This window comes from Paenibacillus sp. sg306046, from assembly GCF_059821225.1.
This window is the reverse complement of record NZ_JCAMRT010000021.1, coordinates 1-102,526: the sequence shown is the minus strand read 5'-3', so window position 1 is coordinate 102,526 and position 102,526 is coordinate 1. Positions and strand designations below refer to the sequence as shown.

80 protein-coding genes and 7 pseudogenes are annotated in these 102,526 nt (G+C 54.6%); 18 read left to right on the top strand and 69 right to left on the bottom strand.

Annotated elements, in window-relative coordinates; translation table 11 throughout:
- The 4 genes and pseudogenes from AC6ROY_RS19925 to AC6ROY_RS19910 form a co-directional block, all read right to left on the bottom strand.
- A pseudogene (locus AC6ROY_RS19925) lies at positions 1 to 3,109 on the bottom strand (hypothetical protein); the annotation flags it as partial.
- A gap of 80 nt (positions 3,110 to 3,189) precedes the next feature.
- A complete protein-coding gene (locus tag AC6ROY_RS19920) occupies positions 3,190 to 4,836 on the bottom strand; it encodes a hypothetical protein (RefSeq protein WP_500102345.1) in 1,647 nt (548 codons plus the stop codon).
- Between the two features lie 57 nt (positions 4,837 to 4,893).
- Complete coding sequence (locus AC6ROY_RS19915) at positions 4,894 to 8,091, bottom strand: non-contractile tail sheath protein (RefSeq protein ID WP_500102344.1); 3,198 nt, start codon at positions 8,089 to 8,091, stop codon at positions 4,894 to 4,896.
- The gene (locus AC6ROY_RS19910) at positions 8,088 to 8,657 is read right to left on the bottom strand and encodes a hypothetical protein (RefSeq protein WP_500102343.1); all 570 of its coding nucleotides are present in this window, start codon (positions 8,655 to 8,657) and stop codon (positions 8,088 to 8,090) included. Before AC6ROY_RS19910 ends, AC6ROY_RS19915 begins: the two co-directional genes overlap by 4 nt.
- A 263-nt stretch (positions 8,658 to 8,920) precedes the next feature.
- Here AC6ROY_RS19910 and AC6ROY_RS19905 point away from each other — a divergent pair, with 263 nt between their 5' ends.
- From AC6ROY_RS19905 to trxB, 3 genes are all read left to right on the top strand, one after another.
- Complete coding sequence (locus tag AC6ROY_RS19905) at positions 8,921 to 10,492, top strand: hypothetical protein (RefSeq protein WP_500102342.1); 1,572 nt, start codon at positions 8,921 to 8,923, stop codon at positions 10,490 to 10,492.
- Positions 10,493 to 10,910: 418 nt separating this feature from the next.
- Positions 10,911 to 11,495, top strand: coding sequence for a GNAT family N-acetyltransferase (locus tag AC6ROY_RS19900; protein ID WP_500102341.1), 585 nt, complete (start codon positions 10,911 to 10,913; stop codon positions 11,493 to 11,495).
- A 363-nt stretch (positions 11,496 to 11,858) separates the two neighbouring features.
- Positions 11,859 to 12,806: a thioredoxin-disulfide reductase gene (trxB, locus tag AC6ROY_RS19895; protein ID WP_500102351.1), complete on the top strand. Its 948-nt coding sequence runs from the start codon at positions 11,859 to 11,861 to the stop codon at positions 12,804 to 12,806.
- Between the two features lie 68 nt (positions 12,807 to 12,874).
- On the opposite strand, the gene AC6ROY_RS19890 is transcribed toward trxB, so the two are convergent.
- From AC6ROY_RS19890 to AC6ROY_RS19845, 10 genes and pseudogenes are all read right to left on the bottom strand, one after another.
- On the bottom strand, positions 12,875 to 13,243 hold the full coding sequence (locus AC6ROY_RS19890; RefSeq protein WP_500102340.1) for a hypothetical protein: 369 nt from the start codon (positions 13,241 to 13,243) through the stop codon (positions 12,875 to 12,877).
- A 274-nt stretch (positions 13,244 to 13,517) separates the two neighbouring features.
- Positions 13,518 to 13,670, bottom strand: coding sequence for a hypothetical protein (locus tag AC6ROY_RS19885; RefSeq protein WP_500102350.1), 153 nt, complete (start codon positions 13,668 to 13,670; stop codon positions 13,518 to 13,520).
- Positions 13,671 to 13,718: 48 nt separating this feature from the next.
- Positions 13,719 to 14,116: pseudogene (locus AC6ROY_RS19880) on the bottom strand (TatD family hydrolase); the annotation flags it as partial.
- The gene (locus tag AC6ROY_RS19875; RefSeq protein WP_500102339.1) at positions 14,109 to 14,666 is read right to left on the bottom strand and encodes an RNA 2'-phosphotransferase; all 558 of its coding nucleotides are present in this window, start codon (positions 14,664 to 14,666) and stop codon (positions 14,109 to 14,111) included. The gene AC6ROY_RS19875 and the pseudogene AC6ROY_RS19880, both read right to left, overlap by 8 nt.
- A 229-nt stretch (positions 14,667 to 14,895) precedes the next feature.
- Positions 14,896 to 15,264, bottom strand: a complete 369-nt coding sequence (locus tag AC6ROY_RS19870; protein WP_500102338.1) for a hypothetical protein — start codon at positions 15,262 to 15,264, stop codon at positions 14,896 to 14,898.
- Between the two features lie 3 nt (positions 15,265 to 15,267).
- On the bottom strand, positions 15,268 to 16,752 hold the full coding sequence (locus AC6ROY_RS19865; RefSeq protein ID WP_500102337.1) for an RtcB family protein: 1,485 nt from the start codon (positions 16,750 to 16,752) through the stop codon (positions 15,268 to 15,270).
- Between the two features lie 689 nt (positions 16,753 to 17,441).
- Positions 17,442 to 19,499, bottom strand: a complete 2,058-nt coding sequence (locus AC6ROY_RS19860; RefSeq protein WP_500102336.1) for an iron ABC transporter permease — start codon at positions 19,497 to 19,499, stop codon at positions 17,442 to 17,444.
- The gene (locus tag AC6ROY_RS19855) at positions 19,496 to 20,506 is read right to left on the bottom strand and encodes an ABC transporter substrate-binding protein (RefSeq protein WP_500102335.1); all 1,011 of its coding nucleotides are present in this window, start codon (positions 20,504 to 20,506) and stop codon (positions 19,496 to 19,498) included. Before AC6ROY_RS19855 ends, AC6ROY_RS19860 begins: the two co-directional genes overlap by 4 nt.
- Before the next feature lie 214 nt (positions 20,507 to 20,720).
- A complete protein-coding gene (locus AC6ROY_RS19850) occupies positions 20,721 to 22,346 on the bottom strand; it encodes a M23 family metallopeptidase (RefSeq protein ID WP_500102334.1) in 1,626 nt (541 codons plus the stop codon).
- Complete coding sequence (locus AC6ROY_RS19845; RefSeq protein WP_500102333.1) at positions 22,327 to 22,620, bottom strand: Dabb family protein; 294 nt, start codon at positions 22,618 to 22,620, stop codon at positions 22,327 to 22,329. The genes AC6ROY_RS19850 and AC6ROY_RS19845 overlap by 20 nt, the downstream gene beginning before the upstream one ends.
- A gap of 191 nt (positions 22,621 to 22,811) precedes the next feature.
- Here AC6ROY_RS19845 and AC6ROY_RS19840 point away from each other — a divergent pair, with 191 nt between their 5' ends.
- The gene (locus AC6ROY_RS19840; RefSeq protein WP_500102332.1) at positions 22,812 to 24,266 is read left to right on the top strand and encodes a hypothetical protein; all 1,455 of its coding nucleotides are present in this window, start codon (positions 22,812 to 22,814) and stop codon (positions 24,264 to 24,266) included.
- 128 nt (positions 24,267 to 24,394) lie between these two features.
- Here AC6ROY_RS19840 and AC6ROY_RS19835 read toward each other — a convergent pair whose 3' ends face one another.
- Positions 24,395 to 25,843, bottom strand: coding sequence for a nicotinate phosphoribosyltransferase (locus tag AC6ROY_RS19835; RefSeq protein WP_500102331.1), 1,449 nt, complete (start codon positions 25,841 to 25,843; stop codon positions 24,395 to 24,397).
- 84 nt (positions 25,844 to 25,927) lie between these two features.
- Entirely contained in the window at positions 25,928 to 26,485 is a 558-nt protein-coding gene (locus AC6ROY_RS19830) for a cysteine hydrolase family protein (protein ID WP_500102330.1), read from the bottom strand.
- 407 nt (positions 26,486 to 26,892) lie between these two features.
- Between AC6ROY_RS19830 and AC6ROY_RS19825 the strand changes: the two genes are divergently transcribed.
- The 3 genes from AC6ROY_RS19825 (at position 26,893) to AC6ROY_RS19815 (ending at position 29,535) form a co-directional block, all read left to right on the top strand.
- Positions 26,893 to 27,933, top strand: coding sequence for an SEC-C metal-binding domain-containing protein (locus AC6ROY_RS19825; RefSeq protein WP_500102329.1), 1,041 nt, complete (start codon positions 26,893 to 26,895; stop codon positions 27,931 to 27,933).
- A 568-nt stretch (positions 27,934 to 28,501) separates the two neighbouring features.
- Positions 28,502 to 29,104 (top strand): TetR/AcrR family transcriptional regulator, encoded by a 603-nt coding sequence (locus AC6ROY_RS19820; protein WP_500102328.1) that lies wholly within the window; start codon positions 28,502 to 28,504, stop codon positions 29,102 to 29,104.
- A complete protein-coding gene (locus AC6ROY_RS19815; protein ID WP_500102327.1) occupies positions 29,101 to 29,535 on the top strand; it encodes a DUF3995 domain-containing protein in 435 nt (144 codons plus the stop codon). The genes AC6ROY_RS19820 and AC6ROY_RS19815 overlap by 4 nt, the downstream gene beginning before the upstream one ends.
- Positions 29,536 to 29,778: 243 nt before the next feature.
- Here AC6ROY_RS19815 and AC6ROY_RS19810 read toward each other — a convergent pair whose 3' ends face one another.
- Positions 29,779 to 30,036, bottom strand: coding sequence for a MerR family transcriptional regulator (locus tag AC6ROY_RS19810; protein WP_500102326.1), 258 nt, complete (start codon positions 30,034 to 30,036; stop codon positions 29,779 to 29,781).
- 258 nt (positions 30,037 to 30,294) lie between these two features.
- Here AC6ROY_RS19810 and AC6ROY_RS19805 point away from each other — a divergent pair, with 258 nt between their 5' ends.
- From AC6ROY_RS19805 to AC6ROY_RS19790, 4 genes are all read left to right on the top strand, one after another.
- A complete protein-coding gene (locus tag AC6ROY_RS19805; RefSeq protein ID WP_500102325.1) occupies positions 30,295 to 31,905 on the top strand; it encodes a flavin monoamine oxidase family protein in 1,611 nt (536 codons plus the stop codon).
- Between the two features lie 27 nt (positions 31,906 to 31,932).
- On the top strand, positions 31,933 to 32,490 hold the full coding sequence (locus tag AC6ROY_RS19800) for a RidA family protein (protein ID WP_500102324.1): 558 nt from the start codon (positions 31,933 to 31,935) through the stop codon (positions 32,488 to 32,490).
- A gap of 88 nt (positions 32,491 to 32,578) precedes the next feature.
- Positions 32,579 to 32,770, top strand: coding sequence for a twin-arginine translocase TatA/TatE family subunit (locus AC6ROY_RS19795; RefSeq protein WP_500102323.1), 192 nt, complete (start codon positions 32,579 to 32,581; stop codon positions 32,768 to 32,770).
- Positions 32,771 to 33,222: 452 nt separating this feature from the next.
- Entirely contained in the window at positions 33,223 to 33,567 is a 345-nt protein-coding gene (locus tag AC6ROY_RS19790) for a hypothetical protein (protein WP_500102322.1), read from the top strand.
- 150 nt (positions 33,568 to 33,717) lie between these two features.
- On the opposite strand, the gene AC6ROY_RS19785 is transcribed toward AC6ROY_RS19790, so the two are convergent.
- From AC6ROY_RS19785 to AC6ROY_RS19720, 14 genes and pseudogenes are all read right to left on the bottom strand, one after another.
- The gene (locus AC6ROY_RS19785) at positions 33,718 to 34,014 is read right to left on the bottom strand and encodes a hypothetical protein (protein WP_500102321.1); all 297 of its coding nucleotides are present in this window, start codon (positions 34,012 to 34,014) and stop codon (positions 33,718 to 33,720) included.
- A gap of 134 nt (positions 34,015 to 34,148) precedes the next feature.
- Complete coding sequence (gene rocF, locus AC6ROY_RS19780) at positions 34,149 to 35,108, bottom strand: arginase (RefSeq protein ID WP_500102320.1); 960 nt, start codon at positions 35,106 to 35,108, stop codon at positions 34,149 to 34,151.
- Positions 35,109 to 35,123: 15 nt separating this feature from the next.
- Positions 35,124 to 36,053, bottom strand: a complete 930-nt coding sequence (locus AC6ROY_RS19775; protein ID WP_500102319.1) for a proline dehydrogenase family protein — start codon at positions 36,051 to 36,053, stop codon at positions 35,124 to 35,126.
- A 186-nt stretch (positions 36,054 to 36,239) separates the two neighbouring features.
- Positions 36,240 to 37,790 (bottom strand): L-glutamate gamma-semialdehyde dehydrogenase, encoded by a 1,551-nt coding sequence (gene pruA, locus AC6ROY_RS19770; protein ID WP_500102318.1) that lies wholly within the window; start codon positions 37,788 to 37,790, stop codon positions 36,240 to 36,242.
- Positions 37,791 to 37,876: 86 nt separating this feature from the next.
- Positions 37,877 to 39,085 carry an ornithine--oxo-acid transaminase gene (rocD, locus tag AC6ROY_RS19765; RefSeq protein WP_500102317.1) on the bottom strand — a complete coding sequence of 403 codons (1,209 nt, stop codon included), beginning with the start codon at positions 39,083 to 39,085 and terminating at the stop codon, positions 37,877 to 37,879.
- 303 nt (positions 39,086 to 39,388) lie between these two features.
- Complete coding sequence (locus AC6ROY_RS19760; protein ID WP_500102316.1) at positions 39,389 to 39,559, bottom strand: hypothetical protein; 171 nt, start codon at positions 39,557 to 39,559, stop codon at positions 39,389 to 39,391.
- Complete coding sequence (locus AC6ROY_RS19755; RefSeq protein ID WP_500102315.1) at positions 39,549 to 40,880, bottom strand: MFS transporter; 1,332 nt, start codon at positions 40,878 to 40,880, stop codon at positions 39,549 to 39,551. Before AC6ROY_RS19755 ends, AC6ROY_RS19760 begins: the two co-directional genes overlap by 11 nt.
- Entirely contained in the window at positions 40,861 to 41,520 is a 660-nt protein-coding gene (locus AC6ROY_RS19750; protein WP_500102314.1) for a TetR/AcrR family transcriptional regulator, read from the bottom strand. Before AC6ROY_RS19750 ends, AC6ROY_RS19755 begins: the two co-directional genes overlap by 20 nt.
- Positions 41,521 to 41,732: 212 nt before the next feature.
- Positions 41,733 to 42,617 carry a carbohydrate ABC transporter permease gene (locus AC6ROY_RS19745; RefSeq protein WP_500102313.1) on the bottom strand — a complete coding sequence of 295 codons (885 nt, stop codon included), beginning with the start codon at positions 42,615 to 42,617 and terminating at the stop codon, positions 41,733 to 41,735.
- Between the two features lie 16 nt (positions 42,618 to 42,633).
- Entirely contained in the window at positions 42,634 to 43,524 is an 891-nt protein-coding gene (locus AC6ROY_RS19740) for an ABC transporter permease (RefSeq protein WP_500102312.1), read from the bottom strand.
- Between the two features lie 92 nt (positions 43,525 to 43,616).
- A complete protein-coding gene (locus AC6ROY_RS19735; protein WP_500102311.1) occupies positions 43,617 to 45,314 on the bottom strand; it encodes an extracellular solute-binding protein in 1,698 nt (565 codons plus the stop codon).
- A gap of 261 nt (positions 45,315 to 45,575) precedes the next feature.
- Positions 45,576 to 45,887: a helix-turn-helix transcriptional regulator gene (locus AC6ROY_RS19730; protein WP_500102349.1), complete on the bottom strand. Its 312-nt coding sequence runs from the start codon at positions 45,885 to 45,887 to the stop codon at positions 45,576 to 45,578.
- Positions 45,888 to 47,123: 1,236 nt separating this feature from the next.
- Positions 47,124 to 47,501 (bottom strand): annotated as a pseudogene (locus AC6ROY_RS19725) (response regulator); the annotation flags it as partial.
- Positions 47,498 to 49,210 (bottom strand): sensor histidine kinase, encoded by a 1,713-nt coding sequence (locus AC6ROY_RS19720; RefSeq protein WP_500102348.1) that lies wholly within the window; start codon positions 49,208 to 49,210, stop codon positions 47,498 to 47,500. The gene AC6ROY_RS19720 and the pseudogene AC6ROY_RS19725, both read right to left, overlap by 4 nt.
- Before the next feature lie 349 nt (positions 49,211 to 49,559).
- On the opposite strand from AC6ROY_RS19720, the gene AC6ROY_RS19715 reads away from it, so the two are divergent.
- The 5 genes and pseudogenes from AC6ROY_RS19715 to AC6ROY_RS19695 all read left to right on the top strand — a co-directional run.
- On the top strand, positions 49,560 to 49,895 hold the full coding sequence (locus tag AC6ROY_RS19715) for an ArsR/SmtB family transcription factor (protein ID WP_500102347.1): 336 nt from the start codon (positions 49,560 to 49,562) through the stop codon (positions 49,893 to 49,895).
- A gap of 20 nt (positions 49,896 to 49,915) precedes the next feature.
- Positions 49,916 to 50,428, top strand: a complete 513-nt coding sequence (locus AC6ROY_RS19710) for an SRPBCC domain-containing protein (RefSeq protein WP_500102310.1) — start codon at positions 49,916 to 49,918, stop codon at positions 50,426 to 50,428.
- A gap of 215 nt (positions 50,429 to 50,643) precedes the next feature.
- Positions 50,644 to 50,985 carry a zinc ribbon domain-containing protein YjdM gene (locus AC6ROY_RS19705; protein WP_500102309.1) on the top strand — a complete coding sequence of 114 codons (342 nt, stop codon included), beginning with the start codon at positions 50,644 to 50,646 and terminating at the stop codon, positions 50,983 to 50,985.
- Positions 50,986 to 51,099: 114 nt separating this feature from the next.
- Positions 51,100 to 52,020, top strand: a pseudogene (locus tag AC6ROY_RS19700) (IS256 family transposase); the annotation flags it as partial.
- 261 nt (positions 52,021 to 52,281) lie between these two features.
- A pseudogene (locus tag AC6ROY_RS19695) lies at positions 52,282 to 52,365 on the top strand (IS3 family transposase); the annotation flags it as partial.
- Positions 52,366 to 52,495: 130 nt separating this feature from the next.
- Here AC6ROY_RS19695 and AC6ROY_RS19690 read toward each other — a convergent pair.
- From AC6ROY_RS19690 to AC6ROY_RS19530, 33 genes and pseudogenes are all read right to left on the bottom strand, one after another.
- Positions 52,496 to 53,188 carry a TetR/AcrR family transcriptional regulator gene (locus tag AC6ROY_RS19690; protein WP_500102308.1) on the bottom strand — a complete coding sequence of 231 codons (693 nt, stop codon included), beginning with the start codon at positions 53,186 to 53,188 and terminating at the stop codon, positions 52,496 to 52,498.
- A 53-nt stretch (positions 53,189 to 53,241) separates the two neighbouring features.
- Positions 53,242 to 54,414, bottom strand: a complete 1,173-nt coding sequence (locus tag AC6ROY_RS19685; RefSeq protein WP_500102307.1) for an FAD-dependent oxidoreductase — start codon at positions 54,412 to 54,414, stop codon at positions 53,242 to 53,244.
- Positions 54,415 to 54,498: 84 nt separating this feature from the next.
- On the bottom strand, positions 54,499 to 55,941 hold the full coding sequence (locus AC6ROY_RS19680) for an MDR family MFS transporter (RefSeq protein WP_500102306.1): 1,443 nt from the start codon (positions 55,939 to 55,941) through the stop codon (positions 54,499 to 54,501).
- A 35-nt stretch (positions 55,942 to 55,976) separates the two neighbouring features.
- A complete protein-coding gene (locus AC6ROY_RS19675) occupies positions 55,977 to 57,260 on the bottom strand; it encodes a metal-dependent hydrolase family protein (protein WP_500102305.1) in 1,284 nt (427 codons plus the stop codon).
- Positions 57,261 to 57,552: 292 nt separating this feature from the next.
- A complete protein-coding gene (locus AC6ROY_RS19670) occupies positions 57,553 to 58,737 on the bottom strand; it encodes a Gfo/Idh/MocA family protein (RefSeq protein ID WP_500102304.1) in 1,185 nt (394 codons plus the stop codon).
- 3 nt (positions 58,738 to 58,740) lie between these two features.
- Positions 58,741 to 59,820, bottom strand: coding sequence for a Gfo/Idh/MocA family protein (locus tag AC6ROY_RS19665; protein ID WP_500102303.1), 1,080 nt, complete (start codon positions 59,818 to 59,820; stop codon positions 58,741 to 58,743).
- A gap of 15 nt (positions 59,821 to 59,835) precedes the next feature.
- A complete protein-coding gene (locus AC6ROY_RS19660; RefSeq protein ID WP_500102302.1) occupies positions 59,836 to 60,669 on the bottom strand; it encodes a carbohydrate ABC transporter permease in 834 nt (277 codons plus the stop codon).
- A gap of 11 nt (positions 60,670 to 60,680) precedes the next feature.
- The gene (locus AC6ROY_RS19655; RefSeq protein WP_500102301.1) at positions 60,681 to 61,547 is read right to left on the bottom strand and encodes a carbohydrate ABC transporter permease; all 867 of its coding nucleotides are present in this window, start codon (positions 61,545 to 61,547) and stop codon (positions 60,681 to 60,683) included.
- A 70-nt stretch (positions 61,548 to 61,617) separates the two neighbouring features.
- Positions 61,618 to 62,946 (bottom strand): ABC transporter substrate-binding protein, encoded by a 1,329-nt coding sequence (locus AC6ROY_RS19650; protein ID WP_500102300.1) that lies wholly within the window; start codon positions 62,944 to 62,946, stop codon positions 61,618 to 61,620.
- A 322-nt stretch (positions 62,947 to 63,268) separates the two neighbouring features.
- Positions 63,269 to 64,300: a LacI family DNA-binding transcriptional regulator gene (locus tag AC6ROY_RS19645; RefSeq protein ID WP_500102299.1), complete on the bottom strand. Its 1,032-nt coding sequence runs from the start codon at positions 64,298 to 64,300 to the stop codon at positions 63,269 to 63,271.
- 456 nt (positions 64,301 to 64,756) lie between these two features.
- The gene (locus tag AC6ROY_RS19640; protein WP_500102298.1) at positions 64,757 to 64,951 is read right to left on the bottom strand and encodes a hypothetical protein; all 195 of its coding nucleotides are present in this window, start codon (positions 64,949 to 64,951) and stop codon (positions 64,757 to 64,759) included.
- A 463-nt stretch (positions 64,952 to 65,414) separates the two neighbouring features.
- Positions 65,415 to 66,953, bottom strand: a complete 1,539-nt coding sequence (locus AC6ROY_RS19635) for an ABC transporter substrate-binding protein (protein ID WP_500102297.1) — start codon at positions 66,951 to 66,953, stop codon at positions 65,415 to 65,417.
- A 236-nt stretch (positions 66,954 to 67,189) separates the two neighbouring features.
- Positions 67,190 to 68,818 (bottom strand): extracellular solute-binding protein, encoded by a 1,629-nt coding sequence (locus AC6ROY_RS19630; protein WP_500102296.1) that lies wholly within the window; start codon positions 68,816 to 68,818, stop codon positions 67,190 to 67,192.
- A gap of 58 nt (positions 68,819 to 68,876) precedes the next feature.
- Positions 68,877 to 69,755 (bottom strand): carbohydrate ABC transporter permease, encoded by an 879-nt coding sequence (locus tag AC6ROY_RS19625; RefSeq protein ID WP_500102295.1) that lies wholly within the window; start codon positions 69,753 to 69,755, stop codon positions 68,877 to 68,879.
- 28 nt (positions 69,756 to 69,783) lie between these two features.
- Positions 69,784 to 70,701: an ABC transporter permease gene (locus AC6ROY_RS19620; RefSeq protein WP_500102294.1), complete on the bottom strand. Its 918-nt coding sequence runs from the start codon at positions 70,699 to 70,701 to the stop codon at positions 69,784 to 69,786.
- A 152-nt stretch (positions 70,702 to 70,853) separates the two neighbouring features.
- A pseudogene (locus tag AC6ROY_RS19615) lies at positions 70,854 to 71,231 on the bottom strand (DUF2935 domain-containing protein); the annotation flags it as partial.
- A 96-nt stretch (positions 71,232 to 71,327) separates the two neighbouring features.
- Positions 71,328 to 73,085, bottom strand: a complete 1,758-nt coding sequence (locus AC6ROY_RS19610; RefSeq protein WP_500102293.1) for a sensor histidine kinase — start codon at positions 73,083 to 73,085, stop codon at positions 71,328 to 71,330.
- Entirely contained in the window at positions 73,082 to 74,590 is a 1,509-nt protein-coding gene (locus AC6ROY_RS19605) for a response regulator transcription factor (protein WP_500102292.1), read from the bottom strand. The genes AC6ROY_RS19610 and AC6ROY_RS19605 overlap by 4 nt, the downstream gene beginning before the upstream one ends.
- A 227-nt stretch (positions 74,591 to 74,817) precedes the next feature.
- On the bottom strand, positions 74,818 to 76,566 hold the full coding sequence (locus tag AC6ROY_RS19600) for a hypothetical protein (protein ID WP_500102291.1): 1,749 nt from the start codon (positions 76,564 to 76,566) through the stop codon (positions 74,818 to 74,820).
- A gap of 118 nt (positions 76,567 to 76,684) precedes the next feature.
- Positions 76,685 to 77,944 carry an efflux RND transporter periplasmic adaptor subunit gene (locus AC6ROY_RS19595; RefSeq protein WP_500102290.1) on the bottom strand — a complete coding sequence of 420 codons (1,260 nt, stop codon included), beginning with the start codon at positions 77,942 to 77,944 and terminating at the stop codon, positions 76,685 to 76,687.
- 40 nt (positions 77,945 to 77,984) lie between these two features.
- Positions 77,985 to 79,688, bottom strand: coding sequence for a DHA2 family efflux MFS transporter permease subunit (locus tag AC6ROY_RS19590; protein ID WP_500102289.1), 1,704 nt, complete (start codon positions 79,686 to 79,688; stop codon positions 77,985 to 77,987).
- Positions 79,689 to 79,724: 36 nt separating this feature from the next.
- Positions 79,725 to 80,378 (bottom strand): biotin/lipoyl-containing protein, encoded by a 654-nt coding sequence (locus AC6ROY_RS19585; protein ID WP_500102288.1) that lies wholly within the window; start codon positions 80,376 to 80,378, stop codon positions 79,725 to 79,727.
- Positions 80,379 to 80,404: 26 nt separating this feature from the next.
- Complete coding sequence (locus AC6ROY_RS19580) at positions 80,405 to 80,845, bottom strand: MarR family winged helix-turn-helix transcriptional regulator (RefSeq protein ID WP_500102287.1); 441 nt, start codon at positions 80,843 to 80,845, stop codon at positions 80,405 to 80,407.
- Positions 80,846 to 81,570: 725 nt separating this feature from the next.
- Entirely contained in the window at positions 81,571 to 82,164 is a 594-nt protein-coding gene (locus AC6ROY_RS19575) for a methylated-DNA--[protein]-cysteine S-methyltransferase (RefSeq protein ID WP_500102286.1), read from the bottom strand.
- Positions 82,157 to 83,083: a DNA-3-methyladenine glycosylase family protein gene (locus tag AC6ROY_RS19570; protein WP_500102285.1), complete on the bottom strand. Its 927-nt coding sequence runs from the start codon at positions 83,081 to 83,083 to the stop codon at positions 82,157 to 82,159. Before AC6ROY_RS19570 ends, AC6ROY_RS19575 begins: the two co-directional genes overlap by 8 nt.
- Positions 83,084 to 83,087: 4 nt before the next feature.
- Positions 83,088 to 83,672 carry a bifunctional transcriptional activator/DNA repair enzyme AdaA gene (locus AC6ROY_RS19565; RefSeq protein ID WP_500102284.1) on the bottom strand — a complete coding sequence of 195 codons (585 nt, stop codon included), beginning with the start codon at positions 83,670 to 83,672 and terminating at the stop codon, positions 83,088 to 83,090.
- A 348-nt stretch (positions 83,673 to 84,020) separates the two neighbouring features.
- Positions 84,021 to 87,146 carry a glycosyl hydrolase gene (locus AC6ROY_RS19560; protein ID WP_500102283.1) on the bottom strand — a complete coding sequence of 1,042 codons (3,126 nt, stop codon included), beginning with the start codon at positions 87,144 to 87,146 and terminating at the stop codon, positions 84,021 to 84,023.
- Between the two features lie 164 nt (positions 87,147 to 87,310).
- Positions 87,311 to 88,183: a carbohydrate ABC transporter permease gene (locus tag AC6ROY_RS19555; protein WP_500102282.1), complete on the bottom strand. Its 873-nt coding sequence runs from the start codon at positions 88,181 to 88,183 to the stop codon at positions 87,311 to 87,313.
- A gap of 12 nt (positions 88,184 to 88,195) precedes the next feature.
- Positions 88,196 to 89,152 carry an ABC transporter permease gene (locus AC6ROY_RS19550; RefSeq protein WP_500102281.1) on the bottom strand — a complete coding sequence of 319 codons (957 nt, stop codon included), beginning with the start codon at positions 89,150 to 89,152 and terminating at the stop codon, positions 88,196 to 88,198.
- A gap of 63 nt (positions 89,153 to 89,215) precedes the next feature.
- Positions 89,216 to 90,820, bottom strand: coding sequence for an extracellular solute-binding protein (locus tag AC6ROY_RS19545; protein WP_500102280.1), 1,605 nt, complete (start codon positions 90,818 to 90,820; stop codon positions 89,216 to 89,218).
- Positions 90,821 to 90,978: 158 nt separating this feature from the next.
- Positions 90,979 to 93,306, bottom strand: a complete 2,328-nt coding sequence (locus AC6ROY_RS19540; RefSeq protein ID WP_500102279.1) for a helix-turn-helix domain-containing protein — start codon at positions 93,304 to 93,306, stop codon at positions 90,979 to 90,981.
- A gap of 330 nt (positions 93,307 to 93,636) precedes the next feature.
- Positions 93,637 to 95,559 (bottom strand): 3'-5' exonuclease, encoded by a 1,923-nt coding sequence (locus AC6ROY_RS19535; protein WP_500102278.1) that lies wholly within the window; start codon positions 95,557 to 95,559, stop codon positions 93,637 to 93,639.
- A 67-nt stretch (positions 95,560 to 95,626) separates the two neighbouring features.
- Positions 95,627 to 95,782 carry a hypothetical protein gene (locus tag AC6ROY_RS19530; RefSeq protein WP_500102277.1) on the bottom strand — a complete coding sequence of 52 codons (156 nt, stop codon included), beginning with the start codon at positions 95,780 to 95,782 and terminating at the stop codon, positions 95,627 to 95,629.
- Positions 95,783 to 95,830: 48 nt separating this feature from the next.
- On the opposite strand from AC6ROY_RS19530, the pseudogene AC6ROY_RS19525 reads away from it, so the two are divergent.
- Positions 95,831 to 95,953: pseudogene (locus AC6ROY_RS19525) on the top strand (helix-turn-helix domain-containing protein); the annotation flags it as partial.
- A gap of 5 nt (positions 95,954 to 95,958) precedes the next feature.
- Here AC6ROY_RS19525 and AC6ROY_RS19520 read toward each other — a convergent pair.
- A complete protein-coding gene (locus tag AC6ROY_RS19520; RefSeq protein WP_500102276.1) occupies positions 95,959 to 96,576 on the bottom strand; it encodes a hypothetical protein in 618 nt (205 codons plus the stop codon).
- A 295-nt stretch (positions 96,577 to 96,871) separates the two neighbouring features.
- On the opposite strand from AC6ROY_RS19520, the gene AC6ROY_RS19515 reads away from it, so the two are divergent.
- Complete coding sequence (locus AC6ROY_RS19515) at positions 96,872 to 98,170, top strand: IS4 family transposase (protein ID WP_500102346.1); 1,299 nt, start codon at positions 96,872 to 96,874, stop codon at positions 98,168 to 98,170.
- Positions 98,171 to 98,648: 478 nt separating this feature from the next.
- Here AC6ROY_RS19515 and AC6ROY_RS19510 read toward each other — a convergent pair whose 3' ends face one another.
- From AC6ROY_RS19510 to AC6ROY_RS19495, 4 genes are all read right to left on the bottom strand, one after another.
- Positions 98,649 to 99,704: a hypothetical protein gene (locus tag AC6ROY_RS19510; protein WP_500102275.1), complete on the bottom strand. Its 1,056-nt coding sequence runs from the start codon at positions 99,702 to 99,704 to the stop codon at positions 98,649 to 98,651.
- A 341-nt stretch (positions 99,705 to 100,045) separates the two neighbouring features.
- Positions 100,046 to 100,417, bottom strand: coding sequence for a hypothetical protein (locus AC6ROY_RS19505; protein WP_500102274.1), 372 nt, complete (start codon positions 100,415 to 100,417; stop codon positions 100,046 to 100,048).
- Between the two features lie 304 nt (positions 100,418 to 100,721).
- Positions 100,722 to 101,510 carry a hypothetical protein gene (locus AC6ROY_RS19500; RefSeq protein WP_500102273.1) on the bottom strand — a complete coding sequence of 263 codons (789 nt, stop codon included), beginning with the start codon at positions 101,508 to 101,510 and terminating at the stop codon, positions 100,722 to 100,724.
- Entirely contained in the window at positions 101,485 to 102,048 is a 564-nt protein-coding gene (locus AC6ROY_RS19495; RefSeq protein ID WP_500102272.1) for an RNA polymerase sigma factor, read from the bottom strand. The genes AC6ROY_RS19500 and AC6ROY_RS19495 overlap by 26 nt, the downstream gene beginning before the upstream one ends.
- Between the last annotated feature and the right edge of the window lie 478 nt (positions 102,049 to 102,526).

Below are 102,526 nucleotides of genomic sequence, written 5' to 3'. Positions count from 1 at the left end.
TTTCAGATAACAAATGCCCGTTACTATTGTAAGCCTGCTTCTTCACAAGCTGGCCGATGAAATTGTACTCGTTCCTGACTTTATTGCTCTCTCCATCCGTCTGAACCACAACATGATGAATGTCATCATAAGCCGTCGAAGTATTTGAGTTATCAGGATATTGTGTGCTCAACAACCGGTCCCACTGGTCGTAATTATACTTTGTTCGATTCGCTGCGCCGTCCTCACTCCAGTCCATACGCCCATAGGAATTATAATGGTACACTTGCTTAGGCTTCCCTTGGATACCCTCCGACACTTTCCAGCCTAGCGGGTTCCACATCGTTACAGTGACAACATTCGTTTCATCCACTGCCGTTACAGAATTGTCTGAGTCCCCATAGGTTACTGTCTTAGAGCTGCCATCAGGGTTTTGAACCCGTGTCATCCTTCCTAACTTGTCATAGCTATATTCTGATACGAATTCTCTGCCGTTGGTGTGCTTGGTCATTGCTCCTGTCCACACATTGTATTCATATTTCTGGACTACTGCACTTTCCACACCATCAGCATTTGTAACCGTCACAGACTGCTTGGTTGGAGCACCGTATGACGCTGCACTGTATTCATTGGTCACTATCGTGTCCTTAGGCGAGCCTGTTAACTTAATTGTAATTGGGCGTGTCTGACCATCATACGAATAATTGGTTTTCGCCAGAACATCTCCCAAAGCATCATTTGCTTTAACACGTACCTCTTGGATGGCATGCTTGCCAGGAACCCAATCTATTTCTGTAAAAGAATACAGCCCACCGTCTACAGGTTTATGTACAGTAGTTAGTTGTTTGGATAGAGGCTTATACGTGAAGGTCGTTTTTGCTCCTAACGGGTCCGTTTCCGACAGCAGGTTGCCATAGCTATCGTAGTCTCGTTCCACCAGTAGTTCATTTGAATTTTCAGCGCCTTTCGTTGTTTTCGATCTCGTTTTAATCGGAACAGGCCATCGCTTTTCTCGGTTATATTCCATAAACTCTTGTTGAATCGTTGCTCCGTCGGTTCTTTCAATTTGCGTATTGTACAGCACTTCGGGCGTATTCGCATCAATATACACTTTATCAAAGCTATGTGTAGTAACGGTTCTTCCATTATTCACCTTTGTGGAAAAAGAAATCGATTGCTGGGCTCCAGCAGCCCCGTCCCCGTCGTACGTGTAGTCTACGTGAGAATAAGTGTTTGTATGACCATCCGCATTGGTTACAACCTCTTCCCTCGACGCAATACGATGGGCGGTTTCTGTCGCTTTCTCCCCTAGGGCACGCGTAAAGGTGGAATACTTATAATCCGTTCTCGCCTTCGTCGGATGATAGACCTGCTTCAGAAGAGCCATATAATTATCAATACTGCGACCGCCGCCTACCAGATCAAACGGAGTCTCCTTAATTTCATACGTATATTGAGTTTTTCTGCCCATAGGATCAGTAACTTGAGCGAGCAGCTCTTTATTGTTTTGTGGATCGCGGACTTTGTCGTAGGTAATTACCTGATCTCCGTACGTCAGCGTGGCTTTTAGAGTATTATAGACTATTTTTGCTTCAAGCCCCCGCGGGCTTACAATTTTAGAGAGGGCTAGCCCCGCATATTCAAACTTAAAGGCACTACTTGGGTTATCCTGGGAGTACATTTGCAGTAATTGCCCGGAATTAGAGAATTGGAGTACACGACCGTCTAAAAAAGTTAGCGACCGCGGAATGCCATCTTCATCTGTCGCAATCTTTATATCCTCCCACGGGTATCCTTTAAGCTTGTTATTTGTATCAATCTCGTATGATGCGCCATCAAACAAATGAAGGACTCGCTTGTTCGCTTTGTACTCAATATACGGAATATCCCAGCTCCAGCCCTTACCAATTGCAGATCTAAACTCGTTAGGTATGACCTGCGTTCTATTCGCATACCCGAATATGATTGGCTCATCTTTCGGCGCCTTCTTCGAAATCCCATCAAATTGAGGATTCATACGTATATTACCTGTTGGGAATGCCCGAAGAAGCATATTTATTCCTGCTAAACTAATCTCTCTTTCCCATAAACGCTGTGAAGCCGATGTCGGGGCATCCGGATCCACGTAACTCCATTTTTTTCTGAAGCGATCAGTCAGCTCCTGACCGAATTCCTGTTCTTCCACAGCTTCGCCAGGGTAGTATACATCTTGTGTTCTTCTAGGATTGCCCGCCTGTACTTGCGATAAATAATAGGCTCCCCAAGGATCTTGATAGTAGAAAAAATCAGTTGCATGACCTACCCTCGGATCAACAGGCTCTAAAGAAGGCGTAAGCAATAACCTTGTGGCCAATTCAGGTTGAAATTGGACCCATTTTAAACGTTCGTATGAAACGTAGCGGTCATAGTATTGAGAATCGTTGCTATCATAACGTCGCTTCAGAGAAAAGGACATATTCCCATCCCCTGGAATAACAAGATCCGTGTATGCCAATTGAAGAGCTCCGTTGGTCAACGAAACATTTTCTGCGCCACTGCCAACCGAATAAGGAGCCGAATTTGTGTTTAACGAAGCTTTGGCAACCGCAACCTGATCATAACTGGTCGGGTATTCCTCCTGACTAGCGGCAAGCATACCCCTTAATAAGGAACTTTTATATACATTTCCATACACACTTTGATTTACACTTTGGTTGATACTTGTCGTTAGAGAATCGGCATGCTGCGTAACTAAGCTATCCCGGTAAACGCCATCTATTACATTGGATACTTGTTCGACTTCTCTATGCGAAAAATTTATTGCCATCAAATTTTCCAAAATAGATGGGTTAATTTGATGCAAAGCCCCGCTTAATGTCTGACCCGAACGCTGATGCATATTCAATGCCTGAATCAGCTCCTGCATGGAATAGCCTTTGTTTAGCTCCTGCACAAGCTCAAGCTGCGGTACCTGATAAGCATCGCTCAAGGAATCTAAGGTTATTGCTTCTGCTGACGGCTGGCTTTGGATGGGTGCATCAACCTTAAATTTTTCTGAAGCGAGTGTCTCTACAGGAGTCATAAATTGGGACAACAGCAAATTACACAATACCAGTAGCGCCACATATCTTTTTAACTGCCTTCTTATCACAGCTGCATTCTCTCCTTTAGGCAATGCCCTGAATAAATAACATCTCGTTTTTCACATTCATAACTGAACTTGACCAAGACCTACCTCGCCAAAACAAAGCTAGCCTGATCGGCATAAAACTCTCCCGATGCTCCCGGGGCTTCCGCCTCCAAATAAATATGTACGCGTACCCTTGCTGTGTTGGCTGGCGTTACTCCTTGTACGACTTGCTCCTTATAGCCTTCAGCGGATCGAATGAGCTCGCTAGCGGTTCCCGTCACCGTACCGTTTTCATCAAAGAAGCCCAAGGCTATCACCACCTTGCTGTGCGTCAGCTGAGCGATATTCAGCATCGTTCGAAAGGTATAGTCACGGCCGCCTTCCACTACGGCATCTTGATAAAGGTAGACTCGATTTCCCGTTGACATGGCATCGGCTGATATCTTTTGCTGATTCGTCCCCCAGTCGCTGTTCCCAACCACCCGAGCGTCAACTTCCATGGAACCCTCGCGTGCTACATTCCATCCATCTGCGGTTTCCGCTGAAGCACGGCTCACTTGCTCAAACGAGCCATTCGCCAACAAGTTTTCGTCGCTTGCATAGCGCAGGCTTGTCTGGTCGATGTAAAATGCTCCGCTCGCTCCATCCGCGTTCGCTTCCAAGAACACGTGAATACGCGCCCCGACAGCAGCTGGAGGAGTGATGCCTTGGATCGTTTGGGCTGTATACCCGGAGGTCGTTTTCATTTGCTTCACCGCTGCGCTGACATAATTGCCGTTCGCATCGAAGAAATCAAGAGAAAACAAAATGCTGCTCTTCACCAATTGCGCAGAATTGACCATGGCTTGGAACACATAGGGCTTGTTTGCTTCAACAGCAATATCCTGATAAAGATAAGAACGACTTCCGCTTTTCATCTCAGCTGCGGCCACTTTTTGTACAGAGCGTCCGGACGTCCCCCCGCGCACCACTTCTGTTTCATCCCGCAGCAAGCCGCTTATTGCTTTATTCCATCCATCAGCGACTCCGCCTCTGTCAGCGGTGTAGGCTTCAAACGAACCATTGGCCAACAGGTTATCCTCGCTTGTGTAACGAAGGCTTGTCTGGTCGATATAAAACGTTCCGCTTGCCCCGGCTGCTCGTGCTTCCAGATAAACGTGAATACGCACCTGTATGGCGGTGGCAGGCGTGACGCCTTGGATCGTGTGCGTGGTATACCCCGATGCGGCAGGCACATCCTTCATGATCGCACCTACGTACTGACCTTGGGCATTCATGAAGTTTAAGGATACGACCAGCTTGCTGCCTGTTAACTGTGCCGGGTTTAATAAGGTCTGAAACACAAAGGTTTGGTTCGCTCCCACCGCAACATCCTGATACAAGTAAGATCTTGTGCCTGTCGGCATAGCTTCGGCAGCTATTTTTTGGACTTGTCCCCCCGACATTCCGCCTGCTACAACCTCATTCCGTACCGTAACGCCCGGATCATGAGCCGATTTCCAATGATCAGCGACTTCAACCGTTTTACCTGCTTGGTTATCAAAGTTACCGTTGACGATCATATTGCCAGTTGCGACTTTTTCAAGCGTATTGCCATTACGATCATACTTGTAAGTAATGGCTCCTTCTGGAGTCATGATCTCCTTAAGCTTTCCTGCTGGATCGTAATAGTAGGTAGCCGCATTTGCCGGATATGAAGGAATAAACAGTGCAATCATCATAACGATAAGCAGTATCTTGTATTTCACGAATCAGCTATCCCCTTCCGTTTTTCCACTTTACGTCAAGCTCCATGTAGAGCTCGCTCACTGCATCATCTCAAGCTCCCCGACGCTCGTCCACCAATGTCCGTTATTGTCCGTAATATTCAGCCGGTACTTGCTGAACACACCCGGACTTTGCACGGTGAACGACAGCGGCTCGCCCACCTGCCAGCCCGTCACACCGGTTTCGGTGGACAGCACCCGCCAGCTGCGGCCGTTGAAGCCTTCCAGCGTCCAGCTTTTAGGCGCAGATGCCAAGGTAGACGGATCATGTCTTGGCGTAATTTTATAGGAGCGCACCAGCTTGGGCAGCGGGAATTGATAGTCCAGCCAGCCCTGCACGGAACCGTTGGTGATCCAGCTTTGCTCGGAATCGAGATGATCAAATGCCTTATAAGCCGCATAGCTGGGTCCAAACTCGCTGTCCGCGCTGGCCGTGCCGTAAGCACTCGTATTGCCGGTCATCGCCGGGATGATGTTCTGCTCAATCATTCCAACTTCGTCGTCCCCGTCGCGCATTTCAATTTCACCGATACTGGTGTACCAAAATCCGTTATTTTCCGTAATCTGAATCCGGTACTCCGAATAGCTGCCCGCCGTTTGAACGTTAAATACTTTGGGCTCGCGGATGCTCCAGTCGGTCACTCCGGTTTCCGTAGACAGCACGTTCCACCTTGTTCCGTCGAAGCCCTCGAACGTCCATGCCTTCGGAGATGCGGCAATTGCCGTTATTTCATTGCGCGGCAGAAGGCTGTAGGAAATTACGCGCTTCGGCGCCGGAAATTTGAACGCAATCCAGCCTGTCGGGACGCCGTTGCTTATCCAGGCCTGCTCCAGGTCCAGATGGTCGAATGCCTTGTAGGGGGCATATTGCTCCCCGAAGTAGCTGCTGGCGCTGGCCGTGCCGTCGGGCGACGCATTTTCCGACATGACCGGAATGATATTTTGTTTGCCCCACAGGTTGAACACTTTGTTCGTCGTCTGCTTAAGAGCATTGCCGTTGGAATCATAGGTGTACGTAATCCGGTATTTCTGATCATCCTGAAAATACGTTTCCCATTGCAGCTTGCCTGCTGCGTCGTATTTGTACTGCGCACGATTGAGCAGATAATCAAAGTACACCGGCGGGCTGACCGCCCCCTCCTTCACGGTGACGGCCTTGATCCGCGTATCGTCAGCCACCCGAATCGGCGTTCCGTCATACAGCTCGCCAGACGACAGGGAAGGCTCCCGGCCATCCGTCGTATAAATAATGGATGCGGCGGCATCCGCCGTACTCAGTTGAACCGAAGCTTCTGCCGGCTGCAGGCCGGGAGGCACGCTGGACCCGATCAGCACCGGCTGCCTCCAGCCTCTGTGCTTCACTTGGGGATACGCCCACAGGTACACCTCGGCAAACCTCATGTTGAAGCCGTCGTTGATCGCCTGGTCGATATTTTTCCAGATCGTATCGTTGTTGGTGGAATCCGCCCCGGATAAATAATGAATTTTGTCAGCCGGATAATTCAGCTTGCGCTGCGCCACGGTCAACGCTTGCCGATGCTTCTCCATATTGTTGGCGATCAGGTAGTCGTAATCTTCGATCATGAAGAAATCGAGGTTAGGCGACTTCCACTGCTCCACCGGGAAGTTGACAATGCTCATCATCGGCGGAGCCAGATCGGGGTCGACGACGGTCGGGATAAAAAGGAGCACGGTAAATTGCCCGGCCGGATGAGCCGCCTTTAACGTGTCGCGCAGCATCAGCGAAAAGCTGCCGTTTTGCGCGCTTAACCAGCCGAGCAATTGTTCATGGCCGGCTTTTGCTTCATAAGCGGACTTGAACTCATGCATCGGCTGACCGAACTGCTGCTGGTACAAGCTGCGCGTCGCCTGATCGTAGAAGGTCGGCGGACTGCCTGGCAAGCTATCCATATACCACCACCAAGGCTCGCCCAATTGGATAATCGGCGTCTGCCCATGCTGCTCATGCAGCTCGGCCAGGCCCAGCACATAGCTGCGGTAATACGCCTGCACGTCCGGGTTCGTGAAGCTGAGCAGCTTGGGCGCAGGCGTCCAGAACGTTTCCGCGGCGCGGCCGTCCCACGTTCGCTGCCACCAGGACGGAGGCGCATCGACATTTTCCATGGAAATCGAAGCGACAACCTTCGTATCCCGCGCGGCCAGCAGCTTGAGATAACTGCTGTACCATGCTCGAAAAGCTTGATTAAACGGCTGCTCCTGCACCAGCTCCATGCCGTCCTGACCATTGTAGGTTTTATCGTAGTAATGGGACGCGCCGATATAGAAATCGACAATGCCGCCGAAGCCCAGCCGACTGTAGTCGCTGACGATCCGCTCCGGCGTCAAGTTGTACGAGTCGTCATAGCCGTCGCTGATCCGGACTTTGCCCGCCGGGGGGATCGGCTGCTCCTGCATCAGGAAAGAATCTCCGTACACCTGCCAGTTCAGAAACTGGACGGAAAAAGGCTTGGATTCAGTGAAATAAACGGCTTCCGTCTCCTTGTAGTCGTACTCCCGCGGCACAAAAGCCCACTCCAGCCGCTTGATCTCGTTTACCGGCACCTTAACCCACTCGGGATTCGGCAGCCATACCGCCGGCCCGCCCTCCTCGCCTGTAGGCTGCTGTAAAGTAAACGGCTCCCAACCGGCATAGAGGTTGTTAAAATCAAGGCGGATTTTGCCCGATTCCCCGGTAGCAGCGCCCGGCGCGCGCCCGACAGGGAAGGAATAGCTCAGCCCCAGCTCCTCGCTAAGCGCCTGCTCCCACGCCTGCTGCGGGCGGTCCACCACATAATTCCACAACCGGATAAAATACGACCGATTGTCTGTTGTAACTACCGTAAGCGTCGGCGACGGCGTCTGATCCATCGGCACCGCATCGCCGGTGATCCGGTAATCGTATTCCAGTAGGAGATCGGAATAGTCGGGATCAGTCGGATATTTCAAGTCCGGATGGCTGTGCAAATCCTCAGCCTCCCAGTACATCACATCGAAATCCTTGCTTGTCCGAAAATTGCCCGTCGTCTCAAAGTTATGCTCATCGTGAGTAACTGTGGCGGACATCATATCGAAGTTAAAATTGTTGACCATATATTTCGGCTTCAGCTTATAGGCTGTTTCTTCCGTAGCGGCGGCAGGCTCGGCGGTCGCCGCGTCCTGGCTGAATGCCAGCAGCGCCAGCACGACCAGAAGGAACGACATGCCTGCCGCGGTCAGGCTAGGGACTCGTCTGCTCATCGGTTGCCTCCTGCCATGACCTCGCTCTGTTTCTTCAACACTTCCGCAGTATGAAGCTTATACACGCGTGCGTACTCCGCCTTGGCTTCCGGATGCTTCGGATGCTCGCTTAGCAGACTTGTCGCCAGCTCGAAGGCTCTGGCATGATCCTGCTGCTCAAGCGCCTGCCGGATGCTGCGCTTGTAGTCCTCGACGCTCACACCGCCTGCCTGCTCCGCAGGCTGGTTCGTGAGCTGCTGTGCAAGCTGCTCCGCAGGCTGCTTGCTTGAGCGGGCCGCGGCCGACCGGCCTCGCGCAACGGTCGGCTCCTCAGTCGCTTCGCCAGCATGCTTGTGCTGCCACTGCGCCATCGTATCCGCATACTGCTTGTTTGTCTCCTGAATCGCGGCTTCCGCTTCCTTGGCCTTGAGCTGCGGCGGAGCCTGCTGCAGACCGCGGGCGACGACGTAAGGCGAGGCCTCCGCGGCTTGCTCCTTTTCCTCCGCAAAGCTCAAGTTGGTGTAGGCCAGCAGTGTGCCGGATACGACCAGTCCTGCGGACAAGAGATAAGTGACTGATTTTTTCATGTGCGTCCACTCCGTTCGACTAAGATATTTATGTAGTTGGGAAATTGGCTATATCCTGCTTCACCAATTTTCGAAGGCTTTATTTGGTAAAACATAGCAAGCCCATTATAAACCGAATAATCGACAATCACATTAGCTAATTTTGTCGAATGTCGAATATTATCATCCCAAAATTCGCAATTGACAGCTTTCGCCAGACACGTTATGATTCAGCTAATAACCCGACTCATTTCATCGGAATTAACTTGTACAGGAGGAAAATCATGACATTCATATCCCGCTCCCAAAAACCAGCCGGCTGGAAGGTGCTCACACTGACCGCGCTGCTGCTCGCTTCCGGCGGACCCGGCTTCGCCGCCTACGCGCAGGAGGACGCTCCTGCTGCCGTGGCCGCGCCGACGGCAAGCCCGACTGCTTCGACTTCCACTGCGGCACAAACCGAAGCTGCTGCAGCAGCCTCGACTTCCATTGCGGCACAAACCGGAGCTTCGGCAGCAGCCTCGACTTCCGCCGCTCCCCAAGCCTGGGCTGCGCCGGCCGCCTCCAACACTCAAGCGGGCAGCGCGCTGACGACGTCCGACGCTTCCAGCGCCGGCGCTTACCTGCTGGACCGCTTCGGCCTGCGCCTGACTGCTTCGCCGTCGAAGGGCGAATTCGTCCGTGCAGTAGCCGCGCTGCTGCAAGCCGCTCCCGCGAAAAGCGGCGCCACGGCCGCCGACAATCCTTTTACAGACGTAGCGACGGACAGCGAGGTGTATACGGCGGCAGTCGCGCTGCATGAGCAGGGCATTCTCAGCAACGGAGCGCTGAACGGGGACAGCACGCTGACGCAAGGCGCTGCCGTCTACATCGCGATCAAAGCCGCAGGGCTGAAGGAGCTCGCCTATACATACCCGGATGCAAAAGTTAAGGCTGCGCTCAGCAAGCTCGGCCTTGCGGACAGCAGCGGACTGACGCTGCAGGCGGCGCAGGAGCTCGCAGCGGCGGCTGACGCGGGGCTGCTGTCCACAGCGGAGCAGAACCGCTTCCAGCCTCATGCGGCGGCTTCCCAAGCCTTCGCCGAAGGCTTGCTGGAGCGCGTGCTGTCGATTCGCGGCGAAGCAAAGCGGTACATCGGAACGGTCAGCGACGCCGATATTTTCTCCAAAATACATGCGGCCTTCGACACGCATAATCTGATCCAAGTGCCGGAGCTGCAAACGATTGTCGATGAAGCGCTCAAGCAGGGGCTGGTCACTGGCTACAACTTGAAGAACGACCGTTACACCGCACATTTCGACAAAAGCCGCGCGCTGACCTACGGCCACAGCGACCTGGCTCACGCGATCCAATTGATCGGCCTGCTGCGCAGCGAGCAGCTTCAGGCGAAGGTGCAGCTGGAGCCGAAAACGTCGGCCTTCATTTATCTGAAGGAATGGGGCGAGCCGCAGCAGTCTGACGACTACAAGGTCGTGCAGATTGAAAACGGCAACTTCATCGCTTATGCGAAGGAGTACGATCTTTCCTTTGAATTTGACACGGTGGAGCAAAAGGACAAATTCAACAGCATCATCGAAGCTTACGCCAAAAAAGACAGCGAGAATGAGCCGGGATTGATCACAGCCTCCTGGTGGCAGCCGCTGTATTACTCACTGCTCAAGCAGCCTGCCTTCATTGAAATCGCCAATAACCGGATTGATCAAGGTCATTATTATGCGCAATCGTTCTCCCTGCCTGAGAAAACAAAGCAAATTGCTGAAGGGCTGGAAAAAATCAAGCCGGGCATTAAAGTGAATTCGTACCACTTCTGGGTGGACGAGCCGTTTTATAACTATTTGCTCGGCGAGCACAAATAAACCGATCGATCGTTCGGCCGTCCGACGACTGGCAGCTGCGCAAGCAGGCTGCGGCGTTTGGCGGCTTTTTGCTGCTCTGGCGAGGTGCGCTCCGGGCTTCGCTGCTTTTCGACGTTCTGGCGAGGTGCGCTCCGGGCTTCGCTGCTTTCGACGTTCTGGCGAGGTGCGCTCCGGGCTTCGCTGCTTTAACTGCGCCCTAGCGAGTGCAGCGCGGGTGCGACAGCACACTTCATTTCCGGCAGGGCAGGTTGCGAAGGCAAAACCAGACTCCCCTAACCGGAAGGGACAACTGTCGGGTAAGCGCCGCACAAGAGACAGTTTTAGGAACAGGCTTGCTCCTTGCGCTCCTTGAGCCGAGTCCGCCGTCTGTGGTACGCTGATGCCAGCCTTTTATTTCTTACATACAGGGGTGGGACGGATGACGCACTTAACTCCAGCTCCGATTATGCTGGACATCCCGGAAAGCTTCGACAGCGAGCGGCTGCACATTCGCGCACCGCTTTGGGGGGACGGCAAGCTTGTCAACGCCGCTATCGCGGAAAGCCTCGAAGAGCTGCGTCCGTGGATGCCGTGGGCGCAATATGCGCCAACACTCGCTGCCTCCGAGGAAAATGTGCGGCGGGCGCGGCTGGCCTTCCTCGAACGCTCCGACCTCCGTTTGATGCTGCTGGCGAAGGCAACAGGGACGCTGATCGGCTGCAGCGGATTGCATCGCATCGACTGGGCGGCCCGCAAGTTCGAGATCGGCTACTGGCTCCGCACCTCACAGGTCGGGCACGGCTATATGACGGAAGCAGTAGCGGCCATCGAACGCTTCGCCGTCCAGGAGCTGACCGCGAACCGGATTGAGATTCGCTGTGACAGCCGCAACAGTCGCAGCGCTGCGGTTGCCGAACGTTCGGGCTTCACGCTCGAAGCGACTTTACGCCGCGACTGCGCGGCTGGAGACGGCTCGCTGCGGGATACGCGGATTTATGCCAAGGTGCGCGGATTTGAATTTTGACGCTCAGCATTATGCCTCCCCCTCCACCCCCGCGCTTGCAAGGACATGTCAACCAACCGAACAGGCAGCAAGTGACAATTGCCCTGCCCTTGTCTCGCGGCACATACTTGGTCATCGCCGCCGCTTCCTGTATACTGGTAGAGACAAGCCGCTTCGCCGGCGAGAGCCTGGCGATCGTCCGGTTTAGCGAAGACGGATGACCCGGTTATGGCCCGGACCGCCGATTAGCCGCGGACGCCAACGGTTCTTCATCCGATCTTCATCAAATGATCATGTACCGTTCATGATCTGCGCCGCAAGCGCTGGTATACTACGGAATACAAGCTTTACAGAATGAACGAAGCGGAGGCTGACACTATGACTATGCACAAATCAATTATTATCGGAACTGGACCTGCCGGTTTGACAGCTGCCATTTACCTGGCGCGCGCCAACCTGAATCCCCTCGTCATCGAAGGACCAGAGCCGGGCGGACAATTGACAACCACAACAGAGGTTGAAAATTTCCCGGGCTTTCCGGAGGGCATCATGGGCCCTGAGCTGATGGCCAATATGCGCAAGCAAGCGGAACGCTTCGGCGCTACCTTTAAAACCGGCTGGGTCAACAGCGTGGACATGTCCCAACGTCCTTTCAAGCTGAATGTCGAAGGCATGGGCGAGCTGATCGCTGAAAGCATCGTCATTTCCACCGGCGCTTCCGCCAAGCTGCTCGGCATTACCAATGAGAAGGAAAGCATCGGACGCGGCGTCAGCACCTGTGCGACCTGCGACGGGTTTTTCTTCCGCGGCAAAAAAATTCTCGTCATCGGCGGCGGCGACTCGGCGATGGAGGAAGCTAACTTCCTGACTCGTTTCGCTTCGGAAGTGACCGTCGTAAACCGCCGCAACGAGCTGCGCGCTTCGAAGATCATGCAGGACCGCGCCAGAGAAAACGAGAAGGTCAAATGGAGCCTCAACCGGACGCCGCTTGAAGTATTGTCCGGCGATAGAGGCGTTACCGGTCTGAAGGTGCGCAACAACGAAACCGGTGAAGAAGAAGTCATCGAAACAGACGGAATTTTCGTCGCTATCGGCCATAAGCCAAACACAGGCTTCCTGAACGGCCAGGTGAAAACGGATGAGGTTGGCTACATCCTCGTTCAGCCGGGCACCACACAAACGAACATCGAAGGCGTTTTCGCCTGCGGCGACGTACAGGACAGCAAATACCGTCAGGCGATCACCGCTGCGGGAAGCGGCTGCATGGCGGCGCTTGAGGTCGAGAAATTCCTTGACGGTCATATGGTGCATGAGTGGAGCCTTAGCCTGTAAGCAGCCCGCACGATAGGAGGCTGTCCCAAAAGTAGGAATTAATGAAGCGAGGGACATGCCTGATCGTATCAAAAAAATGGATGTTTAAAAGCAACAAAGGAGTTAAGCGATTTGCAACTGCTTAACTCCTTTGTTTTTTGCATTGCGGCCGCTTTCTTCAGCAGGTTATGGGCGAGCGAAAGCACCCGACCTCTAGGCTTACTTTGGGATAGCCTCAAGCAATTTGTTACTCGGTAAACCGCTATCATTAAGCAAACAGCATCGACACGCAACCAGAACACACAGAACTCCGGCATCTGAAGCTGCGCAGCTAGAATACGCACTAATCCAGCAGAATGCTCTAATCCAGCAAAATGCTCTAATCCAGCAAAATGCTCTAATCCAGCAAAACGCTTTAATCCAGCATACGCTCTAATCCAGCAAATCCCCAGCTCCATCGCTCGCCGAAACTCGCTGAAGCTATTCCTTTGCGCAAAATATGTCCGTATCCAGTAGACAGCTGTCTTTTAAAAGGTGGACATTCCCCATCTATCCTCCGGATATTCGTCACGTCCATATGTAGAGCTATCCAAGGGATTACTCTACTAGATGTAGCCCGCAGCCAGCACCCAGCGGTTAACATCATGATCTATCAGCTGTCCACGCAGCAAAAGACAAAACCTCCACAAATGTCCTTATCCACAGGACACTCCATTCGCAGCGGCGGTCTGCCTAACTAACTCGCTCGCCCACAACTGACAAATGACTACACCTTGCAGCGCTACGCGCGTATCTGCCGCTGCGGCTGCGCAAATAATGCATCGCCAGACGCGCATCCTCAATCGCGCCCGGGTATGTCGTATGATCGCTGAATCGGTATTTCATCGACGCGCAAACAAATCCCCGGCGGCAAAAACATTCCGCCTCCTCGCCGTGAGCCTCACGCTCGTGCAGAAACAAAGGCAGCTTTAATTCGCAAGCCAGCTCGACCTGCGCTTCAAACCAGTGGCGCTGCACATTGCGCGGCGAGAAGTCGCGATTGTAGTCCAGCCCGCATTCGCCAATCGCAACGACATGCGGCTGTCCAGCCAGCTTCTGCAGCCGTTCGATTGTGCCTGCGCCGCAGCTTTTCGCATCATGCGGATGCACGCCTGCTGTCGCCAGCAGCTGCCCCGGGTACTGGGCGGCATAACGGGCCGCCTCCTCGCTGCCGCGCAAGCAACAACCGCCTCCCGGTCCGCCTGGAACGAGCGGTGCATCAGATTGACCCCGATATCCACCAGCAGCGGAACAGAGCTGCGGCTGACGCTGGCGCCAGACGTCTCATGCATCCCGGCCACCTCCAGCTGCCGCTTCCACCGGAACTTGCCGCAAGCAAGCCGGCGGAATATGAGCTGCCAGCCATACGCCGTGTCCTGCCTCGTAGAAAGAAATCCCTTGCCGCCGCGCCGCCGCCGCATCGACAGCCAGCATCACCAGCCGCCCTCTACGCCGACCGGCCAAAGCAGCGAAATGCTGTCCAGCGGACAGATGAACGTAACGCCGTCCCATCGGGCGCAGCCCTTCGCGCAAAATAACGGCCAGCACGCCCTCGTTCGTTCCGTGGTACAGCAGCGGCGGCGGCTCAGCCTCCGTGTACGCAACCTGCAGCCTGCTATGCCCGTACCTCGCCCGAATGCGGCCGTCCGCCAGCTCGAAGCGCTGCTTATCCGACTCGCGTACAACCTGCTCGACGTCGGCCAGAAAGCCTACCGTCGGCTCTGCCGGCTTATCCCGCAGCCACGTTTGCCTGCGGCTTTTGTCCAGCTCCTGCCTCATCGCGCGGACGAGCGCCCGCAGTTCGGCGCGTCCCTCGGTATGCCATTGCAGCGCGGCGGACACATACAGTTCGTTCAGCTGCGCGCAGCTGAACTGGTCGGTCAGACGTGCGGCCTCCGGCAGCGTCTCTTCTCCGATCAGGAAATAGGCTTCATTTGCCGCTCCATCCCGTCTCTCGTATCCGTAAATACCGTGATCTGGCGGCTGTGCTGCTCCTTGCGCCGTTCAGCCGTACGGACGAGGAACGCTGGCAGCGCCGCATCGCTGCGGGCCCATACAAAATCCTCACAACCTAGCCCATTCGGACGCTGTGTCGGTACACGAGCCAGCGCCACCACCATAACCGGATAAGCAAATACATGATTGCGAATTGAGCTGTAGATGCGGTAACGTTCATCCCCGATGTCCTCGCGGCTCTCCGTATCCAGTGCAAACGCACGCGCTTCGACAAAATGAGAAAAGCTTCGGATCGAAGCAACTTCGATGAAGATACATCCGTGTTTTGCTCCAGCAGCTGCCAGTAATCCTCCCCGCCGTCATCGCACACATACATATCATAAGCCTCTCCGTACAGCATCGACAGCTGCTGCCGGAGACCGTGCAATACGGCAACATAAGGCTCAAATGTGCTGAACAGCGCCTCATCACGCCGGCCATTCATAAGCTACACCCCCTTGATCGTCGCCAGCGGACGGCATACGGCTACCGGTACAGCCAGCCCGGCTCCGGCGACACTTGCAATAATTTGATCCACATCCTTATAGGCTTGCGGCGACTCGTCGACCAGGCCGTCCAGGGAACGGTGGTTCACCACAACCTCATCCTCCGTCCCGACTCGCAGCGCCCCCGCAAACTCCTGCACCGACACCAGCTTTTTCGTCGCGGTCCGCGAGCGGACACGTCCCGCGCCATGGCAAATGGAATAATAGTTGGCTTGCCCGCCTGGCTGGCCGACCATAATGTAGGAAGCCGTCCCCATCGAGCCGGGAATGAGCGCGGGATGACCCGTTTCCCGGTAAGGCTCCGGGTTATCCGGATGGTGCGCTGGCAGCGCCCGCGTTGCCCCTTTGCGGTGGACAAACCGCGCTTCGCCGTCATGCTGCTCCTCCCACGCATAGTTATGCATCAGGTCGTACAGCGTCCGCATCTCAAAGGCGTTCCCCAGCACATCGCGGCACGCTTCACGAATCGCATAAGCGATCAGGTGACGGTTGGTCACCGCGTAATTTAATGCGGAATACAGCAGCTGCACATAGCTATGGGCAAACGGATTGTCCAGCGGCGCATAAACGAGTCTCGGATCGGCGGTGCCGAGCTCCAGCCGGCGCATCACTTTTTGCAGCTCGGCAGCGCCGTATTGGCTGACTGCACCGCCCCAGGCACGCGAGCCGGAGTGAATCATGACGACGACCTGCCCGTCAAACAACCCCCAGCGCTCGGCCACCTCCCGGCTGCGCTCATCAATTTCAATCGCCTGCAGCTCCGCAAAATGATTGCCCCCGCCCAGCGTCCCCAGCTGCCGGTGCGCGCGGTGCAAAGCCCGTTCAGGCAGCAGTTCCAGTTGCCGCTCATCGAAGGCATAGCGGGCGCATTCCACATGGGTCAGCGACGTCGCTTTTTTCGGCGTGTAATGGTCGGGCACGTATTTGTGCGGCAAGCCATGCAGCCCTTTGCGCAGCACATGCTCCAGCCGGATGTCCGAATAATGCCCCCTCTGGTGCTGCTCGGCAGGCAAATACCGGTCAATCGCCCGGACCAGCTTGCGCCGCAGCTTGAGATCCTTCAGCTCATCGCGATGCAAATTTGTCAGCTGCACCCGCATGCCGCAGCCGATGTCGCTGCCGACGATCGACGGGGATACGAAGCCTCCGTCAACCGGCCAGACCGCTGTCGTGCCGATGCAGGTGCCCACACCCACATGTACATCCGGGGTATAGCTCATATAGGCTACATTTGGAATTTGCAAATTATTGTTCGCCATCGCAAATACCTGATAATCCAGGGAACGGAACAGCTCCTCGTTCGCATACACGTGGAGCTCGCCCGCAGGCAGCTCCAGCTTGCGGTAGTATGCGGCTGCTTCTGTTGTTGCTTCTGTTGCTGTTTCCGTCGCAGCGATATTTGGATAACCTTTATTCGGTTGTATCATTCAGTTAACATTCCTCTCTAATTTCGGATAACACAAATAACCGTAAGCCTCGTCGCCTACGATTATAAAAACAAGCGGCTATTCAGGCCAAAAATGGGCGGCGACAGCATCGCGCTTCGCACTGCAAACAATCTCGCACTGCGAATGCTTCGTGCTCGCAAGCTGCATCGCATGGCAAGCGCCTCGCCCGCCTGCGGCCTCTGGAATCCGCACAGCGGCTCCAGGCCGTACGCGCTCGATTATGTGGTCCGGCGAGGCCGATGCGCTCCGCCCCTGTATGCAATTAAAGGAAAACTCGTCCATTTCATGTATAAAACCCCATAAAGGTCAATCAAGGGAATCGGCCTCCTTTCAATTAGAATGTAGTCTCAGTATACAAGGCTGTACCGGGAATGTCCGGGGAAAAAATCATTCTTACAAAAGCTTTCCCTCCTGCCTACAGCCGCTATCGGCGCTTGACGGCTCGACCTTGAAGACACTTCGGACAAGTGTGAGCCGTCAAGAACACGTTAGCACACGTTGTAACTACAGCCTAAAAAACGCCGCCTGGCACGCAGTTTCCTGTGTGTCAAGCGGCGTTTTCTATGACAAGCCCGGCTTTCCGGCTTCGAATAAAGGTCCCGACTTTCCGGCTTCGACTACCGATCTCGGTCTCCGTTGCAAGCGCGCTTCACAGCCGGACCGTCCCTCTACCTTCGCACCGCGCTGCGGTACATCAGCAGCAGCAAATACGGCGTGCCGAGCAGCGCGACGACGATGCCGGAAGGAATTTCCTTGGGCGCCATCACCGTCTTGCCGATCAGATCGGCGGCCACGAGCAGCACCGCCCCAGTCAACGCCGACAGCAGCAGCGCCCGGCGGTGATGGTGGCCGACGAGCAGCCGGACGGCATGTGGGGCCAGCAAGCCGATAAAGCCGACCGAACCGACGCTGGATGCGGCGGTGGCCGCCAGCGCAACGCCGATTACCGTGGCGATCAGCCTCGTCTGCTGCAGCTTCAGCCCCAGTCCAAGCGACACTTGATCGCCGAACGCCAGCAGGTCCATGTTACGGCCCAGCCACCAGGCGTACGGTCCAAGCAATCCGAGCGCCACAACGAGCCGCAGCAGCTCGCCGTAGCCTCGCGCATACGTGCTGCCTGCAAGCCAAGCCAGCGCCGGAGCGGCGGCAATCCCCGACTTGATGACCAGAAATTGAATGCCCGCCGTGCCGATCGCCGATACGCCGATCCCGACAAGAATCAGCGACACCGGCTGTAATCCTTTGCGCCACGAAAACAGATATACGCATAGCGCGGCCAGCGCTGCGCCAAGGATCGCGCCTGCGGGCAGCATTCCGGCGGACGCGCTCGGCCACAGCACCATCACGGCCAGCGCTCCGCAGCCTGCCCCGGCGGTTACGCCAAGCACCGAGGGATCGGCAATCGGGTTGCGCAGCGAGCCCTGCATCATCGAGCCGGCAATCGCCAGCGCCGCTCCGGCAAAGGCAGCGACCAAAATCCGCGGCAGCCGCAGGTCCATCACAATGCCTTGAGCGAACGGCTCGCCGCCTCCGCCGAGCGCCAGCAGCACCTCGCCCGCCGACAGCCGCAGCGTACCTGCCATCAGCCCGGTCACGAGCAGCACGGCCAAACTGACGGTAAGCCCGGCGGCCAGCAGCGGGTAAGGAATACGTTTGCCCAAAGCGCCGATGCTCATCGAGGAGCCGCTATCCTGACCCGCCTGTCCCCGCCGGGCGCGGATGACCAGCCAGATGAGCCACGGCGCGCCGATCATCGCCGTTACCGCTCCCGCAGGCAGCTCGCCCGTCAGGCTGCGGAACATACGCGCGATCGTGTCCGCGCCGACGAGAATAATCGCGCCCCACAGCGCGCTGGCAGGCAGCAGAGCCAGATGGCGGCGAAAACCGAGCATACGGACCAGATGCGGAGCAATCAGACCGACGAAGCCGATCGGCCCGACGACGCTGACGGTGACGCCCGCCAGCAGCACAGCCGCCGCCAAGCCTGCAAACCGCGCGGCATCGACGCGTTGTCCGAGCGCCCGGGCCGCCTCGTCCCCAAGCTCCAGCAAATCAAAGCCGCGCGCATACGCGAGCGTAAACAGCAGCCCTCCCGTCATCCACGGCCAAGCGTAATTTACGCCGCTCCAGTCGTTTTGCACGAGCGTACCTGCCCCCCAGGCGAGCAGCTGGGACGCCTCGGTTTCAAACAGCAGCTGTAGCGCGCTCGTAAACGCCGCAAGCACAAGGCCGACGATCATGCCGGATACGGCCATCCGTACCGGCGTGCTTCGTTTGCCTCCGGCGATCCCATACGTCATCGCGGCTGCGCCGAGCGCCCCAAGCAAAGCAAGCAGCAGCGGCGCACTCGCCTTCAGACCGGGCATAAACACGGTAGCCGCCACGATAACGAAATACGCGCCCGCGTTTAGACCGAAGGTCGAAGCCGAAGCGAGCGGATTGCGCGTAATCGTTTGCAGCAGCGCGCCGCACACCGCAAGCGCAGCTCCGGCGAGCACGCCCATCAACGCCCGCGGCAGGCGGACGCTGCGCACCATGTGATGGGCCGCATCATTTTGCGGCTGCAGCAGCGCGTCCACCACCTGATTTACCGTAATCGGCGCTTCACCGTAAATCAAACTTACAAAAAGGAGAGCGGCCAGTAAAACCGGTCCGCCCCCGAATACGAATGCCGTCTTCCATCCGGAAAACCGGACTGCACCACCCGCTGTTATGGTTGTCTTCATTTGTTCAAGGCGTTCGTCACAAGATCGGCAATCGCCTTGGCCGACAGCACGCCGCCATAGGTCCATGTGTTGCCCGGCAGCTTGTAGGTGCGGTTTTCCTTGACGAACGACAACCCTTTCCACACCTCATTGTCCTTCAGCTGCTTGTCAAAAATATTATCATCGTCCTGGACGATGTAGAAGAAATGGGCATTCTGCACGGCTGGCAGCGACTCAACCGTCGTCGCGGAGAAGCCGACCGGCTCATACTTCGCCGATTTGTACACGTTGTTCAGGCCGATTTCCTTCATAATCTGAACGATCATCGAATTGTCCGTGAACATGCGGAGCACGGCCGCATTTTGCTGCGAATACGCCTGGGTGACCGCAACCTCCGCGCCTTCCTTGCCCTTTGCCTTCAGCTTGGCCTTCGAATCGGCGAACGAAGCATGCACCTCGCTCAGCACCTTCTCGGCTTCCGCTTTTTTACCGACCAGCTCGGCTACCGTTTTGAACGTATATTCCATTCGCTCAAGCTGGGTCGCGTTTTCACCTTCAGCCGGATACGGGTTGAAAGCAACCGTCGGCGCGATTTTGCTCAGCGCTTCGTAAGTGGCTTTGATCCGGAAATCAGGCGCAACGATCAGGTCCGGCTTCAGTGCGGCAATCGCCTCCAGATTCGGCTCCGTGCGCACGCCGACGTCGACGACGCTTGCATCCAGCTGCGGCGCAATATTGACCCATTTATGATACCCCTTAATATCCGCTACGCCGACAGGCTGAACGCCCACAGCCAGAAAATGCTCTACATAAGACCACTCCAGCGCAACGACCCGCTTGGCGACGCCTTTAATTTCCGTTGTGCCGAGCGCATGCTCAATCTTGCGCGGACCCTCTGCTGCAGCTTGCCCCGCACCCTCTGCCGGCTTCACCGACGGCTGGGCTGGCTCACTTTTCGCTCCGCAAGCGGTCAGAAGCAAGAGCAGCAACGATACGATGACGAAAATTGACTTGTTCCACTTGTACATGATGGTTGGAATCCCCCTCGATGTGATAATGCCTGACATCAGATCATGTCCGGCCCCCTCGATTGAAAATGATAATTGTTATCAATAATTTTGTCAATACGTGACTCTCTTGCAGCGAAGACAATACCGGCAACAACGCCCCGCGTCTACAGAAAAAAGAGGACTGCGCCCGGCAGTCCCCTGATCGTTCAAACCATTTTGTTGGAGCTAATCATCAAGGCAGGTCGACCCACTGGAACGGGGATTTGTCCATAAATAAATTCGGATTCGCCTGTACCTGATGCACCCAGAACGTAAAATGCAAATGCGGTCCGGTCGAAAAGCCCGTCGAGCCGACGAGACCGATCACTTCGCCCCGCTTCACCCGGTCTCCGGTCTTGACGTTCAGCTTGGACAAGTGCGCATATTGCGAAAACAAGCCCATCCCGTGATCGAGATAGATCGAATTTCCAGTTAAATACAAGCTGTCTGCCAGCACAACGACGCCGTCACTGGTCGCCTTGACAGGCGTGCCTTCCTTGGCCGCCAAATCAATCGCCATATGCGAGCCGCTCAGCTTGCCGTTGACATAGCGGGTATATCCGTAAGGAGTCGTCAGCCTGCCTTCAACCGGCACCATAAACGGCTCCCGTGACAAAAATTGCGGCTCCGACTTGCTGCGTGCAGCGTTGATCTTCTGCTGATCGGCGTCGATGCGCTTCGTATCCTGCCGCATGCTGTTCATTTCTTCCGTCACCTGCAAGTATTGCTTTTCGAACGATTTGGCGACGATGTGCAGCTGCTGATCGCCAACCGGGTAGTTCCCCGGCTTAACGTCCATCCCGATCGGCAAATACGTAAAATACCCCGCCCCGTACGGCTGCAGCGGGTAGGCCTTGCCCTGCCACTGCACCTCGCCAGGCTGGCTGCGCCGGACGAGTACGGCGTCGCCGGGACTTGCCGTACCCGGCAGCAGCAGCCAATCGGAGCCAAACGCCCGCTTCGCTTGCGCGACACCTGCATATACGGCTGCTTCCTCCTGCCGCTTGCGCAGCAGCTCCTTTTCCTCACGGATCGCCGCCTGCACAGCTTCCGTCACCTCAGCCTGCCAGGTCGCGCCGCCGTCCAACGTAACCAGCAGCTTGCCGCCCAGCTCGCCGTCAGCTTGAACCAGCGCCCAGCCGATGCGGTCGGTCAGCAGTTGAACCTGCCTAGCAGCATAACTCGTACCGCTGTAAGGCACCGTCGTCGCCGAGGCGGCTTCCGGCTTCAGCCGCAGCAAGTCGTACGCGTCCGTGACAGGCTGCGCCGCACCCGTTTTCGCGGCGGGTGTGGCGGCAGCGGCTTGGGCATCTGGAGTTGTACCGAGCGTGCCGACAGCGCCGATTGTTGCAGGCGGACTCGTCGCTGCTGGTTCAGACGCTGACGTATCGCCCGACGCTGCAGCCGCTCCGGTCACCGGCAGAGACGCTGCACGCGTGGCCAGCTCTTCGGGAAGCTTGTCCACGGCATTCCAGGTCAAGCCGCTGTCAGCCGTCACCTGGAAGCCGTCGGCATAGCGGACCCAGCCTTGATCCAGATTGATCATGCGAAATTCCACAGCTACCCTTGGGCTGGGTGTAGCTTGCGGCAACCGCGCCGCGTCAGCCTCCGCACGCGGCTGCTGCCCGGCGCCCGCTTCCGGGTCCGGCCAAGTGACGTATACGGCCAATGCCGCTCCAAGCAAGACGGCGGCTACACTGACCGGCAGCCAGCCAGACCTTTTCCGCCTGCGTCGTTCACGCGGAGACAGCTGTGATGACGGCTGCTCAGAACCCTGCGTCTGCGAGCGGCCCATACCGTTAAATTTCGATATCAACAACGATGCTGTCTACACGGCCAACCTCGCGGATATAGGCGGCGACGGCCTGATGATCCGTGTTCGGACCGTAAGCAGCAAGGGCAGCCTTGTCTTCGAACCGTACGGACAACACAAGCTGGTAGCCCTGATTTTTCTCGGAAAAGTTAAGTCCAGCCTGCAGATCCAACACGCCCTGCAGCTTGCCGCGCAGCGCCTTGAAGCGGTCAACGACCTCCTGAAGCTGCTCTTGGGTCGTGGATTCGCCAAATTTTACAAGTACAATATGATCAATCATGTCGGTGGATGCTCCTTTTGGGTTCAGGCATATCAAGGCCTGCAAAATCAATATCTCTCACACTTTACTATAGGAGCACAAGTTTCTGCAAGCCAAGCTGCACGCCAAACGCAACTTATCGCGGACGGTTTCCGTCTAACGACGTATGCAGCAGACCTTGATCTACATTTCCTTTGGAGGAGGCTCACGCCATGAATAAAGTGATCAAACGCAACGCCAGGCAACGCTGCTGGAGCATGCTGCTCCTGCTGCCGCTGCTGTGGAGTGTCGCCCCGGCGCAGCAAGCCGAAGCGAACGACACAGCCGCCGTCGCCATTCCGTCGTTTCAGATTAACATCAACGGCTCTCTGATCGACAATACGCATCAGCGCTACCCGTTTCTCGTCTATCGGGATATTACCTACATGCCGCTTACGTGGGACAATACGCAGGCGCTTGGCCTGCAGGCTGACTGGCTCGGCTCGGACGCCGGGCTGTCCGTGTCGGTCATGCCGCAGATCGGCGACGGGACGGATTGGAAGCCCGCGCCGCTGAAGCAGGATTTGACCGTAACAAACACACTTCATCGGACAGAACGCGCTTCCGTAGCTGCTTATCCGATTCAGCTGCAGGGCGAACGACAGGAGAATAGCCCCAGTGCGCCGTATCCGTTTCTGGAGTTCCGGGATATCACGTACATGCCCTTGACGTGGCACTACACCCGCGAGCTGCTGCGGCTCGGTATCGAGTGGGATGAGCGGCAAGGGCTTAGCGTAACCGGTGGACAGTACATGCTTGGGAGCATTTTTTATGAGGATCAAGACTATTTGTACGCGCATACGCGCACATTCGTCGACAGTCAGCGCCGGGCGCTCAAAATTCCGAAATCATTCGCAGGCAAACCGGCCTGGATCGGAGAAGCTGAGCTTGATCGGCTGCAGTTGCAAGCCTACAATACGGCTGAGCATCTAATCGGCTCGGAGACGGTCGAATTGACGCGCAAGGGCAACGAGCTGTACATCGGGGACACTCTGCTTGGTACATTGAGCGATCAAGACATTGAACTTATGAAAAATACTCAGCGTACAGAAACTATCAAGGATCAAACGACCTATCAGGCGTTCAGGTTTCCAATTAACCAAAATCGGTCGATTATTTCCATGAATGCGCTCCTGTTTCTGGAGGACAAAGGAACGCTGACGAAGCTGCCCTTGTTGGGCTACGGAACGGAGCGTATCATCTCTAATACGGATGGCACCGTCTGGATTGCCAAAACATACGATTCATTGCGCTTCGGGCCAGCCGTGTTGTTTTTGCTGGATCAGAACGGAAAGCTCCACGATGCAGGCAAACAGCTCAGTGCCCCCATGTTGGACACGCTCGGCTTGCTGAATCCTTCGCTCGCCAATCCGGCCGCTCCTGACGGCAGTCTGCTCGTGCACATATCGGGTTCCTCCGTATACTATCCGGATCGCAAGCCTGCCGAAGGCGCAGGCATTTATATACTGGATACGAAGCTGCAAGCAACGAAGCTGACTTACCCCGTCGACGGCCAGCTGTATATGGACAGCGACCGCCGCTTGCTGCTGCTTCGCCCGGGGACGAATACGATTGTCGATTTGCAGGGCAATCAGTCCTATGCGTGGCTGGATGTGGATTTGTATTAACAAATTTCAGCAAACGAAGAAAATCGCAGCATGCTAACAACGGAGCTTGAGCTGCAGATCAACTAGCTGATCCCCTCATAACCAAGGACCTTATCCTCACCGGCCCGTGAGGTAAGGTCCTTTTGGCTTTACTTTTTCTCCTTATGCGCGGCAATCATGCCCATTTTCAGCTCCCAGGCCGCTGTGCTGAGATCGACCGGGTACACCTCCGGATGCAGCTTGCGCAAATATTCCGGCCAGAACAGCTCCAGCTGGCTGCGATGATAGCGGCGGATGTCGTCCAGCGCGGGCAGCCCGGCAACCTGCTCGCCGCCCTCAAACACCGGCTGCAGCAGCGGTACCGCCTCGTAATCGTCGATATACTTGTAAATGTACGGATGGATCGGGTCAAACAGCTTGATTCGTTCGCCGCGCCGCACATCCTGCTCCTCCGCCAGCGCGATGTAATCCGCTTCGGCTTTGCCGGTCTGCTTGTTCATAATCCGGTACGCTTCCTTCAGACCGGGATTTGTGACCTTTTCCGGATTACCGGATATTTTGATGACCGGCACATAGCTGCCCTCGCGCTCGCGGGCCACCAGCTTGTAGACGCCGCCCAGCGCAGGCTGATCGCCGCCCGTAATCAGCTGCGTGCCGACGCCCCAGCTATCGACGCGTGCGCCCTGTGCCTTCAGGTTGAAAATAATGTTTTCGTCCAGATCGTTCGAAGCGACGATTTTCACGTAATCCAGCCCGGCCTCATCCAGCAGCTTGCGCGCCTGCTTGGACAAATACGCCGTGTCGCCGCTGTCCAGCCGGATCGCCTGCATGCGCTTGCCCTGCGCCTCGAGCTGTTTGGCCGTCGCGATCGCATGCGGCACCCCGCTGCGCAGCGTGTCATACGTATCGACGAGCAGCGTGACCTGATCGGGCAGCGCCTCGGCGAATAGCCGGAACGCCTCCGCCTCCGAGTCATGTCCCTGCACCCAGGCATGGGCGTGCGTGCCTTTGGCCGGAATGCCGAAGCGCATGCCTGCGCGCATGTTGCTGGTGGCGTCGAATCCGGCGATATAGGCGGCGCGCGCGCCCCAAATGGCTGCGTCCGCCTCCTGGGCGCGGCGCGTGCCGAATTCCAGCAGCGTATCGTCGCCTGCCGCCTGCTTGATTCGTGCCGCCTTGGTTGCGATCAGCGTCTGGTAATTCAAGAAATTCAGCAGCGCCGTCTCGATCAGCTGGGATTCAAATACGCGCGCCTCTACCCGGAATAGCGGCACGTTAGGAAACACAAGCGTTCCTTCCGGCACTGCAAACAGATTGCCGGTAAACCGGAGCTCACGCAGCGCCTCCAGAAAGCCTTCCTCGTACGCCTCCTCCTGCGTGCGCAGGTAGGCGATTTCCTCCTCGCTGAACCGCAGCGACCGGATATACTGGACAATCCTTTCCAATCCGGCCGCGACAGCGAAGCCGTTGCCGAACGGCAGCTTGCGGAAATACGCCTCGAACACCGCGCGTTCATCCTGCGAGCCGTGCTTCCAATGCGCGTACATCATATTGATCTGGTATTTATCCGTGTGCAGGGCAAGTGCTGCATCATCCATGTTGTTCGCCTCCTGAGTCTGGGTGCAAGTTGCGGCCGCCTGCGAGCAAGGCCTGCCGCCGAGTCGCTAGCAATCACTTATTCACTATTCCGCCGCAGACGCTCCGCCCTGGACGACCGATGCGCCCAGCGTTTGCCGGAAATGACCAAGCGCCCACTGGTGTCCGGCTTCATTAAAGGATGCAACCGCGTCTTCATGAATGACGAGACCGAAGCTGCGGTTATAGGCGTCAACGGCTGTATGCAGCACGCAAATATCCGTGCATACACCCGCCAGATGCACCTCGGTAATGCCCCGGCTGCGCAGCTGCAGCTCCAGATCAGTGCCGCAAAAAGCGCTGTACCGCGTCTTATCCATCCAGACGATCGCATCCTGCCGCTCGCGGTAAGCCTCCTCCAGCGTGCCGTACAGCCTCCGCCCGTCCGTCCCCCGCAGGTTATGCGACGGGAACAGCTTATGCTCCGGATGGTAGAGATCCGCCTCATCATGCAGATCGACCGCCATCACAACGAGATCGCCGGCAGCGGCATATTGGCGCGTCAGCTCCGTCAATCTACCTTCAATATCCAGGCCCGGCTGGCCGCAGGGCAGCTTCCCGACCACAAAATCGACCGTATAATCAATGACAATTAACGCTCTCATCGTCAGAACCTCCATTTTTGAAATAAACAGTTAGATAATAACAATTTGTTATTATCATTATGACAGATGCTGTCGATTTGTCAACCCATCCCCTGCCCCGATTTTCATTCGCAAATTCTTGAACCGGTTGCTTTCCCACTTATTCATCCATTTTCGTTCCCATTATTGTATCACGTCTTTAGCCGGGTTCCGAAACCATCCAAAACCGTTTTAGAACCGTTCAAGCGCATTTTGGAGAGGTGCGTCGTGAGGCTGGCGGTCAATTTTGCTTCGTTCTACATCGTTTTGTCCATTTTTTCGCACAAAACCGACAAAAATGGCAGTGAACATTATGAATATTAGCCAAAATCGGTTATGCTAGTACTATTGGCACTGATCGTGTTTTATGTTGAGGAGGAGCATTCTTGTTGAAGATTGGCAGAAATGAACCATGTTACTGCGGCAGCGGCGTAAAATACAAGCGCTGCTGTCTGCACAAAAACCAAGGGACGGCGCCTGTTGCCTTGCCTGAACAGAGAGAGCTGCCGTACGCTGCGGCGCCGCAGGCGGAGTCCGCCGCGAATACGAGCGCCACGCCGACAATCGGCGAAATTCGCCGGATCGCGGCTGAGGACATTTCATGGGGGCAGGATACGTACGCTGCGTTAGCCGATGAGCTGGTCACCCGAATGGAGGACAGCTATGAGCCGCGCCATATCAGCGAAGCGTTGTCCATCTGGGAAAACTTTTCGCGCGAGCAGCAGCCGTCGTTTAAAAAATCCGGAGCGTTTTGCGCCGCTCTGGAATATATGATTGTTCAGGCGTACGAGCTGCCGGTAACCAAGCAGGAGCTTGCGCTCCGCTACGAGGTATCGCCCTCCACGCTGTCCAAACGGTACCAGGAGCTGCTGCAGTTTGCCGACGGGTACTTTGACGGCGCTGACGGCACAGCCGGAGCGACGACCGTTTCAGCTCAACCAAGCTCGGCTGCCTCTTCCGTGGAAGCACCGCAGTCGCTGCTTGTTCAAGCGCAAGCCCACTGGGAGTTGAAGCAGCCGGACGCGGCGGCCGAGCTGCTGGAAACGCTGCTGCAAGGCGATCCCGACGACACGCTGCGTGCACGCGAGCTGCTGCTGGCCGCTTATCTGGAGCAGGACCGACTGGAAGAAGCTGAGCAGCTGCTGGAGCGGTTCGCCAACGACTCGTCCGTTGCCTTCATCTACGGTCGGCTGATCTATGCCTACAAGCAGCACGGCACCGAAGGGCTGCAAGCTCCTTTCCAGCAGGCGCAGCGGCGGAATCCGTATGTACTGGACTATTTGTTCGGTGGCAAGCCGCTGCCGAAGCCCGGCTCCGGACTTACGTCGAGTCAAGCGGACGAGGAAGCCGTCGTTTACGTCAATATCCATATCCGGCTTTGGGTGAAGCTGCCCGAACTGCTCGTCTGGGTATACAGGCAGCTCCGCTGATCCGTAGCGCCGCGCGTTTGCGCACGGACTGATGCTTCGCAAATGATGGAATGACACAAAAACCTTCACCTCCANCTCGTCTGGGTATACAGGCAGCTCCGCTGATCCGTAGCGCCGCGCGTTTGCGCACGGACTGATGCTTCGCAAATGATGGAATGACACAAAAACCTTCACCTCCAACTAGGGTGTGTCTTAAAACTCCGCAGGGAGCAGATGTTGCCGAATTTTCGTTCCATGCAAGGCGCTTTTTCGCAGGCTTACCGGGGGTAAGTCAAGGAAAAGTAACGCAGCAGGGGGCGAAAAGGCGGTGAAAGATGCCCTTGAGCAAGTTTTAAGACACGCCCTAATCTGGAGATGAAGGTTTTTGGCCGTGTGCGGCAGACCAAGCTAAAATACACGTCTCCCTGACATAAAAGCGATCTTTCCCGCAATGCCACAACGCTTCGCAGCTATCCAAGCCCCTCGTCTTACATCTGCCACTTGACATTACTTGGCACCCCATAGATAATGATGACCGCAGTCGACAATTGACTTCGGTCATCATTATCTCAAACAGGCGGTGGCGATTATGCTCAGAGAAGCCCGAAAACAGGAATTGAAGGAGCACATTTATACCCATGCTTTGCGATTGTTTGAACGCGATGGCTTCGAGCAGGTTACGGTCGAGGACATCACGAAGGCTTGCGGCATCTCCAAGGGCAGCTTCTATACTTACTTCGCCAAAAAGGAAGATATTTTGCTGCACCTTGGCCGGACACAGCTCCAGGCGGCGAGCGATCTGGCGCTGCGCTGCGCCGGGCAGCCTGATCTGCGAAGCCGGCTGCTGCTGCTGTTTGCCGAGCTGCTCGGACATTACCGGGATCCATCTCCGCTCATCCGGCTGACGATTGTCGAGCTGATGCGCTCAGCGCTGCATATGCAGGAAGAGCTGCGCATCATCCAGCAGTTTCGCGAGCTGCTTGCTGGCATCCTGGAGCAGGCGAGGCAAGACGGACTGCTGAATGAGCGTGCGGTCAGTGCAGATATCGCCGCTGTGCTGGTTGGCATTTATTTCAACACGGTGCTGACCTGGGCAGCCTCCGGGCAAACGGCAGAGTCGATGCAGGCTGATTTTAGGCGACAATTCGACGTCATCTGGGCAGGTCTCGGCGGTCAGGAGGCCCGGCGATGATGAGCGCCTTTCTGACCGTCTCGGTCCTTGTGCTGCTTGGCTTGGGCGGTATTCACGTATACTGGGCATCGGGCGGACGCTGGGGCGCAACCGCCGTATTACCCGCTACCGCGCAGGAAAAACCTACGTTCCAGCCGGGCATGGCGGCCACGCTTGTCGTTGCCTTGCTCCTGTTCGGAGCCGCAGCGCTGCTGGCGCTTCAGAGCGGGCTGCTGCCCGTCTTCCCCGCTTACGGCTTGGTCCGGCCAGGCTGCTGGGTATGCGCCGTTGCTTTTGGCTTGCGGGTTATGGGGGAGTTCAAGTATGTCGGTCTGTTCAAGCGGGTAACCGGCACGCGGTTTGCTTATTACGACACCCGCATTTTTACGCCGCTTTGCCTGTGGTTAGGCTTGAGCTTTGTATGGGCCTTGCTTGAGGGCGTCCCAGCTTGAGAAGCTTCGATCAACGGAACGTTAGGTGCATCGGCGGGGGAATAGCGAGCTTGAAGGCCGCAATCGCTTTACAGCAGCGAGGGCCAGCGCATGGAGCAAGAATAAGGGGCAAGCCATCGCATGAACGGCGGGAAGGCCCGTTGCTTCTGACGAACCGCCATTGCCTGCGCGGACAATGATCATCCCTGTCATCGCCCCCTTCCTCCTGCCCCGCTCAGCCTCGCCGACTTTCGCTTGTCAAAGCTATTCAACCTCCCGCAGCTTGGGCATTCGCCCCCGCTTGCCATTCAACAGCTGCCTGAGATCAAACGTAGTCTGCCCTTCCTTGAGTTGGCGGTAAATCAGCTTGATCAGCTCCACATCCTCGAACGAATATTTACGGGTGCCTCCCTTCGTCCGCTCCGGAAAAATAAGCTTTCGTTCCTCATAATAACGGATCTGTCTCTCCGTCAAGCCTGTCATTTCACACACACTGCCGATACTGATGACTTTTTTGTCCATCTCCATCACCCTCTCAGCGCGACATAAATATGTCATTTAAATTAACACATATAACACATCAACAACCTTTCCAATAGCCATTCATCGACCATATACGTCTGATTTTAACCATGAAAACCTCTAACAAGCAAGACCCACGCGTAAAATTAGGACCTAATGAAATTTTATGTAAGATTTTCTTACTTGTTTTTACCGTGGATTTTCCTTGTCTGCTATAGTGTGGGGGAGTCGTCATCCATTCACAGAGGAGTGTAGCCGATGGAAACACCGCATTCACCAAAAGAAATGACACGCCGGCAATTTTTGACCACCGTCGGAAAAATCGGAGGCTCCGCCGCCGTGTTCAGCCTGATGGGCACACTCGGCCTGCTATCCCCCGCAGCACTCAAGGCGGCCGACTACACGCCGCCGAATCAGGGCGATCTGCGCGCAGCACACCGCAATGGGAAAAAAATTATCATCCTGGGCGGAGGCATCGCCGGGATGACGGCTGCTTATGAGCTGGGTAAGGCGGGGTACGACTGCACCATTCTGGAGGCCCGCGCACGCGCCGGGGGCCGCATCTGGTCCGTCCGGCGCGGCACGACGGTAGCAGAGGTCGGAGGCGTCAAGCAGGTCGCGCGCTTCGATGAAGCCGGGCACCTGTATCTGAATGCCGGACCGATGCGGATTCCGCAATTTCACGTGACGATGGACTATTGCCGTGAATTTGGCATCGAGCTGGAGCCATTCAACAATGTCAACGAAAGCGGCTACTATTATCACGAAAATGTCGGCGCGCTGTCCGGCCAAAAAATCCGCAAGCGGGCGGCCAAGGCCGATCTGCGCGGCTATGTGTCCGAGCTGATGGCGAAAGCCGTCAACAGCGGCTCGCTGGACCTCCCGCTTACGGCGGAGGAAAAGGCGAAGCTTGTCGATTATCTCAAGCGTGAAGGCGATCTGAATGCGGATCTGTTCTACAAAGGCTCATCGCGAGGCGGCTACAAGGAAGAGCCGGGCGGCAAATTTGATGCGGGCGTTGTCCGTGATCCATTTGACATGAAGGCGATCCTGAGCTCGGGCTTCGGGAACCATTTCAGCGGCGAATACGGCTATGACCAGCAGATGATGATGTTTCACCCGGTCGGCGGGATGGATCGAATCAGTCAGGCGTTCGAGAAACGGGTCGGCAGCCAGCTCATTTATCAGGCGGAGGTCAAAGAAATTCGGCAGGGCGATACGGCCGTCCGTGTCGTGTACACGGATACGATGACCGGCGCGGTGAAGGAAATCAGCGGCGACTACTGTATTTGCACACTGCCCTTATCGGTATTGAAGGATATCCCCGCCGACTTCTCCGCCGAAATGGCCAAAGCCATCGCAAGCATCAACTACGCCTCCGCCGGCAAAATGGGCATGCAGTTCAAACGCCGCTTCTGGGAGGAAGACGAGCAAATTTACGGCGGCAGCACGACGACCAACACCGACCTCGCCTCCATGTATTATCCGCCCACCCACTACTTCGGCAAAAAAGGCATTCTGCTCACCTACTACAACTTCGGGGTCACCGCGGATAAGCTGGGCATCATGTCCATCGCCGAACGCGAGAAGCACTCACTCGCCCTGGCCGCCAAAATCCATCCGCAGGTATACCAGGAATTCGAAACGTCATTCTCCATCAACTGGAAGACGATCAAATACAATCTGGGCGGCTGGGCCTCTTACACGGCCGATGACCGCAAGACGCATTATCCGATTTTGTGCAAGCCGGACCGACGCATTTATTTGGCAGGCGAGCATATGAGCTACATCACCGCCTGGATGGCCGGGGGCATCGAGTCTGCCCGCAAGGTCGTTACCGAACTGCACGAACGCGTGTTGAAGGAATAGTCTATTTTCGGGAGGAGAGACTTGATCATGTTCACACGAAAAATGAAAGCCGTTGCCGCCACCGCCCTGCTGGCCAGCTCTGTCGGAGCTTATGTGTATGCCGCCGATCCCGCCACCCCTAGCCAATATCCGGCCGAGCCGATTCATGAGGTCGAATTTTACGGCAGTCCGACCTCGTCCATCTCCAGCGGCGTGTCCGTGCCTGCGGGCGCTTCGTATGTATTCACCAGCGGCACCGTCCCTCCGATGCTCAACAAGGACGGCAAAACCGTCTACGAGCGTTACGGCGATACGAAAACACAAGCCGTCGGCGTCCTGACGACGATCGAGAAGCAGCTTGCCGACAAGGGCTTGTCGATGAAGGACGTTATTTATTTACGCGTCTACGTGACGCCGGATGCGGCGAAGGAAAACAAGTTTGACTTTGCCGGGTGGAATGAAGCTTACGGCCTGTTTTTCAACACGAAGGATAATCCGGTCAAAACCGCCCGTTCCACCGTCGGCGTACCTGCGCTCGTCAGCCCGGACTGGCTGATCGAAATCGAAGCCGTCGCCGTCTATCCAAAGCCGCACAAGCAAAATTAATCGCGCCCCCTGTTTCGCCGAGTTTGCTGTGTGCTGAGTGTGCTGAGTCTGCCGTGTGCTGAATCTACCCTAAGGAGCTGAGGAGCCTATGCTGCAAAATATCGGCGTATCCGGTATATTGATGATCGGGTTGCTTGTTCTCATTTTATTCGGTCCCTCCAAGCTGCCGGAGCTGGGCCGGGCCGTCGGCCGTACGCTGCATGAATTCAAGGCGTCGGCCCGCGACCTCGTGGGCAGCGACAGCAAGGAAGAAGCCGGCTCCAATCTGGAGAAAAGGTAAGCGCCACTGAGCCGCGCTGCACAGGCTGCTCCTGTCATGACGATGGCGGGGCAGCCTGTGGGGAAAGTGGAGGTCTACGGCATGTCCACCCTCAGTAGACAAATGTCTTTTAATAGGTGGACATCCCCCCTTCCACTCTTCCAACAGCCGTATGTCCAGATGTAGTCCCTCGCTCGTCTCCAGTATCTAAATCTGGACATCAAGCTCATTCACACCGAGTAAGCCTACAACTTATGGATGTCCACCCTTCGAAAGACAATTTGCTGCCAATGTCCTTTTCCAGCGGACACTCCTACCGGTCAGCCACTTGGTAAGCCCTGCAAACCTCCAGCCGCGCGACCGACCGTTCTGCATCAGGGCACACCAAGCAACGATCACGTCTATCCGTCCCCCTTGCGGCATAAGCTGTACCAAGCACCGGCATACATGTCCGTGAAATAGGGGGATTGACGATGAACCTAAACACATTAGCCCGCTATTGCGAGCTGAAGGAGCAGCACAAACGTCTGGAAGACGAGCTGGAGGCGCTTCGCAAGGAGGTGCTTTCCATGGTTCCCGAGACGGCCGAGCTGAAGCTCAACCATTATACGCTCAAGGTCATTTACCAAGAAAAAAAGCAATTCAACGAACAGCTGCTGTTTGAGGCGCTTCCCGACCCTGAGCTTTGGCGCAGCATATCCAAGGTTGACTCTGCAAAAATTAACGCGCTGCTGAAGGCCGATATTATCAGCCTTGATCAGCTTTCCGGCACGTACAGCACGATTCGCAGTCCTTATGTGTATGTCAGCAAGCTGTAGCCGTCCTGCAGACGCCGCGCCTTCGAATCCCTAATCGCTGAATTGCTGAATCGCCGTTCCGCAGCCTCCGAGCCGCCGCTTGGCGGCTCGCTCTTGCGCAAAAATATGCTGATGACAGTCGCCGCCTCTAACGCGGGTTAGCGATCGTAATCAGCCATAAAGCTGCGGCTGCACCGCCTGGGACGGCTGGCAGGACGGATACGGAAGCAGCTCCTGAATATGCGCGAATGGATAATGGAAGGTGGCAAACTGCTTGCCATATAAATATTGAAGTACATAGACCTCCCCCGCCTGCACGCCGCAAATGATCCCCGATACCCCTTGCCCGTTCGCAAGCGAAATGCCGACCGGATAGCCGATAAGGCGAGCCGCTTGCTCCGCAACAAAGGCACGCTTGTAGCCTCCCCACGGCCTATAACCGTTTTGAAAACCTGAATGCTGCTGCATAGGCGGCTGCTCCTCTCTACTTGATTGATTACAGGTATTGTTCGTATGCTAGCTCACTTGTTTGTCCGCACGTCGTAAACACATGCTTTGCTTACTGTTTCTCCTGCATAGCCGAACGGCCGTACCCGCTTCGATCAGTCCAGCCGCTCGCCCAGCAAGGCGCTGATCAGCTCGACGGCAATCTGAGCCGTTGCATTACGCACGTCCAGCGTAGGGTTTACCTCGACGAACTCAGCGCTGACGATCGCACCGGATGCCCCGAGCAGCTCCATGGCCAAGCGGCTTTCGCGGTAGCTAAGCCCGCCAGGCACGGGCGTGCCAACGCCCGGCGCTGCAGTTGGGTCAAGCGCATCGAGATCGACACTCAGATGCACCCCCTCCGTCCCCTGTGCTGCAATCGCGAGCGCCCGCTCCAGCACCGTTCCGATACCGAGCTGGTCAATGTCGTGCATCGTGAACACCCGGATACCCCGCTCCTGCAGAAACTGCTTTTCTCCCGCATCCAGCGAACGCGCGCCGATCAGAACCGTATGCTCGGGCCGGATGACATGAACCGGCTCCGTCGTGCCGCTTGCGGAAGCCCCTCCTCCGATCGCTGTCAGCAGCGGATCGCCGCAGCCAAGCGCCACGGCAAGCGGCATGCCGTGAATATTGCCGGATGGCGACGTGTCGGCCGTGTTCACATCACCGTGAGCATCATACCAGATGACGCCAAGGCTGCGGTAATGGCTGGCGACGCCCGCGAGCGTGCCGATCGCTAAACTATGATCCCCGCCCAGCACCAGCGGAAACCGCCCGGAGGACACAACAGCGGCGACATGCTCTCGCAGCTGAGTAGTGACGCGCACAATGTCATGGACATGCTTGAGCTGTGCCAAATCAGGAAGCGGCTGCTGGCCCAAGGGCAGCAGCCGGCCGGACCGGGCAGCAGGAAGATCACCCAGATCCTCCACCTGCAAGCCAAGCGCTTCCAGCCGTTCCAGCAATCCGGCGCAGCGGATCGCTTCCGGTCCAAGACGCGAGCCGCAACGAGCCGCGCCCCGGTCGAACGGCACCCCGATCACAGCAACTTGCCGTTTGCCGTTCGGTTGCATGGGATCTCCTCCTTTTCACTCGCGCAGCAAGCTGCAGATGACAAACCACAGATTGGCGGGCCGTTCCGCAATCCGGCGGCTAAAATACGGATACCACTGCTCGCCATAAGGCGTGTAAATCCGAACGCGATAGCCTTCCTCCGCAAGCTGGCGCTGCAGTCCGCCGGCGATGCCGTACAGCATTTGAAACTCGAACCGATCCAGCTCTATGCCTCGCTCCCGGATAAACGACTTCAGCTCCTCGATCAGCCTTCGATCATGAGTCGCAATCGCCGTGTAGGCTCCGCGTTCCAGTCCGCAGCGCGCCAGCTCCAGGTAACAGGCATCCACCTCCCGCTTATCCGGGTAAGCGATGTCCGGCGGCTCCCGGTAGGCGCCCTTGACAATGCGGAGATTGGCGCCAAGCTGCGTCAGCCGCTCCACGTCGTCCCGCGACCGGCGCAAATAAGCTTGAATAACAACGCCGACTGACTCCGGCCCGTACTGACGCAGCAGATGCTCGAAAATTCGCAGCGTCGGCGCGGTCAGCGTCGAATCCTCCATATCAATCCGGATAAACTGTCCGTAGCTTTTCGCTCGCTCGACAAGCACCTCCAGTTGATCCCGGCACAAGGCTTCGTCTACCAGCAAGCCAAGCTGCGACAGCTTGAGCGAAACGTAAGCCTGCAAGCGCTGCTCATGAATCGTATCCAGCAGCTGCGTCAGGCTGCGGCGAACTTCTTTCACCTGCTCGCGATCCGTCACGCTTTCGCCAAGCAGATCAAGCGTTGCATACAAGCCTTGCTCATGTAAGCCGCGAACCTGCTCGGCTGCCTCGGACAACGAATGTCCGGCGACAAACCGCCGAACGCCCCAGTCCATCCCCCGCTTCTCCAGCAGCCGCCGGACGGCGGGCTGCCCGGCCGCCTTCAGCAGCGCCCGGCGATACATCAGATGCACATCCATCCCGCACGCCTCCTTCCATCGCTCCTTCTGGCGGGCAAGCTGCTATACAGGCTGAATCCGCAATGCTTGCCAGCCAGCATCCCTATGAAGGAGCTGCCTTGCCGACTTCCTTTCACTCCCTCGCCGCAGCTTGCCGCTTTATAGTTGGGTTGCACCCGTGCACATCACGCCCATGCATCCCGCTCGCTACAGCCGCTCCGCAATCAGCTTCGGCTGCGTAAACAGCAGCAAATAATCCGGGCCGCCCGCCTTCGAGTCGGTGCCCGACAGCTGGAACCCGCCGAACGGATGGACGCCGACCGTCGCGCCGGTGCATTTGCGGTTCACGTATAGATTGCCGACATGGAAATCCTGCTTGGCCCGCTCAATCCATGTGCGGTTATTCGTATAAATCGCGCCCGTCAAGCCGTAATCGGACAGGTTGGCGATAGCGATCGCTTCCTCCAGCGAAGCCGCCGGGGCAACTGCCAGCAGCGGCCCGAACCATTCCTCCTGCATCAGCCGGGCGGCCGGCGCCACATCCGCATAAATGGTCGGCGTAATAAAATAACCGGTGGAGTCGTCATAGCTCCCCCCTGTCACCAGCCTGCCCTCCTGCTGCCCGTGACGAATCGCTGACGTAATACTCGCGTACGCGGAGCTGTCGATCACCGGCCCGAGGTCGCTGGACAGGTCGAGCGGATCGCCGAGCTTCAGCCCCTCCGTCAGCTCCCGGGAGCGCTCCAGCACCTCATCGTAGACGTCCTGATGCACGATAGCCCGCGAGCAGGCCGAGCATTTTTGCCCGGAATAGCCGAACGCCGAGGCTACGATGCCCGCAGCGGCAGCGGCCAGATCGGCATCCGCATCCACAAGAATCGCGTCCTTGCCGCCAAGCTCGCCGACAAACCGTTTCAGCCACAGCTGGCCGGGCGGCGTGCGGGCTGACAGCTCATGCAGGTGAAGCCCGACCTCCCGCGAGCCGGTGAAAGAGACGAAGCGGGTCAGCTTATGCCCGACCAAATAATCTCCGATCTCGCTGCCGCTGCCCGGCACATACTGCACCACGCCTTCCGGCAGTCCCGCTTCGCGCAGCAGCTCCATAAAACGGTGGGCGATAACCGGCGTCTGGCTGGACGGCTTGACAATAACCGTATTCCCTGCAACAAGCGCAGCAGTCGTCATGCCCACAAGAATCGCCAGCGGAAAATTCCAGGGCGGGATAATGACCCCTACACCCAGCGGCATATAAACAAGCTCGTTATGCTCGCCGGGAATGCGAACGAGCTGCGCCGCCCCGCGCCCGGTCAGCTCCAGCATTTGCCTCGCGTAATATTCCATAAAGTCAATCGCCTCGGCCGTATCGGCATCGGCCTCTGCGCATGTCTTGCCCGCCTCCACCATCATCCAGGCGGAAAATTCATGCTTGCTGCGGCGCAACAGCGCGGCCGCCTTGAACAAATACGCGGCGCGTGTCTCAGGCTTCACCCGCGACCATGCCGGAAACTGCGCCGCAGCCGCAGCTACCGCCTGCTCCGCAAGCGCCACATCCGCCTTGGCGACGGCGCCGATGATCTCGGCTTTGTTCGCCGGATTGATCGACATGATGCGCTGCGACGTCGTATGCGGCAAGCCCCCGATCAGCGCCGGATAATCCCGGCCCAGTCTGGATCGTACAAGTCCGAGCGCCTGCGTCAGCTTCTGCCGTTCAGACGGATTCGTATAATCCGTCAACGGCTCAGGTGCGTATGGAATCATAGCCGTCCCCCTCCTTCCGTACATTATATTCCCGTATGCGGCACTTCTTGTGGCCTTTTTCGTCTAAGCTGCGCTGCCGGTCACGGTCACGGTCTGCGTTCGACTGCCAGCGACGCCAGCAGCTGTTCCACCGCGATATCCAGCTCCTGACGGCTGACCGTCAGCGGCGGGGCGAGTCGGATCGTCGTCTCATGCGTTTCCTTGCACAGCAGCCCCCGGCGCATCAAATCCTCGCAATACGGACGGGCCGGACCGTGCAGCTCGATCCCGATAAATAACCCGCGCCCGCGCAGCTCCTTGACCCACGGCCGTTTCTCCAGCACCCGCAGCCGGGCAAGCAAATAGTCTCCCTGCTCAAGCGCCCGCTCGGCCAGCTTCTCCTCCTCCAGCACCTGCAGCGCCTCGGCCGCAACAGCGCAAGCGAGCGGGTTGCCGCCGAAGGTCGAGCCGTGCGAGCCCGGATCAAATACCTGCATCACCTCGTCGTCCGCCGCGATCGCCGACACAGGCAGTACACCGCCGCCGAGCGACTTGCCCAGCACGTAAATGTCCGGCTTCACCGCCTCCCAGTCGCAGGCGAAGGTTCGTCCGGTCCGCCCGAGGCCCGTTTGAATTTCATCGGCGATCAGCAAAATGCCTTGCTCCCGGCAAATGTCGGCCGCTTCGCGCAAATAGCCGTCCGGCGGAAGGACGATCCCCGCCTCCCCCTGAATCGGCTCCACCAGAAATGCAGCCGTATGCGGAGTGATCGCCTGCCGCAGCGCCGGGGCATCGCCGAAGGGAATAACCGTGAAGCCCGGTGTAAACGGGCCGAAGCCGTCCTTATACGCGTCACTTGTCGAGAAGGAAGTGACCGTCAGCGTCCGCCCGTGAAAATTACCGGCGCACACCATGATGTCCGCCTGTTCCGGCGGCACTCCCTTGACCCGATACGCCCAGCGTCTGGCGGCTTTAATCGCCGTTTCGACGGCCTCTGCGCCTGTATTCATCGGCAGAAACCGCGCCTTGCCCGTCATCCGGTGCAGCCGTTCATACAACAGGCCGAGCTGCTCATGGTGGAAGGCTCGCGACGTCAGAGCCACCTTGCTTGCCTGATCAAGCAGCGCTCGGATCACTCGCGGATGCCGATGGCCCAAATTCAGCGCGGAATACGCGCTGAGCATATCCAGATAGCGGTTGCCTGCCGCATCCTCCATCCACACCCCCTCCGCCCGGACAATCACCACCGGCAGCGGGTTGTAATTGCGAGCGCCGTAACGCTCGGCGCCGCGGATCGCGTCATCGGATTTGCTCATCGAAGCCGCCCCCTTGTGCGGAAGTTTATTTCGGAATATTCCGACATTTAATCCAATGCTTATGTACGATAGCTTATTCCGCAGCCCGCAGGAAGGTTCGATGGCGGTATATAGGTACTCGTTACTCCATCTTCGCCTCCGATGCTGCTTTTTCATCCCCGTTCCTATGCTCATTGGATTCGCCAACCGCTTATTTCGGTTTTGGGCCACTTAAAAAAAAGAAAGACGGACGCGCACAAGCTGCGTCCGTCTTCCTGTCTACGGTGAAACGCCGAACCCTCTCAGCCTCATTTCGCCATCCTGTTAGCCAGCGTATACGTCCGCCCATACCCGGCCACACCCCAAGCCGGCCAGGCGAGTAATCATCTGCATGCCGCTGGCGGCGAGCAACGCGGACAGCATCACGAACACGAACAGTACGGTCGTGATCATTTTATTGCGCTGCAGATCCCGCATGATCCCTTTACGTAACATGTGCCCTGCTCCCTTCCGACGGGTCGGAAAAGAGCGGACTCTCCAGAGCAGCAACGGATTTCATCCGGGCCACAGCCAGCCCCAGCACAATGACTGACAGCCCGGATACGATGAATAATAGTCCGATGCCCCGTCCCGTGCCGACGCCGATCCACGCGCCAACCGTTGATGCGAGGCTCCCGCCCTCCTCCAGCAGCGGATTAAACAGGCGGTCCGCCAACGGTCCCGCGGATGCATAAGCGACGATGTACCCTAATTGGGAGATGACGCCGATAATCCCCCATGCCCTGCCCTGCGCTTCATTCGGAATGTTGGTGCGTATCAGTACGTCAGCGCCCGTATTGACAAACGGCATCGCTGCAAAAAACAGAAAGCCAGCCGCCGCAATCACCGCAACATGAGGGGAAACCCCGATCAAAGCAAAAAACAGCCCCGCGATCAGCAAGCCGACGGACAACATCCGCGTATATTTCCGATATTTGCTAAATATCCCGATACACAAGCTGCCCAGCAGTAAGCCCGTCGCGCTGACCGACTGCATGATCCCCAAGGTTTGAGAGTCGGCCAGCGGCAGCACCAGCGGCGTATACAATGTCTCCAGAAACCCCATGTAGAAGGTGACGGCCGTCAGCAGCAAGGTCAAGCAGAAGACGCCCCGGCTTGAAACGATCAGCTGCCAGCCCTCCCGCAAATCCTCCATCATCCGCACCGGCTGTTGACGGCTGCTGTCCGGCTTGGCGGCGAAGCTTCTGCGGACAGCCGTAATCGTGAGGAAGGTTATGAGGACGGTGGACATATCCAGCGCAAGCAGCAGCTCCACCTGTACGACCTGAAGCAGCAAGCCTGCCACCACCGGCGAAATCAGAAATTTCGCGGCCCCTGCAAGCTGGACCATGCCGCTCGCGCGGGCAAAATGCTCCTCGGTAAGCAGATCGCTAATGCTCGCCCGATAGGCCGGCTCTGTCAAGGAAGCGAAGACGGAGCTAAGCGCAACGGCTGTGCAAATTTCCCATAACGCGGCCTCGCCCGTCAGCATTACCACCAGCAGATAAGCAAGACCGAGCGCAGAGCCGCCGTCGCCCAGCAGCATCATCAGCCTGCGGTCAAAGCGGTCAGCCAGCACGCCGCCGACCGGAGCCAGCACGATAATAGGTAAAAAGGCGCTAAGCGTAACGAGAGAGACAGCCGTCGCCGACTGCGTCTCCTGAAAGACGTAGACGCCAAGTCCAAATGCCGTCAAGCCGCTGCCGATGCTGGAAAACAGCTCACCCAGCCATAGAATGAGAAAATTGCGGAATGGCTTATTGTTCGTCGCGTTCACGTTCACTCACCTCCACCGGACGAAGCAAGCCCGCTATAGAAGCCAGGCTGCCCGCCTTCGCTCCCAGCAGCGTCTCCATCGCGTAGATGAAGCCGTTGATTTTGACCTCCAGCTCATCGGGCCGCCAGCGGAAAATCCCTTCGTCGAACAGCGTCACCGCAGCCACCAGCAGCAGCTCGATCGACTCCCTTGGGTAAGGCGTGGCGAATACCTTCTCCCGAACGCCCTGCTCAATCACCTCCTGCAACACGGGCGTAAGCCGCACCACCGTCTCCGACAAGCTCTTCTGATGCATCTGCGCGTGATTGATATCATGCAATCCCTCGGCCAAATACGGCTTGTCTTCCGTCGAATGCTTTTGCGCCAGCATGATGTGCAGCAGCTTCTCATACACAGTGAAGCGGTCATCCGCCGCAATCGCCCTCGCCGCCCGAACTCCCTTCTCTACATATCGGTCCACAATCGCGTCCAGCACATCCTCTTTGGATTTGAAATAATAATAAAACGTGCCTTTGGCAATACCGATTTCATTCAAAATATCATTTATTGTTGCTTTTCCGTAGCCTTTCGACTGAAACATGCGCTCTGCCGCATCCAGGATTTCCGTTCTCCGCTCCTCGGGCTCCTTGATTATTCGCATTGTCACCGCTCCATTCTATAGACTGACCGTCGGTCTATATATTATAGTAGTGGATCTTGGCTCGTCTTGTCAAGAATCTGCTTGCCCGATTGGATGCCCTATTGTCGATCTAACCCCCGTATTTGCCTCAAACAAAAATAGACCGCCCTTCATCCCAGGACACGGTCTATGCATGAACTGCCATCTGTTATACGCCAATTGCCGTCTCTCGCTTACTCCTTCACCGATCCCAGCGTAATGCCGTGAATAAAAAACCGCTGCAAAAACGGATAAATGATCAGCACCGGGATCATCGCGATAAATATTTTCGCCGCGTTCAGCGTCCGGTTGGATAGCTCGCTCAGCCGCTTGAGCTGCTCCGTGTCCATCGTGGACGCGTCGATCACGACGACAAGCTGCTGGATGTACGTTTGCAGCGGATATTTATCCGCCTTGGACATCAGCACCAGCCCGTTGAAAAATTCGTTCCAGTGATACACGATACTGAACAGCGTGACCGTCGCCAGCACCGGCACAGCCAGCGGGATAAACACCTTGACCAGCATGTACCACGGACCCGCGCCGTCCACCAGGGCCGCTTCCTCCAGCTCCTTGGGCAGGTTGCGGAAGTAGTTGACGACGAGAATCACATTAAACATCGGCACGCTATGGCCGAGCACCAGTCCCCAGATGCTGTTAATCAGCCCCAGCGCCTTCACCGTCTGGTACCACGGGATCAGCCCGCCGTTAAACAGCATCGTGAACACCAGTACCCACATCAGCACATTGCGAAGCGGCAGCTCCTTGTTGGATTTGGACAGCGGGTACGCCATCAGCACCGTGACGACAAAGCTGACGCCTGCGCCCAGCACAACCCGCTGGATGGAAATCCAGAACGAGTTGAAAAACTTGGCGTCGCCCATAATTTCATTGTACGAGTTCAGATTGAAGCCGACCGGCCACAGCTTCACAAGTCCGGCCTCCGCAGCGGAATTCGTGCTAAGCGAAATCGCCAGCGTATACCAAAGCGGCAGCAGGCACAGCAGCGCGATTCCCGTCAGCACAACGACCAGCAGCGCGTCGAATACTTTGGAGCCGATTGTCATTTCTCTGACCATAACGATGCTCCTTTGTTTAGAAAATACGATAATTGGCGAACTTCGACGCCAGCATATAGGACACGGTAATCAGGATGAAGCTGATGACCGATTTGAACAGCCCCATTGCCGTCGCCAGTCCGTACTGCAAATTAACAAGACCGGTACGGTATACCCACGTATCAATAATATCTCCGGTCGAATAGACGAGTGGATTGTAAAGGTTAAAGACCTGATCGAAGCCCGCATTCAGCACATTGCCCAAGCTCAGCACCGCCAGCAGCACAACCGTTGTTGTCATGCCGGGCAGCGTGACATGCCACAGCCGCTTGAAGCGTGAAGCTCCGTCGATCGCAGCCGCCTCATACAGCGAAGGGTTGATCCCGGTCAACGCGGCCAAATAAATGATCGTATTAAAGCCAAACTCCTTCCAGACGTCGCTGCCCACGATTAAATACGGGAACAGCTCGGCCTTTCCGAAAAATAAAATCGGTTCGACGCCAAACACCGACAGCATCAGGTTGACAGGACCTTTGTACGCAAATACATCAAGTAAAATACCGGACAAAATCACCCAGGACAAAAAATGCGGCAAATAAACAAGCGTTTGAATCCAGCGCTTCAATATCGCCATCCGCAGCTCGTGCAGCAGCAGGGCGAATACAAGCGGTACGATCAAATTGGCGGCGATTTTCATTACCGCAATGCGCAGCGTGTTCAGGATAACGGTCTGGCTATCGCTCAGCGAAAATAAATATTCGAAATTATCCCACCCGATCCACTCGGAATGCAGCATACCGAGCCCCGGATTAAAATCCTGAAACGCAATAACGAACCCGAACATCGGCACGATGCTGAACAAGGTCAGCCACACGAAGCCCGGCAGAAGCATGAGATAGTAATGCTTGACGAAGCCTCTGGATTTCATGCCGCTCCACTCCTCTTTCCTGCTCGTTCATGATTTTTCCTGATTGCTCAGGCAGGGAGACACCGGAAGCGCCGGTGTCCCCGCCCTCTCGTCTACTGCTTCGCCTGCTCCTCGACCTCGGCCGTAATCTGATCGCCGCCCTGTTTCTTCCACTCCTGCACGAACGTATCGAAGGAATCCACCGGCGCCGCGCCCATAATAATTTTCAGGAACGCTTCCTTCTCCAGCTTCTCAAGCGTCGGCCACTTCGACTCCATCGTCTTGGTCATCGCGTACGTCAGGCTGTACGTCTTCTTGTAGGGCTTCTGCAGCGCGCCCACGCCGACGAAGGTGGAATACATCCGCTTCCAGACGCCCATGTCCGCCGTCGGATTCCAGTATTCGATATCTACCTTGTCGTAGGGCTCCAGCTTCACCTTTTTCACCGTCATCGCATCGTTTTTCAGCAGCTTGTAGCCTGGCAAATCCAGCTCCTCCGGCTTTTTCGTACCGGCCAGCACTTCCTTCATCATCTTGTACGTAACGTCCATTTCATCCATCGGGGCAAATACAAGCCGGAGCGGGTAGTTGTCCAGCGACACCTTCACGTCCAGCGATGACTCATCGCGAAGCAGCAGGTTAACCATCTTCAACGCCGCTTCCGGATGCTCGTAGCCTTTGCGGACGACAAGGAATTTGTTGGACGGCGTGCCCATATGCGGCGTAAACTCGCCGTTTGCGTCCAGCGGCGCCGTATAGGCTTGCCAGTTCGCCTTCGGATCGTTTTTGACCGCGTCGCCCACCGGCCCGTAGCCTGCCCACCACATGCCAAACCAGATGCCGGCCTGGCCGCTTTTGACCAGCTCGGCGGAGTCTTTGCGGATGCTGATTTCCTTGTCGATCAGTCCTTTTTTGTACCAGTCGGCGAGCTTCGCCAGCGCCTGCTTCGTCTGCGGCTGCAGAGAGCCGTACACCGCCTTGCCGTCAGCGCCCTTCAGCCAGAAGCCCGGATACGAGTGATACGACGAAAACACCGGGTCGAAGCCGTAGTTATTGTTGTTCGGCGTAATAAAGTTGGCATGCAGCAAGCTGCCGGATTGCGGACCTACGATGCCGATCGTATCCGCCTTGCCGTTGCCGTCCGGGTCCCGCTCCACGAACGCTTTGGCGATGTTCTCCAGATCGTCGATCGTTTTGGGCGGCTGCAGACCCAGCTTATCCAGCCAGTCCTTGCGAATCCACGCCATATGCACCATATCCGATTCCGTCGTGACGTTCGGGATGGCCATCATCTTGCCGTTAAACGTAACGTTTTTCGTCGCCAGTCCCTTCGTCGTTTCGATGATCGTTTTGACCGCAGGCGAGGCATACCGATTGTAGACCTCGGTCAGATCGGCCAGCTGATTCGCCTTCACCATCTGGCGCAGCTGCGTGTCATTGACGATCATCGCATCAGGCAGATCGTTGCTGGCGACCGACAGGTTGACCTTCTGATCATAGTCTTTGCCGGTCGCCGCCTGCCAGGCGTTTTTCGCTTCAATGTTCAGCTGCTCCTTTACGTACCGGGTGTATTGGTTATTTTCCGTGCTGTCGCCGGCCGGGAGCGTTTTGTCGGACGGGTTGACCTCCTTGCCGATATTAATCGTCACCGGCTTCTCATACTTACCGAACGGATCGGCTGGACCTGCGGTTGCCGCGCCGCCCTCCTTGGCCGGTGCGGACGGCTGGTCCTGAGGCGTGCTGCTGCAAGCCGTCATCACGACCAGCAGCGACGCCAGCAGCAATGGGATAGCTTTTGGGGTGGTGCGCATATGATCCCCTTCCTTCCTGTAGGTTCATTTTCCATGCGATGGACATAAATGCCGGGCAACTCCGGGTGCTGCCATGCTTATCAAGCGCTCATCGCCCCTGCACGTATGCTGCTTTGCCTCTTAAAGGTATCATAAATCGGCCGCCTGCCCGGATAGAAAGCGGTTACAGATTAGGGATGACAAATGACCGGAAGGTCGCTTTCCCTTCCGGTCTGCCGACCGCCCCGCGGACATTCGTCCACCCTGACAGCGGACATTTCTCTACCTTCGCAAGCCGCCGTTGCGAAATTCACTGGGCAGCACCCCGGCATACTCGCGGAACGTGCGGCTGAAGTACTTTTCATCCGTGTATCCGGTATGCTCTGCGATCCAGGCGATCGTTCGGTTTGTGTACAGCAGCAGCTCCTTCGCCTTGTCCAGCCGCGTCTGCCGCACATAATCGTTAAACGTCCGGCCGACAATATCCTTGAAGCATTGACTGAAGTAGCTGCGGCTCATATTGACGCGCCGCGCGACATCAGCGGCTGTCAACGGCTGGTCCAGCTCCTGCCGGATCAGGCTGGCCGCCTTCATGACCGCAGCGGCGACCTCCTGCGAATAAGCGGACCGCTCCAGGGAACGCCGGATCAGCTGGCGAATCCCCAGCAGCCGCTGTTCCACCTCGTACCCGTAATCAAGCGGCTCCGCCAGCTCTACACGTGCCAGGCCGAGCGGTTCAGCCAGCCGGTTCCAATCATCGAGCAGTGCGTACAGCAAGCCGAGCAGCCGGGCTTTGGGCAGCCGCAGCAGCCGCAGCTCCTCCAGCAGCTGTGCAAACAGCTCGTCCTGATGCATCCATTCATGGCTGGACCAGCGCGCCTTCAGCCGGGACATGCCTTCTTCCATCGTCCTTCCGTCAACCTCTCGCCCGCTCGGAAGTCCGGCTGGGTCGGCAGCCAATCCGCCCCTATATGTGGCAGCACCCGCTGCCGCCTGGCCTTTCTGCTCGTTCCCCGGCGACTGCGCCGACTGCTCGGAATGCCTTGCCTCCGGCCGCCGCCCAGCTCCCGTCTCCAGCTCCGCCGTCGTTGCGACTGCCCCGCCAAACCTGAGCACCGTCTCTGCGCCACGCGGGTCGAAGTCGTAGAAAAACTCGCCTTCCTTGTACGCCAGCAGCGCCGCGTACAGCTCCTTGGACGGCACTACGCCCAGCCCGTTCAGCCGGACAGTCCCCCAGCCCTGCTCCGGCCGAAACGCCCGACCCAGCTCCGGCGGCAGCGCCAGCGGCCCTTCCGAAGCTGCCGTTCCGGCTTCTGCTGCTGCGGCTGCCGCTTTCGGTTGTGCGGCCGGATGCCACAGCCACAGCTGCAAGCCAACCTCAACCAGCTGCTCGCGAATCGCATCGGACAGCGGCGGCTCCGCTGCTCCCGAGGCATGGCCGGGCTTGAGCGACAGAAATGCATACCCGGTGTCCGCCGGTGGCACATCGGAGCTAATGTTCCCCGCCCTTGAGTTCAAACCGCTACCTGCGCGACTACCCGCAGCCGCAACTATACCGGCGCCCGTACTTCGGTCTGCGCCTCCGCCGCTATCCGGTCCCATACCTGCATCTGGGCCCATGCCTGTACCCGCCCCAGCCGTACCGTTGCCTGCGCTTGCTGCACCTTCATTCCTACCAGCACCCGTCGCACCTTCATCCCCGCCAGCGCCTGCCGCACCTTTACCCGTACCAGCACCTTCCGCACTTTTATCCCTACCAGCGCCTGCCGCACCTTTATCCCTACCAGCGCCTGCCGCACCTTCGCCTGCGCCCGCCCCATCGCTTTCCCGCTCGCTGATCCGAGCGGCAATCCGGCCAAGCACCTCGTCGAAATGCTCCTTTTCCAGCTGCACCTTCGCGATATAGTCGATTGCGCCAAGCCGCAGCGCCTCCTGGATATATTCAAAATCCTGATGAAAGGTCAGCACGACGACAGGCAGCTGCGGATATTGTCGGCGCACGATTCTCATCAGCTCAATGCCCGACATGACAGGCATCGCCAAATCCGTCAGCAGCAGCTCCACCGGCTGCCGGGAGAGAAATTCAAGCGCCTTCTCCCCGTTGCTCGCCTCGCCGACGACCTCCATTCCGAACGACTGCCACGGCATCGCCGAAATCAGCCCCTTGCGCACCAGCTTGTCGTCATCGACCACCAGCACTCTAATCATCCAATCGCTACCCCCTTTACAATCGGCAAGCTCATATAAATGCTGGTGCCTTGCCCTATGACGCTTTTAATTTGCAGGCTCGCCGCATCGCCGTATTGGCTCTCCAGCATCCGCTTCACATAGTTCATGCCGATGCCCAGTCCAACCTTGCGGTTCACCGCGTCGCGGTTATTCAGCACATGCTCGATCATGTCCTCACTCATGCCCGCACCGTTATCATGGATCGCCAGCTCAATATGCCCTGCGTTGTATTTTACCTCGACCTGAATGCTGCCATCATCATGCAGCCCGTGATACAGCGAATTTTCCACCAGCGGCTGCAAAATAAACCGCGGAATCGGCGCCTGCAGCACCTCCTCGTCCACCTGCAGCCGCACATCAAACTGAAAATCGTACCGGATCTGCTGCAAAATCAAATATTGCTGCAAAGCATCGACCTCCTCCTGCACCGTCGAGGCTTGTCCGAGCTTGCCGAGATTGTAATACAGCAGCTTGTTCAACGACGACACAAGCCGGTCGATTTCCGTCTGGCCGTTCATGACCGCAAGCCAATGCACCGTATCCAGCGTGTTCATCAGGAAGTGCGGATTAATCTGATGCAGCAGCTTCTCCACCTCCAGATCAACCCGACGCTTCTCCTTCTGCTCCACCTCCGCGAACAGCTCCCAGATTTGCTCCTTCATTTGCCCGAACTGGTGCAGCAAATAATCGAACTCCGGAATGTGCGTCCGCGCAGGCTTGAGGGCGGCTTGAGAACGGCTTTGCGCCATCTGCTTGATTTCTTTGTTAAATTTGTTCAGCGGACGATACACCATCTTCCACAGCAGCCACGCCAGCAGCATACTGACGATCAAAAACAGGAAGGAAAACAGCAAAATTTGCATAAACCAGCGATTCATTTCTTTATTGTAGGCTGCCTTGGGAATAACGGTGATGACACTCCAGCCCTGGTTGCTCGTCTCCCTGAACCAATAATGATCTTTGTAGGAGCCGGACTGGCTCGCGCGGACGACTTCCGGAGCCATCGCATCCTTCGGAAAAATAGCGGGCGTTTCGCTGTACGCAATGCGCCCTTCATTATCCAGCACCAGATGGGAAATGCCGTCGCTGAACAAATCATTGCTCAAAATATGCTGCGTCAGCCGGAAGCCCGTCTCGATATACACATACACATCATCCCGTTCCGGCAGATCGACCTTGCGCAGCGCCGACAGCACAATCTGATTATCCGAATTGTTATTGCTCACATGGGGACCATAATAAGAAATCTGGTCGTATTTCGCCAGCAGCGGCAGCTGCTCGGGGGAAAAATCCGGCCGAACGCTCAGATTTTCAAAGTGGGCAGCGCCTTCATTTTTGAAATAATAAAACGTCAAGCCAATCGCCGGGTTCGTAAAGGTGATCAGCCGCAGCTCCTCCTTCAGCTCATCGGTCAGCTTAAAGCTCTCGTAGGGCGTATCGGTCGCCAGCAGCTGATCCAGCTTCTTGCCAACCGTCCCTTCGAAAGCGAGCTGCTGGGACACATGATTCAAGTTCGCAATGGTGTTTTCCAGCGACCGTTCGACCTGCTTGAGGTTGCTCTGGACGCCGGTCTGGATTTTGTTGGTCAGAATGGAGTAAATCGCGTAATACGAAATGAGGCCGATGATGAGGAACGGGGTCAGCGTGCTGAACATGAAAATGATGATAATTCTCCGCTTGAGTGTCAAATAATCGTACAGGGCAACCCGCCATTTATTCCTTGGTGCAGCCACAGTCGCAGCTCCCCTCGCTGTTGTCCGCTTCATCGGAGCGCGCGCAGGCGGCGGCTCAGAGAAGGGCTGTTTGACTCCCATGTTAGCATAGGAGTCGGAACACTGACCAGCCGTCTTGCCCCATTGACCAGCGGATTGCCCGAATTCAATAAATATTCCTTTACAGGAATATTCTCAATATGGTATATTCATATCAGAGTACGATGCCTACAAAAAGCGGGGTGAACCGATATGATTCGCACAGGAGAACGCGGCACCGTACCCGAGGCTTGGCAGCAGCAGACTGTGCCGCATGACCCCCATGATGGACGTTGCCTTCTTTAGCGCCTTGTCCGAGCCGAGCCGGCTGCGAATCGTCGAGCTGCTGCGCGGCGGGCCGTTAACGGTAGGTGAAATCGCCGAGCGGGTAGAGCTGCGCCAGCCCCAGGCGTCCAAGCATTTACGCGTGCTGCTGGAAGCCGGACTCGTCGAGGTGGAGGCTGTCGCCAATCGCCGCAATTATCGTCTAAGCCGCGAGCCGTTCCGTGAGCTGGATGTGTGGCTGCGCGGTTACCTGCTGCTGTGGGATGAACGCTTCGACAATCTGGACTTGTATTTGCAGAAGCTGCAAGCGCCAGCTGACCCGCCAGATTCAAACTAACCTTTCAGGAGGAATATCTCATGTCTACTACGATGAATTTTCACGTTGAAGGTCCTGTGCTCTCCATGGAGCGCGTATTTCAAGCGCCGCGCGAGCTGGTTTTTCAAGCCTTTACCGACCCGGAGCATCTGAAGCAATGGTGGGGTCCGCGCGGCTGGACACTGACCGTATGTACGATTGATTTCCGTCCGGGCGGCGCTTGGCATTATTGCATGAAATGTGAGGATGAGCGGCAGGGCGATTTTTTCGGAATGGAGTCGTGGGGCAAGGGCGTGTACAAGGAAATTGTGCCGGGCGAGCGCTTCGTCTACACCGATTATTTCTCCGACGCCGAGGGCAATGAAGCGGCTGACATGCCTTCTTCCGAAGTCACGTTGATTTTCGAGGAAACGCCAACCGGAACGACGGTCATCAGCCACGGGAAATACGCGTCCGAAGAAGCGCTCAAGGCTGTGCTCGCCATGGGCATGGAGCAAGGGATCACCGAAACCTGGGATCGTCTGTCCGAGCATCTGCAAGCGGCGCAGGCATAATAAACGGCCTGAATGGCCCATTCATCAAAAGTCTCCGATCCGCCTTGGCGGGGCTGGAGATTTTTTTTTGTATCATCAAATCTATCGGTATTGAGCTTCAAATTGATTCAAAGATAGGCAAGCGCTGGCATTGCCGCGCAAGATCACCTATACTTGTAAAGGAATTTCCAGCCTCAATTGGCCTACAATCGTACAAACAAAGGAGCACCGAACTTATGTCTAACCTGCCTGATTGCCCAGCTTGTCATTCCCCGTATACGTATGAAGACGGCGCGCTGCTGATTTGCCCTGAATGCGCCCATGAGTGGTCGCTGGAAGACGCAGCCGAGCCGACCGAAGCGCTCAAAACAGTCAAGGATGCAAACGGCAACGTGCTGCGCGATGGCGACTCCGTGTCCGTCATTAAAGACTTGAAAGTGAAGGGCAGCTCCTCGGTCATCAAAATCGGCACCAAGGTGAAAAATATCCGCCTGGTGGACGGCGATCATGACATCGACTGCAAAATCGACGGCTTCGGCGCGATGCAGCTCAAATCCGAATTTGTGAAAAAAATATAAGCGCAAGAGCTGATCGGAGGGGAGTGTAAAATTAAAAATGGAACCTTTGAAAACAATCGAGATGGGGCATACTAAACCTATCAAAGATTAAGCTTCGGAGGTAACGAATATGACAACGAAACCAACATGACAGGCATCGAGGATCAAATTACAGCCTTGTATGCCAAGGGAGTCAGTACGCGAGACATTCAAGACCATCTGCAGGGACTATACGGCATTGAGGTTTCACCTGCGCTCATTTCCAATGTGACGAATAAGGTCATGCCCTTGATCAAGGAATGGCATAACCGCCCGTTACAGCCCATCTACGCCCTTGCATTCCTGGATGCGATTCATTTTAAGGTGAAGCAGGACGGGGCGATCGTGAACAAAGCGGCCTACATCGTGATCGGTGTCGATCTGGATGGCAACAAGGATGTGCTGGGCATCTGGATTGGCGAAAACAAGTCGTCCAAGTTTTGGATGAGCGTGTTGAACGACCTGAAGAACCGCGGTGTACAGGATATCTTGCTGGTGTGTGTGGACAATTTGACAGGCTTCAGCCAAGCGATCAGTGCCTGCTATCCAAAAACAGACATCCAGAAACGCATCGTGCACCAAATCCGAAATTCGGTACGGTATGTGTCCTACAAAGACTTAAAGCGAGTGACATCGGATTTAAAGCCCATTTACAAAGCCGCAATAGAGGAAGCTGCCTTGCTGGAGCTGGACCGTTTTGAAGAGACGTGGGGACAGAAATACCCGCTCATCGTGAAGTCGTGGCGACAGAATTGGGACGAGCTCTCGACCTTCTTTATGTACCCGCCAGAGCTTCGCAAAATGATCTACACGACGAACATGATCGAAGGTTATCATCGTCAGTTGCGCAAGGTGACCAAGGGAAAGACGATGTTCCCGACCAATGACGCCTTGCTGAAAATGCTGTACCTGGCGACCATGGACGTGGTACGGAAATGGACAGGACGGGTGCAGCACTGGGGGCAAATCCTGCTGCAGTTAACCGTATGTTATCCAGAGCGCGTCCAGGTGCGCTAAGTAGCTTGATGCGGAGGAGGCGGGTCTGGTAGGCTGATCGCCGGAGCGAAACAGGCCCTTTAGTCGCTTCGCCCATCGCGGGAGCACCGGACCCGCCAGAGGCTCTAGGTCAAGCTGTGGCTTCGCAGTTGCTAGATTTGTTTTCAGAGGTTACACATTTTAGTTGACAATCTCTATGAGGGTGTTTTCAAACTGCACTCTTCTTGGCAACTCCATACTACCTGAATACATACCGCACATTTGAAAGCAAGATATTGATCTTATATTCACTTTTACAACAACGAGCGTTTACAGGCAAAATTAAACGGACTCAGTCCCATAGAATTCAGGACGAAGGCCGCCTAATTTTTTGCTTATTTGTACTGTCTACTTGGCGGGGGGCAGTTCACAAAGGATAACCCTTTCTTTGTTCTCGCTTTGTTCAAAATTCGTTTCTGCAGCTAAACCAGTGAGCCGTTGCCGTCCAACAACTGATCTAGCTCCGCTGCAAACCGTTAGCTTGCACAATACCGTTCAAGATCACTTCAATTCCCCAATAGAACCTTTCCTTCGAAACGGTGTCTCCGGAAAACAACTCCTCTTTCAGACTGTGAATATGAGGGAAACGAACCGGGTCTGCAGCTTGGTAAGACTGTTGAATGGCATTCATCTGCTCCTCTCCGTGCTTGGACCTAGCGGCCCTCTCGAAAGCGATTGAGGAAACATAAAGCAATAATTGATCCATTCCCCAAGCAGCGGAAGTGGACGTAATACCACCCTTATGCAGGAGCGTAAGAAGGTATTCATTTAACCGGAATGCATGGGTCCCTACCGGAATTGCCTGAAGTGACAGCTCCGCAAGTCCAGGCTGCTCGATCAGCAACCTCACATATGCTTCCAAAGCCCGGAATAGCTGTTCCTTCCAATGGCCTTCTGTTAGCTCTGGCAGCACGAGCTCTCCAAGCCCATAATCGAGCACATAGGAGCTCAACTCCTGCAAATTCTTTACGTAAACATAGAGTGAGGAAGGTCCGGTGTCCAGTGCTTTGGCCACCTTCCGCATACTCATGCCAGAGGTGCCTTCTTTTTTGAGCAACTCGTAGGCGGTCTTTACAATCAACTCATGACTGAGCGGTTCTTTGGCCGGACGAGCCCGGCGACTTACAATTATACGGTTAGGTTTCATCATACTTTTTTTATATCATACCAAAAGGGAATAGTAAATTCGTCTTTCGGGCATGATTACGCTTCCTTATACTGCTCATGGTACGAACTCATAAGCTCGTTAAGCTTCCGGGCTGCATCATCCGAGAAGCACAGAACGAGATTATCGTTTGATTCCCGAGCCATCTCCGAAGAGTAGGCGTACATCTTTTCCTCATAATCCTCGATCGCTTTTGCTTGATCTTCATTCCGTACGATCGCAAGTGCAAGCTCCATTGCGTCCCGCATCGCCATATTAACGCCTTCGCCAGCGAACGGAGACATGACGTGGGCCGCGTCACCGATCAGTGTAACACCGGAGTTCCTTTTCCACTTGAATCCAACCGGTAACATGTAAATCCGTCTTGGAAGAACTGCATCCGCCGCATAGCGGATATAATTTTTGAGCGAATCATCCCAATCTTGGAAGATCTCCAGTAGTTTTGCTTTTGCTTCCTGAGGGTTTTCAGACCTAATACCGCTTGTTTCAAGCCATTCCCGATCCACCCACAGACTCGTATAGACCTTAATGCGCCCATCACCATTCAACTGCCCCAAAATCCCTTTGTTATCGTCCAGTGCAAACACTTTGCCTCGACGGTTGAACGCAGCCAAATCAGGATAACGTTTAGCAGCGTCTTCAACATTAAGCTCTAACATGGTTAGTCCGGAATAACTCACATCCGTATCCGAAAGCAGCCGACGAACACGGGAGAAGGCTCCGTCCGCCCCAACTACAAGATACGCGGTATCGACGAACCCGTTCTCGAAATGAAGCTCCGTCATGCCACTCGATAGTGAAACGGCCTTGTCTAGCTTATATCCATAGCGGATGATCGCTGGGTCCAACTTGCTTAAGAGTAAATCGCAAAGTACGCCACGGTCGATCTCTGGCCGCCCTCCTGGAGTATCCTCATCGGCTACTTCATCCATATAACATTTCCCCGTCTTATCAAAAAGCCGAAAGTCCTCCCCTTCATAACGAGCCACTTTTTGAAAGGCCTCATAAAGTCCGGCTTCCTTCAGTGCCTGTTGACCGGATTCCTCATGAATATCAAGGGAACCTCCGCGTTCATGACTCTTGTCCTCCAGTTCCCGCTCATAAATGACGGACGGAATGCCATGATGCTGAAGAATGAGCGCAAGCGTAAGACCACCTGGGCCTCCTCCGATAATGGCGATACGTTTTTGATCTTTCGTAATTGTTGTCATTGAAAACCTCTCCTTTAAATGAAAAATCTTTATTGTGAACTCTGTTCTTAAGGAACATCGTTCGTTCAAGACCGCATAATACAACTATTTCTCTTGAGGCAAGGCAGTCCTATTTTGTGTAGGCTTTGCAAAAAATAAACTGAGTACTAATGCCGCAATTGCAAACCCGAGAGTGATCCAGAACGTGGAACCAAAAGCCTCACCCAACTGATTGAGAGTATGCCCGAAAGGTAGTTCTCTCATTTTTTCAGCTAGAAAAGCCATCGTAATCGTTACTCCGAAGGATGACATGATTTGCTGGGCTGAGGTTGTTATCGGAGTAACGCGACTGACCAATTCCTTCGGAGCCGATTTGAGAACATGAGTATTGATCTGCATCATTGTCAATCCTTGGCCAAGTCCTGCAAAGGCAAAGCTACACATCATGTACCATGGACTGGTATGAGCGTTAACTTGTGTCAGCGCGAGTAATGAGACAGATAAGGACAGAATGCCCATAATGGCAACGGGTTTAACTCCGTAACGGTCAAACAATTTGCCACCAAGGTTGATTCCCACTGTTGACAAGATTGCCTGTGGAATGACATACAGTCCAGCCTCAAGCGGGGAAAGGCCTTTAACCTGCTGCAAATAAAGAGGGAACAACAGAATACTGCCAAATAACGCAATCTGATTTAGCCACGCGACGAGAATCCCATGTACGAATGCTGGAGAGCGAAATACCCTAAGCTCCAGCAGGGGGAATTTCTGCCGCAACTCATGCCAGATAAATATGGTAAGCATGACAGTACCGAATAGGAGTGAACCAAACGTCCATACATCCGACCAGCCCTTCTCACCGGCTTGATGAACCCCGAAGACCAACGAGGCGAAGGAAATCGGAGCTAAGAGTGCGCCAACTCCATCGAGCTTGCTGTTGTGCTTCGGCTTCGCTGCAGGGAGGTATCTCCATGCCATTAGTAACGCGATAAAGCCAACCGGCACGTTGATGAAAAAGATCCAGTGCCAATTGATAAACTCAATAAGCCAACCAGACAGAACAGGGCCGAGAATCGGTGCGAGTAACATTGGAATCCCCAGAATCCCCATGACCGAACCACGTTTGTCGGGAGGTGAAACGGAGAACACCGTTGCAATCCCAATTGGGGCAACCATGCCCCCGCCGAGTCCTTGAAGGATACGGAAGAGGATCAGTTGCTCAGGCGTTTGCGCCAGCGCGCACAGCACTGAAGCAAACACAAATAACACGATGCTCGTTAAAAACATCCGTTTTGACGAGAAGCGGTCCGAGAACCAGCCTGCGAGCGGAATAACGGCTGATAATGACAAAGTGTAGGCCGTAATGACCCATTGAATGGTGCTGAGATTGGTGTCAAAGGCGCTTACCAATTTCGGTACTGCCACGTTCATAATCGTACTATCCAAGATTACGAGGAACATTCCCGAAGCCACTGCAAGCAGCAACGGCAATACGTTTTTTAATGAAAATTCGGCTTGCATACTTGCGGTATTATTTACTGACCCCATGTCGATTATCCACACTCCTTTCCGTATTTTCTATTTCACCCTTTGTTAATTTTCCGATCACCACGTAACCATACTTCGCTAATCGATAAAGTGTCGGAAATACGGGTTGTTGGATCGCCGTCAACCAAGACTAAGTCTGCTCTAGCCCCTTCAGCAATACGTCCACGATCATTCAAGCTGAAACGGCGAGCCGTCTTCGAGGTAGCGGATTGCAGGGCTTCTATAGGCGTGAATCCAGCTTCCACCAATAGCTGCATCTCATGGTGTACGCTAGCACCATGGGCAAGCCCGCCCAATGAAGGAACAGGCACGGAAACATCTGTGCCAACCAGGATATCTACACCTGCGCGATGAAGATCCATCACATTCCGGTAGTTGTCTTCCATGCTGCCTTGCGGATAGGTGTTAAAACTGGAATTTAACGTTTCGATCCATTCTTCACTAAGTTTGGCGTTCACACGCGAATCCGATGCTAATCCGGAGGCGGAGTTTCGAATGATGGAGGAGTTCAAAACGAGACATGGCGTGACGAAAACATCGGCATCCGCAATCATTTTCACTAGATCAGCAGTGGTATCTGGTCGATCAATGAAAAGGTGTGCCAGTCCGTCAATACCAATATCAATCGCTTTTTTGGCTGCTTCGACAGTCAGTACATGAGCCAACGCGATCTTATTCTGCCGATGAGCTTCTTCAACGGCAGATCTCATAATTTCTTGGCTTAAAACAGGTAAACCAGGCGCTGCTAACACCGACCCTTCTTCTATCATAATCTTGATATAGTCGGCACCTTGCCTGACTTGCTCTTGGACGAATGCCACTGCTTCGTCAGGACTCGCAAGCTTAGCCGCCTCATGATCATGAGCATGAGCATGCGCTGCCAACCTGGCATTACGCTCCTCCTCACTCAGCTTCTCCAACTCTTTCAATACAAAATCCGGAATTTCTCCATCTCCAGGCATAAGTTCGTCGGGGTGTCCCCCAGGTGGTGTAAGTCCCATTCCTGCGGAGCGTACATCGGCAATATCCTCAATTCCTTTCAGTTGTTCCTCCCGACCGCTTTTCGTGAATCCACCCATCATTTCTAGCTCAGTTGTAACACCGAAGTTCAATGCGTCACGCAAGCCTTCTTCGGATGTGTGTACGTGAGCATCGATCAGACCTGGCAATAATGTTTTTCCTTTGGCATCGATCGTGACCGCATGCTCTGGTACTGCACCGCCTACCGATATAATCTTATCTCCCTCAATCAAGACCGTTGTGGCTTCAATTACTTTCTCTCCGTCAAAAATTTTTGCGTTTGTGATTGCTGTAATCATTTTGCTTGCCTCCCACTATAAAGTATTGTTTTCGCCTGTTTTCACGCTCATTCGCAGGGTTTCAACTTCGAGAGCATGCTTATTGAACTCTAATAAGCACATTTCAGTTATAACACAACGAACATAGTTCGTCAAGAACAATGTTCGTTGTGTGTTTTCGTCCGTTCGCCGACTCGCTCAAGATACTTGCCGATCCTGAAGTTTTGCGCATCCTTCGAATTTCCCGATGAATCGGCTCCTCGTCTTCGCTTGCCATACTGGCTCCTTAATCATGAAACGCCCGTCAGATGAATCAGATGACGGGCGCTTTTTTACGCTCAATTACTTTGACCCACTGCCCGCAAGCCGCACTTTCCAGAATCGCATCCATGACGCACATAGAGAAATGCCCGTCTTCGAAAGTGGCAAAATTCGCTTTGTCATGCGCCGGATTTTTGCCATCGCGAATAAACGAATAGAAGCTCAGCATCATATTTTTAAGGGCATCCGGCCAGCCTTCGTTATGGCCGCCTGGGTGATGAATCGCGCTGCGTGCTTCCGGCGCAAACAGTGAAGGGTCTGCCAGCAGCACTTCATTTGCCCGATCCCGATGGCCGATCCAAAGCTTTTCGGGCTCTTCCTGATTCCAGTACGCCGATTTCCGGCTTCCGTTCAGTTCGAAGCTTAGCCTGTTTTTCCTACCCGCGCTTACTTGCGACACCGTAAATACCCCGCGGCTTCCGTCATCAAACCGCAGCAGCACCGCTGCGTAATCCTCCGTGTGAATCGGAATTTCCTCATATTCCGTTTCGGCCACCGCGAGCTGTCCGCTGTAAGTCGCCGATTGGCGCAGCGCTTTTTTTCGAACAGGCAGAACAGTGGCCAAATCCGCAAAAACCTGGGCAATACGTTTTCCAGTTACATATTGAACTGTATCACACCAATGGGAACCAATATCTGCAACAGCCCTCAATTTGCCTCCGGCCTCTGGAGCGAGCCTCCAGTTGTAATCCGTATCATAAAGCAACCAATCCTGAAGGTAGCTGCCGTGGATCAGATTGATATTGCCGAATTCACCGCAACCAACCATCGCCTCCAGCTGCCTCATCATCGGAAACTGCCTGTAGTTAAAGTTGACTCCGTGGACGACCCCGCTATCCCTCGCTATTCGAAGCAGCTCCCCAGATTCCTGGCTGGATGTGGCCAGGGGCTTCTCGGACAGCACATGCTTGCCTGCCAGCATAATTTTTTTATTGATCTGAAAATGAAGATGATTCGGCGTACAATTGTGAACGACCTGCAGTTCCGGATCCTCCAGCATGTGCCGATAATCGCCATAAGCTCTCGGAATGCCCAGCCTATCGGCTTTCTTCTCCGCGTTTGCCTGATTGGAGTCGGCGAGAGCTATGACTTCCACAAATCCGAGTCTGCGGATCGCTTCGATATGGGTCGGGCCGATAAATCCCGAGCCGATAATGCCCACTTTTATTTTCTCCATCGCTCACTTCACCGCATCGATAATCATTTTGAATAGCGCCAAATCCTGCTTGTAATCTTCCGGGGTCGTCTTCGGGGCCAAGTCCTGCGTAATCACTTCATAGAGATAATTCAGTTCCAGAGTATACGGATCCGTGAACGTCGGACGGATAACAGACTCCGTGAACCTCTCTCCGACCGTTTCATTAACGATCACCTTGACCGGCAAATGGCGGATATAAGGCGTATCGTACTGGATCTTGACGGACTTGCTGCTTGCATATACCTCCAAATGGGCATCAAACCGCCCTTGCTGATCAATGCCGGTTTCGAACGTTACCGCGAATTGGTCGTAGTCCAAAATAGCGCTTAGGAAAATACTGCCGTTGTTCGTGAGCTTCGCTCCGGCAACGCTTTTCGGCATGCCCAGCACTTCCCTCATCAATGACAAATCATGGCTGGACAGCCCGCAGAGCAGACGATACAAACGGAAATACGGAGAGTTGCTGTCCAAGCCCGTCGCTTCTTTCACCAGGCGTTCCGCCCGGTCCTGCTTATCCGCCTTCAGAGCGTCTGGAATATCGTCAAAGGACACGACATGGCTCGTCGGTTTTACAAAGTAGTCGTTCGGGCCAATGATGTCCCTTACCCGCGCATATTGAATATTGTCCATGCCCCCGATTTGCTTTACTGCATCAAGGAAGGATGCCGCATATCGCCGCATGTAGCCGACCATCACTTTCACGTCGTTTCGGTCGCGTGCCTCGATAATCGCATCCGCTTCCGCTTCGGTCAGGCACATCGGCTTTTCGATCAGCACGTGTTTCTTGTTATTGGCAGCCGCAATGGCGCACTCGGCATGATATTCGTCGCTATTCAATACAAAGACGACATCCAGATCCGGTTGTTTCACAAGCTCGGCCGCGTCTGTATACAAACTCGACACTCTGTATTTTTCACCCATATAGGCAACAAGCTTCGGGGAAATATCGCAAAGAGCGGCAATCCGGTATTGCTCAGGAAGCGACTCAAGAACCGGCAGATGGATCACTTGGGCCACTTCGCCAAGACCGATGATTCCTACATTCAAGACTTTTTGTTCCATATGTCATTTCTCTCCTCAGCCTTTTACGGAACCAGCTGCAGATCCGTAAGCCATATATTTTTGTACGAAAAACAAGAAAATCAAAATAGGCAATGTCGACAGCGTGGCTGCCGCCGTCAAACTCCCCCATTCAGCGGAATTTTGCTGCATAAACAGCTGCAAACCGATCGGTACCGTCATCAAGCTTTCTTTTTTGATAAAGGTGTTGGCGATTAAGTAATCGTTCCAGGAAAACAAAATGGCAAAAATAGATACCGCGGCAATGCCTGAGCCCGAAATCGGCAGCACGATACGGGAAAACGTGCTCCACCGGCTACAGCCGTCCATCCACGCCGCCTCTTCAATTTCTTTCGGAATCGTGTCGAAGAAGCTTTTGAACATTAACACCGCGAACGGCAAATGAGCTGCAGTCTGAATGATGACAACCGAGTTTAACGTATTCGTCAGATGAAGCGAGCGGAATGTCACGAATAGCGGCAGTAAAACCAGGATGATCGGAAACATCTGAAGCAGCAGAAGCAGCACGGAAAATGTTCCGGAAATCCAGGTCGTAAATCTGGATATTGCGTAGCCCGCCAAAGCGCCGACGACGATCGTCAGCAACAAGGACACGGCAGTCACATAAATACTATTCCCGAACTGATGCCAGAAGGCGGATTTCTCGTTGACGAATTGATAATTGCTTAGCGTCCAATGCACCGGCAACATGCTTTTGGACGTCAAAATCTCCGAATTTGATTTGAACGAATTCAATATCATTGTCAAAATCGGCAAGTTGGCAATCAGGGAAGCGAGCAGTAAAATAAGATAGACAAAGGTGTACGTCAATCGTTTGGTCGTTTTCGTCAAGTTCACTCCCCCTATTCGCCCTTCTTCTGAACTCGCAACAAGATGAGAGCAAGGGCCATTAATACGATCAAGCTTAAGATCGCCAGTACGGCGCCGACACCAATGGAGTCCTTGACAAAGGCATATTTGAAACTCATCAGAATGAGGTTTTCCGTAGCGTCGATCGGTCCGCCGCCGGTCAACAGGTACAGGACGTCGAAATCGTTGAAGCTCCAGATGCTCATCATAATCCAGCAAACGAACGTAACGGTTTTCAGCTGCGGTAGCGTAATGCTGATGAAAGAGCGCCATCGTCCCGCGCCGTCGATGCTTGCGGCCTCGTACAAATCATGGCTAATCGATTGCAGCGCGGCGAGCAGGGACACCATCATAAACGGATAGCTACGCCATATTTTGACCATGATTACGGAAAATACGGCCCATTTCTCATCACTCAGAAACAGAATCGGCTCAAAGCCGAGTGTTTGTAGAAACGTGTTGACGATGCCGGACTGGCTGCCGATCATCCATCTCCATCCGACCATCGATACGACCGAGGAGAGCACCCACGGTACCAGCAGCGCCACGCGGAACAAGCCTTTGCCGGGGATGTCGATATTGAGTAAAAGCGCCAGAAATAGTCCGATTGCATAGCTGCCGATAACCGAGAACACCGCAAACCAGAAGCTGAACGAAAACGAATGCCAAAACTCCTCCATCTCCAGCACTTTCACGTAATTGGCAAAGCCGACAAATGCCCCTGGCTTCAACAGCGTGCCGTTTTTGAAGCTGTACAGAATGCCGGAAAGAAACGGATAAATATTGACCAGCATAATAAATAAGATTGCGGGGAACAAAAAACGGAATTGAAGCCACTTGATTCCTTGCTCGTTATTCATAGCGCTACCTGCTTTCCAGAAGCACAGGAGAATGCTCACCGGCATTCCCCCGCACAACCGTTGTGATGAATTACTTTTCCTTCATAATTTCCTTCACTTTGCTAGCCGCTTCCTGCATCGAATCTTTTACCGGCTTGCCACTGATCACCTTCTGCACCAATTGCATCATCGAGCCGTCGCCTTCAATCTGGTTGAGTTCAGGAAATGCGCCTGGATATTTGCTGGCCGTCAGCTTCATGATCGGCAAATATTTTTCCGAAATCATTTTCAAATTAGGATCTTGGGTCCAGTAACCGTCTTTCATGAAGGACGTTCTTGCAGGGAACCCGCCTGACTTGCCTTCCGACCATAGCGTCTTGTTGTTCTCGATCCACCACTTCATGAAAACTTTAGCTTCCTGCGGATGCTTGCTTTGCTTGTAGATCATCATGTTGTTGACCCATCCCAACGTCTGCTTGTCACCATGCGGGCCCGCAAGCGGCTCGAGAACGGAGATTTTATCTTTCAAGTCGGGGAAATTCTCCGGGAAGGACGGCGTATGAATGAAAACTGCTGTGTGGCCTGCACCGTACTCTTTGAGGGCATCGTCCTTGTTCATTCCGGCCATGGCCGGGTTGATCGATCCGTCTTTCACCATATCCGCCAGAAATTGAAGAGCTTCCACATTACGGTCATTCATGAAATCAACTTTCTTGTCAGTCGTAAACATGCCTCCGCCGTTACCCAGCATGAGTGTCAGGATGCCATGAATACCCAAGGGGTCATTTCCCGGCAAGGCGAGACCGTAGTTTCCGTTCCCAGACAACTTCTTCATGTCGACTCTAAACTCATCCCAAGTTTTCGGAGGCGTCGTGATGCCCGCCTTGTCAAACAAGTCCTTCCGGTACCATGGTACCCGGATGTCGATCATCCATGGCAGCGCAACGTAATGGCCGTTATATTTAAGCGCTTCCACTGAGCCAGGAACGAAATCGTCAAGCTTGCCTGCTTTCTTCAAATCGTCGATGACGTCGTCGACTGGAAGAATTTCACCCGCATCCGTAAATTGAAACGCTTGGTAGCCTGCACCTGTGCTAATATCCGGAGGAGAACCGGCGGAGATCGCGTTGGAGAACGTCTGGTACCAGTTCGCCCACGGCGTCGACTGGTAAGTAACTTTGATATTCGAATTTTCGCTGTTGAATTTCTCGACCAGTTTCTTGGCGGCATCGGAGTAAGAGGTGGGACCCCATGCCATGTCCCAGAACGTGATTTCTACGGCTTTGCCGGATGTGGTGCTTTTGTCGGAGCTAGATGTGTTCTTGGCGGCATCCCCTCCGTCTCCGTTCGAACCGGAGCAAGCGGCAAGCGATAGTGAAAGTGCGGCGGCCATTACAGTTACGAGCGTTTTCTTAGCCATATCAATTCCCCCTGCGTTAAATTGGATTGAATCCTCTAGTGTTCAGTCATCTTCCCAAGTATGAAATCTGTTTGGCGCATCACCTCCAGATGAAATAAATGTAAACGTTCTTACAAATATTTTCAAAATCCTATTTTACAACTAACGTAACGATTCTGTGCAATTTTCGGCAGTTCCTTTTCGGTTAAAGCCCACATCCACTTCATTCATGCAAACCTTTTACAAATGCTTAAAGAATAAATTCGTATCATATGACGGCTTACATATATGAATTTTGTAAAAACGTTTACATTAACTAATGTAAGGGCTCCCCCTAGGTTTGTCAAGAAGATTTTGGGGAGCTGCAACTTTGTCGAACTACCAATTCCATAGGAAACGATATTTTTTTAGGAACGTAACTATCATTCGGATTCTCGATCTGCTCAAGTAATGTATCCACGGCCGTTGCCGCCATTTCGTCAATGGGTTGCTTGACCGTGGTAAGCGCAGGCCTGTATAAGCCTGCCATATCGATATCGTCAAAGCCGAGGACGGATTTTTCGGCGGGCACACTGATGCCGAGATCCTCAAGCGCTTTGATCGCTCCGATGGCAATCAAGTCGTTCGAGCAAAACAAGCCTGAGAAATCCTTGTTGTCCGAAATCAGCTTTTGGACGCACTGGTAGCCGTATTGAGTGAAGTGATACACATGATCGTTCCTGCTGCCTATAATCAAACTTTCGTCCACGGCAATCTGATTCAACATCAAAGCATTCCGGTACCCCAGTTCTCTGTCGATGCCGGTGGAAAGCGAGCCAATGAATGCGATTCGCTTATGGCCCAGTTGAATCAGATGCTCGACAGCTTTCAGTGAGCTAGTCAAAGCGTCGCCTAAAATCGTAGTGACATTCAGGGAAAGCGAAGAGAAAGATACTGTCGGAATCCCCTGATCGATAAATATCTGCAAATACTTGATATTCTCTTCCTGTACGTCTTTCGCCATTGTACCGATCAGAAGGCCGTCCACTTTACGCTCAAGCAGCGTGCTAAGACACGGATTTTCACTTTCCCGCTCATCGTACGAAGTGGTCACGATCAACGTATAGCCTTTTTTCAGCAGCTTTCTTTGGATCAACTCTGCTAGCTTGGCCCAGTATTCGTTGGATAGGACGGGCACTACCAAGCCTATCGTCTTCGTTTTTTTATTGATCATCGTTCTAGCCGCTTGGTCCGGCACGTAATTCAGCTTTTCGATCGCTTGTTGAATTTTTTCCTTCGTCTCTTTCTTCACCCTGTCTTTGCCGTTGATTACGCGGGATACGGTGGCGATGGAGACATTGGCTTCCCTAGCGACGTCTTTGATAGTCTTGATCATCATGCGCACTCCTAACGTATAAACGTTTACATTAATCTTTACACAATCGGCAACTGATGTCAATGTTTTGATTTTAATTTTCCCTCCGTATTAATCGTAGAGTAGCGATCCCAACAAGTGTCTCGCCCCAGTCCCCACACACACAGAACCTGACGTGCGGATTACCGCATCGAGCTATTCAGAAGTGGATTTACAGCATAGCGTGGGTCTTCAATCGATTGTAGGGAATGAAAAGTTTCGATCGTTTTGCTGCATAAATAAATCCAGTTATTTACTGTACTTGCTCAAAATCAATTCCATGGAATGTAAAAAGAGGCACACTTGACTCTCCGCGTAAAATAGAAGTGCCACCAACCACTCTACGCAGGAGATAACAAAACATGTCCCATACGTATACGTTAACACAACAAAACCATTGGAACAATCTGTTGCAGCAGTGGAAGCTTTCGCTTTATTTTACCAAACCCGTGCTCCATCACATTCGGCACTTCGTAGATGGCATGCTTTCGTCTGGATGCCCGGCACGTTTTCCATCAGCAATACAGGAATCGGGTCATGCTCAAAAGCGGCCAGCATCAGCTCCGTTTCGCGGATCGCGAGTTGGTTGAGCGCCTGGTATTTCTTCGATTTCGCCTGTTTGCCACCCAGCAAGCCCGTAAAGCCTTTGCATGGAGGCGAGCGAAAGCCAATATCTGGCGTCTGGTAGTTGCAGGCCCGCCAAATATCGTCCGGTGTCAGCTCCCGCCAACCTACAGGTGGCTCATGCCCATGAAAGTCGATATATTGCTGCCGTGAAAAGAAGTCGAAGTCGTAGCAAGGCGCTCCGGTGAAGGCTTCGAAGTTCCGGCAGGCGAGCGGATCAGACTTGCTGAACCATATCTAGCAATTGTAGTGTCGCAGCTTTATTTCGAGCCTCTTTTGAAATTTCTTAGTCAGGATGCCGAGATCGAAACTCGCGGCGAGAAACCAAAACTAAAATTGCAGGTTGAAGAGTCAGTCCAATGAAGACTGACTCTTCGTACTTTTAACGGATATGAACGCGAGATAAGTGTGCTATGAAGAATTCGAGAAACATTGAGAGGGCACTGTGGCATCCTTTTATTTTGTATTTGCCCTATTTGTCCGGCCGCCCCGTCCTGTACGCATCAAACTGCCGCTGAATTTCCGCAATCACATGCTCCATCCCTGCGTCCTTCAGCTTGCTTCGGAATTGCTCCAGCGTCGGGTCCCAGGCGGTGCTCGCCTCATAGAGCCGCGGCAAATATTCTTTGATCAATATCGTCAGCTGGGCAATCTCCGACTTGATCGGCGTCAGATCGGGGACAAAGCCAAGCGTCGGCGACGCCGTCGCATTCCGATCCCACTCCCGCAGCTCGCGGCTGTAGGCGGGGGAAATATGCTTGCTGAACCGAACGAAGCGGATATCGTTCCACGCCCAGCTGATCGGCATGTACCGATGCTCGGACGGGATGCCGTCATAATCCAGCGCCCCGTCCTTGAGCTTGTAGTTGACCCCTTCCAGTCCATAAGTAAACAGATCGAAATTGCGCTGGCTGCTTCTCACCCAGTTCACCAGCGCGACCGCTTCGTTCACATGCGGGCTTGTCGCAAGCACCGACAGCATGTTGTCTGCGCCCGTGAACAAATATTTCGGCTTCTCCGGGTGCAAATATACATTCTCCAGCTCGCCTTCCGGGTACTTCTCCTTGAATGCATCAATTCGCTCCGTCTGCTTGAGCACAACGCTCCAGGTAGCGCCGATCTTGCCCGTACTGAACGCAATCTCCGGGTCAGGGTACCGCGACGTATCCGCAGGCCCGTACGGCACGTATCCGTTCGCTTGCCACTCATGCAGCTTGCGCATGACCTGTACGAAAAAATCCGCTTCATACGTATTCCGCACCTTCAGCTCCGGATCAGCCGGGTCGATGTAGACAGGCGCATTGAAGTAGCCTCCGGCAAAAAAAGCGACATTCCCGTACTCCCGCAGCAGAAACCGGCCCGTATCATAAAAGTACGGGGTCATCTTCGGCTCATGCTCCTTAATCGTCGCCAGGTAACGATCCATGTCCGCTACCGTGCGAATGTCCGGAAGTCCATATTTTCGGCGCAAATCGCCGCGAATCTGCACAAAGCTCTGGAACTCGGCGATCGGCATAACACGGGGAATGCCGTACATCCGGCCGTTAATGGTTACCCCCTGCCGCGCGTAGCCCGGTGTGCTGCGCAGCAGCTCCTGTCCGTAGCGCTCCATCGCCTCATCCAGCGGGGCCAGCACCTTCTTGGCCACCAGATCAGGCAGATTGGAGTAAGCGGCCAGCACCAGATCATACGGCTCTCCGCTTGCCGCATTCAGCCATACTTTGTTCCAATATTGATCAAACGGCATATAGGTAAACTCCAGCTTGAACGGCAGCCCGTCCTGGGCCAGCCTCGCCTCGACAGCCCGCATCACCTCATCCTGACCGGCGGGCTTATCCAGCGGGAGCAGCAGCCTGAGCGTCACCGGCTGCAGCGCGGCGCTCTCCTGACCGGCAGCCGGCGACTCAGCCTGCGGCGCAGCGCTTCCCGGTCCAAGCAGCCGATAGGCCAACGCCGCCAGCACGACAATGCCAAGCAAAGCGGTTATGTTGATCACCTTCCGCATCCTCATCTCTTCCTCCTACCGCCCTTCCTCCAGCTTGCCTTGTCTGCTTTCATTGTAGCACATGCGGCCTGACGACTCCCCCTCAAGCCGCGCTCCAAGTGCAGCAAAGCTGTCAGCCGCTTGCATCGGCATCTTCCTTCGCTTCACTGAACCTTTTCAGGCAGCTCCTTCTATAATCTCGAAAAAAAACACAGCAGCCGCTGGAAAACGGCTGCTGTGTCGGTTCACGTAACACAATGCGCTTATTTTTTACTGGCTGCCATATAACGGTCATACTGCGCCTGGCGACCCTTCAGCACGTCCTCAATGCCCATGCTTTTCAAGGTTTTCAGGTAATTATCGAATTTGTCCAGGCTTTCCTTGCCGGTAATAAACTTGGTGTGCATTTCCTCTACATAAGTGTTCACATCCGGCATCGTTGTGTTTTCAACGCCTGCTTCCGCCGGGAGCGCATAGATGAACGGAAACGCCGGTTTTACATACTTCGCCAGCTCCTTGTCGAGCTTCGCATGCCACGGGGCGACCAGCACGTCCGTCGCCTCCACCGATTGCTCGATCGGCAGATTGACCGGATTGATCCCGAGCTTCTGGATGTAATCGTTGTCCTTGCCCTTTTCGGTAAACTGCTTCTTCCCGTCCACCACCTCATAGGTGTCTCCCTGCAAGCCCCAGACGTAAACGTCCTTCGCTTCCTCGCTGCTGGCGAAGTCCAGAAACTTGAACGCCAGCTCCGGGTCCTTCGCGTTTTTCGAGATGCCGAAGATGCCGGTAATCGGACTGCGTGTCGAATAGAATTGATCTCCGTGCGGCCCCTTGAGCGGCGCAATCGCCTTGATCAACGGAACGTTCGGGTCGTAATCCTTAAACAGCTTGCTGTACACCATCGACGTGTACCAGCTGAAATTAAACGTCGCGCCGGTTATATTTTGCGCAAACTTCGAAGTCACCTGATCGGCCGTCGTACTGGCGAAATCCGTCTCCAGCAAGCCTTCCTTGTACAGACCGTTCAAGTAGGTCAAATACTCTTTGTACGCCGGCTCATAGTAAGCGTAATGCACCTTGCCCGCACTATCCGCATAAAACTTGCTCGCAAAGTCCAGCCCAAACGCCGGTCCGAATGCGCTCGCCAGCGGCTTCGGCTGCATCGAAAACGGAATTTCATCGGCCTTGCCGTTGCCGTTCGGGTCACCCGTCTTGAATTTGCGCAGCATCTCCGTAAATTCATCCAGCGTCGTTGGCTCCTTGAGGCCGAGCTTCTCCAGCCAGCGGGTGTTGACCATAAAGCTGGAGACATAGTTTTTCGTGACCGCGAGCTGCGGCAGGTAATAAATTTTGCCGTCCGGCGTCGTCAAGCTCGCCTTCAGCTCCGGATACTTGGCGAACAGCTTCTTGATGTTGACGCCATACTTGTCAATATATTCGTTCAGCGGCTTGAACAGCCCGCCCTGGATATACTTCATCGTCAAGTCCTGATCGCCCATCTGGTAAATAATATCCGGCAGATCGGCGCCCGCAGCCAGCCGCGGACTGATCGCCTCCGGATACGTCGCTGGCGGCAGCAGCTCCCAATCGACCGTAATGCCCGCCCGCTTGCTGATCTCCTGCACAATCGGCACCTGCTTGAGATCCACGTTATTCGTCCAGGCGTTGGTCGCCAGCACCTTCAGCGTGCCGCCCTTGTCCGTGATTGGACCAGCGCCGGTATAGTTGAAGCTGGACGCCGACGCCCCCGGCGATGCCGTCGAAGCTGCGCCCGAGCCTGTGTCGGCAGGCGTCTGTGTGCCTCCCCCGGAGGTGCAGCCTGCGGCCAGCACCGCCATCATCGCCGCCGTCAACGTTACCCCGGTTGCAAGCTTTTTCTTGTTTTTCATCGTCATACCCCTCTCTTCGTTTGGCTCTTCGGTCATGCCTATATTCCAGCAAAGGTAGCTACCCTTTTACTGCCCCGAGTGTAATCCCGCGGACGAAATATTTCTGGATAAACGGATACACCATGATGATCGGCAGCACGCTGACCACGATAGACACATACCGGACCTGCAGCGTCGATACCGCCAGCGCCTTGGCCGCCGTTTCGCCGCCCATCTTCTGCATAATTTCCGGTGAAGCCATGATCAGCACTCGCCGGAGAAAAATTTGCAGCGGCTGCAGCTCCGACTTGCCCAGATAAAGCAGCGCGTTGAAGAAATCGTTCCAGTGCGCAACTGCGTAATACAGCGTGAGCACGGCCAGCGTAGGCTTTGTCAGCGGAATCGCCATGCGGAACAGCAGCGTGAAGTCTTTGGCCCCGTCCATATTGGCGCTTTCAAAAATTTCATTCGGAATATGTTCAAACGCCGACCGTAAAATCATCACGTTAAACGTACTGACCAGCACCGGCAAAACCATCGCCCAGCGCGTGTTGTACAGCCCCAGCTCCGTGATCACCATGTACAGCGGAATAAGACCGCCGGAGAAGTACATCGTAAACGCGATATAAAAATTCAGCTTGCGCCGCAGGAAAAAATGCCGTCTGGACAACGGATACGCAGCCAGGCAGGTGGCCGCTATGTTGAAGGCCGTGCCGACAACGGTGTACCAGATCGTGTTGTAGTACGACCTCCACAGCTCGGAATAACCAAGCACCATTTTATAGCCCGCAAAGCTCAGATCGACCGGAAATAGCGTCACCAGCTTGTTGTCAATCGCCTCCGTCGAGCTGATCGAGATACTGATCACGTAAATAAACGGGTACAGCGTAACTACAATCGCCAGGCTGACAAGTACATAGACAAGTAGATAAAAGCTTCGATCCGTCCACGATTTCATCGGATATGCCTCCTTTCTGCAGCCGCTATTACCATAGCGACATGTCGTTGATGCGCCGGGACAGCTGATTCGCGAAGTAGACCAGCGTAAAGCTGATGACCGAGTTGAACAGCCCGACTGCTGTGGCAAAGCCGAAGTTTTGCGATTCAATCCCTTGCCGGTATACGTAGGTGGAGATCACATCAGCCGTCTCGTAGGTGTTGCCGTTGTACAGCAAGTACACCTTCTCGAAGTTGACGCTCATAATATTGCCGATGGACAGCAGCAGCAGAATCACAATGGTTGGCTTCAAGCTCGGCAGCGTCAGATGCCATACCTCCTGAAACTTGTTGACACCGTCGATCTTTCCAGAATCATACATTTCCTGGTCGATGCCCATAATCGCGGCGATGTAGATAATGGAGCTGAAGCCGAAGCTTTGCCAAATACCGGACACCGTGAAAATCGAGCGGAACCAGTCCGGCTCCATCATAAAGTTGATCTTCTCCATGCCCATCGAAACGAGCAGCGTATTCACAATCCCGTCAGCCGGGGACAGAAAATTAATGATCATCCCGGCGATGACGACCGTTGAAATAAAATGCGGCAAATACGTCACCGTCTGGGCGACACGCCGGAACATGCTGTGCTTCAGCTCTACGATACAGATCGCAAACAGGATCGGGATCGAGAATCCAAAGACAAGCGGATAAAACGCGAGCAGAAACGTGTTGCGCAGCAAGCGCCAGAAATACCGTGAATTGACGAACTGGTTCAGCCATTGCAGGCCCACCCAGTCTCCCCCGAAGATGCCATGTCCCGGCGTAAAATTTTTAAAGGCGATCAGCACGCCCGGCATCGGCAAGTAACAAAAAATGAAATAGTACAAAAATATCGGCAAAAACATCAGCAGCAGCAGCTTATCCCTGCGGATCAGCTTGAGCAGCGGCATCTTGCGGTAACCCAATGCGATCAGCTCCCCTCTCTGTTGGCTCTAAGGAAATTGTAGCAAAGGGACGGATAGCGCTAAATCCAACATTTTTTCGATATGTGTTACTTTTTTAGGGTGTTAGGGGGGAAAGGAAAACCCCGACAGGCGTTGGGCCGGTCGGGGCTTAGTCAATCCATCATAATACTTTGCAGTGACGGTACAGGCTTTCCGGTCAAGCTATGCTCGAACATGTCGATAATAAATAAAAACCGCTCAGCCTCGCGAAACACATGATCCGCCAGCAGCGGATGAATGATGCTTTTAATTTTACATGCCTGGATTAATTCGCGAGCCGTTTTCTTGAAGTCGCGTAGAGATTTCACCGACACGCGGTTCTCGCCAAGGAACTGATCAAGCAGAGGGACCGTTTGTGATTGAGGACGCATGGAATCCAAATCTCTTGCCTGAAACAATAATTGGTCAAATTCATGACTGAACTGATTCGCTTGATCTACTAATTTCCGCTCCGAAGGATCGAGCAAATGACTGATAAATTTGGCGTGATCTCCCTTCTGCGATTTCTTTCCCCCTACTATATGTGCTTAGGTTTCCATTTAGGTAATTGATCGCAAAAAGACATGCCCTGCAGCCCCCTCCACTACTTATCCGCCGCGCACAGCCTCAGCCCCCTGCCCGCGCTCCGGCGCCGTATAGCTCGGGAAGGTCAGCGTAATTCGCGTCCCCTCCCCGGGGACACTGTCGATCCGCACGCCATAGGGAGCGCCAAAGCGGATCTGGATACGGTCATGTACGTTTTTCAGCCCATATCCGGCGGACGGCTGGAGCAGCACCTCCTCGGCCCGCTCGGCACTCATTCCGGGTCCGTTGTCCTCAATGTAAAATTGCAGGTCGTCTCCCGCGCGGCTGCCGTGCAGTACGATTCGTCCGCGCCTGCTGCCCTTGCGCAGCAGATCGACGCCATGCTCAAGCGCATTTTCGAGAATCGGCTGGAAGATCAGGTTGATCATATCGTAGCGCAGCAGCTCTTCATCCACCTCGCACACAAAATCGAAGCTGTAGTGGTGCATGATGCTTTGGATATGCATATAGTCCTTGGCGTTTTCGATCTCCAGCCGCACTGGAATGAAGTCATTCCCCTTGTTCAGCACCGTCCGGTAAAAACGCGAGACGGTATTCGTAATCTGGCTGATCTCCATCGCATCAATCTCCAATGCCTTCCAGTTGATGATCGACAGGGTGTTATACAGGAAATGAGGGTTAATTTGCGTCTGCAGCGCCCGCAGCTCGGCTTCCTTCTGCGTAATTTTACTCTGATACACTTCCTCAATCAGTGTGTTGATATTCGTCAGCATGTGGCCGAACCGGTTCGTCAGCTGGCCGACCTCGTCGGTGGATGCGCTGGACACGTCCAGCTTCAGATTGCCATTTTCCACAAGCATCATCTGCTTGTTCAAGCGTACGAGCCGCCGGACGAAGGTTGTGGAGAAAAACCAGGTCAGCAGCAGCAGCACCACAAGGCACAGCACAACAATAAGCGCTGTCGCTCCGACGATACTCCGCGCGTCAATCGCGATCCCGTCCTTGGGCGTAAAGTAAATGAGCCGCCAGCCCGGCTCGGGGATATTCTCTGTAATGTACAGGTAGGCGGTACGGTTTAAGGTAAAGGTGCCCGTCTTCTCCTGCAGCGATGCGACAGGTACGGATACGGGGCTAATGTCGGCCGCCAGCCCGATGTTGCGGGAAAATACCGCCTGTCCGTCGCGGTCCAGCAGCTGCACGCCGTAAGCTCCCGTCTTCATCCCCGCCAAATCCTGCAGCATGCTGTCCGTATCTATACTCAAATACAGCAGCGCCGCCGATGCGCCAACCTCGCGCCCGCTGTCATGCAAAAACGGCCGGGTGGCGAACAGCTTGCCGTTTTTCAGTACCCACTGCGTTTCTCGCGGCTTCGCTTCGCGTCCGGCCCACGGCATATCCTCGGTCAGCAACAGCGGCAAAATATAGTCGCCCCGCAAAATCGCCGGATTGTCGGTAAAGACGGACAGCTGTAAAATATCTTGGTTCAGGTCCAAAATATTTCCGAAAAAAGGATCGACGTAATCCCGGTACAGCACAGGGAAATCGCCGTGGTTGTTGATGAAAATTTGCTTGAACACGATGTTTTGGGTGATCGAGTTAATAATGGCTTCGTACTGCCGAGTGCGGTAATTCATCGTCTCCGCGATCTGGCTGATCGCACCGTCCAGATTATGGCGCGCTTGCTGCAGCAGAAAGCCGCTCGCCTGGTAATACGAAAATATCCCGAGCACAAGCACCGGAATAATCGACACGGCCATGTAAGACAAAAACAGCTTCTGCTTGAAGCGCATATTTTGAAGGCGAGCCAGCAGCCGGTTCATGGCCGGCTTTTCGTTTCGCGGAATTTGGCCGGGCTCAGCCCGTAATACGTTTTGAAAATTTTGCAGAAATACGAGTCATTCGTGAAGCCGACCTGCCGGCTGATATCGAGAATAGTCAGATGTGTGCCGCGCAGCAGCTCCTCCGCCTTCTGCATCCGTACAAGCGTAATATATTTGACCAGTGTCTGGCCGACCTCCCGGCTGAACAAATAGCTGACATACGTCTGCGTCAAATAGACCCGGTCGGCAATCCAGCCCAGACCAATATCCAGGTGGTAGTTGTCCTCAATGAGCTGCAGCATGTCCTTGATAACCTTCTTCGTAAACTCCGGATGATGCGTCTCGGATTCCCGCGCGAGCGGCGTCATCGCCAGCTGCACCTGCTCCTTCAGCTCACCCAGCGTCCGGCAGCCGAAAATCGCCTCCACCGTCGTCCTGAACTTCGCCGGGTCCGCTTGCCCCGTCTGCTCCACGACCTTCTTGATCAGCTCGATACACATGTATTTGATATAAATCGCCGAATGTTGGCCGCTGCCCTCAATCGTTTGGAAAAAAAGCTCCACGCCTTGGCGGAAGCCGTAGCTGTCCTTCATCTCCAGATGCCAGTGAATCGTCTCCATCAGCTTCGGAATCGAATCGGCCAGCTCGCCCTGCTCCTGACTGCCATCCGTATACAGCACGGTGCTTTCCTGGAAAAAAAACTGATACGCCAGCACCTGCTCCATCAGCCGGAAGTGCTCACCCAGCTCGGAGGGCGCTGCCAGCTGCCGTCCGACAACAAGCGTAAATCGTTCCTGGCGGGCCGCAGCTATCCCCTCTCGCAGACGACTGCCCAACGCTTGCGCCTCCCCTGCGGCAAGCGGCTGCTCATGCAGCAGCACCAGCAGGCTCTGGCTTGTGTTCAGATTGACATATTCAAAAAAGGGCAGCTCCGGTAGAAGCGCTTTCAATAAATCTGCCCAATCATCCTGCTCCGCATCGAACACCGGGCGGGTAAAGTCAATCAGCACGGGCAGCAGCAGCCTGCCGCCAAAGCTCAGACCGGTCAGCAGCCGCGGGTCCGGCAGGCGCTCCGACTCCAGATCCGCATGCAGCAGCTCCAGCAGCAAGCTTTCCTTCTCCAGCGCCCGCTCCTTCTCGCATAGCTCAATCACGCTGTTCATTTCCCGTAAAAATTCGCTGACCTCCACCGGCTTGAGCAAATAGGCGAAAATTTGATAATGGATTGCGCGCTGCGCGTATTCGAACTCGCCGAACGCGCTGAAAATCATAATTTTCAGCTCCGGATCACGTGCTCTGGCCGCCGCGCACAACGCCAGCCCGTCCATAAACGGCATCTTGATATCCGTGAACAAGATGTCCACCGGATGCGCGGCAAGCAGCTCTAACGCCTCTTCGCCGTTTTCGGCTTCGAGAATGGTTAACGGCAGCTGATATTTATGAATCAATCGCTTAACGCCCTCGCGTTCGATATATTCGTCATCGACGATCAAAATTTGAGTCAACCGGGCCAACCTCCTTCGCGGCAGTATGACGACTGCACCTCAAGTGTAGCAGAGCGCCGCACGGAAATGAATGCGGAATTTTTTCGCAACGTAGCAAATTTTTATGATTTCGGTGCATATGAAAGGGGCCGTGTATCCGAAAGCGAGTTTCGGATATACGGCCCCTGATGTAGCCGGCAGCCTGTGAGCTGCACAAGCATGCTCGCGGCCGAATGCGCGGAAGCGTTCTAATGCAGCTCCGCAATCAGCCGTCTGGCCTGACCGTGCGGCGTGTCGATGGCTTCATACACCTTGACGTTCAACTTCGTTTCGAGCTGATCGACCGGATCGCGGAAAAATACGGTTTGTTCTCCGTTCAGCAGCCTGTTGTCGCCGACCAGATTGATCGTCTGCATGCCGAGCCTGCGGCCGTCCGCAGCCAGAAGCTCCAGCAGCAGCTTGGACGACTTGTCATCGACGATGACGCGATCCGTCGTGGACAGCTCAGTGTTCCATTTGAGCCGGAACTGATAATTATAGCCGCCCGTCGCCGGGGAGCCGGTCGTGATCAGCGAGACCAGGTCGCTCTTGATCTCCAGCTTATACGGATAAAAGCTCGCGCTTGGCCCAAGCTGATCCGGCTCCGCCGCTTGCAGCGACACCTGCGCTACCGGCGACTTGTAAGGCGCAGCCGTCTGGCCGTCGTTCAGCTGCAGCGTAAAGCGGTTGCCCGGCCCGGCCGTCAGCGGCACGACAAACGCATAGTCGACCGCGACATCCGTACCCGGCAGCACCTCCTGCTCGCCGCCGGATACCCGGCTGCCGGAGTACGTGTTGCCGTCAGGGCCGGTCAGCTCCACAGCCCAGGCAGGCACCGGCAGCGGCTTCGCTGTCCGGTTGCTCAGCTTGAGCTTGGCGATGCCGGACTGGTAGCCTTGCCCGTAGTTTTCATACAGCCGGAAGTCCTCGACCGTCGCCGTCAGCTCGGTATACGCCGACTTGGCAAGCGGGTCGAGCTTCACCGCCTGGTGCAAGCCCGGCGTCACCGGAATCGCCGCAAGCAGCTCGCCTTGCGGCGGGACAGGCAGCGTCAGCTTGCCGACGCTATAATTGACCGCAGCAGCCGCGTCGGTCCGGCCCGGCCAGCGGTACGCTTCCTTGGACATCAGCGTCAAGCTTTCCAGCGGCTGCGTCACATCATAAGGAATCGCGAAATACACATACCGCTGCTCCCTCGGCTCCAGCGCGCCGGCGCGGTCATCGGCCAGCGTCCCGCCATACGTTTGCCCGGCCGCCAGTCCGTCGAACGTGACCGCAGGCACGGCTTCGGCAGATTCCCCTTCATTGGTCGCCAGCAGCTGCAGCACGGCCGTGGCCGCTCCGTTTTTGAACTGCTTCGTCAAGCTGACTGGCTTGTAGCTCAACGACGAGTGCAGACCCGGAATCGTGAAGGACTGCCCCCACTCCAGCCGGGGAAGCTGCCCCGCCGACGTGCTCGCGCCGCGCCACACAAGCGAGCCTACCGACAGCTCCAGCAGCGTAGTCTCCTGCTTCGGATACACATCCTTATTGACATCCACCCAGACAAGCGCGGCTGGCACCGGCGTCTCGGCCCGGTCGATGACTGCCATGAAGCTCAGACGGACCGACGACATCGGAGCAATGGAGCCCGGCTGATCCGCACTCGGACGAAGCACATATTCAGTGCCGGAAGCCGTCCGCGCCCGCAGCTCCACATCCGGCACGCGGACCGTGCTTTCCCAGACGTTGTACATCGTGACGACTGCGGCCAGACGCGTGCCTGCCGTCGTTTGCTCCACGGCGACATGCTCCACCTTCACCTGCAGCGCGCCGGCGAGCACCTGCGGCACCCGGATGTCCAGGTCTGCCGCATAAGCGGCCGATGCGCCCGGCAGCACATACGCCGCTCCCGTGCCCACTGTGCCGGCCAATGCCGCGATCAGCGCGCAAGCCAGCGTTTTGTTCCATCTATTCATGTTTGTTCTCCTCCTCTGTACGAACGCCGCCGCCGTCAGAACGGCGACATGCCGAAGCGGCCGCCGGGGCTGGACCGGCGTTAAACCTTTACAGCGCCGCGGCATGCTGCTTTACTGGCTACTGGCTGACAACCGCCTGATCGCGGTCCTGCAAATCCTTCTGGCCGGAGATGACGACCAGCTCGCCATCCTTCAACCCGGCCGTCACCTCACGGCCATTCGCCGTGCTTGCGCCAAGACTGAGCTTCCGTTTCTCGACATGGTCATCGACCAGCGCGTAAGCATAAGCCGCGTCGCCCTCCTGAACGAGCGCCGCATTCGGCACGGACAGCATCGCTTGCTCGCCGCCCTCTCCGAGCTGCAGCTTGACGCGCATGCCCGGCTTCAGCTTGCGGCCCGGATTGGGCACGGACAGCTCCAGCACATAGGTTTTGCTCGGCAAGCTCATCACATCGGCGAGGTAAACGACCTTGCCGGTCAGCTTGTCGCCGGAGCCGGGCACCGTCACAGCTATGTCCTGCTTGCCTGCCAGCTGCTGCAGCATCGTTTCGGTCACATCGGCGTGCACCTTGACCGGATCAAGCTGCTGGACAACGCCGGCGCCATACCCCGCAGACACCGTCATGCCCGCCTCCGGAGCAAACTCCGTCAATACGCCGCTGATCGGAGCCTTCACCTCGTAGTCGTTAATCGCGGACTCGATGTCCTGCATCGCGATATCCGAGCTGTCCATCTGAATGCGCAGCGAGGCAAGCGCATCGGTCGATTCAAGGTTAGCCAGCTGCTTCTGCGCCGTATCAAGGTCAAGCCGCGCGGTTTTGAGCGTGGATTCCGCCTTCTCCAGCTGGCTCTTCGTCACCGTGCCTGCATCGTAATCGTTATGCGCGTTATTGTATGCCTTCTCCAGATCGGCGATCTGCAGCGTCAGCTTCTCGATCGTGTTGCGCAGCACCGCCTTGTTCGTTGCAAGGTCGGCCGCCGTTTTGTCCAGCTGCGCCTGTAAATTGTTCTTGGTCAGCTGCGTCTTGTCGCGGTTGCGCGCCGCACTCGACGAATCAAGCCGGAACAGCACCTCGCCCCGGGTGACGCTGTCGCCCTTTTTCTTCAATACCTCAATGACATCGCCGCCCAGCTTGCTCACGATGTTGACCTGGGCCGACGAGACGATATCTGCGTCCAGCTCCCGGGCATTGTCCACCTGACCCGCGGTAACCTTCGTAACACGCACCGTCTTCGCTCCCTGCTGCGGGGCAGGAGCTGTCGAGCAGCCCGCCGCCACAGCCGACAGCAGCACAACAAGCCCCGCCGCCGTCACGCGTGTCCAGCCTGAGCGCCGCCGCGCCCGCTTACCCGATTGTGACTTTACCGTTTGTATCATCTGCCATACGCTCCTTCGCATCCTTGTTCCCTTGTACCGGTTATTCACCCATCATATGCATGCCGGCGGCCGCATCCTTCGTGCGCTTCTCCCGAATCAGCAAGCTCATCCCAAGCGCCACCAGCGACAGCACCGCCGTCACAATAAATACATCATCCAGCGCCGTCACCGTCGCCTGCATCTGGACCTGCCCGTAAAGGTAGCTGATCGCGCTTGATTTCGCCTGCGCCGCCGATTGGCCCGCCTGTACAAAGCCGTTCTGCAGCTTCGCCAGCTGATCCGTAACCGTCACGGACCAGGCGTTCACCTGCTCCGCATAGCTGGCGCTGTGGAAATTGCGGCGGTCTGTAAATTGCAGCGACAGCCAGGCGATACCAAACGCCCCGCTGACCTGCCGCACCGTATTCGACAGCGCCGTTCCCTGGCCGATCTTATCAACCGGCACCGTGCTCATGCCCGCCGTTTGCATCGGCATCATCATCAGCCCCATGCCCGCTGCTCGCAAGCACATCCAGAAGATGATGGTGGCAAACGACGTTTCCAAACTAAGCTGCGCGGTCAAATACAAGCCGTACGCCGTCACCAGCAGCCCGATAATCGCCAGCGCCTTGGCGCCCAGCTTGTCGTACAAAGCGCCGGCAATCGGCATCATAAAGCCGGACAGCAGCGCCTGCGGTAGCAAAATCAAGCCCGTCTGCACAGCCGACAGCCCGGAGACGCTTTGCAGGAATACCGGCAGCAGAAACAGCACGCCCATCATAATAACCGTCACCAGACTGGAAATGACCAATGTCAGCGTGTACGTCCCGTTTTTCAGCAAGGTCAGGTCCAGCAGCGGCTCCTTCACCTTCAGCTCAATCCAGACGAAGGCGGACAATGCAACCAGCCCTGTGACCACAAACCCGAGCACCTCGTGATCGGACCAGCCTTTCTCCGAAACAAGCCCGATCCCGTACAGCAGCGAGGCAAGACCGGTCGTCGAAGCGAGAAAACCCCAGACGTCAAATGACCGCTTCACCTCTGACTTGAATTCCTTCAGGAAAAAAATGGACAAAAACAAATCCGCGATCCCGATCGGCACGTTAATAGTGAAAATAAGCCGCCAGTCCAAGTATTCGACAATGTAGCCGGATAACGTCGGGCCGGTCGCAGGCGCGAACATGATCGCAATGCCAAACAGCCCCATCGCCAAGCCGCGCTTTTCATTCGGAATGATCCGGAAAATCATCGCCATGCTGATCGGCATCATCGCGCCTCCGCCGGCCGCCTGAATGATGCGAAACACAATCATGGATTCATTGCTCCAGGCAATGCCGCACAACCCCGAACCGATCGTAAAAATAACTAACGAAATTACATAAATCCGCTTGTAGCCAAACCTGTCGCCCAAATACCCCGTCGCCGGCACCAGCGCTCCGCTGACCAGCGCGTAAGCCGTCACCACCCATTCAATCTGCGACTGGTTGACGCCAAACACCGACATCATCTTCGGAATCGCCACATTGACGATACTCGTATCCAATATCGCCATAAATACGCCCAAAATCATGGCCAGCATCGCCAGCAGCGGCAGCTTGGGCGGGGACGACGGCTTGCCTGAGCCTGCGTCTGCGCTGCCAGACAACGCCTTTGCTGTGGCTTCTCCAGCTTCTGCGCCTGTACCGCCGGACATTTTCGCCCGGTTGACTTCTCCTGCATCCGCGCCTCCGGACGAAGCGTCTGGCTTGGTTTCCTCCGCGCTCATCGTAAGCCTTCCTCCTTCCGCGACTTCCGTCTCGCCTTACTTTTCAATCCGGACCGTCGCGTTCAATCCCGGGATCAGCCGCTTGCCCTGATTGCCATCCAGCGCGATTTTCACCGGAATTCGTTGAATAACCTTCGTAAAATTGCCAGAGGTATTGGAGGACGGCAGCAGCGAAAACGCCGAATTGGTACCCAAACCGATTTTCTCGATATGACCGGTAAACGTCTCCCCCTTGAAGGCGTCAATTTGAATCGTCACTTTGCCCCCCAGCTTTACCTGGTTAACTTCCGTCTCCTGCACATTCGCCGTAATGTACAGCGCATCAAGATCGGCGCTCATCGCAAGCGCAGCTCCCGGAGATACGGTCTGGCTCTGCACCGCTGTCGACTGGATCACGGTCCCGCTCTCAGGCGCGGTAATTTCGATGGTGGAAGCCGGTGTATTTCCCTTGGCGGGCACCGTTTCGACAATGCCGAGCACGTCGCCTTTGGCGAAGGAATCACCCTCTTTGTACCGCCATTCAACCAGCTTGCCTGCCGCCAAGGAGCCGATGGCTCTCAAATCGCCCTGTACTTTGGCATCCTCGGTTGTGATGTATTTACCGCTTTCCATATACGCTTTGGCGCCGAAATAGCCGCCCGCCAGCACAAGCACCAGTACAACTGCGAGGATCATCCGCTTTCTGTTCATGAATCCATTAAGCCCCTTTCCGTCCCTTACTCCCTGCTTGTATCCAGGGAAAATGTCATTTTGCGCAGCAGCGCTACGAATTGCTCCTGTTCCCCGCTGTCCAAGCCGCCCAGCAGCTGCTTCAACAGCTCGCGCTTGCAGCTCCGCATCTCGGCTGTCTGCGCCTTCGCTGCCTCCGACAACGTGAGGCGGACCACGCGGCGATCCGCGTGATCACGCTTGCGCAAAATCAGTCCCATCTGCTCCAGCCGATTAACCGCCAGCGTCGTCGCGCTTGCAGACAGCTCTAGCTCCTCGGCCAGTTCTCCAACCGTTGCGTCCTCCTTCGTAAACAAAACCTGCAGCAGCACCACCTGCTGCCGTGACAAATCCGAGGAAGCCGACCATTTCCGGGTATGCCGAATGAACATCCAAAGCAGCTCGTCAAGCTCCTCCAGCCGTTTGTCGATCTCGGACAATTTATCCACCACCATTCCTTTTACATTAAATTAATTTAATTTTAAATTATTTTAATAAGAAAATATCACCTAACAAATGATTCGTCAATAATTAATTTTAATATAAAACAAAAGTTACTCCGCTTGAGTTTTAACATGAACATGCTGAAACGTCAAAAGGCTCCGAATCGGAGCTTTTTAACGGGAATCGTTTGAAGTTGTTTAGACCGGGAGACTTGGTACCGAAAGGCTGGACACGTAAAGAACGATTTTGTTCACCGCCGTTAGTGTAGAAGGCCGCGCTTCGGCATATCAACGATCCCCCAGTTTGAGATCGTGGCTTGGTCATCGTCTGCAATGGGCGTTTGCTTAGAAAATTTGTGTGCTTAGAGAAATCGTTGCTGTAAGAGGATGTTCACTGGGAAAATCGTTCACTGCAAGGGAATGTTCACTGAGAAAAATCGTTCGTTGAGAGAAGGCATTCGTTGAGAGAGTTTGTCCTCTGGGAAAGGACATTTGCGGATGTTTGTCTTTTAAAGAGTGGACATCAGAAGGGTCTTCGCCACACCGCCCCTTGGCCGATGTGATGTCTAGATATGGAGATTTCAGCATCGCTTGCTCCCAGATATTGATGTATGAGCAACAAAGTAAATAATGGGGGAATGTCCGCCTTTTATAAGACAACTGTCTACTGGAGGCGGACATTGTACGACAAGAAAAAACATGCCTGCTGGCTCCCGCTTGATTACTGGAAGCTAGAGCGCAACTTCCTCTCTGCGTTCGTGGCGCAGCAGCCATTCCTTCCGGTCGAGTCCGCCTGCGTAACCGGTCAAGCTGCCGTCGGCGCCGACGATTCGATGGCAAGGGACGACGATGCTTAACAGGTTCCGGCCGTTCGCATGGCCGACAGCGCGAATCGCCTTCGGGTTGCCGATGGCCTCGGCCAGCTCCTTGTAGGAGATCGTTTGCCCATACGGCACGTCAGCCAATGCCCGCCAGACGGACTGCTGGAACGGCGTTCCGCCAAACACAAACGGAAAAGTAAACACCCGGAGCGTGCCTCGAAAATAGCCGTCCAGCTCCGCGCAGCATTGGACAATCCCTTCAGGCAGCGTTGCGCTCTCGTTGACCAAGCCGCTCACTGGCGCTGCAATACCGCCCAACCTCTGCTCGCCCGCTGACGCTTGGTCCGTCGCTGCGGACCCTGACCCTTTTGCCCCAGCGCGTTTGTCCGCATCGCGAAACAACAGCGAATACATCCCGTCCTCTCGACCGATCAGCTCGATGACTCCGATCGGCGATACATAGTCCAGCTTGTACCAGCCTGCTTCCTGTATTGCTTTACCCATATAAGGTCCTCCATAAGTAAAAAGTGGCATACGCCTCCCAGCCTTGCCAGCCAGCCGCCAGCTCGCGAATTTCTTCGAGGCTGGGCTTGCACGGCAAGCCGAGCAGCGTCTTGAGCGCATTGTGCAAACCGACATCTGCAATCGGAAAAGCGTCCGTATGATGCAGGCATTTCATCCGGACATAGTCCGCTGTCCAAGCGCCGACTCCGCGCAGCGCCAGCAGCGTGTCGCGGGCCTGGAACGGACTCTGCCGCAGCAGCCCGTCCCGGCTCAGCTCCCCTTGCGCCATCGCCCGGGCTATGCCAATCACATACTCGGCCTTGCGTCCAGTGAACTGCAAAGCGGTTAACTCGGCCGTGTCCAGCTCCGCGATCACCCGGCAATCCGGGTACAGCCAATACGTCTGGCCGTCGTGCGCCGATTTGTCGCCGAAACGCTCGATCAGCCGCCGCTTGATCGTATACGCAAAGCCCAGATTGATCTGCTGGCCGATGACTGCCCAGGTCAACGCTTCAAACAGCTCCGGAACGCCAATCAGCCGCATACCCGCATAAGCTGAAGGCAGCTGCCGCAGCACGTGATCCTCGCTCAACAGCCGGAGAAAGCCGTCCAGCGACGTGTCCAGATCAAACCAGTCCCGCACGTAACGAGCGGCCTCCTCCCTTGCTTCATGCACCGGCGCACCAGCAGGAAAGCTGATGCGAAGCATCTCCGCGTCCGGCTCCCAGCCAATCCGCAGCAGCACCGGCTCTGCCGCCTGCGTCGTGCGGAGCAGCTTGTACACCTCCCCGCGATGCACACGATGCAGCGTCTCGTGGGGCGAACGCCCCAAAAACTGCACGCACTCCGCAAACGGGAAGGGCTGCGGCGGCAGTACGTCAATAACCGTGCCACGGTCGATATAGGTTTGGGCTGACATGACGTTACTCTGCTCCTTTCCGGCTCTGCCGCTGCCTATGTTGGTCCCGATATTGGGCAGGCGAACAATGCCGATGCCGCTCAAATGCCTTGTAAAAGCTGGACGGACTCTGAAAGCCTACCTCATAGCATACCTCCAGATTGGACAGCTCCGTTTCCTCCAGCAGCTTGGCCGCACGTTCGATCCGCAGCTGCTCCAGGTACTGGCGCGGCGTCTGCGAGGTCGTCTGCTTGAATTGCCGTTCCAAATGATAGGCGCTCATCCCGATAAACGCGGCAAGATCGTCCAGCGCCAGCTTCTGACGGTAATGCTCCTCCAGAAACGCGATAATCGCGGCGGCCAGCTCCAGATGCGGCGCGCGCCCTTCCTCCGGACGGCATCGCTTGCAGGCCCGGTACCCGGCGCGCTCTGCCTGCTCGTTTGTCTCCATAAACTCGACATTTATTTTTTTCGGCTTGCGCGATCGGCACGATGGCCGGCAATAGATGCGGGTCGTCTTCACCGCTGTCACAAATTTCCCGTCGTAGCTGCAGTCGCAGGCGAGCACAATCGCCCACTTCTCGTCAAAGGTCAGGCTTTGCTTGCTCATGTCCCCAAACTCCTGTTTGCATGTCATCATGGTAACACTTTAACAAGGTTTGACGGCGAATACATCTTTTTTCTTGCGCTTCGTGTCGGGACGAATCCGCTTCAGGCGGCGGTCAAATCCAAAACCCCGGGCCCTTGTCCAGGCTGCCGGGGTTGCTTCGGATGTCAGCTCCTTTACGAATATGTACTAGGACGTGTCTGAAAACGCTGAAGGCAGCAGATTTTGCCGAATTTTCGTTCCAAGCAAGGAAGTTTTCCGCAGGCGTGCCGGGGCACGTTAAGGGAAAGTGACGCGGCAGGGGGCGAAAAGGCGGTAAAAGATGCACTGCAGCGATTTTTGAGACACGCCCTAAGCCTGCTCGCCGCGGTACACGCGAATTTGCTCCAGCAGCCCGTACGGATGCAGCACATAGTCCGGCGTATAGTCCACGCCCTCTGTGCGGAAGGATTCCCAGCCGGTAGACATGGCCGCGCCTCTCGCCGAGTGAAACGGCCCGAACATATTACGCGGGCTGCCAACGACTTCAATCTCAATCGCATTGCTTCCGCTGCGCAAATGCGGGGTAATCTCTTGCCGGGCAGCGGCCCGCCAAGGAATTACAGCGGCCTGCGCACCATTCACACGCAGCTCCAGCGTAACGGCCGAGTAGCTTCCCAGCTCCAGTACCGCCCGCTCCGGCGTTCCTTCCCCGCCATCCAGCTCGAAGTGATACACCATACTGCCGCAATAATGCGGATATCCCTGCAGCCCCCAGTCGCCGAAGTGCAGCGACTCCGGCTCGGCTGTGAGGCGGCGCAAGCCATCCACCGCGAAATCGCCGAGCAGGTAGCAATCCTCCAGCTCCATGCTGTTCAAATAAGCGCAGCGGAGCGTCAGCACATTGACGCCCTGCTTCAGTGCCGGCAGCGGCACGGTATGCAGCGCGCGGTCAAGAAACCAGCCGTCCGGCTTGCTTGTCACCGGCTGGCCGTTCAGCTCGACGGCGAATTGCTCCGCCTGCTCCAGCACAAGGCTGACGCCGGTCGCCGGAACGCTCTCGACCTCGAAGGCAAACACCAGCTCCAGCAGCTTGCCGTCCTGCGGGTGCGGCTCGTTCACCCATTTGTACCGCTGGGTCAAGCCGTTGTAGTACACCTGCCGCATGCCAAGCGTATCGCGAACCTGCCGCTGCGCCTGCCACACCTCCATCTGCCCGGACCAGTCCCCGCCGTCCAGCCGGTAGCTGCACTGATCCAGCACAAGCAAATTCGGCTGGGTGCGGGTGAAGCGAGCTACGGGGCCGAGCGACGCATAAACCGGCTTGGCGAAGACGTCAAGCCGGGTATCCCCGGTCGGCAGCTCCGGCCGAAGCAGTTCCGGCTGCGCTCCCTTGCGGATCACATACAACCTTGATCCCGCAGGACCGAAGCTGGACTTGATCTGCAAGCCGCCATGCTCAACCCGCACAGGCACGGCGCTGATCGCTCCGGTCAGCAAATCCCACTCCTCGACCCGGCCGAAGCAAGCGAGTGTGATGTCCGCCTCGACCGGCTTGTCGCGGTCGTTGTTGACGACAAGCAGCGACCAGCTGTCCTCCAGCTCGCGCAGCATATGCAGCAGCTCCGGCGCCTCCGCCATATAGCTGTTGCGAATACTGACGCTGCGAGGCAGCGCGGCCTCCAGCGCGGACGCCGTCTCATGCGGCTGCGCCAGCACTATGACGCCGGGATGGCCGTACAGCGCGTCCAGTTCCACCGCCCGCTCGCCTTCGAGCATGGAAGCGGTCGGCTGAACGGCGATTACGCGGCCTCCGGCCTGCACGAACGCGAGCAGCAGCTCCAGCGTACTGCGCAGCATCGTCTGCATCGGCGGCAGCACGACCACTTTGTAGCCGGCCTGCTGTACAAACAATTGCCCGGACTCGACCCGTCCCGCCTCCTGCATGATCGTCTCGTCGCCGAGGTCGAAATCGTAATGCTGGCCGAGCAAATACCGCAAAAACCGGTTGAAGTCCTCTCCATACTGATTGACCGCCGGAATATCCCGATCCTTATTCCGAACAGGAATCCCGTACGGATTCGCCCCCAGCATCGCCCACGCCGTGGACGCCGGGTGCAGCACAAGCACGTCCCGAACGACACGCCCTTCCGACATCACAGCCGAAATGCGTGCAAAATAGTCCTCAACGATCCGGTTATGCGACCACCAGTTCGTGTTGTAGTTAAACACCGGCGGGTAATCGCGCTTGCGGCAGCCCTTGATCGAATACAACGCCAGATGCTGGGAGCGCAGATTGACGCCCTGCACATATTGAAAATCCCCGATCCACTTCTGCCCTTCAAATGTAAACTCCCAGCCTGTGCAGCCGTACGTTTCAGTAATAACCTGCTTGCGGCCGTACTGATTTGCCACGCTCGTACACTGGCGGACCGTAATCGTCTCATCGACCTGCTCCATTAAGATATCTATGCCGGGAATATGCATAAAGCGGTAGTTCGGCATCATCGCGCCGCATACGCGAGTAGCAACGCCGAGCAAATTTTCCCACAGGAAGTGGCCGGTAAACGCCAAATTCGCCTCCTCGCACCAGTCGCCGAGCTGCTTGGTAAACGACTCCGCGAACATCTCGGACACCGTCCGCCAATAATTATGCCGCGCCTTGGGCGAGTCCGGGGCGTTGAAAAAAATCGACGGCACCGAGTCATACACGTCATAGCCCCGCCGCTCGCGGAAAAATTCCGGGAACGTATACGTCCACGGCAGCCAGCCGCGGCCCTCCGTAAATTGGCAATGCCGGTCCGCTACGCTCGGCTCATCCGTGAACACGCCGGCGATTGCACCGCCGAAGTGCTCGCCGACCGCCTCCTTATAGGCCTCGTAGGTGATGTCAATGAAGGCGCGGACCGCCTCCGGGTTCAGGTTGTCGTGGGGCGATTCCCCGTTGAACCACTCGACTCCCGCAGCGACCTCGATGCGGAGCGCCAGCAGCACCTCGTCATCCTGCGGCACATAACGCGCCTGCTCCGCGCCGCTTCCGCCGTCATAAGCGATCCGCTCGCACGCATGCAGCTCCATGCCGTCGATTACGGCCCGAAACAAGGCGACAATCGTCCCGTCGCCCCCGTGCAGCTCGCCGCGCACGATGTCGATTGTCAGTCCCTTTGCCCGGTACGCATCCCCGCGTGCCGCCACCAGACCGCCGGCCGAACCGGAGGGCCAGCGGTCCTCGTCATAAATCCAGGCGATCATCCCCTGCTCTGCTGCAGCTTCAACCGCCGTCCTTACGCATTCGATCCAATCGTCGCCCATGTAGACCGTTTCCAGCCCGTCACGGGCATGCATAAAAAACCCGCCGACGCCCTGCTCCTTCATACTTTGAATTTGCCGGATCAGCTCTTCCTTCTCCAGCTTGTCGTTCCACGCCCAGAACGGCGCCGAGCGATGCTCGGACCCCGGCTGCCGGAACGCCTCTTCCATTTGCTTCAGACTGCTCATCTTAAAGCTCCTCCCTACGAACGTGATGCGGCCAAATGATGCGCCAGACCTGCTGCAATCCGCGGCTGCGCCTTACCTCGCTGCGCCTTACCTCGCTGCTCCTTACCTTGCTGGCCTTCGCGCGCCGACTGGACTGCGGCAGGCATTACCAATGCTTGCCGCGCTTACCCTTTGACAGAGCCTAGCATCGCGCCCTTGACAAAATATTTCTGGACAAACGGATACACGGCCAGCACCGGCAAAATCGCGACAAATACGACGGCGTATTTGATATTTTCCGTCATGACGGCCATATCGGTATTGCCGGACATTTGCGTCGTCTGCGAAGCCATATCGCCCGCGATCACGATATTGCGCAAAATGATCTGCAGCGGGTACAGCTCCTTTTCATTCAAATAAATCAACGCCGGGAAAAAGCTGTTCCACTGGCCGACGGCATAAAACAGCAGCATCGTCGCCATTACCGGCATCGACAGGGGCAGCACGACTTGCACCAAAATGCGAAATTCGCCCGCTCCGTCTACCGTCGCCGATTCATGCAGCGCTTCGGGAATATCCTCGAAGAAGGTTCGCATCAAAATCATATTAAACACGCTAATCGCTGCCGGAATTACAATCGCCCAGATCGTATTGACCATGTGCAGCCCATTGACAATCATGAACCGTGGAATAAGGCCACCATCAAAAAACATCGTAAAAATAACGAAAAGGGCCAACGGCGAACGACCGTAGAAATGCTGCCGCGACAACGGGTACGCACATAGCACCGTCATGAACAAACTGATCAGCGTGCCAAGCACCGTATACAAAATCGTATTGGCATAAGAGCGCAAAATCGACGGATCGTCGAACACCGCGCTGTACGCCTTGAGATTGACATCTATGGGCCACAGCCACACTTCGCCGCTGGATACCGCATCGCCCGACGAAACCGACACGATCGCCATGTAATACAGCGGGTACAGCGTGACGATAATCAGCGCCAGCATAATGGCGGTATTGAAGCCCTCGAAGAGACCGAAGGAGCGCTTGTTCATGAGCTATCACCTCTAAAAAATTCGTGTGCCGTTCACTTTCTTCGCAATCTGATTGGCCGAGATGACCAGAATAAAGGAAATAACTGACTGGAAAATGCCAACCGCCGACGCAAAGCTGAAGTCGCTGTCAATCAGGCCTCTCCGGTATACGAACGTCTGGATCACATCCGCTGTCTCGTAGGTCGGACCGCTGTACAGCAGTAAAATTTTCTCAAAGCCGACGGACAGCATGTGCCCCAAGGAAAGCAGCAGCATCACGGTTACGACCGTCGATATGCCAGGCAGCGTAATGTGCCATAATTTTCGCCATCGGCTCGCCCCGTCCATCGTCGCCGCCTCGTACAGCTGCGGATCAATGCCGGTAAGCGCCGCCAAATAAATAATGGAACCCCAGCCGAGCCCCTGCCATATTTCCGAGGACACGAAAATCGTCCGGAACCAGCCTGACTGGGACAAAAAGGTAACCGGATCACCGCCGAACAGCTTGATCAGCTCGTTGATCAGTCCATCCGTCGCCAGAAAGTTGACGAGCATCCCGGCCACCACGACGGTGGACAGAAAGTGGGGAATATAGGTTACGGTCTGAATCAGCCGCTGAAACGCCCGGCTCGTCAGCTCGTTCATCAGCAGCGCGAATATAATCGGGGCCGGGAAAAAAAACAGCAGGGAATACACGTTAATCAGCAGCGTATTGCGGACAACCTGCCAGAAATACGGATCAGTCAGAAACTGCTGAAAATATTTGGTCCCCACCCACGGGCTGTTAAAGAAGCCGCGGACAATCGAATAGTCCTGGAACGCCATCAGCGTTCCGACCATCGGCGCATAGTGAAAGATCAGAAAATAAACAAACGGCAGTGCGAACATCGCATATAGCGCTTTGCTTTTGGACAGCTTCTTTTTTCGTTCAGCCCACAATCCCGTCCGGCCTTTGCCCGGCGCCTGTTCCTGGGGGATCACAGCAGACATGCTCATCCGCTCCCTTCTCCATCATGAGTGGAGAGCGCCGGACGGCGCCCTCCCGCCCTCTCTTTACTTCACACGCGACAAGGCGTCGTTATAAATCTTCACGAGCTGATCCGCGCCCTTCTCCTTGCACTGCTGGATAAACTTATCCCAGCCGCCCAGCGCGTTGCCATCAATAATAAACTTGTCCATGCTTTGCGTCATAAACGCATCCAGCTGTGTACGCAGCTGCTTGAGCTTCTCGCGCTCCTCTTTGTTAAACGGCGGATCGTTGTTGAAGCGGAAGTTAATGCCGTCAGCGAGTCCCTTGAGGTTGTTGTCGCTCCAGGCCAGCGAGTCCTTTGACTGGAACGGCACGTTCGGCCGATCGTCGTAATGCATGGCCAGGCCGAGATAGCCGGTGCCCAGCTCGGATTGCATCGCATAATACGGAGACGGCTTATCCTTGTATTTGGCCATCGTGGCGTCCGTCAGCTTGAATTCATTGTTGGTGAACGTGTAGTCTTCATTTTCAACGCCCAGGCTGGTCAAATTCGTGCCTTCGTCACTGTACATCCAGTCGATAAACTGGATCACCTGCTCCGGATTTTTCACCTTGGCATTAATGACATAGGACTCGCCGACGTGATCGAGCGCATACAACAAATTCCGCTTGACGCCTTTATCGCTCGCAAGCGTCGGCAGCATATCGAACTTCGCCGTCGGCTCCTTTTTCTGCAAAATCCCGTTGAACGTGTTCGCAAATCCATTGTTGTCCTGAAAGAAAAACGACTTGCCGGAGTTCAGCTTCTCCTGCCATGTCTGGGACGTCGCCGTCGCGTAGTCAGGATCAAGCAGCTTCTCCTTATACAGCTTGTTCAGCCAAGTGATCGCCGACTTGAATTCGTCCGAATACGGTCCGAACTTGTACGACTTCGAAGCGGGATCATAGTACACCTTGGTGCCTGTGCTGGTCGTGTAACCGCCGCCGAAGCCAAACGCAATCGGATTGATCAGGTTCTCCGTACCGCTTAATCCATTGGCTGCGCGGGACGCGAAGGGAACGGACTCCGGGTACGCCTCCTTCAGCTTTTTGAGCACGGCGTACAGCTCTTCATAAGTTGTCGGAGCCTTCACATTCAGCTTCTCCAGCAAATCCACCCGAATCATCGGCAGCTGCCCGGCCTGGATATCCCACTTGGTCAGCAGCGGGAAGCCGTACAGCTTGCCGTCGATCATGTTGCGCGTCGCGTCCGGATGCTCATCCAGCACTTTCTTGAAATTTGGCATTTTGTCAAGATACGGCGTCAAATCCAGGAAAATGCCGGTATCGGCAAAGTTCTGAATATCATCCTGCTTGACGAGCAGCACGTCCGGAATCGTATTGGTCGCAATTAATGTTTTCTTTTTGTCGTCGTAGTTGCTTTGCGGGACGCTTTGCAGGTTCAGCTTCACATTTTTTCTCTTTTGAATTTCCTGAACCGCCTTCGAGTTCGTCACAATCGCCTGAGACGGATGCTCATAACGCATCCACGTCAGCTCCAGCGCTTTGGCCGAGTCGCCTGTCGCCCCATTGCCGCCTGCTGCGGCTGGCGCCTTGCCCCCGCCCGAGCATCCGGCGAGCACTCCCCCGAGTGCGATGATTGCCATCCCGGCTGCGCCGGCCCGCTGCTTCTTTTTGTTCCATTCCATACTTGCTTGCCCTCCTTGGTTTGCGCTTTGGCTTGCATCCTTATCGTAGCCTGTGCCCGCCCGGCGAGAAATAACCAAAAAGGAATAACGTGTGCCGTTATTCCCCTTTTGACGCGACTGATGCAGTTTTCCACCCTGATGCAAAAGGGCGCATTTGCTTATTTTCCGCTGCTTTTATGGGCATTGCGGTAGTCCAGCGGAGACACGCCCTCCACCTTTTTGAACAGGCGCAGGAAAGTCGTTCGGCTTACAATGCCGATCGCATCGGCAATCTCATTGATCTTCATGTCCGTCTCCGTCAGCAGCTGCTTGGCCTTCGCAATCCGGATCAGACCGATATAGTCTGTGATGCTGGTGCCCGTCGTTTCCTTGAACAGTCGCGAGACGTATTTGGCGGACAGCCCGATTTCGTCGGCGATCAGCTCCAGATGCAGGTCTTGGGCGTAGTTGGTTTCGATGTAGCTGGTGATCAGCGCAACCACCGACCCCGCCTTGCGCTCCGGCTTCGAGCTGCCGGTTTCAGCCAGCAGCCGCTCGTAGAACTCCAGCAGCAGCTGCATGCGCTCGTTGGATTCGGTCGGCAGCAGCTGGCGACGGATCAGCTTCTCATATTGCTTGTCCGTTACGAGGGCAAACACATTCATCCGTTTCTCGGTCACATACCGGTATCCGGTATAAAACAGCTCGACGAGCAGCGCGCCGAAATTCGCGTACGAAATGCCCCGGTCCTTGTTCAGCTGAATGATCGCTTCGATCTCTTGCTTCAGCTGCCCGGCATCGCCGCTTTTCAGCAGGTTGACCAGCTTGTTCTCATCCAGATAGGAGTAAAAATACATGTGGCCGATCTCCAGGTCAGCCGCATCCAGAATAAGCGACTCCGGCTGCGCCGTCCGCTTGTCCAGCGCCGTCACCGCCTCGTTATACGACTTGCCGAGCTCGTCGATGCCCGGATACGGATTGCCCAGCCCGATCGCCAGCTCACAATAAATCATGTCATATTCGAAGGTTAGCTTCACCTGATCCAGCGCCTGATCCAGCCGCTCACGATCCTGCTGGCTGTGCAGGTTCACAATGCCCACGTACAAATTATGCTCGTACTCCAGCAAATAACAGCTAGCCTGCCGCCGAAGAATGCCCAGCAGCACCTTTTTCAGCTTGTCGAGCACCAGTACCCGGTCTGCTTCGCCGATCTCATGGTAAAACCGTTCGCGGAACTGGAACAGGAAGCAGCAGCACAAGTAGCTGCCCTCCTCGAAGCCGATTTCCTGCAGGAAGGTCGCTGACTTCTCCGGCAGCAGCTGCGGCTGTCCTTGAATGACGCCCATGAAATACTGCTCCACCCACTTATCCGTGACGAGCTTCACTCGCCGCGAAGCGTCCCGATTTTCCTGCAGCAGCTCATGCACCCGGCTCCCGATTCGTTGGAAATCGCCCCCCTGTACGACGGCTCCGATCGGCTCTATCCCCTGCTCGCCTGGCAGCAAAATATCCCGGATGCTCCTGATCGGATTGTACAGCCGCACGCTGAAAATAAATGAAAAGACGATGCCGATCACCATCAGGCTGAGGCAAATCCAGAAAATCAGCGTCAAAATCGTCGAGGATTCCTTATTAAACGCGGCGACAGGCGTAATCGAATAATAGCTCCAGCCAAACGTATCCGAGGCATGATGCGCGACGATGACCTGTTCTCCGCCGAGCTTCATTTGCCCGACCTCCGTCTTAGAGCCAATCGGATATTGCTCACGGATCGCCGCTATGTCTGCTTCCGGCAGCTTGCTGGGATTCAGCAGCACCTGCTGCTTCGGCGAACTAATGACGTAGCGCGTCGCGGCGAACAGCGAATTATGCTCAAGATTGGCCGTAATCGCTGACAATGACAGCGTTGTCACCATCGTCGCTGGCGCGCCATTCAGATATTGCGTAGTGACGCCTGGAATGACTTGGCCCCGCGCGCCCGTCGCGCCCGTAAGCTGGACCGGATTCAGCAGCTCAAACAGCCGGTCCGTTTTCAGCCGCTCCTGCCAGTATGACCGCGGATAATGGTCCATCTGGTAAAACTTATCGAAAAACGTTTGAAACTCGACAACGCCCTCCGCGCTGTACACCCTCTCATCGTCAATGTACAAAAAAATCGTATCAATAAACGAGCTGATCGTGCTTTTATTGGCCGCAATCGCGCGGATAATGGCCGGCGCATTCACTTTTTCGTCAGCGGACAGCGCGAAGTAAGGCTTTACATTTTGCTGGATAATATCGCTGAACAACAGGTTGTTATTGGTTGTGCGGATCATTTCCAGCGACACGTCGATGCTGCGCGAGGAGGACAACAGATTATCGGACAGCTTCCCTGACACATCCCGCTTGACGAGCTGATCCACGTTGAAATACACAATAAATCCGATGACCACAATCGGAATTAACAGCGACAGGAAATACAGCAATATTTTGAAAAACAGCTTGTGCTTGCGTATGTACGTGGCCACAATGTACCTCACCTTCCGCTTAAAGTGCAGTTGCAGTAACTATAGCTTGAAGGCGGGTTTGCCGCAAGTGGGGAGTGGCAGGTAACAGCCGGGACGAGGACTGTAATCGGACGAAACAGGTCGTAATTCGATGTAATCCGTGCGGAAACAGCCGAAAAAGACCTACGGCGAATCATACTTGCGCCATAGGTCTTCACTTGATCGTTTCGTCCGCACACGGACGGCTATGCCGCCAAGGCTCGGCGTCCCGCCGCGCCGGACATCCGCCGGGAACTGTCCTCCTCAGGCTGCGGACAAGCGTCTGCCAGCTGCCAACGCTGCCCGCCAGCCTCAGCCCATCCGGCTGTCCTGCTCCGGCTGCTGCTGACCGCCGCCCAGCCTGATTTCCTCCAAATACCTCGTAAACCTGGAATCGCCGCTGTAGCTTAGGCTCAGCCATTCCAGCGCACGCGTCATCGCGATATAAAACAGCGACACCTCGCGCTCCTCCACTTCCTCCAGCGAAAACGGCATATTTTCGATATTCACGATAAATACCGCTCGGAAATCGAGCCCCTTGGCGCTGTCGATCGTCGAAATTTTCACCGTCTCCTCCTGCCGCTGGAAGCTGCGCTTCGCTTCGGCGCTTTCCGTCATCCACGTGTACGGGATGCCCGACTTGCGGAGCTGGCCCTGGATGTCGTCGATAAACGACTGCCGGTGATTGTTTTTTACCCGGTACAGGATGAGCATTTCTTCATACGGGATACGCCGTTCCCGGTGCAGCAGCTCAATCTGGGCCGCCACATCGTGCATTTCCTCGACAAATGAGCGGCAGCGAATAATTCGCGGCTCCGGCCCGCGCCGGCGCGTGCTTTGCGGCGGAATAATTTCGACGCCCTCGGCCGTCCCCAGCTTCACCTTGTTTTGCAGCTGCGAATGCTTGCGGTAGAAATCCCAGGCAAACTGCACGATCTGCGCCGTATTGCGGTAGTTGATCGTGAGAATTTTCGACCGTCCGCGGAAGTCCAGCCCGGTATCCTGCGCGAGGCTGTTTTTCCGTTTGAAAATGGACTGCGCCCTGTCCTCCACCAGCAGCAGCGACTGGGTCGCCGGATTCAGCACCTGACCGAGCAGCTTGAGCCAATCTGATTCGAAATCCTGCCCTTCGTCAATAAGAATAGCATCGTACGTAGGCAGGATCGCTTCCTTATTCGCCAGCTTGTCCAGCAGCGTCGGGATATGCTCTTCCTTTGTATGCAGCTGGTTGCGCAGCCATTCGTGAAAGTTGTACACCTCGATCCGGCGGCCCGGCAGCTCGCCGCTCCCCTCGCGAATGCGGATCAGGTCAAATAAATCCTCCGGCTCCTCCAGCATCCGGTCAATCATTTGCCGCAGGCTGCGGGACAACGGAATGCCATAGCATAGCACCAAAATGCGCCAGTCCGGATACAGCTTCGCCAGCATCTTGGCCCGGCTTGCCAGCACAATCGTCTTGCCGCTGCCCGCTACGCCCCGGATGAGCCGGTGCCGGTCGCCGAGCTGCTTGGCCAGGTTTTCCTGATGCAAATCCATCGTCTTGATGTTGTGCAGCGAAAGCAGCAGCTGATCCTTGTAATACGCAGGCTGCACCTTGTCCGCGCTGATGCGCACCTCAGGAAACAGGTGGTAGCGGATCGCCTTCACATCCTCCGGCGTCAGCCGGTAGGAACGGCGGCTCCATACCGTAAACATGCCAAGCAGCTTCTCCACCAGATTTTCCTGCGAGAAGCCCTCCTCCTCAGGGTCCACCTCGTCCCGGCACAGCACAAATTCCGCCGGAATGACCTGGTACAGATCGTAGCGGACGAACTCAGCCTGCTTCATACGCGTAAATACCGTGCCGAAGCCGTAAGGGAATTTCAGATGACCGGGGAACTTGCCTTCCATCTGAATGAGGTTTTTATCCTTCTTGAGCTGCTCCGCCACATGGCGCACATTGTCCCGCGCCTGCTTGAGCGGATTTTTGACGACCGCCATCTCACCCTTGGCCGTATGCAACGTCCATTCATCCTGGTTGATCTCATGCAGCGTATTGCGGGTGTAATCCTTGACCTCCAGCACCACAAGTCCGAGATCGGGTCCGATCACGATAAAATCCGGCCGCCTGCCCTGAATTTCCGGCTCATAGTAGACCATATAGTCGCTGGGCAAATAATCGCGCAGCGTTTGAAATAAAATCCGCTCGCCTGCTGTCGCAAGACGCGGAATCGTATCCGGAACCATGTAGGCCATCGCATACATCTCCTAGTCCGTTTTTCCTAATCCTAGTATACAACGAAACGGAAAGGGATGGAATCGGTCAGTCGGCGTACTGCGGATGAAGAAATGTGAGCAGGCTCATCCCATCCTGAACGCCTTTCAAGTACAGCCACTCCTGCTGAAAGGAAACCTGCGCCGTATGCAAATCAAACCAGTCCCTCAGCAGCTCATGCTGACCAACGTGCAGCGCTGTCAATAGAGCTTGTTCAGCTGCACGTATTTTACGCTGCTGTAGCTCCGTTTCAGCGAGTTAGCCAACGGTAAACGAACCAGCATCAATTTCAGCCATATTGAGAAAATTGCCGAGGCTCTTGATATTGACGATATTCGTGAGATTATCACGCTGGTCGATGAGGGAAAGGGCTGAAGCTCCTATTTATCAACAGCTTTGATTTTTTTGATGAATTGATCTTTATCCACGAACTGGAATTCGCGGTTCTTTTTGTCGTTTAAGTAAATCTTCTTGGTAATGTCGTTCAGTTGGGTGTCCTTCAACGAGTTTTTTGTCACTTCATTTCCATTGACTTTATAAATATTTGTTTCTTCACCTAATATCCAGTATGCATTTGCTACTGTCTGTGCTTCTTTTAGAAAAAGGATTAGCTCTTCATTTTTCTGAAAGAGTCCATTTTCATTAAAGGAAACGTCCTCAGTTCCCTGTTGCATGATCTTGACACGTGTAGGAGCCTTGTTATTTTTATCTGAGATCATCTCTTCAACACTCGCATCAAAAAGAGTTTTAGGGATTGGTCCGTCTAAACTTCCAGTTTTATTCTTTATCTTAACGCGAACAATTAAATCGGATTCCTTGACCGATTGGTCAAAGGGTAGTGTTTCAAGCTCTGCCTTGACCACCTTTTTAGCCGTAATCGGTGCTTCTATTTTACTCAGGGGCTCTTGCAGGGTTGCTGTTCGCTGACTATAAAGAAAGTACCCTCCCACTGATAAAATGACTAGACTTCCTACCGCTAACATATTTTTTGTCTTCATGTTGTTCTCTCCTTCATTAATTTGCTACAAAATAATTTCTTGATATCGTAATAACTCTGTACTAATTTTCATGTAACCACCATCGTTTATTGGGATCATAATATTTATTGGAAATAAATAACTTAAATACAATAAATATCAACTCAACTTTCGCACCTAATAAAACGGTCTAAACGCTTGCTGCTGTAAGAGTATAGAGAAAAAGTTTCCGCTATTGACAGAAAAACACCCTTCTTGTTTGGTATCATGGAAGTGTCGAGCAACCATGCAAACAAAGAAAGGTGTTGTACTACATATGTTACACCAAAAATCCTTGTCTGAACAGGCTAAAACTCGGTTTGCCATGTTGTTTTCAACCTTACAAATCGGTCAACTTTTACGAAAAGCTGGAATTATCAAGTCGTTTGGTCCTTCTAGTCTAGCTGTGTTTCAGATCCTGTTCTCCCTTGTGTTTGAAGACCGAAACTGGTTTCGTCTCTTAGAGAGCGAGCGTGGTTCGTCGCTGCCTGGAGAAGACGTTATTTATCCTTTTCTTAATCAAGGCAATTTCGCTTGGCGGAAGTTTCTTCACAGCTTCGCATTAAAAATCATCCAGCACTTTGAATCGCTCATTTCTTCTTCGCGCACGCGTGTTTTCATCATCGACGACTCCGTCTTAAACCGTAATCGCAGTAAGAAAGCCGAACTTCTTGCTCATGTATTCGACCACACGACTGGTCGGTTCACTAAGGGTTTTACCATGCTAACGCTCGGTTGGTCAGATGGATTTAGCTTTGCTCCGATTGACTTTGTCATGCTTTCTTCAGCTAAATTGGTGAATCGAATTTGCGAAATGAAGGAATATCTGAACAAGCGCAGCCATGGTTATAAGCGGCGGCTAGAAGCTCTTACCCGTAAACCTGATGCCGTCGTGGACTTGTTACAGCGAGCACTGTCTGCCGGATTTACAGCTGACTTTGTGCTGATGGACAGCTGGTTTACTCAAGCACCTTTACTTCGTCAGCTAGGTGCAATGGGACTTCCGGTTATTGGTATGATTAAAGAGATGAAACAGCGCTACCGCTTGAATGACAAGTTGGTGACTTTGAAAGAATTGTACGCCACTCTTCCCAAGAACAAGAGTAACGAGATCTTAGGTTCTGTCATCACCGAAACATCTTGTGGATTACCCGTAAAGTTGGTTTTCGTTCAAAATCGTAACAAACGCCGGGAATGGTTGGCTATTCTCAGTACCGATCTGACGGTAAGTGAAGATGAGATCGTTCGAGTCTATGGCATGCGCTGGAGCATCGAGACCTTTTTCAAATTCACCAAAAGTTATCTTAAGCTGGGCACCGAGTTTCAGGGTCGCTCATTTGACATGCTTATTTGTCATACGACTGTGGTATTCAGTCGTTATTTAGTCATGGAATTTGAACGTCGGCAAGAGAACGATACCAAGTCACTTGGTGGTCTATTCTTCCTTTTTGCTGACGAAGTAAGGGACTTAGATTACCAAACAGCCTTGCAGCAACTGATGACTTTATTTCTGCAAATGGCCGAAGCTAAGACAAAACGGGAGAAGTCTAATATTTTTTGTCAACTCCGCGAGTAGATCGTCGGTTTACCTTGCTACATCAAGGGTTTGTTCATGGATTCAAGCTGCGAAAGTTGAGTTATATAAGATCAAAAATAGTTTATTTATAGCTATTTTCTACAAAAAAGTAGCCTGCAATAGAATGGGTACTATCTACTCCAACATTCTGTAAGTTGAAACATGATTTCGGACTATGAGCTTATCGCTAAGAACTTAGATATGTTCCATGATAATACGTTCTTTATCTGTCCTAACAAACTTGCAGTTTGAATTTCAGTTTTTTTTGTGAAGCAATGCCAAAAAGCAGCTCATCTCCGCTAGGAACGAACTGCATTTTCTTTGGTTTCCTCTTGTATTCTATAAATGAGCAAATTGGCTTCCAGTAAACTGTAAAATCAACGAGTGCGAATGCAAATTGCTCTGTGAGCATCGTTTCGAGTTCATTACATTGAAATTTCCATATAATTACCAAATGGACAGAGCTACTTTTTTCAATTTATTCTTCCTTATAAGTCACCTTAGTATCTATCCCAATTGAATTCGCCGCTACATTCCAGGAAACTCCCATGTCGATAGCCTGTGCCACATCTCTTAACTTAAAATAGTTATTCCCTTCAATGTTATAGGAGATCAGGTTCATTTCTTTACCATCCAGGTAAACCTTCACAGACGTAGCTTTCGCTTGCTTGGTTGTTGGCTTTCCAGCAGCTGCTAGCTCGTTGCCTTCAGGTGTGTAGGCTTTTTGGGATTGAAGACTAATTGCGTTTTTAACGCCGTCCCAGCTTACTTCAAAGTTCTTTTCGGAACCATTTACAGCCATCGCCAGATCGCGCAACTTAAAATAGTTATTCCCTTCAATGTTATACGCCTCAAAGGAAACGGCCATACCGTTTACTAATACATTCGCCGCTGTAGGCGCGGTGGACAAAGATTCCGACTTGGAGTCAGCAGTAGCTGGAGTCTCGCTAGTGCTAGTTGACGTTGTGCGATCAACTCTTGCAATCGTCCCGTCCGCGGCTACCGTCACCAAGTACCCATCTCCCTCAACCTTCAAACCCTTGACGACGCGCGAGAACAAGACAGCCTCATGGCCAGTCGGCGCTTTTTGGGTTTTATCTTGAATTTTATATTGCTGATCATCGCTTCCCAGCCACTCCCTCATAAACGCTTCCGCCTTCTCCTTCATTAAAGCGTCGGGCACTTTGTCAATTCCTTGCAACGCATGGTTCACGTAAGTAAGGAGCTGGCCTTTCTCATCTATTACGATGGTATCAAACATACGTACTGATAGTATCGAAAAGTCGTCATCAAAATTAATGATGAAACTTCCCCGAATAGCTTCATGCTTGACTTGCTGCTGCTTTTTTGCAAGATGCGGAAATAATTCAAGCAGTTTGTCAAGCGATTTCTTAGCTGCATCATTCAACGTAACCTCCTGCTCTTGAGCTGCTGCTCCTTGACTCGCTGCGAACGCTGGTTGAGCTAACCCAACCGTGGTTACGACCAGCGTGCCTGCCAGCATCATTGCTATCACTTTTTTGGCTTTTTTCATGATTTCTCTTCCTCCTAGTTGATTGTGCTTTACTTCGAATTGTTCTTGTTCTGCTCAGCCTCAACAGCCTGATCCAACAGGTATTGCCTTTTTGTTGAAGAGTCTTAAGGGCTTCGTCAATCGACTTACGTCCGTCATAAGCTGCCTGTAGTTCCTGCATGGCTAACGTTTCGAAAGGCATATAAAAAGCTTGCGGCACTTTCCCGCCACCCTTAGGTGTGTTAGGATTTTGCTGCAATGCATAGAAAGCTCCCGGATTGCGACCTTCGCCGTCTTTCAAGTTTGTGGTTCGTGTGGGCATTGCTCCATTCACCGAGGCTTTGGCTGTCACACGTGCGAATTCATCTCCGTTGATATATCACGAAAGCCCAAGCAGCCTCCACATTCGCAGCGCTCGCTTGAATCGCCGTAATGCTTCCGAGCCAGAGATTGTTTCCAACGTCGGGGTTCTTCGGGTCAACAGGCACCGTAACGATATCCCAAGCCGGCATCTGCTCCTTGAGAAGGGGCTCAGCCCTTTTCAATTGTTTCATAAAATCATTGTGGCCAAGCGCCATGGCCGCTCTCCCTCCGATGAAAGGGTGCTGCTTCAGGCTATCCGTATATCCCATACCCGGAGTGAACGAATTTTTCCCGGAAAACAGTGCCCCCGATTTCATTGTGTCGAAGGCGAGCTGGTATACTTGTTTCCATTCGCTCGAATCTATCGTCATTTTCATCGTCTCTCGATTGAGCGTAGCGAGTCCTCTGTTTCTCCCTATGACCAAACCAGTCATTTAGGAGTGAACATCGTATAGGCCCAGCATGATTCCAGCGACTCGGCTTTCCGGATCGCTATTGCCTACGGGGAAACGCTGCGCAGGCTGCATGACCTCCTCCCAGCTCATTCGATCTTTCGGGTAGGAAACTCCCATTTTGTCAAACAGTGTTTTATAATCGTTAAAAGTAGTAATAATGAACGACTCATTTCCAATAACCCCCTCCATTCTGTTAGTGAGTTTTATAATTAGAATCCAGCTACAGTTTTAGTTTTTTACCGATATAGGCTTCCGCTAGTTTGACCAATTGTTTCTTCGTAACATTGCCACTCAAGGTTAGAAAAATAGTGGTTACATCATCAGACCTAATCCATAGTTCCAAGCTCGAAACGTTTTCTTCATTACGAAATATACTCATGATCCGATCATCCACTTTAACGACTTCCCATTGTTCGGGAAAATGATATCTTGCTGTTCCTTCATCCGACTTCCGTGTAGCGAACCTTTGTCTGACAAGGATTTGCTGTTTTCCTTGCTCGAAGAAATCATAAAAACCACTTATATCTACGTCATCTATGGTCCCTGGCTTTTTGTCTGGGAGTACTGTCACGCCAAAGGTTCTGGAAGGCGTCTTATCCATCTGGGTTGGTCGCAAAATGGAGACCGGTGACGCCTGCTGCGCTTCTTCCAACGACATCGCTTTCCATTCCGTAGGACGGTTTTGCAACTCATGATCAATGATTTCTATTTCTGTCATGTTGGCACGCCACGACGTGTTTACTTTAGCTTCATACTTAAAGGATACGATTTCATCGCCATTCCAATAAAACAATGAAGTTACTGCTGCGCTGACGGAAACCGCAGTAATCAAGAACAACATAACAGCTACGACCCATGCCCGGACCCGAAACAAGGTTCGGATTGGCTTTTCATTGGGTTGCTTGTATGCATGAATCCTTTCCATAACTTGAGGGGCAATATTACTTTCCTTCAATTGAATTTTCTTCATACTTTGAACTAACCTATCGTAGTTCGAATTGTTGTTCATGGTGCTTTATCTCCTCCCTCAACAGCTTTTTTTTCTTAAGCTTCAGCTTTAGCCGTTCGAACCGTTTGCGGATCGTAGGGGTGCTTTCGTCCAGAATTTTCGCAATCTCGTCAAACGAATAATCCTCGATCACTCTGTATATAAGCAGCTTTTTTTCGGGCACGGACAAACCCTTGAACCAGTAGGCCAGTTCTGTTCCCATTTGTTCCGAATATACTTCTTCTGCACTTTTAACTTGACTGTTCGGCCGAAACAAGGGCAGCAGATGGACCCATCTCTTCCTTCTCTTCACAATATTGCGGCAGTGATTTTCTGCAATCTTGTGCAGCCAGGTCCCGAACGAATGGGAAGAATCGTATTTTGCTAAATGTTGATAGGATTTGAAGAAAATGTCCTGAACCGCATCCTCGGCCTCTTGACGGTCTCCAAGCAAAAAGAAACAAAACCTGTATATTTTTTGCTCATATATCCGAATGATTAACTCAAAAGAATCGGTGTCTCCTTGAAGAACCCTCTGAATTAGTGTGTTGTTCTCCACAATTACCTCCCTCTTTTAGCAACCCTATTACATATACAATCGAAAACCACTTCATGTGACAAGTTTCTTAAAATAATTGTATTTTGCGGATATGGAGCAGAATCTAGCAAAACTAAAAAGGCAGTCGTTGCATAAATAAAAGCCCTTGATCGACAAGGACTCTAGCGGATTTTGGATGAATTTAGTCTGGTTCAGTTAATCTTAAGTGGTTGTAGTATTCACAATTATGCATCAACTCTAATCTCAAGCTTCCACTTTACCACTATTTGTGATAGGGTTCGGCCTCTAGGTCTATACAGAAGAAGACCGAATTAGGCTTAAAGCCTTCTCGGTCTTCTTAATGCCCGCATTTCATGGGGTGACTTGTCTGTAACGAGATATACTTCACATATCTGGAAGGCTAAGTAACTCAACTTTCGCAGCTTGAAATCGGCAAATAAGCCTTGATGTAGCTGGGCAAACCGGCGATCCACTGCTG

Coding starts and splice junctions, on each gene's coding strand:
- AC6ROY_RS19820 (WP_500102328.1), top strand. CDS start 28,502: ATGCTCAGAGAAGCCCGAAAACAGGAATTGAAGGAGCACATTTATACC.
- AC6ROY_RS19535 (WP_500102278.1), bottom strand. CDS start 95,559: ATGGCCTACATGGTTCCGGATACGATTCCGCGTCTTGCGACAGCAGGC.
- AC6ROY_RS19655 (WP_500102301.1), bottom strand. CDS start 61,547: ATGAATAACGAGCAAGGAATCAAGTGGCTTCAATTCCGTTTTTTGTTC.
- AC6ROY_RS19810 (WP_500102326.1), bottom strand. CDS start 30,036: ATGGACAAAAAAGTCATCAGTATCGGCAGTGTGTGTGAAATGACAGGC.
- AC6ROY_RS19565 (WP_500102284.1), bottom strand. CDS start 83,672: ATGAGCAAGCAAAGCCTGACCTTTGACGAGAAGTGGGCGATTGTGCTC.
- AC6ROY_RS19545 (WP_500102280.1), bottom strand. CDS start 90,820: ATGGAATGGAACAAAAAGAAGCAGCGGGCCGGCGCAGCCGGGATGGCA.
- AC6ROY_RS19750 (WP_500102314.1), bottom strand. CDS start 41,520: ATGCGAATAATCAAGGAGCCCGAGGAGCGGAGAACGGAAATCCTGGAT.
- AC6ROY_RS19785 (WP_500102321.1), bottom strand. CDS start 34,014: ATGCAGCAGCATTCAGGTTTTCAAAACGGTTATAGGCCGTGGGGAGGC.
- AC6ROY_RS19890 (WP_500102340.1), bottom strand. CDS start 13,243: ATGGAGCTGGGGATTTGCTGGATTAGAGCGTATGCTGGATTAAAGCGT.
- AC6ROY_RS19575 (WP_500102286.1), bottom strand. CDS start 82,164: ATGGGTAAAGCAATACAGGAAGCAGGCTGGTACAAGCTGGACTATGTA.
- AC6ROY_RS19520 (WP_500102276.1), bottom strand. CDS start 96,576: ATGAAGACAAAAAATATGTTAGCGGTAGGAAGTCTAGTCATTTTATCA.
- AC6ROY_RS19760 (WP_500102316.1), bottom strand. CDS start 39,559: ATGTTACGTAAAGGGATCATGCGGGATCTGCAGCGCAATAAAATGATC.
- AC6ROY_RS19610 (WP_500102293.1), bottom strand. CDS start 73,085: ATGAACCGGCTGCTGGCTCGCCTTCAAAATATGCGCTTCAAGCAGAAG.
- AC6ROY_RS19815 (WP_500102327.1), top strand. CDS start 29,101: ATGATGAGCGCCTTTCTGACCGTCTCGGTCCTTGTGCTGCTTGGCTTG.
- AC6ROY_RS19600 (WP_500102291.1), bottom strand. CDS start 76,566: ATGAATAGATGGAACAAAACGCTGGCTTGCGCGCTGATCGCGGCATTG.
- AC6ROY_RS19685 (WP_500102307.1), bottom strand. CDS start 54,414: ATGACAACAATTACGAAAGATCAAAAACGTATCGCCATTATCGGAGGA.
- AC6ROY_RS19585 (WP_500102288.1), bottom strand. CDS start 80,378: ATGAACAGAAAGCGGATGATCCTCGCAGTTGTACTGGTGCTTGTGCTG.
- AC6ROY_RS19625 (WP_500102295.1), bottom strand. CDS start 69,755: ATGAAATCGTGGACGGATCGAAGCTTTTATCTACTTGTCTATGTACTT.
- AC6ROY_RS19730 (WP_500102349.1), bottom strand. CDS start 45,887: ATGAAGGCGGCCAGCCTGATCCGGCAGGAGCTGGACCAGCCGTTGACA.
- AC6ROY_RS19870 (WP_500102338.1), bottom strand. CDS start 15,264: ATGAATGGCCGGCGTGATGAGGCGCTGTTCAGCACATTTGAGCCTTAT.
- AC6ROY_RS19775 (WP_500102319.1), bottom strand. CDS start 36,053: ATGGATGTGCATCTGATGTATCGCCGGGCGCTGCTGAAGGCGGCCGGG.
- AC6ROY_RS19885 (WP_500102350.1), bottom strand. CDS start 13,670: ATGAAATACCGATTCAGCGATCATACGACATACCCGGGCGCGATTGAG.
- AC6ROY_RS19835 (WP_500102331.1), bottom strand. CDS start 25,843: ATGGATGATGCAGCACTTGCCCTGCACACGGATAAATACCAGATCAAT.
- AC6ROY_RS19790 (WP_500102322.1), top strand. CDS start 33,223: ATGAACCTAAACACATTAGCCCGCTATTGCGAGCTGAAGGAGCAGCAC.
- AC6ROY_RS19910 (WP_500102343.1), bottom strand. CDS start 8,657: ATGAAAAAATCAGTCACTTATCTCTTGTCCGCAGGACTGGTCGTATCC.
- AC6ROY_RS19905 (WP_500102342.1), top strand. CDS start 8,921: ATGACATTCATATCCCGCTCCCAAAAACCAGCCGGCTGGAAGGTGCTC.
- AC6ROY_RS19740 (WP_500102312.1), bottom strand. CDS start 43,524: ATGAAATCCAGAGGCTTCGTCAAGCATTACTATCTCATGCTTCTGCCG.
- AC6ROY_RS19865 (WP_500102337.1), bottom strand. CDS start 16,752: ATGATACAACCGAATAAAGGTTATCCAAATATCGCTGCGACGGAAACA.
- AC6ROY_RS19800 (WP_500102324.1), top strand. CDS start 31,933: ATGTTCACACGAAAAATGAAAGCCGTTGCCGCCACCGCCCTGCTGGCC.
- AC6ROY_RS19670 (WP_500102304.1), bottom strand. CDS start 58,737: ATGGAGAAAATAAAAGTGGGCATTATCGGCTCGGGATTTATCGGCCCG.
- rocD (WP_500102317.1), bottom strand. CDS start 39,085: ATGAGCAAATCCGATGACGCGATCCGCGGCGCCGAGCGTTACGGCGCT.
- AC6ROY_RS19830 (WP_500102330.1), bottom strand. CDS start 26,485: ATGAGAGCGTTAATTGTCATTGATTATACGGTCGATTTTGTGGTCGGG.
- pruA (WP_500102318.1), bottom strand. CDS start 37,790: ATGATTCCATACGCACCTGAGCCGTTGACGGATTATACGAATCCGTCT.
- AC6ROY_RS19665 (WP_500102303.1), bottom strand. CDS start 59,820: ATGGAACAAAAAGTCTTGAATGTAGGAATCATCGGTCTTGGCGAAGTG.
- AC6ROY_RS19555 (WP_500102282.1), bottom strand. CDS start 88,183: ATGAACAAGCGCTCCTTCGGTCTCTTCGAGGGCTTCAATACCGCCATT.
- AC6ROY_RS19590 (WP_500102289.1), bottom strand. CDS start 79,688: ATGAGCGCGGAGGAAACCAAGCCAGACGCTTCGTCCGGAGGCGCGGAT.
- trxB (WP_500102351.1), top strand. CDS start 11,859: ATGCACAAATCAATTATTATCGGAACTGGACCTGCCGGTTTGACAGCT.
- AC6ROY_RS19675 (WP_500102305.1), bottom strand. CDS start 57,260: ATGATTACAGCAATCACAAACGCAAAAATTTTTGACGGAGAGAAAGTA.
- AC6ROY_RS19635 (WP_500102297.1), bottom strand. CDS start 66,953: ATGAGGATGCGGAAGGTGATCAACATAACCGCTTTGCTTGGCATTGTC.
- AC6ROY_RS19715 (WP_500102347.1), top strand. CDS start 49,560: ATGGACGTTGCCTTCTTTAGCGCCTTGTCCGAGCCGAGCCGGCTGCGA.
- AC6ROY_RS19705 (WP_500102309.1), top strand. CDS start 50,644: ATGTCTAACCTGCCTGATTGCCCAGCTTGTCATTCCCCGTATACGTAT.
- AC6ROY_RS19560 (WP_500102283.1), bottom strand. CDS start 87,146: ATGAGCAGTCTGAAGCAAATGGAAGAGGCGTTCCGGCAGCCGGGGTCC.
- rocF (WP_500102320.1), bottom strand. CDS start 35,108: ATGCAACCGAACGGCAAACGGCAAGTTGCTGTGATCGGGGTGCCGTTC.
- AC6ROY_RS19645 (WP_500102299.1), bottom strand. CDS start 64,300: ATGATCAAGACTATCAAAGACGTCGCTAGGGAAGCCAATGTCTCCATC.
- AC6ROY_RS19570 (WP_500102285.1), bottom strand. CDS start 83,083: ATGTCAGCCCAAACCTATATCGACCGTGGCACGGTTATTGACGTACTG.
- AC6ROY_RS19690 (WP_500102308.1), bottom strand. CDS start 53,188: ATGATGAAACCTAACCGTATAATTGTAAGTCGCCGGGCTCGTCCGGCC.
- AC6ROY_RS19500 (WP_500102273.1), bottom strand. CDS start 101,510: ATGAACAACAATTCGAACTACGATAGGTTAGTTCAAAGTATGAAGAAA.
- AC6ROY_RS19795 (WP_500102323.1), top strand. CDS start 32,579: ATGCTGCAAAATATCGGCGTATCCGGTATATTGATGATCGGGTTGCTT.
- AC6ROY_RS19805 (WP_500102325.1), top strand. CDS start 30,295: ATGGAAACACCGCATTCACCAAAAGAAATGACACGCCGGCAATTTTTG.
- AC6ROY_RS19595 (WP_500102290.1), bottom strand. CDS start 77,944: ATGATACAAACGGTAAAGTCACAATCGGGTAAGCGGGCGCGGCGGCGC.
- AC6ROY_RS19855 (WP_500102335.1), bottom strand. CDS start 20,506: ATGTACAAGTGGAACAAGTCAATTTTCGTCATCGTATCGTTGCTGCTC.
- AC6ROY_RS19650 (WP_500102300.1), bottom strand. CDS start 62,946: ATGGCTAAGAAAACGCTCGTAACTGTAATGGCCGCCGCACTTTCACTA.
- AC6ROY_RS19680 (WP_500102306.1), bottom strand. CDS start 55,941: ATGGGGTCAGTAAATAATACCGCAAGTATGCAAGCCGAATTTTCATTA.
- AC6ROY_RS19710 (WP_500102310.1), top strand. CDS start 49,916: ATGTCTACTACGATGAATTTTCACGTTGAAGGTCCTGTGCTCTCCATG.
- AC6ROY_RS19505 (WP_500102274.1), bottom strand. CDS start 100,417: ATGACGATAGATTCGAGCGAATGGAAACAAGTATACCAGCTCGCCTTC.
- AC6ROY_RS19735 (WP_500102311.1), bottom strand. CDS start 45,314: ATGCGCACCACCCCAAAAGCTATCCCATTGCTGCTGGCGTCGCTGCTG.
- AC6ROY_RS19550 (WP_500102281.1), bottom strand. CDS start 89,152: ATGTCTGCTGTGATCCCCCAGGAACAGGCGCCGGGCAAAGGCCGGACG.
- AC6ROY_RS19515 (WP_500102346.1), top strand. CDS start 96,872: ATGTTACACCAAAAATCCTTGTCTGAACAGGCTAAAACTCGGTTTGCC.
- AC6ROY_RS19860 (WP_500102336.1), bottom strand. CDS start 19,499: ATGAAGACAACCATAACAGCGGGTGGTGCAGTCCGGTTTTCCGGATGG.
- AC6ROY_RS19915 (WP_500102344.1), bottom strand. CDS start 8,091: ATGAGCAGACGAGTCCCTAGCCTGACCGCGGCAGGCATGTCGTTCCTT.
- AC6ROY_RS19900 (WP_500102341.1), top strand. CDS start 10,911: ATGACGCACTTAACTCCAGCTCCGATTATGCTGGACATCCCGGAAAGC.
- AC6ROY_RS19745 (WP_500102313.1), bottom strand. CDS start 42,617: ATGGTCAGAGAAATGACAATCGGCTCCAAAGTATTCGACGCGCTGCTG.
- AC6ROY_RS19840 (WP_500102332.1), top strand. CDS start 22,812: ATGAATAAAGTGATCAAACGCAACGCCAGGCAACGCTGCTGGAGCATG.
- AC6ROY_RS19510 (WP_500102275.1), bottom strand. CDS start 99,704: ATGAAAAAAGCCAAAAAAGTGATAGCAATGATGCTGGCAGGCACGCTG.
- AC6ROY_RS19845 (WP_500102333.1), bottom strand. CDS start 22,620: ATGATTGATCATATTGTACTTGTAAAATTTGGCGAATCCACGACCCAA.
- AC6ROY_RS19630 (WP_500102296.1), bottom strand. CDS start 68,818: ATGAAAAACAAGAAAAAGCTTGCAACCGGGGTAACGTTGACGGCGGCG.